The following is a 115,343-nucleotide window of genomic DNA, read 5'->3' on the forward strand; positions in this document are numbered from 1 at the left end:
AGGCGACCTCGCCGCACTGCTCACCGGCGGCGACACCTGGACAGTCACCGGCTGAGCCGCCGGCCCATCGGCCGCACGAGGCCCGGGAGGAGATCTTCCGGCCAGGACGCTCGGCGCGCTGATCGCCGACCTGATGCCGGACGGAGGCCGCGCTGATCTTTCTCGGCAAGGACACTCTCGGCCTGCTGCCGCCCGGCAACGGCCTGGCCTTTCTGGGCGTCATCGGCTCCTCCGGCCTGCCCGCCCTGCACAGCGCCGTCCTGTTCCCGGCACGGTCCTGCTGTTCACCCGCGCCGGACGGTGGCAGTCCGCCGGCGGCCCCGCCCCCGAGCCGGCAGACCGGACCGGGGCCGTACCGCAGCCGCAGACAGCGACCTGAGCGGCATCGCGGCAACCGGCCGGCGGAGGAGCGCTTGAGGCGGTTTTGAAAGATGCTCCATCGCAGCCTCGAAGACTGTCCGTACCGAATGCGGATCCCTGGGAGTGCCCGGAATCCCCCCGGCGTCCCCCCACCCCGGGGACGCGGACGGAAGCGGAGGCTTGTGACATGACCGTCGAGCTTGTGGGCGCCGCCGAACACGCCCTGCCCGGCCGGGAGTTCGCCTCCCTGTACGCGCAGGCGCAGCGGTTCTACGCGCACCAGATGCGGCTCCTGGACGCGCCCGACACCGAGTGCTGGGCCGAGGTCTTCGCCGAGGACGCCCTGCTGCAGCTGCCGTCCCGGCCCGAGCCGGTGCGGGCGCGCGCCGGGCTGGAGGGCTATGTGCGGGCCGGCGCGGCACGGCAGCGGCGGGCCGGCAGCCGCCTCGACCACTGGGTCGGCATGCTCGACGTACGGCCGCAGGCGGACGGGTCGCTGCACACCCGCTGCTCGGCGCTGGTGTACGTCACGCCGGGCCGGGGCGGCCCCAAGGTGCTGTACGTGTGCGTCATGGAGGACGTCCTGGTCCGCCGCGGAGGCGAGTGGCGCATCGCGCACCGCCGGGTGACCCGCGACGACCTGGCCTGATCCGGAGCGGCGGACACCGCTCCAGGCGAGCTCGAAGTTCCGTACACGGTACGGGACTTGGGGCCGAACCCCGCCTAGGGTCGTACACGCACATCCCCTCCCTGTCCGCGCCCGCCCGCCGTCTTCGACGAGGGCGGGCGCGTCGACGTACGAGGGAGAGTCCACGAGGACTCGAGAGCCGTTCGAGGTGCGCTGATGGCGGCGGCCGTCGCGGGCGGGACGCCGCTATCGTCGTCATCGTCCTGGTCCGGGCCCCGGGTCGTCGGGCCGGACGCCGGAGTGTCTCGTCGATGGAGTGCCCATGCAGAAGGCGGAAGAGCCGGAACTGCGCCTGTTCGTGTTCCACCACTCCGGCGGTTCGCATCTGGCGTACCGCGACTGGCCGTCCTGCTTCCCGGCCCACTGGGACGTGCGGGTCCCCGACGCACCGGGCCGCGGCCCGCGCGACCGGCGCCCCGCGCTGAACGACGCGGGCGCCCTGCTCGACCACTTCCTGCGCGAGCTGGACACCGGGCTGACGGGCCACTACGCGTTCTTCGGGCACAGCATGGGCGGACTCGTCGCCTATGAACTGACCCGCCGCCTCCTGGACCTGGGCCGCACACCGCCGCTCTGGCTCGGCGTGTCCGCGCGCGGCACGCTGCACCCCGACGGGGACCCCGTGCGCCGGCACCTGCTGACCGACGCGGAACTGCGGCACGAGCTGGCGACGATGGGCGGCACACCGTCCGAGGTCATGGACCACGACGAGCTGTGGGAGCTGTTCGAGCCGACCATCCGCGCCGACCTGCGGATGAGCGAGACCTGGCGCACCGAACCCCTCACCGCGCCGCTGCCGGTGCCCCTGTCGGTGTTCGGCGGCACCCGGGACCAGGTGGCGCCGCCGCACCGCCTGGACGGCTGGGCCGATGTCACCGAGCGCTTCCTGGGCCGGCATCTGTTCGACGGCGGCCACTTCTACTTCCAGGACCACCTCCCCGAGGTCGCCCGGCGGATCCAGGACGACGTGCGCCGCGCCCTGCCGGCCGCCCGCCCGCCGTCCGCGGTGGCGCGATGACCGTCCTCGCCCCCGCCGCACCGGCCCCGGTGCGCACCCAGGTGACCGAGGTGACCGAGTTCCGGCTGCTCGGGCCGGTCGTCGTGTACGACCGGGGGACCGGGACGGGCATCGCGCCCTCCGGCCCCAAGCAGCGGATCCTGCTCGCCGCCCTGGTCGTCCACGCGGGCGAACAGCTGTCCGTGGACCGCCTGGTGGAGGAGCTGTGGGGCGACCGGCCCCCCGCCAACGCGCCGAGCGCTCTGCACAGCCACGTCGCCCGGCTGCGCCGGCTGCTGCCGGCCCCGGGCCACGAGTGGATCAGCACCCTGCCCACCGGATACCTGCTGAACCTGGGGAGGGCCTCGACCGACGTGGCGCACTTCACCCGGCTGTCCGGCCAGGGCCGGGCGGCCGCCCCCCAGGACCCCCGGTACGCGGTCCGGCTCCTCGGCCAGGCACTGGCGCTGTGGCAGGGCACGGCCCTGCAGGACAGCTGTCACGGCCCCCTGTGCACGGCCGAGGCGGACCGCCTCGGCGAGCAGCGCCTCACCACCCTGCAGGCCCTGTACGAGGCGAGCCTGAACTGCGGCAGGCACGCCGAGATCATCTGCGACCTGGAACGGCTCACCGCCGCCCATCCGCTGTGCGAGCGCCTCTACGACCTGCTGATGGTCGCCCTGTACCGGTGCGGCCGGCAGTCGGAGGCCCTCGGCGTCTACGAGCGCGCGCGCCGCCGTCTGGTCTCCACGCTCGGTGTGGAACCCGGCCCGGCGCTGCGGTGCCGCCTGGAGGCGGTCCTCAACCACTGCCCCACGCTGACGGCACCGCGTCCGCGCGACGCGGACCTGGCGGCGGAGGCGGCGAGCCTCCAGACCCGGATCGACCGCCTGGTCCAGGACCAGGCGGACCTGCTGCGCAGAGTCCGGGAACAGGGCGCGGGCCGCTGACGCCGCGGCCACCGCCGCCCGGTGCTCCGGGGCGGCGGCGGTCCTGCCGGGAACTCAGAGCAGGCCGGTGAACGCGGCGAAGACGTCGTCGAGTTCGTTCGTGTGCACGGTGAGCGACTCGGGTGCGAGCGCTGCCGCGTCGAGGACCGCGAGCACGGCCCGCAGCGTCGCGACGCCCGCGTCCGCGGGGACCTGGAGGGTGAGGGCCCCGGGGTCGCTCCACGCTCCGTCGAAGGCGGCGGCGGCCCGGTCGAGCGCGCCCGCGTCGGCGAACCGCAGGCGGACGACGGCGGCGGGCGGGTCGTCGCGGGGCCCGGGGACCGCGACCGGCCGGTCCGGACCGGGTGCCCGGTACGTCGGCAGGAGGCTCAGGGTGGAACGGGCCGGGGGCACCGCGCACCCGGGCCCCTCGAAGGAGAGCCCGCCACCGGTCCCGTACCCGTCCGGGGCGTCGTCGTGCCACGGGTCCGCCTCGGTCAGGGCGTCCAGCAGGACGGACCTGGCTTGTGGTGACAGGCAGGCGGCGAGTCGGCGCGCGCACTCCCGGGCCTCGTCCCCGTCCGTCCCGGCCGCGGTGACCAACTCCTGGACGAGGACCGCCGGTCGCGGGGCGCGCCCGGAGCCCGGCGGCTGCCCGAGGGCCCGCGGTTGCTGTCGCTGTCGCCACTGCTCGTTCACGGCAGGACCTCCTCCTCGTCCGGGTCCGGCACGATCACCGTCCCGGTCCCGTCGTCGGTGAACATCTCCAGGAGGACCGAGTGCGGGATCCGCCCGTCGATCACCCGGGCCGCGCCCACCCCGCCCCGTACGGCCTCCAGGCAGCCGGTCATCTTGGGCACCATGCCGTCGCTCAGCTCCGGCAGCAGCTTCTCCAGCTCGTCGGCCGTCAGCCGCGGGATGACCTCGGCACTGTGCGGCCAGCCCGCGCACAGCCCCGCGACGTCCGTCAGCATGACGAGCGTCTCGGCCCGCAGCGCGGTCGCGAGCGCCGCCGCCGCGGTGTCGGCGTTGACGTTGTGGACCAGGCCGTCCTCGGCGCTGCGGGCGAGCGGCGAGACCACCGGGATCCGGCCGCTCGCCAGCAGGCCGTCCAGGGTGGCGGTGTCCACACCGGTGATGACGCCGACCCGGCCGACGTCGACCGGTTCCCCGTCGATCCACGGCGTGTGCCGTACCGCGGTGAGGGTGTTCGCGTCCTCGCCGGTCATGCCGACGGCGAGCGGGCCGTGACGGTTGATCAGCCCGACCAGCTCGCGCTGCACCTGGCCGGCGAGGACCATGCGCACCACGCCCATCGCGGCCGGCGAGGTGACCCGCAGACCCGCCTTGAACTCGCGTTTCATGCCGCGCCGTTCGAGCTCGGCGTCGATCTGGGGGCCGCCTCCGTGCACCACCACGGGCCGCAGCCCGGCGTAGCGCAGGAAGACGATGTCGCGGGCGAAGGCCGCTGTGAGGTCCTCGTCGACCATGGCGTGTCCGCCCAGTTTGACGACGACCGTCCGGCCCTGGTGACGGGCCAGCCACGGCACGGCGTCGCCGAGGGCGCGGGCCTTGGCCCGGGCCTGGTGCACGCCGACGGTCATGAGACCCTCGCCCGTCGAACGAGGCCGCCGACCGGGAAGTTGGCGCTCATGGGTCACAACTCCTTCTGTGGGGGACCCCGGCCGCGGGCTGGACCCCACGACCGGTGGACATGTGCTGGAAAGCCGCACGAAAGGACTTGGCTGTGATGCGGGTTCCTGGGACGGTGAACGCCGGCCGGCCCGAGAGGTGCGCGCCGCGGTCTCGCGCGCGGGTTCTCGAGTGTCCTGCCGCGGGGTCACGTCCTGTCAACGGGACAGCGGTTCGGCCCGCCCCTTCAGGCGGCCGAGCGTGCGGCCGGCACGGGGCGGGTGCGGCTCAGCTCCCGCTCGGTGCGCCGCAGCACGATCGAATCGGCGATCTCGCCGCTGCGGACCGCGATGTTGGACAGCAGGGCCGAGGACAGGCCGTGGGTGTGCTCGGTGCCGCCCTGGAGGTAGACCCCGCTGGTCAGCCCCGACCCGCTGACGAGGCGGTAGTCGCGTTCCACCTGGTGCCTGCCCGCCGTGTCGCGCAGGAAGTGCCGGTCGAAGTCGCCGAGCAGACGGGCCGGGTCCAGGCCGTCGTAGCCGGTGGCGAACACCAGCGCGTCGACGGCGAGTTCCTCCGTCCGGTCGTCGAGCAGCGAGCGCAGGGTCACCCGCGTCTCGTCCCCGGCGCGCTTGACGTCGGTGACCCGGGTGAGGTTGCGGAAGTGCAGCCGCGTGCTGTCGCGCACCCGCTCGTCGTAGGAACGCCGGTACAGGTCCCGGATGACGTCGGAGTCGACCACCGAGTAGTTGGTGTTGCGGTGGTAGCGCCAGAAGGCGTCCCGTGCCCGGTCGGTGCCGAAGTAGTGGTCGTCGACCGCGGCGGGGTCGAACACCTGGTTGGCGAAGGGCGTGTCGTCGGCGATGGCATAGCCGTAGGACGGGACGACCGCGGAAACCTGGGCGTGCGGCAGCGAGTCGTGGAAGAACCGGGTGATCTCGGCCGCGCTCTGGCCGGCGCCGACCACCACCACGTTCTTGAGGTCCTGGGGGTCCTGCGCGTGGAACCTGCTGAGGAACTCCGAGCTGTGCCACACCCGTTCGTCGGACGTCACTCCCTCCGGCAGGCGCGGCACCAGGCCGGTCGAGATGACCACGTTGCGTGCGGTGACCGTCCGGGTGGCACCGTCGCTGCCGCGCACCTCGATCTCCAGGAGGTCGGACGCCGGCGCTCCTGCCCCGGCGACGGACCGGATCGAGGTGACCTCGGTGCCGTAGGTGACCCGGTCGCCCAGATCGGCGGCGGCCCACTCCAGGTACTGGTGGAACTCCTGGCGGGTGGGGAAGAAGTCCTGGTTGTTCACGAACTGCACCAGCCGGCCGGAGGCGTGCAGATACGAGACGAAGCTGTACCGGGACAGCGGATTCCTGTACGTCGCCAGGTCCTTGAGGAACGAGATCTGCATGGTCGTCGACGGCAGCAGCATGTTCCGGTGCCAGCCGAAGGCGGGCTGCCGCTCGAAGAAGTGGGCCCTGACCGGATGCTGGGGAGTGCTCGCCCCGTGTTCTTCCAGAGCGATTGCGAGCGACAGGTTGGACGGGCCGAACCCGATACCGACCACGTCGTAGACCTCTTCGCTCCGCCTGCCCGTTGTCTCCATGTGAATGCTCCCGATGCGTCTGGAAATCAACCGGTGGCCCACAGCGCCTTCCGGCTTGGCAAAACCTTGCCATGATGTTGGCAACTCGATCCTGAGATCCGGTGTTGTGGCGCTGGAGTGATGGCGGAGTCCCTGGTGAGAGGGGTGACTTCGCTGCGCGGTGGCGAGGAGAGCATTGCCCGGCGCCGCCGTGTGCGCCGCGTGTCGTGCTCGGGGCGGGGCTCGCCGGCACCGTGCGGCTCCGGGCGTGGAAAAGCGGGATCAAGGTGTTTTTGGAGCATTTCTCGAAAAGGAATCGAAGACCGCTGGAATGCTTCTCCAGACCTTCTCCAGGCGCTCGGGACGTGGAAGCATTGTCCTGTCGGCGGGACGGTCGTACGGTCGGCCGGGATTCTCGAAACAGGCCGGTTTCCGAAAAGGAGAATGCGAATGTTCGTGCCCGGCTTTTATCGCGAGCCGAATAATTCCTGGATGGCGGAGCTGATCCGCGACAACCCATTGGCTCTCGCGGTGACGAACGGCAGCTGTGAGAACGGCCCCTTCGCCACGCACCTGCCGGTCATCCTCGACCCCGACGCCTCCGGCGACGCCGGCAGCGCCGGAAACGAGCTGACGGGGGCCACACTGCTCGGGCACATGAACCGGGCCAACCCGCACTGGGCGGCGCTGGAGTCGGGCAGCGTGCTGCTGCTGACGTTCACCGGCCCGCACTCCTACGTGTCACCCACGGTGTACGGGACGACTCCGGCCGCCCCGACGTGGAACTTCACCGCGGTGCATGTCAGGGGAGTGGTGGAGAAGATCGACTCGGCCGAGGAGACGCTCGGCGTGGTGCAGTCCACCGTGCGCGCCTTCGAGAAGACGTTCGGCGACGGCTGGGACATGACCGAGTCGCTCGGCTACTTCCGCCGGATCCTGCCCGCCGTCGGAGCCTTCCGGTTCACGGTCACGGGGGCCGAGGGCATGTTCAAGCTCAGCCAGGAGCAGCCGGGCGAGGTGCGCGAGCGGGTGCAGGCGTCGTTCGGGCAGAGCGGCTGCACGTACCGGCGCGAGGTCGCCGGGCTGATGAACCGGCTGCCGTGAGACGCCGGTGGCGTCCGCGCCGGGGACTTCAGGCGCTGATGGCCACCGGCCGGGTCCGCTGCTCGGCGAGCCCCAACCTGCCCTGCACGCCCTTGAGTTCGGCGACCCCGGGGTGCTCCGCCGGTGTGCCGGGCTCCTCCAGAGCGGTCGCCGCCGCGCTGTCCAGCGTGGTCATCACCCACTGCTCGAAGTCGACGCCCAGCTGCTGCGCGGCCTGGTGCCACCACTCCAGCCGGCTGCCGGGAACCTCCAGGCGCCGGCTCGGCTCGGCGGGAGCGGCCGGCTGCGGCTCGCCCTGGCGCGCGGCGCGCAGGGCGCCGCGCAGCTGCTTGGTGGACCACTCCCGCTGCTCGGCGCGGTCGAGCCAGACCTCCTGGTCCGCGACCGGCATGGAGGCCAGTTCGGCGTGGTGCTGGAAGCTCAGGGCGGGGCGGCGCCGGGTGAGGTCGAAACGCCGCGAGACCCACGCGTAGTTGCGCAGGGTCTGGTACGACAGGCCGGCGGCGCGGATCCCGCGCTGGTAGCGGTCGGTGTAGTGGTCCTTGCCGTACACCAGCCAGTCGCCCAGCCACCAGGAGGACGAGTCCAGGACGTCGGCGAGCTGCCGGCCGGCCCGCTCCCACTCGTCGTAGGCCATCTTGGCGGGCATCTGCAGGCCCACCCTGGTCGTCAGCACCGGGACCCGGCGCGGCGCGGACGCCGTGGCGCGTGCCGGCCGCGGCGTCACCTGCGGGACGGTGGCCGCCGTGCCGCCGTGCGACTGCGCGGTCTGACCGGCGTGATGCGCCATCATGCCTCCTGAGAACGGTGCATATAACCGTCGACAAGCCTCGCGGAACGGCCTGGGGCGGCACCGGAGCGGTACTCGAACGGTTGCGCGTAGAAATTCTCCGTGGCACGACACCCGTCCTTCCCGCCGGGACATGCGGCGCCCGCGGATCGGCCGTGCGTCGGAAAGGGAACCGGCGGACGGGTGTCAGTTCGCGTCCTGGCCGAACTTCGAGGTCGACCAGACATGGCCGAGCACCGCGAGGCCCAGGCACCACACCAGGGCGATCCACCAGCTGTCGCCGATCTCCGTGCCGAGGAGGAGGCCGCGCAGGGTCTCGACGGCGGGGGTGAACGGCTGGTAGTGGGCGATCGGCCGGAACCAGCCGGGCATGGAGCGCAGCGGGACGAAGGCGCTGGACAGCAGCGGCAGCAGGATCAGCGGCAGGGCGTTGTTGCTGGCCGCCTCCGCGGTCGGGCTGACCAGGCCCGTGCCGACCGCGATCCAGGTGAGCGCCAGGGCGAACAGGACGATCAGCCCGAACGCCGCGAGCCAGTCGAGGACGCCGGCACCGCTGGAGCGGAAGCCGATGGCCACGCCGACGGCGGCGACGAGGACCACGCTCAGCACCGACCGCAGAACGCTGCCGACGACATGTCCGACGAGGACCGAGCCCCGGTGGATGGCCATGGTGCGGAAGCGGGCGATGATGCCCTCGCTCATGTCGGTGGAGACGGACACCGCGGTGCCGATCACCGTGGAGCCGATCGTCATCAGCAGGATGCCGGGCACGAGGTAGGCGAGGTAGGCCGAGCGGCCCGCGCCGCCGCTCATCGCGCCGCCGAAGATGTAGACGAACAGCAACAGCAGCATGACCGGGGTGAGCAGCAGGTTCAGGGTGAGGGAGGGGTGGCGCCGGGCGTGCAGCAGGTTGCGGCGCAGCATCGTGGAGGAGTCGCGCACGGCGAGGGAGAACCGGGTCGGGCGGGTGGGAGCCGGGGAGGAGCTCATCGCAGGGTCTCCTCGGGCTGGTCGGGCCGGACCGGCAGCCCGCCGTTGTCGGTGAGGGCGAAGAACACGTCGTCGAGGTCGGCGGTGTGCACGGTCAGCTCGTCCGCCTCGATGCCGGCCGCGTTGAGCCAGTCGAGGATGGAGTGCAGCTCCTGCTGGGTGCCGTCGCTGACGATCTGCAGCGCCAGCGCCTCGTCGTCCCGGGTGGCCCCGCGCAGCGTGGAGGCGGCGAAGCGGTACGTGGCGGGGTCGGTGAAGCGCAGCCGCACGTGCCCGCCCGGGACGAGCCGCTTCAGCTCCGCGGCGGTGCCCTCGGCGGCGATCCGGCCGTTGTCCAGCACGGCGATGCGGTCGGCGATGCGGTCGGCCTCCTCCAGGTACTGGGTGGTGAGCAGGACGGTGGCGCCGTCGGAGACGAGCTCGCGGACGATGCCCCACATGGTGTGGCGGGAGCGCGGGTCGAGGCCGGTGGTCGGCTCGTCCAGGAAGATGATCCGCGGGCTGCCGACCAGGGTCATGGCGAGGTCGAGGCGGCGCTTCATGCCGCCGGAGTAGGTGGAGGCGGGCTTCCTCGCGGCCTCGGCCAGGTCGAACCGCTCCAGGAGGGCGGCGGCGACCCGCCGCCCCTCGGCCCTGGGCAGATGGTGCAGGTCCGCCATGAGGAGCATGTTCTCCTCGCCGGTGATCAGGCTGTCGACGGCGGAGAACTGCCCGGTGACGCCGATCGCGGCGCGTACGGCCTGGGGGTCGGCGGCGAGGTCGTGGCCGCCGACGCGCAGGTCGCCGGCGTCGGCGCGGACGAGGGTGGAGAGGATGTTGACGGCGGTGGTCTTCCCGGCGCCGTTCGGGCCGAGCAGGGAGAAGACCGTCCCGTACGGGACGGCCAGGTCGATGCCGTCGAGCACGACCTTGTCTCCGTAGGACTTGCGCAGCCCGTTCGCCGCGATGGCCAAAGTGCTCATGAGGGTGTTCCTCCGGGGCTGCGGGCGGTCAGAGGCTGCGGGCGGTGATGTCGCCGTAGGTGGTGCTGGCGTGCAGGCTCAGGTCCGAAGTGCCGGTGTTCCGCAGGGAGTTGTGGATGTGGCCGTAACCGGTCTCTGCGTCCAGGGAGGCGGAGACGCCGCGCGCGGCGGCGACCGTGATGTCGCCGTGCCGGCTGCTCAGGCTGACCGTGCCGCGCACGGCCTCGCCGATCTGGATGCCGCCCTTCTGGACACTGATCTCGGCGGGGCCGTTGAGGCGGCCGACCGAGACCTCGCCCTCGTGGACGCTGAGGCGGGCGCTCGCGGCCTCGTCGAGCTTGACCGAGCGGTAGCCGCCCGAGAAGGCGACGTCGCCGAGGCGTCCGACGCCGCGGAACTCGGCGCCGGCGGCCTTCGCCTCGACCCGGGAGCCGGCGGGCAGCATGACGGAGACCTCGACGGACCCGGAGTGACCGAGGAACCGGTGGGCCGCCTCCGTGCCCGCGATCCGCAGGACGCCGTCCTCGAAGGCGGCCCTGATCCCCTCGACCGCCTTCACGTCGCGGCTCCTGGCCGGGTTGGCGGGCCGGATCTCGACCACGGTGTCGGCCCGGTCGGCGGCGATGAACTGGATGCGTCCGGCGGGGATGTCGACCTCGGCGGAGATGGGGGCGGGGGTGTCGAACTTCTGCGTCGCGTACTCGGTCTTCAGCATCGGGTGCTCCTTGGGCTTGTTGTTTCCGATGTAGAAAACGCTACGTTGCATTCAATGATCTGGCAACAAGGCTGTTGCGCACTGTATGCGTTGTCGCAGTTCAAAGCTGTTAAATTGTTGCAATGGATATGAATTTAATGCAACAGTGGCAACCTGGTCAGTTGCAATGGGCTGTGGGTGAACGCTCCGTGGTGACATCGGTTCCGGCATGGACCTCGGACAGCGCCGCCCCGAACCCGTCGAGGAAGGTGTCCACCTCGCGGTCCGACACGATCAGCGGCGGGGCGAGCCGGATCACGTCCGGCACCGCCGCGTTCACCAGCAGACCCCTGTCCTGGGCGGCCTGCTGCACGCGTGCCGCGAGGTTCCCGCGGAGCACGACGCCCACCAGCAGGCCGGCACCGCGGACCTCGCGCACCAGCGGATGGGCCAGGTCCTCCAGACCGCGCCGCAGCCGCGTCCCGGCCCGGACCACCCGGTCGAGGAGACCCTCCCGCTCGATGGTGTCCAGTACGGCCAGGGCGGCCGCGCACACCACGGGGTTGCCGCTGAAGGTGGAGCCGTGCGTGCCGGGTGTGAGCAGGTGCGCGGCGGCGCCGAAGGCGAGCGTCGCGCCGATGGGCAGACCGCCGCCGAGGCCCTTGGCGAGGGTGACGACGTCCGCCTCGACCCCGTCGGCCTGGGCCGCGAACCAGTGGCCGGTGCGCCCGATGCCGGTCTGGACCTCGTCCAGGACGAGGAGGGTTCCGCTCGCCGCGGTGATCTCGCGGGCCGCCCGCAGATAGCCGGGCGGCGGCACGACCACGCCGTTCTCCCCCTGCACGGGCTCCAGGACCAGCAGCGCGGTGTCCTCGGTGACGGCGGCGCGCAGGGCCGCCACGTCCCCGTAGGGCACATGGGCGACCTCACCCGGCAGCGGCAGGAACGGGCGCTGTTTGGCGCCCTGGCCGGTGAGGGCCAGGGCCCCCATGGTGCGGCCGTGGAAGCCGCCGACGGCCGACACCATGTGCGTACGGCCGGTGAGCCTGCCGATCTTGAAGGCCGCCTCGTTGGCCTCGGCGCCGGAGTTGCAGAAGTAGACCCGGCCCTCCCGCCCGGCGAGGTGCAGCAGGCGTTCGGCGAGGCGCACGGTCGGCTCGGCGACGAACAGGTTGGAGACGTGCCCGAGGGAGGCGACCTGCGCGCAGACGGCCCCTACGACCGCGGGATGCGCGTGGCCGAGCGCGTTGACCGCGATGCCGGCGAAGAAGTCCAGGTACGCGTTGCCCTCGGCGTCCCGGACCCGGCAGCCCCGGCCCTCGGCCAGCGGCAGCCGGGGAGTGCCGAAGTTGTCCATCATGACGCTCTGCCAGCGGCCGGTCAGCGCCGCGTTGGCCGCCCCGGCGCCCGCCGCGTCCTCCCGTGTGCCGTTGCCCGCGGCCGGGCCGCCGCCGTCCGGCACGACCGCCGCGCCGGTCCGTCCGAAAGGGCTCATGAGGCGTACTCGCTGTTCTCGTGGACGTAGGCGGCGGTGAGGTCGTTGCTCCAGACGACGGCGGAGTCGGTGCCGGCGGCGAGGCCCACGGTGATGTCGACGCCGCGGCCGGTCATGTCCACCAGCGCGCGGTCCTCGCCGACGGAGCCGCCCCGGCAGACCGGCACGCCGTTGATGGCGACGTCGAGCCGGTCGGGTTCGAAGGCGGCCCGGGTGGTGCCGATCGCGGACAGCACCCGTCCCCAGTTGGGGTCCTCGCCGTGGATCGCGCACTTCAGGAGGTTGCTGCGGGCGATGGCGCGGCCCACCTCGACGGCGTCGTCCTCGCTCGCGGCGCCCGTGACCTCGATGCGGATCTCCTTGCTCGCGCCCTCCGCGTCCCCGATCAGCTGCCGGGCCAGATCGGCGCAGACCGTGCGGACGGCCTCCGCGAACTCGCCGTATGCGGGGGCGATGCGGGCGGCGCCGGAGGCGAGCAGCAGCACGGTGTCGTTGGTCGACATGCAGCCGTCGGAGTCGACCCGGTCGAAGGTGACCCGGACGGCGTCCCGCAGCGCCCGCGCCAGCGCGCCGCTGCCGAGGTCGGCGTCCGTGGTGAGCACGGCCAGCATGGTGGCGAGCCCGGGGGCGAGCATGCCCGCGCCCTTGGCCATGCCGCCGACACTCCACCCGCCCCGGGCCACGGCGGCCGTCTTGGGCACGGTGTCGGTGGTCATGACCGCACGCGCCGCGTCCGCGCCGCCGGCCGCGGACAGCCGGGTGACGGCGCTCCCGACGCCGGGCAGGAGCCGGTCCATCGGCAGCGGCACCCCGATGAGCCCGGTGGAACAGACCGCCACGTCGCCGGGGTCGAGGCCGAGCAGCTCGGCGGCCCGCTCGGCGGTGGCCCGCGTGTCCTTCAGTCCCTGCGCTCCGGTACAGGCGTTGGCGCCGCCGGAGTTGAGCACGACCGCGCGGATCCCGCCGTCGGCCAGGACCTGCCGGGACCACTGGACGGGGGCGGCCTGCACACGGTTGGAGGTGAAGACACCCGCCGCGGCACAGCGCGGCCCGTTGTTGACGACCAGCGCCAGATCCTCGCTGCCGTTGTCCTTGATTCCCGCGGCGATGCCCGCCGCCGTGAAGCCTCGTGCTGCGGTGACGCTCACTGCACCTCCTCGTTCGGCCCGCCGCGCCGGCGGCCGATGTCCGTGCCGCCCCGGATCACGGCGCGACTCCGGTCGTGGAAAGCCCCAGCCCCTCGGCGAGACCCAGGGCGATGTTCATGCTCTGCACGGCGCCGCCCGCGGTGCCCTTGGTGAGGTTGTCGACGGCGCCGACCGCGATGACCCGGCCGACCGCCGGGTCCAGGGCCACCTGGACCTGGACGGCGTTCGACCCGTGCACGGCCGCGGTGCTGGGCCACTGCCCCTCGGGCAGCAGCCGCAGGAACGGCTCGCCGGCCAGTGCCTTCTCGTACGCGGCCCGTACGTCCCGGGCGCCGACGCCGGGCCGGGCCGCGGCGGAGCAGACGGCGAGGATGCCGCGCGGCATGGGGGCCAGGGTCGGGGTGAAGGAGACGGCGACCCGGTGACCCGCCACGGCGCTGAGGTTCTGCACCATCTCCGGAGTGTGCCGGTGGCCGCCGCCCACGCCGTAGGGCCGCATGGACCCCATGACCTCGCTGCCGAGCAGGTCCGCCCGGGGCGTCCTGCCGGCGCCGGACGTGCCGGACGCCGCGACGACCACCGCCTCCGGCTCGGCCAGGTCCGCCGCGTAGGCGGGGAAGAGCGCCAGGGACACGGCGGTCGGGTAGCAGCCCGGCACCGCGATGCGCCGGGCGCCCGCCAACTTCGCGCGGGCGCCCGGCAGTTCGGGCAGTCCGTAGGGCCAGGTCCCGGCGTGCGGCGAGCCGTAGAACGTCTCCCAGTCGGCCGGGTCCGCGAGACGGAAGTCCGCCCCGCAGTCGACGACGAGCGTGTCGTCGCCCAACTGCCCGGCCACGGCGGCGGACCGGCCGTGCGGCAGGGCGAGGAAGACGACGTCGTGCCCCCGAAGGGCGCCGGCGGTGGTGGGCCCCACCTCCCGCCCGGCCAGCGCCGCCAGGTGCGGCTGGAGCGTGCCCAGCCGCTGTCCCGCGCTGGAGTGCCCGGTCAGGGCACCGATCTCCACTTCGGGGTGGGCCAGGAGCAGGCGCAGGAGTTCGCCCCCCGCGTAGCCGCTCGCTCCGGCCACGGCTGCTCGCACTGTCATCGGCTCTCCTGGTGGGACGCGGTAGGGGTCCGTTGCGGCGTCAGCCGGACGTCTCGTCGCAGAACTCGGCGCTCAGGATGGGGAGGATCCCCGACGCGTCCCAGTCGCCGTTGTAGTTGAAGGTGAGCTCGTGGCGGCCGTCCTCGGTGAAGGCGGCCAGCGTCAGCGACCCCACCACGCCGCCGTCGTGGTACCAGATGTCGCCGCAGCTCATCGTGAGGCGCTCGATGCCGAGCCCGTAGGACGAGATCGGCAGGTCGGGGTTGACGACGGTCGTCTTCATCTCCCTCAGCTGCTGCGCCGGCAGCAGCCTTCCGCCCAGCAGGGCCCGGTAGAACAGGTTCAGGTCGTGGGCGCTGGAGATGATGTCGCCGTCGCCCCAGTTCTGCGACCCGTTCAGCTCGGTGACGTCGTCGATCCGGTCCGGCTGGGAGTCGTAGAAGAGCTTGGAGTAGCCGCGGCTGCTCGGCCGGGGCAGGTCGCTGCTCGTGCCGGGGTTGGACGTCGCCCGCAGCCCCAGGGGCTCGATGATGCGCCGGCGCACCTCGTCCTCGTACGGCCTGCCGCTGACCTTCTGGACGATCAGTGCCGCCAGGACGTCGTTGGTGTGGGAGAACGAGTGCCGGGCACCGGGCTGGAACAGCGGCGCGTGGGAGAAGGCCACCTGCAGCCGCTGCTGGGGCGTCAGGGTGTCGTAGCGGTGCTGAAGGAAGCTGTCGCCCATGGTGTACGTCCGGTAGTACGGCTCGTCGGCGAGGTAGTCGAACAGGCCGCTGGTGTGGTTGAGGAGCTGGCGGACGGTGATCGTGGCGCCGTCGTTGCCGTTGCCGCTCACCACACCGGGCAGGTAGCGCTCGACCGGGTCGTCGAGGCCGATCTTCTTCTCCGCCTCCATCTGGAGCAGGACCGTCGCGACGAAGGTGTCGGTGACGCTGCCGGTGCGGAACCGGTCGTTCCTGCCGCGCGGCGCGCCCGTCTCCCGGTTGCCGACGCCCGCCGCCGTCTTCCAGACCCCGGCGGCGTCCCGCACCTCGGCGGTGACGCCGGGAACACCGGCCGCCACGGCCGCCTCGATCGCCCGCTGCGTGCTCCCGTGGCCGGCCGCCCCCACGGCCGTGCCGCCCGCTGCCCGGGCGGGGCCCGTGAGGACGGCGGCCGTGAGGGCCACCGCCGCCAGACCGACCACGCCGGCTCTTGGCCTGTTCCGCATCGTCATCCCCGTTTCCCCGTTTCCTCGTCTCCTGCGCACACTGGCCGGATCCGTACCGGTGCGGTTCGTGGCGGCACCGTAGGACGGCCCGCTCGCGGGCAACTCGTGCGGCGACACCGTGGCCGGGAAGGCGCAGGTGCGGTGACGTCCGTTCGTCCGCCGCGGTGTCGCGCGGGCGGCCGGAACCGATCGTTCTGCCGGGACGGGGAGGACCCTCCGGGACACGCCGGGAGCGGCCCGGGTCATCGCGGGGGAGGGGCGGACGCCTGTGCCCGTGCCGCGTCCGGCGCCGTGGCCGCGTCCCGTGCGATCCGCCGCGGCAAGGGGAGCGGGATCGTCCCGGAAGGAAGGAGAAGTGACCGCCGTCGAAGACCCGCAGGCCCGGGAAGCGCTCGGCGTGCTCCGCCCGGCCGGCCGCCGCGGTGACGCGGAGCGGTCCCCGCCGCCGGGAACGGGACGCCGGCCGCCCGCCAGGAGCGGGCCGGCCCGGACGACCGGTTCGGACAGCGCCGGGCGTGCCGCCGAGCACCTTCGGACGCGCGCAGCCCGGCGCCGGGCAGCTCACGCCGCCCGCCGCACCGCCCGCCACCCGTGGCGCGGCGCGCGGGGACACCGGCCCGCACCGGCGCCGGCCGGCCCCGCCCGACGGCCCGCCGGGTGGTCCCGTACGCCACGAGGGCGCCCCTGCCGTGCCCGAACAGGACCCAGGAGCAGCCCGGTTCGGACGTCGCCGATCTGCGGCAGGCCGAGGAGAAGGCCGCGCCCCGGGGCGCCGGTCAGCCGGGCAGCCGCACCTCCCCGGTGTCCGGCAGGCCGGCCCGCGGGCGGCACAGCACATGCGAGCCGCCCGCGTGGCGCAGGACGAACAGGCACAGCGCGGGTCGTGTGCCGTCCACCGCTCCCCTCGGACCGGACCGCACGCCTCCGCACGACAGAACACTGCCGGACCCGGGCGGGCCCGGCACCGGCACCGGCACCGGGGGGACTCCGCTGCCGGTCGGGCGGTTCTTGAGCGGGCCTCGGGTGTGACGTGGTCGAGCCCGCGGGTGCGCTGTGGCCGGTGCCCCGGCCGGGTCCGGGGCAGGGTGGCGTGGGCTGTTGGGCCGGCCGGCGGGTGCGGCACCGCCAGGCGGGCGGCGGCCCGCGGGCGCGGCATCGTGGCACAGGAAACCGGCCGGGTACAGAGGATCACGGCGGGGTGCGGACGAGGGCGGACGGCAGGTGGCCGGTGAGCCCGGCGCCCCTTGTAGCGCCGACGACCGGCTCCCTACGGTTTCGGGACATCGCCGGGGCCGCCACCGGCGCCGGCTGTCCTGTCGACCGGACAGCCGGGTGTCCCGTCGACCGGACGGACACCGCACGGCGGACCCGCGCCCGGCGCCTCGCGCAGCCGGCCCGGCGATGTCCCATCCCGAGTCACCCTCTGACGGACAAGGACGGTGCCCAGTTGAGCACGAACCCCTTCGACGACGCGGACGGCCGCTTCTACGTGGTCGTCAACGACGAGGAGCAGCACTCCCTGTGGCCGGTGTTCGCCGAGGTGCCCGCGGGCTGGCGGGTGGTCTTCGGCGAGGCGGCCAAGGCCGAGTGCCTGCAGTACGTCGAACAGAACTGGACCGACCTGCGGCCCAAGAGCCTGCAGGAGGCCATGGCGGCGGTGGACTGAACGCCGCACCCCCGCGGACCCGGCCGGGACGACGCTGTCGTCCGCCCCGGCCGGTCCGCGCCCAGGAAGACACTTCGAGTGGGGAGATGAAGGCTGTGACGGGGGCTGTGAGAACCGGGGGCGGGAACAAACCCAGGCCCGTGGACGCCGGCCGTGAGCCGGCGCAGGGCGACGCGGTCCTGTCCTTCGTGGGGCCGCAGGCCACGGTGCGCAAGTCGGGCATGGTCCTGCCTCCCAACCTGCCGGAGCGGTCCTGGGAGCGGATCGGCACCAACCTGCGCGAACTCGTGAACTCCTCGGCGTGGTGGCTCGCCGACTGGCTGATCTACGGCGAGGCCACCTACGGGTGGCGGCGGTACAAGGAGGCGATCGAGCGCACCGGGCTCGACTACCAGACCCTGCGCAACTACGCGTGGGTGGCCCGGCGGTTCGAGCCCCACCGCAGGCGCGACAGCCTCAGCTTCGCCCACCACGCCGAGGTCACCCGCCTCTCGCCGCCGGAGCAGGACTACTGGCTGCGCATGGCCGAACAGCGGAAGTGGTCGCGCAACGAACTGCGCAGGGCGCTCCGCGCCGGCCTGGCCGCGCAGAGCGACGGGACCGGCCTCTCCCCGGGCACGGACGCCGGGAAGCAGGAGCTGCCGCCGCCCGTCGAGCCGGCCCTCGCCGAGCGGCGCCGGCAGCAGGCCACCACGCTCACCATCGAGCTGTCCGCCGACCAGCTGGAGCACTACTCCCGGGCGGCCGCCGCACACGGCCTGCCCGTCGGCCGGTGGATCACCCGGATGCTCGACACCGCCGACCGGCGCACCGCCGACCTGCGTACCGCCGACCTGCGCACCGCCTGAAGAAGCAGCAGCTCACAGACGCACCGCTCACAGACGCACCGCCCGAAGGTGCCGCCGCCCGTACCGCGTGGTGGGCCGGTGGCCCGTCCGACCGGACACCCCTCATATCGGAGTCAGTTGATGATCCTTCAGGGAAAACGGGTCGCCCTGCCCTCGGCGCCCGTCGTCCACCAGCAGTTCGAGGCGCACGCGCAGGCCACCCCCGACGCCGTTGCCGTCGTCCGGGCCGGCCGGCAGGTGACGTACGCGGAACTCGACGCGAGAGCCAACCGGTTCGCGCACTTCCTCGCCGCCCGCGGCCACGGCCGGGGCGCGAAGGTGGGCATCTGCCTCGACTACTCGACCGACCTGCTCGTCGCCGTCCTGGGCACGCTGAAGGCGGGCGCGGCCTACGTGCCGTTCGACCCGGCCTACCCGGCCGCCAGGCTCCAGCTGCTGCTGGCCCAGGTCCCCGATCTCGCCCTGATCGTGGCCTCCCCGGCGACGGCCGAGATGGTCGGGTCGGCGGCCGTCGACGTCGTCGACCTCGACCGGCTCGGCGAGCACCTGGCGGGCCTGCCGGCGACCTCTCCCGGCGTCCCCGTCACGGGCGACGACGTGTGCTACGCCGTCTTCACGTCCGGATCGACCGGTACGCCGAAGCTGACCGCGGTGCGGCACGAGGGCTGGTTCAACCTGATGAACTGGCTGAAGGCCGAGTACGGCCTGCACAGCGGCTCGCACCACCTCGTCGTCAGCGCGTTCGGGTTCGACCTCTCCCAGCGCGCGCTGATGACACCGCTGTTCTGCGGCGCCACCCAGTACCTGCTGGCGAGCCGCAACTTCGACGCCATGCTGGCCTACCGCGTCCTGAGCGAGCACGACATCCGCGTGGTGCACTGCGCCTCCAGCACGCTGTACGTGCTGATCGACTGGGAGACCGCGCGCCGCGGCGACGCCCTCACCCGCCTCGACTACGTGCTCTTCGGCGGGGAGGCCCTCAAGCCCGAGCGGCTCACCGACTGGATGCGGCGCGAGGGCAACACCTGCACCCTGCTGCACCAGTACGGCGTGGCCGAGTGCACGGACGTGGCGACGTCGTACGACCTCGCCGGCTACCGGGCGGGCGAGCACGACATCGCACCGGTCGGCAGGCCGGCGTACAACACCGACATCCACCTCCTCGACGAGCAGCTGCGCGGGGTCGGGGCGGGACAGGACGGCGAGATCTGCATCGCCGGCGCCGGTGTCGGCGCCGGCTACCTGGGCGCCTCCGGCCCCGAGAACGCCAGGTTCACGACGATCGAGGTCGACGGCGCGCCGCTGCGGCTGTACCGCACGGGCGACCGCGGCCGGGTGACCGAGACCGGTGACCTCGTCGTCGCCGGCCGGATGGACGCGCAGGTGAAGGTGCGGGGCATGCGCATCGATCCCGCCGACATCGAGCGCGCGCTCGGCAGGCTCGCCGAGGTACGGGAGGCCGCCGTGGCGGTCACCCACGCCGACGGCGGCGAGGCCGAGCTGACCGCGTTCGTGGTCCCGGAGGCGGGCGCCCTCGCCGAGGACGCCGTGCGCGCCCGCCTCCTTCGGACACTGCCGCGGAACATGGTCCCGGCCAGGTTCGTGGACGTTCCGCGCATTCCGTTGAGCCCGCACGGGAAAGTCGACCGCGCCGCGCTCGTCGACGCTCTCGAGAACCGAGGACTGTGATGACTGCCGACAGCGTGCGCGCCATCTGGTGCCGGGAACTCCGGCGCGAGGACATAGCGGACGACGACGACTTCTTCGCCCTCGGCGGCCAGTCCGTGATCATGGTCAGGATCCAGGGCGCCTTCCTGGACGAACTGGGCGCCGAGGTCCCCATGGACCAGATGTTCCTCCACCCCACGGTGGCGTCGATCTCCGCGTACATCGCATCCCTGCCGCTGCATCGATAGCGCTGGGTTCACAAGGATCTCCCGGCCGCAGGCCGCGTTGCGTGCAAAAAACTACCTGGTCAGAGAGGCGCGCCATGTACGACGTGATTGTCATCGGTGCCCGTTGCGCGGGTTCGCCGACGGCCATGCTCTTCGCCCGGCAGGGCTATCGGGTCCTGCTCCTGGAGAAAGCGCGGTTCCCGCAGGACACGCTGTCCTCGCACTACATCCACATGCAGGGCATGGGGCTGCTCAACCGGTGGGGGCTGCTCGACAAGCTCCGCGACGCGGGCTGCAGGCCGATCACCCGCCAGAGCTACCAGGGCCCCGGTGTCCGCGTCGAGGGCTTCTCCCTGCCGGTGGACGGGCTGCGGTACACGTACGCGCCCCGGCGCTACGTCCTCGACCCGCTCCTGGCCGAGGGGGCCGCCGAGGCCGGCGTGGACTTCCGCGAGGGCTGCGCGGTCAAGGACCTGGTGTGGGAGGACGACCGGGTCGTCGGCGTGCGCTACACGACGCCGGGCGGCGCCGAGGCGACGGACCGGGCGCGCCTGGTCGTCGGCGCGGACGGCATGCGCTCGCTGGTGGCCCGCAGGGCCGGCGCGCACAACGTCGTCGAGCACCCGCGGGTGAGCTGCACCTACTACAGCTACTGGGCCGACGTCCCCTCGCACTTCGAGCTGTACGAGCGGCCCGGCCGCTGGATCGGTGTCATCCCCACCAACGACGACCTCACGCTGCTCATGACCTACTTCCCGCAGGACCTCTACAACGACGTCCGCAAGGGAGTGGAACCCTTCTACCTCGACTCCTTCCGCACGACCGCCCCCGAACTGTACGAGCGGATGCAGGCGGGCCGGCGCGTGGAACAGCTCTACGGCACGGGCCACCAGGAGAACTACTTCCGCAAGGCCCACGGACCCGGATGGGTGCTGGTCGGCGACGCGGTGAACCACAAGGACTCCATCACCGCACGCGGCATCACCGAGGCATTCGTCCAGGCACAGTCCCTCGTCGACCACGTCGGGACGCAGCTGCACGACGACGCCGCGCTCCGCACGGCGCTGAAGCGCTACGAGAACGACCTGAGCGGCGAAGCCCTCAGCCACTACCAGGGCGCCCTCAACGTCGCCGAGCTCAAGCCCGAGGGCCGCGTCGAGATGCTGCGGCAACTGGTCGGCCACCAGGAGCACATCGACCGCTACTTCTCGACCCTCTCGGGGGCGTGCTCCATCGACGACTTCTACAACGACGAACTTCTGGACCTGCTCGACCTGAGCTGAGTGCCGGCCTGCTCCCTGCTGGTTCTGCCGATTTGGAGAAACAATGATCCCGTTGTCGTTCGCGCAGCGCCGGCTGTGGTTCGTGGACCGGTTCGAAGGCCCTTCGCCGACCTACAACGGCGCTTTCGCCCTGCGGCTGACCGGTGAGCTGGACGTGGGGGCGCTGCGGGCGGCGCTCCGCGACGTCGTCGACCGGCACGAGGTCCTGCGCACCGTGATCGTCGAGGGCGACGACGGTGTCCCGCACCAGCGGGTGCTGACGCCCGAGGAGAAGCCGTTCGACCTGGTGGTCGTCGACGTCACGGAGCAGGACCTGGCGGCGGCCGTCGACGAGGCGGCCACCACCACCTTCGACCTGGCCGCCGACGTGCCGATCCGCGCCAGGCTGCTGCGGTGCGGACCGCACGAGCACACCCTCGTCGTCGTGGCGCACCACATCGCCGTGGACGGGGAGTCCTTCGGGCCGCTGTTCCGCGACCTCACCACGGCCTACGCGGTCCGCGCCGAGGGCGGGACGCCGCAGTGGGAGCCGCTTCCCGTGCAGTACGCGGACTACACCCTGTGGCAGCGGGACGTGCTCGGCGACGAGTCCGACCCGGACAGCGTGTCGGCCAGGCAACTGGCGTACTGGGGACGGGCGCTGGCCGACCTGCCGCAGCCGCTGGCCCTGCCGACGGACCGCCCGCGCCCGCGGCTGATCAGCCCGGACGGCGACCGGATCCCGTTCTCGATCGACCCCGATCTGCTCGCTGCCGTGGAGAAGCTGGCCACGGGAGCCGACACCACGGTGTCGATGGTCATGCACGCGGCGCTGGCGGTGCTCCTGCACCACCTCGGGTGCGGCGACGACCTCTCCATCGGCGCGCCGATCACGGACCGCACCGACGAGGAACTGCGCGACCTCGTCGGCTTCTTCGTCAACACCTGGGTGCTGCGCGTCGACCTCTCCGGCAACCCGACCTTCCGCGGGCTCCTCGACCAGGTGCGCGACCGCTCGCTCGCCGCCTACGACAACCAGGACATGCCCTTCGAGCGGCTGGTGGAACTCCTCAACCCCGACCGCTCCACCGCCTACAACCCCTTCTTCCAGGTCATGCTCTCCTGGCAGCCGCCCGTGCCGCCGCTGCGGCTGCCCGGCCTCGGCGTCGAGGTCGAGCGGCTGGAGACCCGCACGGCCAAGTTCGACCTGTTCTTCGACCTGCTCCCGGACGGCGCGGGCGGCGCACGGTGCCGGCTGGAGTACGCCACCAGCCTCTTCGACCAGGACACCGCCGAGGCCATCGCGCAGCGGTTCGTGCGCGTACTGGGCCGGCTCGTGGCCGACCCCGGGCGCGCGATCGGCACCGTCGACGTGCTCGACGCCGCCGAGCGGGAGCTGCTGCTCGCCCCGTCCGACGACAGGACCCCGGCGGCGGCCGGGCAGACCGTCCCGCAGCTGTTCGAGAGCCAGGCGGCCCGCACGCCCGACGCCCCGGCGCTGGCGTGCGACGGGCGGACGCTGAGCTACCGGGAACTGGACGAGCGGGCGGACGCCGTCGCCCGAGAACTGGTCCGGCGCGGCGCCGGCCCGGAGGACCTGGTGCTCCTCGCGCTGCCGCGCACCGAGGACCTGGTGATCGGCCTGCTCGGGATCCTCAAGTCCGGTGCCGGATATGTGCCGTTGGACCCGCAGTACGCCCAGGGGCGGGCACAGAGCGTGCTGTCGCAGGCGGCCCCGCGCTTCGCGGTCACCGACACCGCGACCTGGCAGCAGATACCCGCGGGCGGCATCGACACCGTCGTCCACCTCGACCGGCGGGCGGACTGGGAGCCGGCCGCGGGCGCCCCGGACGACTTGGCCCGCACCGCGCGGCCGGGCCCGGACAACCTGGCCTACGTGATGTACACCTCCGGCTCGACGGGCGAGCCGAAGGGCGCGGCCATCACCCACCGCAACGTCGTCGACGGCGTGCGCGGGCTGGTGGACGTCCTCGACACGCCGCCCGGGTGGCGGATGCTGGCCGGCACCTCCGTCAACTTCGACGTCTCCGTCTTCGAGCTGCTGACCACCCTGAGCACCGGCGGCACGGTCGAGATCGTCGCGAACGCGCTGGCACTCGCCGAGCGGGACAACTGGGACGGACACGTCGTCAGCGGCGTCCCCTCGGTGCTGAGCGAACTCGTCGGCCACCTCGGCAAGGCACCCGACGTGCGCACCGTCGTCTTCGCGGGCGACGTGCTCCCGGGCCGGCTGGTACGGCAGGTGCGCGAGGCCCTGCCCGGCGCGCGGATCGTCAACTCCTACGGCCAGAGCGAGAGTTTCTACGCCACCACCTTCTCCCTCGCGCCGTCCCAGGAGTGGGACGGCAGCGACGTCGCGCCCATCGGAACCCCCCTGGGCACCATGCGCGCCTACGTCCTGGGCCCCGGACTCGCCCCGGTGCCCCCGGGCGTTGTCGGCGAGCTGTACGTCGTCGGCACCTGCCTGGGGCGCGGCTACCACGGCCGGGCGGCCCTGACCGCCGAGCGCTACGTGGCCAACCCGTACGGCCCCGCCGGCGAGCGGATGTACCGCACCGGCGACCTGGCCCGCCGCAACGCGCGGGGGCAGCTGGAGTGCGTCGGCCGCGGCGACGGCCAGGTCAAGGTGCGCGGCTTCCGCATCGAGACCGCCGAGGTCGAGGCGGCGATCACCCGCCACCCCGGGATCAGCGAGGCGGTGGTGATCAGCCGGGAGGTGCCCTCGGGCGGCAGGCGGCTCGTCGCGTACGTGGTGCACACCGGCGAAGGGGCCGTCGGCGACGACGGCGCCGGCGGCATCGGCGACGTGGACGTGCTCGCCGGAGCCTCCTCCGCCGAGCTGCGCAGGTTCGTCGCCGCGCGGCTGCCCGACTACATGGTGCCGGCGGCCTTCGTGGCCCTGGGCCGGCTGCCGCTCGGGCCGACCGGCAAGCTGGACCGCTCGGCCCTGCCCGAACCGGAGTTCCTCGGCGAGGCCTACCGCGAACCGCGCACCGAGGCCGAGACGATCATCACCGCGGCGTACGCGGACGTGCTCGGCGTGGAACGCGTCGGTGCCGACGACGACTTCTTCGCGGTGGGCGGCGACAGCCTCCGCTCCATCCAGGTGGTGGCCCGGGCCCGGGCCCGCGGCCTGGAACTCTCCACACGGGAGATCTTCGAGTGCCGCACCGCGGCCCGTCTCGCCGAGGTGGCGTCCGACCGCCAGGGCCTCACACCCGTCCTGGAGGAGGACGGGAGCGGCGGCGTCGGCCCCATGCCGCTGCAGCCGGTGGCCCGGCAGGTGTTCGAGCACGGCGGCGGCACGAACCGGTTCGCCATGTCGATGGTCCTCGAACTGCCCGCGGGCATCGACGCGGACGGCCTCACCGCGACGCTGGACGCCGTACTCGACCGGCACGACCTGCTGCGCGCCCAACTGGTGCCCGGCGAGGAACCGTTGCTCCTCGCGCGTCCCGCAGGCACCGTACGGGCGGCCGACCTCCTGCGCCGGGTCGACTGCGACGGCCGCTGGGAGGAGCCGTCCGCGCTCGCGGCGGCCAGGACGGAACTGCACGACGCGGTCGGCCGCCTCGACCCGGAGGCCGGGACCATGGCGGACTTCGTCTGGTTCGCCGCCGGGGCCGGCGCGGGCCGCCTGCTCGTGGTGCTGCACCACCTGGTCGTCGACGGTGTCTCCTGGCGCATCCTCATGGCGGACCTCGCCCAGGCGTGGCGGCAGGTCCGCTCCGGCACCGCGCCCGAGCTGCCCGCGGTCGGCACCTCGGCCCGCCGCTGGGCGGCGGCGCTGGCCGACGAGGCGCTCTGCGAGGAGCGGGAGGCGGAACTGCCCTACTGGCGCGACCTCCTGGAATCCACCGACCCCCCGCTGGGCACCCGGGCGTTCGACCCGGCACTCGACGTGTGGTCCACCGTCGACACCGTGCGGGTGCAGCTGCCCGCCGACGTCACCGACGCCGTGCTGACCAAGCTGCCCGCCGCGTTCAGGGGCACCGGGACCGACGTGCTGCTCGCCGCGCTCGCCCTGGCGGTGGAGCGGTGGCGCACCGCGGACGGCCCGATGCTGGTCCGCCTCGAAGGACACGGCCGCGAGGAGGACGCCGTCCCCGGCGCCGACCTCTCCCGCACCGTCGGATGGTTCACCACCATGTACCCGGCCCGCGTCGACATCCGGGCAGTGGACCCGGCCGACGTGCTGGCCGGCGGCCCCGCCGCCGCAAAGGCGATCAAGCTGGTCAAGGAGCAGCTGCGGGAGGTCCCCGACAAGGGCCTGGGATACGGGCTGCTGCGCCACCTCAACCCCGAGACCGCCGAACAGCTCGCCGGCCTCCCGGCGCCGCAGATCGGCTTCAACTACCTCGGCCGGATCTCCGACGCCGACGTGCCCGAACACCTGCGCGCCGACGGGTGGGGGCCGGCGTCCTGGTCCGCCGAGCTGATCGCCGAGCCCGACCCCGACCTGCCCGCCCTGTCCGCCCTGGAGGTCAACTCCGTCGCCACCGACACCGCCGACGGCACCCGGCTGCAGGCCGCCTTCATGTTCCCGACCGGGGTGCTCTCCCGCGAGCGGACCGCGGAGCTGGCCGGGCTGTGGGTCGAGGTGCTGCACGGCATGGCCGCATACGCCGCGAGCGGGCACATCGGCGGCCTCACCCCCTCGGACGCCCCGCTGGTCACGGCCGGCCAGGGCGACATCGAGACCTGGGAGGAGCGCTACGGCCGGCTGGCCGAGGTGTGGCCGCAGGCCCCGGGACAGTCCGGCATCCAGTTCCAGGCGGCGCTCGCCGACGGCACCTTCGACGTCTACCACATGCAGTTCGTGCTGCACCTGTCCGGGCCCGTCGACCCGGCCCGCATGCGGGCCGCCGGGCAGGCACTGCTGGAGCGCTACCCCAACCTGCGCTCCGCGTTCCTCACCACCGCCGACGGCGAACCGGTGCAGGTCGTCGCGGAGCACGTCACCCTGCCCTGGCGCCACCTCGACCTGACCGGCCGCAGCGAGGCCGAGCAGAACGCGGCCCTCGACGCGGCCCTCGCCGCCGACCGCGCCGACCAACTCGACCCCGCCCGGCCGCCGTTGCTGCGCCTGGCCCTGCTCACCTGCGGGCCGCAGCAGGCCAAGCTGATCCTCACCGCGCACCACACCCTGTTCGACGGCTGGTCCTCACCGCTGGTGATCACGGACCTGGTCCGGCTGTACGCCGGCACCGGCCACCTCGCCCCGGTCCGCTCCTACGGCGACTACCTGGCCTGGCTGGGGCGGCAGGACAAGGAGGCCTCCGCCGCCCGGTGGAAGGCCGAGCTCGACGGATTCGACGAGCCGACCCTCGTGGCCGCGGGCCTCACCTCCCGGGGGGAGGCGTCCTCCCTCGGACGGGTCGAGGTGCCGCTGTCGATCGACAAGGGCCGCGAACTGGCCCGGCGCGCCGCGGAACTCGGCGTCACCCTCAACACGCTCCTCCAGGGCGCGTGGGCGGTCCTCATCTCCAAACTGACCGGACAGCACGACGTGGTGTTCGGCGCCGCCGTCAACGGCCGCCCCGCCGACCTGACCGGCAGCGACGAGATGGTCGGCCTGTTCATCAACTCCCTGCCGACCAGGGCCCTGTGCCGCCCCGACCGCAGCCTCGGCGAGGTCGTCACCGATCTGCAGAACCGGCAGATCACCCTGCTCGACCACCACTACTACGGCCTGGCCGACATCCAGCGCGGCACCGGCCTGCCCGCCCTGTTCGACACGATCGTGGTGTTCGAGAACTACCCGGTCGACCGCGAGGGCATCGTCGACGCGAACACCTCCGCGGGCTTCACCATCGACGCCATCCGCCCGTTCGCGGGCTCGCACTACCCCCTCACCCTCAACTCCTCCGACCCCTACCTGCGCCTGTCCCTCGACTACCAGAAGAACCTCTACGACCACGAGGCGGCCGAGGCGATCGCCGCCCGGCTCGTCCGCGTCCTGGAACAGCTGTTCCAGGACCCGTCGGTGCCGGTCGGCGCCGTGGAGGTGCTGGGGGAGGAGGAACACGACCGGCTGGTGCGGCAGGTCAACGACACCGCCCACCCCGTCGCGCCGGACACCCTGCCCGGCGCGTTCGAGGCGCAGGCCGCCCGCACCCCCGACCGCGTCGCGGTGATCGGCGAGCACGAGACGCTGACCTACGGCGAGTTCAACGCCCGCGCCAACCGGCTCGCGCACTGGCTGATCGAGCGGGGCGCGGGCCCCGAGCAGCTGGTCGCGGTGAGGATCCCCCGCTCGGTGGACCTGCTGGTGGCGATCTACGCCGTCGTCAAGGCCGGCGCCGCCTACGTGCCGGTCGACACCGAACTGCCCGAGGACCGGGTGCGGCACGTCCTGGACAGCGCACGGCCGCTGCTGGTGCTGGAGGACACCCTCCCGGACGCCTCCGGGTACCCCGAAACCGACCCCGAGCGCACGCTGTCGCCGGACAACGCCGCCTACGCCATCTTCACCTCCGGCTCCACCGGCGGCCCCAAGGGCGTACCGGTGGCACACCGGGCGATCATGAACCGGCTCGCGTGGGGCCTGGCACACTTCGACGTCGGCGTCGAGGACCGGGTGCTCCTGAGCACGACGGCGAGCTTCGACGTGTCGGTGCCGGAGCTGTTCGCGCCGCTGCAGGTCGGGGCCGCGGTCGTCATCGCCCGCCCGGACGGACGGCGCGACCCGGCCTACCTGGCGGAGCTGATACGGCGGGAGCGGGTGACCGGCGCGGACTTCGTGCCGTCCCTGCTGGAGGCGTTCGTCGCCGAGCCCTCGGCGAAGGACTGCACGAGCCTGCGCTGGATCGAGGTCGCCGGCGAGGCGTTCCCCGCCGCACTGGCCAACCGCTTCACCGACCTGCTGCCCGGCTGCACCGCCAACAACCTCTACGGCCCCACCGAGGCGGCCGTCGAGGTCACCGCCCACCGGTACGTGCCCGGCGCCGACCGGCTGCCGATCGGCACACCGGTGTGGAACACCCAGGTGTACGTCCTGGACGCGGCCCTGCGCCCGGTCCCGGCCGGAGTCACCGGCGAGCTGTACCTCGCCGGCGACCAGCTCGCCCGGGGCTACCTCGGGCAGCACGCTCTGACCGCGAGCCGCTTCGTGGCCTGCCCCTTCGGAGCGCCCGGCAGCCGCATGTACCGCACCGGGGACGTCGCGCGGTGGAGCCGGGACGGCCAGGTGGAGTACCTCGGCCGCTCCGACTTCCAGGTCAAGATCCGCGGCTTCCGCATCGAGCTCGGCGAGATCGAGCAGGCCCTCGCCGCGCACCCCGACGTCGACAGCGCGGTGGCCCTGGTGCGCGAGGACCGCCCCGGCGACCAGCGGCTGGTCGCCTACGTGGTGCCGGCACCCGGCACGGCGGACCCGGCCCTCCTGGACCTCGCGGCCCTGACCGACCTGGCCCGGGAACGGCTGCCGGAGTACATGGTCCCCACCGCGCTCGTGCCGCTCGCCGAGTTCCCCAAGACACCCAGCGGGAAGCTCGACCGGGGCGCCCTGCCCGCACCGGACCACGCCGGGACCGCGACCGGGCGAGGGCCGCGGAACCACCACGAGGACGTCCTGTGCCGGCTGTTCGCCGAACTGCTCGGCGCGGAGGAGGTCGGCATCGACGTCGACTTCTTCGACCACGGCGGGCACTCGCTGCTGGCCACCCGGCTGATCGGCCGCATCCGCAACGAGTTCGGCGTCGACGTGAAGGTCACCACCGTGTTCCGCAGCCCGACCGTCGCCGAACTGGCGGCCCGCATCGAGAAGTCGGCCAAGTCGAACCGCCTCCAGCTGCGACAGATGAACGTTTAGGAGTGCCACGATGATCCCGTTGTCCTTCGCACAGCGTCGGCTGTGGTTCCTCCACCGTCTGGAAGGGCCGTCCGCGACGTACAACATCCCGTTCGTGCTGCGCCTGGACGGGCCGCTGGACACCGAGGCCCTGGCCGCGGCGGTGACCGACGTCGTCACCCGGCACGAGAGCCTGCGCACCCTGCTCGTCGAGAACGAGGACGGCATCCCGCAGCAGCGCATCCTGCCCCCCCGGGAGGCGCACCCCTCCTTCCGGGTGGTCGACACGGCCGCGGACGCGGTGGACGACGCGCTGCGCACCTTCGTGGGCGAGGGCTTCGAGCTGGACACCGACCTGCCGCTGCGCACCCGCGTCCTGCGCGTCTCTGCACAGGAGCACGTGCTGGCGTTCGTCTTCCACCACGTCGCCGCGGACGGCGCGTCGATGGCCCCGTTCCTGCGGGACCTGCTGTCCGCGTACGCCGCCCGCGGGCAGGGCGAGGCCCCCGACTGGGAGCCCCTCGCGGTGCAGTACAAGGACTACACCGTGTGGCAGCGGCGGATGCTCGGCGACGAGAGTGACCCCGACAGCGTCGCCGCCGAACAACTCGACTACTGGCGCCGCGAGTTGACCGGGGTCCCGCAGCCGGTGCAGCTGCCGCTCGACCGCCCGCGGCCCACCGCGGCCGGCCACCGCGGCGGCCATGTCGACCTCGAACTGGAACCCGAACTGGTCACCGGCATCGGACGCCTGGCCGCCCGCCACGGCGCCACGGCACCGATGGTCGCCCAGGTCGCGCTCGCGGTGCTGCTGCACCACCTCGGCGCCGGCAACGACCTCACCGTCGGCAGCCCCATCGAAGGCCGCCCCGACGAACAGCTCGAAGACCTGATCGGGTTCTTCGCCAACACCTGGGTGCTGCGCGTCGACCTCTCCGGGAACCCGACGTTCGACGATCTCCTCGACCAGGTCCGCGAGAGGGCGCTGGGCGCCTACGACAACCAGGACGTCCCCTTCGAGCACCTGGTGGAACTGCTCGACCCCGACCGCACCACCGCCTACCAGCCGCTGTTCCAGGTGATGCTGGCCTGGCAGTTCGCCTGGTCCCCGCTCGACGTGCCCGGCCTGGAGGTCACCCCCGTCCCGCTGGGCACCGACACCGCGAAGTTCGACCTGTTCTTCAACATCGTCCCCGACCCCTCGGGCCGCGCCTACGGACGACTGGAGTACGCGACGGAGCTGTTCGACCACTCCACCGCCCAGAGCCTCGTCGACCGCTACGTCCGCGTGCTGCGCCAGGTCGTCGCCGACCCCTCCACCCGCCTGGGCCGGGTGGAGATCCTCACCACCGCCGAACAGGACCGGCTGACCCGGCTGAACGACACCGCGGCACCCGTGCGGGACGCGACGGTGCCCGAACTCGTCGCCGCCCAGGCGGCACGGACACCGGACGCGACAGCGGTGGTCTGCGGGCCGACGCAGCTGTCGTACCGCGAACTGGAGGCCCGCGCCGGGCGGCTGGCCGCCGTGCTGCGGGAACGCGGTGTCGGTCCTGACACCCTGGTCGCCGTCGCACTGCCCCGCTCCGCGGACCTGGCCGTCGCGCTCCTCGCCGTCCTCAAGGCCGGCGGCGCCTACCTGCCCGTCGACCCCGGCTACCCGGCCGCGCGCGTCGGCCTGCTGCTCACCACGGCCGATCCGGCCCTGGTGGTGACCGACCACGCGACGGCGTCCACCGTCGCCCCGGGCGCACAGCGGGTCCTCCACCTCGACGACCTGAGCCTGGACGGACCCGCCGTCGGGACCCCGGACACCGGCGCCGGGCCGGACCATCTCGCCTACGTGATGTTCACGTCCGGCTCGACCGGGACCCCGAAGGGCGTCGCCGTCACCCACGCCGCCGTGGTCAACGGCGTGCAGGACCTGCGCCGGCGCACCCGCGTCGGGGCGGGCTCCCGGATGCTGGCCGCGACCTCGGTGAACTTCGACGTCTCCGTGTTCGAGATCTTCACCGCGCTGACCTGCGGCGCGAGCGTCGAGATCGTCCGCGACGTCCTCGAACTCGCCGAACGCGACTCCTGGTCGGGCACCACGATCAGCGCCGTGCCGACGGTGTTCTCCGCGCTGCTCGACGAGGTCGCCACCGACGGCGCGGCCGGCCTGCGGCTCGACGTCGAGACCGTCGTCCTCGCCGGGGAGGCGCTCTCCCACGACCTGGTCCGCAAGGCGCGCCGGACCCTGCCCGGCACCCGCGTCGTCAACGCCTACGGCCAGACCGAGAGCTTCTACGCCACCACCTTCACCGTCCCGCGGCAGGGCGACGACACGGGCGACACCGGCGCGGTCCCGGTCGGCACACCGCTGGCCAACATGCGCGCCTACGTCCTGGGGCCCGGACTCGCCCAGGCCCCGCAGGGCGTCGTCGGCGAGCTGTACGTCGCCGGCCCGGTCGCCCGCGGCTACCACCGCAACGCCACCGCCACCGCGGAGCGCTTCGTGGCCTGCCCCTTCGGGCCGCCCGGCGCGCGGATGTACCGCACCGGCGACCTGGCCCGGTGGGACGCGGACGGCCGGCTGAAGTACGCCGGACGCGCCGACGACCAGGTCAAGGTGAACGGCATCCGCATCGAGCCGACCGAGATCGAGACCGTCCTCGCCCAGCACCCCGCCGTCGCCCGGGCCGTCGTGACGGTGCGCGCGGACCACACCGGCACCAAGCGGCTCGTCGGCCATGTGGAGCTGGTGGGCGCCGGCGGCACGGACGGCGACACGGCCATCGACGCCGGTGTGTCGGTGGCCGAGCTGCGCCGGTTCGCGGCCAAACGGCTGCCCGACTACATGGTGCCCGCCCAGCTGATGGTCCTGGACCGGCTGCCGCTGACCGCGAACGGCAAGCTGGACCGGGCCGCCCTGCCCGTACCGGAGTTCACCGGCGCCCAGTACCGCGCACCGCGCACCGCGACCGAGCGGGTGCTGGCCGAGGTGTACGCCGATGTCCTGGGCGCCGGGCAGGTGGGCGCCGACGACGACTTCTTCACCGGCGGCGGCGACAGCATCCGCTCCATCCAGGTCGTGGCACGCGCCAGGACCCGCGGCGTCGTCGTCACCACGCGGGAGATCTTCGAGCACCGCACCGTCGCCCGGCTCGCGGAGCTGGTCGAGGGCCGGGCCGAACAGGAGCGCGTGACCCTGGCCGAGCTGCCGGGCGGCGGCGTGGGCTGGGCCCCGCTGCCGCCGACCGCGGCCCACGTCCTGGCGCTGGGCGGCGGCATCGGCCGGTTCTGCATGTCGGCGCTGCTGACCCTGCCCGAGGACATCGACCGCGCCGCACTGACGGCGACCCTGCAGGCCGTCCTCGACCGGCACGACGTGCTGCGCTCCCGCCTGGACCGGGTCGAGAAGGGCCTGCGGACGGGGGAGCCCGGCAGCGTCGACGCCGGCGCGCTGGTGCGGGAGGTCGCCTACGACGCCGGCACCGTGCAGGCCGAGCTGGACGCGGCGGCGGACCGCCTGGACCCGGACGCGGGCGTGATGGCCCAGTTCGTGCGGTTCACCTCCGCCACCGAGGCCGACCGGCTGCTGATCGTGCTGCACCACCTGGTCGTCGACGGGGTGTCGTGGCGGATCCTGCTGCCCGACCTGGTCTCCGCCTGGCAGCGGGTCACCAGCGGTCTCGACCCCCTTCCCGCACCCGCGGGCACCTCGCTGCGGCGGTGGACGCACGCGCTCGCCGAGCAGGCCGCCAGCGCCGAGCGGATCGCCGAACTGCCGCTCTGGCAGGACATCCTCGCCGGTGACGAACCGGTCCTGGGCGCCCGCCCGCTGGACCCCGCACGCGATGTCACCTCCACCGTGGACACCGTCCGCGTCCAGCTGCCGGCCGATGTCACCGCCACCCTCCTCAACACCGTGCCCGCCGTCTTCCGCGGCGGCGTCGACGACGGCCTCCTCGCCGGCCTCGCCCTGGCCCTGGCCCGCTGGCGCCGCACCCGGGGCGTGCCCGCCGGCTCGACCCTCGTCCGGCTGGAGGGCCACGGCCGCGAGGACCACCTGGTGCCCGGCGCCGACCTGTCCGCCACCGTCGGCTGGTTCACCGCCATGTACCCGGTCGGCCTGGACCTCACCGGCATCGACCTGGCCGACGCGTTCGCCGGCGGCCCCGCCGCGGGCCGGGCCGTCAAGGCCGTCAAGGAACAGCTGCGGGCCGTCCCCGACCACGGCATGGGCTACGGCCTGCTGCGCCACCTCAACGCCAGGACCGCGCCCGCACTGGCCCGCCTGCGCCGCCCGCAGATCGGCTTCAACTACCTCGGCAAGGCCTCCGGCGCGGACATCCCCGAGGAACTGCGGGGCCTGGGCTGGGCACCCGACACCACCCACCGCGACCTGATCGCCGCACCGGACGCGGACATGCCGGTCCTCTCCGCGCTGGAGATCAACGCGGTGGCCACCGACACCGGCGACGGCGACGAACTGACCGCCTACTTCGGCTTCCCCACCGGCGTCCTGACCCGCGAGGACGTCACCGAACTGGCCGGACTGTGGACCCAGGCCCTGACCGCGCTGGCCCGCCACGCCACCACCCCCGACGCGGGCGGGCTCACCCCCAGCGACGCACCCCTCGTCGCCGTGGGCCAGACGGAGATCGACGCCTGGGAGACCCGCTTCGGCAGGCTGGCCAGGATCTGGCCGACGACCCCCGCCCAGTCCGGGATCCTCTTCCAGGCCAAACTCGCCGGGGCGTCGTTCGACCCGTACCACATCCAGCTCGTGTTCCATCTGTCCGGCAGGGTCGACCCGCTGCGGATGCACCGCGCCGGGCAGGCACTCCTGGACCGCCACCCCGTCCTGCGCGCCGCGTTCGTCGACCGGGCGGCCGGCGACCTCGTCCAGGTGATCCCGGAGTCGGTGACGCTGCCCTGGCGCCACCTCGACCTGAGCGCCCTCGACGAGCCGCGGCGCACCGAGACGTTCGAGGAGTTCCTCACCGAGGACCGCAAGGCCTACTTCGACGCGGACACCCCGCCGCTGATGCGCCTGGCCCTCGCCGTCCTCGACCCCGACCGGCCCGAACTCGTCCTGACCGCCCACCACGCGCTCTACGACGGCTGGTCCACGCCGCTGCTGATGCAGGACCTGCTGCTGCTGTACGCCGCCGACGGCGACACCTCCGCGCTGCCCGCCCCCCGCGACTACGGCGACTTCCTGTCCTGGCTCACCCGCCAGGATCCCGAGGAGGCGGCGCGGGCGTGGGCGGCCGAACTCGACGGCATCGACGAGCCGGCCCTGCTCGCCCCCGACTCCGCCGACGCGGACGACGGCGTCCGCGACCAGGTCGAGGTCGCGCTGCCGGTCGAGGAGGCGCACGAACTCGTCCGCCGCTCCTCCGAGCTGGGCATCACCGTCAACACCCTGGTGCAGGGCGCCTGGGCGCTGCTGCTCGGCCAGCTCACCGGCCGCCAGGACGTGGTGTTCGGCGCGACCGTCTCCGGGCGCCCGCCCGCGGTGACGGACGTGGAGTCGATGGTCGGCATGTTCATCAACACCCTTCCCGTACGGGTGACCCACGCGCCCGGCGACACCGTCGGCGAGGTCCTGGACCGGCTGCAGCGCCGCCAGGCCGCCCTGGCGGAGCACCACCACCACGGGCTCGCGGAGATCCAGCGGTCCGCCGGGGTGCGGTCCCTGTTCGACACGCTGGTCGTCTTCGAGTCCTACCCGGTCGACCGGGAGGGCCTGGGCGCCGCCAGCGACGCCGCGGACGGGATCACCTTCACCGGCCTGCGCCCCTCCGCGGGCAACCACTACGCGCTGTGCCTGACGGCGGCGGCCGACCCGCATCTGCAGCTCGTCATCCAGTACGCGCCGGGCGTCTTCGACCGGGACACGGTACGGACGTACGCGGCCCGCCTCGTCCGCTTCCTGCGGCAGCTGGCGGCCGACCCCGCGCTGAAGCTCGCGCGGATCGACGCGCTCGGGGAGGGCGAACGCGAGCGGATGCTGGCCCGGTCCGACGACGACGCCGCCCGGGCCCGCCGTGTCACGCTCACCGAGCTGGTCGAGGCGCAGGTGGCCAGGATCCCGGACAAGGTCGCCGTGGTCGCCGCGGGCCAGTCGCTGACGTACGCCGAACTGGACGCCCGCGCCGAGGCGCTCGCGGCCGAACTGGCCCGGCACGGGGTGGGCCCGGAGACCGTGGTCGGCGTGGTCCTGCCGCGCACCGTGAACACGGTCGTGGCCCTGCTGGGCGTGCTCAAGGCGGGCGGCGCCTACCTGCCCGTCGACCCCGCCTACGCCGCCGCCCGTCTCCCGCACGTCCTGCCCACCGCCCGGCCCCGTCTGGTCCTGGCCGACGCCGGCACCCGCGCCCTCGTCCCCGCGACGGACATCCCCGTCCTCGTCCTCGACGACGTCGACCTCCAGGCCCCGCCCGCCCCGCGCACCGGGCCGAAGGCCGGTCCGGACAGCCTCGCCTACGTCATCTACACCTCCGGCTCCACCGGCGTGCCCAAGGGTGTGGGCGTCACCCAGTCCACCGTCGTCAACGCCGTGGACACCCTGGTCGCGCAGGCCGGGGCGGAGGCCGGACGGCGCATCCTCGTCGCCGCCTCCTTCGGCTTCGACGTCGCCACCTTCGAGACGTTCGCCGCGCTCACCCGGGGCGGCACGGCCGAGATCGTGCGCGACGTGCTGGAGCTGGCCGAACGCGACAGCTGGGACGTCGACGTCATCTGCTCGGTGCCCTCCGCCTTCGCCGAGCTCGTCGACCAGCTCGCCGACCGCATCGACCCCACGGCACTGAACATCTCCGGAGAGGTGCTGACCCCGGCCCTGGCGGAACGGGTGCGCACCCGCTGGCCCAAGGCCCGCGTCATCAACAGCTACGGCCCCAGCGAGACGTTCTACGCCACCGGTTTCCTCCTCGACCCCGACCAGCCGTACCCGACGGGTGTGCCCATCGGGCGGCCCTTCCCCGGCGTGCGGGCCTACATCCTCGGCCCCGGCCTGGGCCTGCTGCCCACCGGCACCCCGGGCGAGCTGTACCTGGCGGGGGCCGGCCGCGGCTACCACCGCCAGGCGGCCCTGACCGCCGACCGGTTCGTCCCCGACCCCTACGGGCCCACGGGCTCGCGGATGTACCGCACCGGCGACCTGGCCCGCTTCACCCCCGACGGAGAGCTGCAGCACCTGGGCCGTATCGACACCCAGGTCAAGATCCGCGGCTACCGCGTGGAACCCGCCGAGGTCGAGGCCGCCCTGACCACCCATCCGTGCATCGCCCAGGCCGCCGTCGTGACCCAGCGGCCCGGCGACACCACCCCCTACCTGGCCGCCTACCTCGTCCCCGCCGAGGGCGCGAGCGCGCCGGACCCGGCCGAGATCCAGGAGCACCTGGCCGGCCGGCTGCCCGAGTACATGGTCCCCGCCGCCTATGTGCCGCTGGAGAGGCTGCCGCTGTCGCCCAACGGCAAGCTCGACCTCAAGGCCCTGCCCGCACCCGACCTCACGTCCGCCACCCCCTTCCGGGCACCCGGCACCCCCCGCGAGGAAGCGCTGGCCGGGCTGTTCGCCGAGGTGCTCGGCCTGGAGAAGGTCGGCGTCGACGACGGCTTCTTCGAACTCGGCGGGCACTCCCTGCTCGCCACCCGGCTGATCACCCGCGCCCGCACCGAGATCGGGATGGAGATACCCATCCGGAAGATCTTCGACCTGCCGACGGTCGCCGCGCTCGCCGCCTGGTCGGAGGAATCGGCCGTACCCCTTCGCCCCGCTCTCCGCAGGATGATCGCAGAGGAGTAGAACCCGTGATTCCGCTTTCGTTTGCACAGCGCCGCATGTGGCTCACGCACCAGCTGGAGGGCGGGGCCGAGACCTACAACATCTCCCCGGCCTTCCGGCTGACGGGGCCGCTGGACGAGGCCGCCCTCGTCGCGGCGGTCCAGGACGTGGTCGCCCGGCACGAGACGCTGCGCACCACCTATGTGCTGGACGACAACGACGAGCCCCACCAGCGGATCCTGCCGGCGGCACAGGCCCCGGTGGAGGTGCCGGTGGTCGAGGTGGCGCCCGGCGGCCTGGACGACGCGGTCGACGCGTTCATCGCGCACCGCTTCGACCTGACGGCCGACATCCCCTTCCGGGTGCGCCTGTTCCGCTGCTCGCCCGAGGAACACCTCCTGGTCCTGCTCATCCACCACATCGCCTCCGACGGCGTCTCCGGCGGCCCCCTGGCCCGCGACCTGACCACCGCCTACACCGCCCGCCTGGCCGGCCGGGCACCCGCCTACGAGCCGCTGGCCGTGACGTACAAGGACTACGCGCTGTGGCAGCGCGAACTCCTCGGCGACGTGGCCGACCCCGGCTCGCTGGCCGCGGCGCAGGCCGACTACTGGCGCAAGGAACTGACCGGAGTGCCCCAGCCGCTCGGCCTGCCGCTGGACCGCCCGCGGCCCGCGACCCGGGACTCCAAGGGCGACTCGCTCCCCCTCGTGGTGCCGCCGCGGGTGGCGGCCGGCCTGCAGCGGCTCGCCGACGAACGCGGGATGACCATGTCCATGGTCGTGCAGGCCGCCCTCGGGGTGCTGCTGGGCAAGCTCAGCGGCGGCGAGGACGTGACCATCGGCAACCCGATCGCCGGACGGACCGACGAAGGCCTGGCCGACCTGGTCGGGCTGTTCGTCAACACCCAGGTGCTGCGCGTCGACCTCTCCGGCAACCCGTCCTTCGCCGACCTGCTCCCACAGGTGCGGGACAAGGCGCTCGGGGCCTACGAGCACCAGGACGTGCCCTTCGAGACCCTGGTCGAACTGCTCAACCCGGAGCGCTCCACCGCCTACCAGCCCCTGTTCCAGGTGATGTTCGCCTGGCAGAGCTTCGAGAAGGCCGACTTCGAACTGCCCGGACTCACCGTCGGGTTCGAGCAGTACCTCACCAACACCTCGCTGGCCGACCTGTTCTTCAGCCTGGCCCACGACGGCACGGGGGCGCTGCGCGGCGACCTCATGTACGCCACCCAGCTCTTCGACCGCGACACCGCCGAGGCCCTCGCCGACCGGTTCGTACGCGTCCTCGAACAGGTGGCCGCCCGGCCGCAGGCCCCGATCGGCTCGATCGAGGTGCTGGGCGAGGACGAGCGCGACCGGCTGGTGCGGCAGGTCAACGACACCGCCCACCCGGTCGCCGAAACCACCCTGCCCGACGCGTTCGAGGCGCAGGCCGCCCGCACCCCCGACCGCGTCGCGGTGATCGGCGAGCACGAGAGGCTGACCTACGGCGAGTTCAACGCCCGCGCCAACCGGCTCGCGCACTGGCTGATCGAGCGGGGCGCGGGCCCCGAGCAGCTGGTCGCGGTGAGGATCCCCCGCTCGGTGGACCTGCTGGTGGCGATCTACGCCGTCGTCAAGGCCGGCGCCGCCTACGTGCCGATCGACACCGAACTGCCCGCCGAACGCGTGCGGCACATCCTGGCGGGCGCCGACCCCCTGCTGCTCCTCGAGGACACCCTGCCCGACGTCTCCCGCTACCCGCAGACCGACCCCGAGCGCACGCTGTCGCCGGACAACGCCGCCTACGTCATCTTCACCTCCGGCTCCACCGGCGGCCCCAAGGGCGTACCGGTGGCACACCGGTCGATCACGAACCGGATCGAGTGGGGCCTGGCACACTTCGGCGTCACGGCCGAGGACCGGATGCTGATGAGCACCTCGGCGAGCTTCGACGCCTCCGTGCCGGAGATGTTCTCCAACCTGCAGACGGGCGCCTGCGTCGTCGTGGCCAGCGCCGAGGGACGCCGGGACGCCGCCTACCTGGCGGAGCTGATCCAGAAGGAGCGGGTGAGTGCCGCGTTCTTCGTGCCCTCCCTGCTGTCGGCGTTCGTCACCGAACCCTCCGCCCAGGACTGCACCAGCCTGCGCTGGATCGAGGTCGCCGCCGAGGCGTTCCCCGCCGCACTGGCCAACCGCTTCACCGACCTGCTCCCGGGCTGCACCGCCAACAACCTCTACGGCCCCACCGAGGCCACCGTCGAGGTCACCGGCTGGCAGCACGTGCCCGGCGCCGACCGGGTACCGATCGGCACACCGATCTGGAACAACCAGGTCTACGTCCTCGACGCGGCGCTGCGCCCGGTCGCACCCGGCGTCGCCGGTGAGCTGTACCTGGCCGGCACCTGCCTGGCCCGCGGCTACCTCGGGCAGAGCGCTCTGACCTCCGAACGGTTCGTGGCCTGCCCCTTCGGCCCCGCCGGCGCGCGCATGTACCGCAGCGGGGACCTGGTGAAGTGGAACAAGGACGGCCAGGTCGAATACCTCGGCCGCACCGACTCCCAGGTCAAGGTCCGCGGCTTCCGCATCGAACTCGGCGAGATCGACCACGTCCTGGGCGGACACCCCTCCGTCGCGCAGGCCGCGGTCGTGGTCCGCGAGGACCACAAGGGCGACCAGCGCCTCGTCGCCTACGTCGAACCCGACCCCGACGCCGCGGTCGCCGACACGGCCGCCCAGGTGGAGGAGTGGCGCCGGATCCACGACGACGCCCACGCCGGCTCCGCCGACGAGACCTGGGGCGAGGACTTCCAGCCCTGGAAGAGCGTCTACGGCGGCGAGCCGGTCCCCGTGGAAGAGCTGCGGCAGTGGCAGGACGCCGCGGCCGCCCACATCCTGCGGTACGCGCCGCGCCGGGTGCTGGAGATCGGCGTGGGCTCCGGCCTGCTGCTCGCCAGGATCGCCGGCGAGGTCGAGGAGTACTGGGGCACCGACCTCTCCGCCGACGCGATCGACCGGCTCCGCGCCCAGGCCGACCGGGAGGGCCACGGCGACCGGGTCCGCCTCACCGTCCAGGCCGCCGCCGACGTCTGCGGACTGCCCCCGGGCGGCTTCGACACCGTCGTCCTCGACTCCGTCGTCCAGTACTTCCCGAGCGCCGACCACCTCGACCAGGTGCTGACCCAGGCCCTGGACCTGCTCGCGCCCGGCGGCCGGATCGTCGTCGGCGACGTCCGCAACGCCGCCACCCAGCGGATCCTGGCGACGGCGGAGCAGCGCGCCCGGCAGCCCTACGCCTCCCACGAGGAGATCCGGGCGACGGTGGAGCAGGCGCTGCTCGCCGAGCGGGAACTGCTCGTCGCCCCCGAGTGGTTCGCCGAGTGGGCGGCGCGGCACGCCGTCGGCGCCGACATCCGGCTCAAGGCCGGGCAGGCGCACAACGCGCTGACCCGCCACCGCTACGAGGTCGTCCTGCACAAGGAGCCGGCCGACGCCCTCGACCTGACCGGTGTGCCCGCGCTGCCATGGGGCGGCGAGGTCGGCGACCTGGCCGCACTGGCCGGACGGGTGCAGCGGGCGGGCGGCCCGCTGCGGGTGAGCGGGATACCCAACGCGCGGCTCGTGGAGGAGGCCGCCGCGGCCGCCCTCGCCGGTGCCGCCGGCGAGGACGCCCCCACCGGCAGGCCGCTCGACCCCCACGACGTCACGGCCTGGGCACGCCGGCAGGGCCTGGACGCCGTGCTCACCTGGTCCGGCGAGCGGACCCACAGCTTCGACGCGGTGCTGCTGCCCGAGCGGCGGACCGTCACCGGAGGGTTCGTGCCCGGCACGGTGGCCGGCCGCGTCCGCGCCAACGCGCCCGCGCTGGCGCAGGCGATCGGCCCGCTGCTGGCCGAACTGCCCGCCTACCTGGGCGCGCGGCTGCCCGACTACATGGTCCCGGCCGCGGTGGTGCCGCTGTCGCGGCTTCCGCTGAACCCGGCGGGCAAGATCGACCGAGGGGCGCTGCCCGCGGAGCACACCATCACCGCGAGCAAGGGCGAGCCGCGCAACTCCCACGAGGAGGAGCTGTGCTCCTTCTTCGGCGAGCTGCTCAAGCTGGAGAGGGTCGGCATCGACGACGACTTCTTCGCACTCGGCGGGCACTCCCTGCTCGCCACCCGGCTCAGCGCCCGCATCCGCAAGCACTTCGGCGTCGACATGCCCCTGCGGACGATCATCCAGTACCCGACGGTGGCCGAACTCGCGGCGCTGCTGCTCATCGGCAGCATCCCCGGCGGCCACGACGACTCCTTCGACGTCGTGCTGCCGCTGAACCGGGATCCCGGCACGGGCAAGGAGCCGATGTGGTTCTTCCACGGCGGCGGCGGCCTCGGCTGGGCGTTCTTCACCTTCGCGCCCTACGTGCCGGACCGGCCGGCCTACTCCCTGCAGTCCCGAGGCTCCAACGGCAGGGACCCGATGGCGGGTTCGGTGGAGGAGATGGTCGAGGACTACCTGGACCAGATCCTCGCCGTCCAGCCGGAAGGCCCCTACTACCTGATCGGCTGGTCCTTCGGCGGCCCCATCGCGCACGCCGTCGCCGAGGCGATGGACCGGCGCGGGCTGGAGGTCGGCCTCATCGCCGTCCTGGACTCCCAGCCGGCCAACTCCGCCGCGGACAACGGCTTCCGCGAGGTCGCCGGCCGGACGAAGGAGCTCTACCGGGCCGATGTCGAGGAAGTCTTCGGCAAGTTCATGAACACCGGCAACATGGACGCCTTCCTCGACACCATGTCGCAGGTGGGCGCCAACAACCTGCAGAAGATGGGCGTCTTCGAGTCGCCGGTCTACCGCGGCGACGTGCTGTATTTCAACGCCCGGCTGGACAAGGTCGACGGAGTGACGTCGTACGGCCCCGACTGGCGGCCGCACGTCCTCGGCACCATCGAGGAGTACGACGTGGACGCCACCCACCACGACCTGCACATGCCCAAGCCCGCCGGCCAGATCATGCGGGTCGTCGCCCGCAAGCTGGCGGAGCGGTGAGCGGACAGGACGAACCGAGAAGCGAGCGAGAGGAGTTGGTCGGCGTGAGCGGACCCGGCACATCAGCGCAACAGGGAGAGCGGACCACGCTGCTGTGTGTGCCGTTCGCCGGAGCTGGCCCCTCCTTCTTCCACCCGTGGCAGGACCTGGCCGCCGGCCGCTGGCGGGTGACCTCGGTCGAACTGCCCGGCAGGGAGCGGCGGATCCTCGACGAGCCGTACCGCAACGTCGTCGAGGCGGCCAAGAACGAGATCGACGACATCGTCGCCGACCTCGGCGAGGGGAGCCGGGCGGTGCTGTTCGGGCACAGCCTGGGCGCGGTGCTCGCCTACGAGCTGGCGCACCTGCTGAGCACGCGCGGCGTGCGGGTCCAGCGGCTGGTCGTCAGCGGCTCGCCGGGGCCGTGGACGCAGCGCGAGCGGCGGGCGGCGGGCCTGCGGGGCGAGGAGTTCCTCGCCCGCGTCGAGGAGTTCGCCGGGTTCCGGCACGAGGCCCTGGACCACCCGGAGATGCGCGAGCTGATCCTGCCCACCCTGCAGGCCGACTGCGAGATGCACGAGGCCTACGTCCCCGGCACCGACGACCCGGTGTCGGTGCCGATCACCTCGCTGCGCGGCGACCACGACGGCCTGGTCAGTGCCGAGGAGGGACGGCAGTGGCGGGACGCGACCACCGCCGCGTTCAGCTACCGGGAATTCCCCGGCGACCACATGTACCTGGTCGACCAGGGCCGGGAGGTGCTGGACGTGATCGAGGCGGAGTGCGCCGGCGGCCGCTAGCGCGGTGACGGTGCGAACCGGCCGGCCGTCCGGGCCGCGGTGTGGGAGGAAGGGCGTCCGCCTCGGCGGGCGCCCTTCCCGCTTCGGATTCCGCTCCGGGCGCGGGCGCTCACGCCGTCGAGGGGGACTCCAGGGCCGTGTCAGGGGTGTGACAGGACCTTGTCAGGCCCGGCCGGAGAGTGGGGGTATGAAGAGTTCCGCGATCGCAGTCTCAGGGCTGCGCAAGGCATATGGCGACAAGGTCGTGCTCGACGGCATCGACTTCGAGGTCGCCGCGGGATCGGTCTTCTCCCTGCTCGGTCCGAACGGGGCGGGGAAGACCACTACGGTCAACGTTCTCACCACGCTGCTCACCGCCGACGCCGGCACGGCGCACGTCGCCGGGCACGACGTGGCGACCGCGACCAAGGAGGTGCGCGCCGCCATCGGCGTGACGGGCCAGTTCGCCGCGGTGGACGATCTGCTGTCGGGCCGCGAGAACCTGCAGCTGATGGCGGACCTCAAACGCGTGCGGTCCGGGGACCAGGTGGTCGCGCGGCTGCTGGAGCGGTTCGATCTGGCGGAGTCGGCGGACAAGCTCGCGTCGGCCTACTCCGGCGGTATGCGCCGCAAGCTGGACCTGGCGATGACGCTGGTCGGCAGCCCGCAGATCATCTTCCTCGACGAGCCGACGACGGGTCTGGACCCGCGCAGCCGGCGCACGCTGTGGGGGATCGTCCGCGAGCTGGTGGCCGAGGGCACCACCATCTTCCTCACGACCCAGTACCTGGAGGAGGCCGACCAGCTCGCCGACCGGATCGCGGTCCTCAACCAGGGCCGCCTGGTCGCCCAGGGCACGGCCGACGAGCTCAAGCGCCAGATCCCCGGCACCCACGTGCGGCTGCGGTTCGCCGACGTCTTCCAGCTCGACGCGGCCGCGCGGATCTTCGCCGGCTCCACGCGGGACGACGAGGAGCTGATCCTGCAGGTGCCCAGCGACGGCCGGTCGAGGTCGCTGCGGGCCCTGCTGGACCGGCTCGACGAACACACCCTCGACGCCCAGGAGTTCTCCGTGCACACCCCGGACCTCGACGACGTCTTCCTCGCCCTGACCGAGCAGACGGGCACGGACAGCGCGGACACCGCGGGCGCCGAGGCCACGAGCGAGAAGAAGAAGGAGGCGATCGCGCGATGAGCACGGTCGCGACGGCAGTCGCCGACTCGGGCATCATGTTGCGCCGCAACGTGAAGCACACCCTGCGCAACCCGACCACGGTGTTCAACGCGGTCCTGTTCCCGATCGTCATCATGCTGATGTTCGTCAAGGTGTTCGGCGGCGCGTTCAGCGTCGGTGAGCACTACATCGACTACGCGACGCCGGGCCTGCTCGTGATGGCCGTCAGCTACGGCCTCGGGGCCACCGCGACGGCCGTGAACGACGACATGACCAAGGGCATCATCAACCGGTTCAAGACCATGGACGTCTCCCGCGGGGCCATGCTCACCGGACACGTCGTCGTCACCACGGTGCGCTGCCTGGTGGCCTCCGCCGCCATCGTCGGGGTGGCCTTCGCGATGGGCTTCGACCCCGCCGCGAGCGCCCTCGACTGGCTCGGCGTGCTCGGTCTCTTCGTGCTCCTGGCCGTCGGGGCCAGCTGGCTCACCGTCGCCATGGGCCTGGCCGCGAAGACCACGGAGTCGGCCGGCCTGGCCACCGTGCCGCTGATCATGCTGCCGTTCCTCAGCAGCGCGTTCGTGCCCGCGGACACGATGGGCGCCGGCGTGAAGCAGTTCGCCCAGTACCAGCCCTTCACCCCGATCATCGAGACGCTGCGCGGGCTGCTGGCCGGCCATGTCGCCGGCGGCGACGCGTTCGCGGCCGTCGCCTGGTGCCTCGGGTTCGCCGTCGTCGGGTACGTGTGGGCGCTGTCCACGTTCAAGAAGCGGGCCTGACCTCCTCCACCGGCCGGCGCCCACCCCTGGACGGGGGCGGGGCCGGCCGTGGACAGCATCGGCTTCCGTGACGTCGAGGAGCTGATGCTCCGGCGCGCCGTCATCGTCTCCTGGCCGGGGTCTTCACCAAGACCGACGGGGGAGTGGTGCTTCGCCGTCCGGGACCGGAGACCGGCATGCCGGTCTCCGGTCGTTCGAGGGCCGAGTGCAGGACCTTCCCGAACGTCGCCCACAGCGCGTCGGCCTCGGCGGGGGGCACCACCGCCGAGGCGTGTTCCAGTTCCAGGGTGAGGCCCCCGCCCGGCGCGTCGGTCACACCGGTCCACAGGTCGTACTTGGCGGTGTCGTTGCCGTGGATGCGCACGGAGCGCACCGGCGGCGTGCAGACCGCCGTGTCCTGCATGGCCAGGACACAGGAGAACAGCGGGGTGCGGTGAGCGGAGCGCTCCGGCCGCAGCACGGTGAGGAGCTGGGGCAGGGAGACCTTGGCCCGGTCGCGTACGAAGGTGACGGCCGGCGCCACGTGCTCGGTGGCGAACCGCGCGAAGGACCGCTCCGCACCCGGACGCAGCGCCAGCGGCAGCGTGTTGACGAAGAAGCCGCACAGGCCGAGCGACCCGAAGGTGTGCCGCGCCAGGAAGGGGCTGCCCAGGACGACGGTCCGGTCGCCGGTGTGCGCGTGCAGCGCGGTGGCGTGGACGGCGGTGAAGAACTCATAGGCGGTCAGGCCGAGTGCGCGGTGGGCCGACCGGATCGCGGCGCAGGTCGCGGAGTCCGGCTCCCAGCGGATGCGCCGCGCGGTGCGGTCGCCCTCCGGCGCGCCGGCCGGCGGTGCCGCCGCCGCTGTCACGGGCGGCGCCGGCGCCGTGCCGGCCACGGACGCGGCCAGTTCGGCCGCCTGGCGTGCCGTCGCGGCGGAGCTTTCCGCCGCGGCCTGGGCCGTGTGTTCGCCGATGAGACGGGTCTCCCGCGTGGCGCGCAGCCGGTCGCCGGGCGCAGCCGGCGACGGGGCGGTGAGGCAGCGGGCGAGGTCGTCGACGAAGGGCTGGATCGAGAACCCGTCGAACACGATGTGATGGACAGCCATGACGAGCACGCAGCGGCCGTCGGGCCGGACGTGGGCGAAATGCAGCAGGGGGCCCCGCTCCAGGTCGAAGTGGCGTGCTCCGAGCCGGGCGATGGTTTCCCCGGCTTCGGCGGCGCTGCAGCGGCCGATGTCCTCGAAGGGGAGTTCGCCACCGGTGAGCGGCTCGTCGATGCGGCCCGTGCCGGTGAGCGGATCGGCGACGACCGTGCGCAGGGCGGGCTGGGCGGTGAGGACGGCGGCCAGGGCGTCCCTGATGCGGCGGGCGTCGGTCCCGGGGTCCAGCTCGACGGCGATGACGATGTTGTAGAGCTGCCGGGGACCGAGCCGGTGGGTGACCCACAGCCCTTTCTGGGACGCGGTGAGGGGCAGCGCGGGGGCGGCCGGCTCCCACACGTCCTCGGACCAGATGCTCATGCCGCGCCGCCCGGGCCGGGCTGTGCGCCGAGAAGCCCGGCGAGCCAGTGCCGCAGGTCCCTCAGCGTGCTGCGGCGGCCGATCCGGGCGAAGTCGATCTCCACGTCGGGATCGAGGGGCAGCGCGGCGACGATCTGGACCACCTGGCGGGACTCGATGCCGAGGTCGACCAGGGTGCGGCCGTCGTCGGCGGCGTCGAGGCCGCGGCCCAGATGGCGCACGAGGAGGTCGTCGAGAACGCGGACGGGGGTGGCGGGGGCCATCGGTGACGGTTCCTTTCTGCGTGAACTCTCAGCGGGACACCGCGAGCCCCGGTACCGGGGCCTGCGGGGAGGTGAGCAGGTCGAGCAGCCGCAGGCGGTCGATCTTGCCGTTGGCGTTCAGCGGCATCCGGTCGAGTTCCACGACGGACTCGGGGCACATGTAGGAGGGCAGCGACTCGGCCGCCAGCGCGGCGAGTTCGGGCCCGAGGCCGCTGTCCCCGGTGTACGCGGCCAGCAGGCTGCCGCCGCTGCGGGCGGCGAGCACCACGACGGCCTCCGTGACCCCGGGACGGGCGCGCAGCACCGCCTCGATCTCGCCGAGTTCGACGCGGAAGCCGCGGACCTTGACCTGGTGGTCGAGCCGCCCGAGATGGACCAGGGTGTCCCCGTCCCGGCGGACCCGGTCCCCGGTGCGGTACCAGAGGTCCGGGCCCGGCACGCCCTGCGGTCCGGCCGCGCGTGCGGTGCCGTCGCCCGGCAGGTCGGGCAGGTCGGTGAACCGGCCGTGGTTGTCGGCCGGGTCGAGATAGCCGGCGAAGCGCTGGGGGCCGCGCAGCAGCAGCTCCCCCTCGTCGGCCGGGGCGCCGTCGCCGTCGACGACCAGGTGTTCCAGCCCCGCATGGACGCGGCCGATGGGCACGGTGCCGTTGCAGGTGTGCGGCCAGGCCTCCCGGTCGGCGGGAAGCTCGTACGCGGCACAGGTGATGGTCACTTCCGTGGGGCCGTACAGGTTCGTGAGGGTGCTGTGCGGTGCGGCCTCCGCCCAGGCCTCGGCCTGCGGGCGGGTGAGCTGCTCGCCTGCGAAGAGGCTGTGCCGCAGGGTGGGCATGCAGCCGGGGCGCAGGGCGCGGGTGCGCCGGGCCAGGGTGATCAGCGAGGGGACCGAGAACCAGTGGGTGAGGCCGCCCTCCTCGACGTAGCGCACGGGGTTCAGAAGGGCGGCGCGGGGCGGGGGCAGGACGAGCGTCGCTCCGGCGGCCCAGGTGACGAAGAGGTCGTAGACGGAGAGGTCGAAGGTGAGGTCGAAGGTGTTGGACACCCGCGATCCCGGTCCCAGGCCCCGGGCGTGCACGGTATGGGCGAGGTGCGCGCCGACATGGGTGTTGCGGATGGGCACGCCCTTCGGCGCACCGGTGGAGCCGGACGTGAACAAAAGGTAGGCGAGCGCGTCGGCCTCGCCCGGGACCGGGGGGAGGTCCGGGGTGCCGTCCTCGCGGTCCGGGCCGGCCGCCAGGCGGAGGGTCGGTACGCCGTGGCCGGGGCCGTCCGTGTCGGTGACGACGAGGTCCGGGGCCGCGGCGGCGAGGATGCGCGCGGTGCGCCGGGCGGGGTGGGCGGGGCTGAGCGGGACGACGCAGGCTCCCAGCCGCAGGGCCCCCAGATAGGCGGCGTAGGCGTCGAGGCCGGGTGCGGCGTGGAGGGCGACGGTGGCGGGCGGGGTGCCGGTCCTGCGCAGCATGCGCCGGGCGGAGCGCTCGGCCAGGAAGCGCAGTTCGTCGTAGCCGATGGTGCGGTCGCCGCAGTCGACGGCGGCGAGGCCGGCGTGGCGGCGGCTGCTCGCGTCGAACCAGGCGTAGAGCGTCGGAGGTGTCATGGTCTCGTCCTCGGGCCGCACGCCGCCGTGAAGGCACACGTGAGAGGGATCCTGGAGGCGTCGTACTGGGCACGCCAGCGCACCCCGTTCCATGTGCCGCCGCGCTGCCCGATGCCCACCGGAACGGTCCAGGGCGCTCCGGCCAGACCGGTGCCGAGGGCCTTGACGCAGGCCTCCTGCGCGGTCCACAGCCAGGCGAACGCCGTCTCCCGGTCCCGGCCGGGCAGCGTGGACAGCCGGGCGGCGTCCCGGGGGGTGCAGCAGCGGCGGACCATCTGCGGCGACATCGGGCCCGGGACCTCGATGTCGACCCCCACCTGCCGGCCGAAGCCGACGCAGACCGCGGCCCAGCCGCCCGAGTGGGAGAAGCTGATGCCGGTGTCGGGATGCTGCGGCAGATGGGGCCGGCCGGTGTCGTGGGCGGCGATGACGGGGCCGGGCAGCCCGGGTGCCAGCACGCGGAGCAGGGCCCGCAGCAGGCTGCGTACCGCCAGGAACTCGGTCGCCCGGGTGCCGTCCAGGGTGCGGGCGGCCGCCCGGTCGGCGGGGTGGGCCGGCAGGCTGCGCAGGACCCGGTCGCAGGGGGCGGCCGCGTAGTGCACGCCCGGGGCGGCGCTGCGGTGCGTGAACCCGTTCACGGGCGGCCTCCCGCCGCCCCTGCCCGCGCGGTGAGGTGGCGCAGCACGAGGGCGCGGAGGGTGCCCGCGTCCCGGAGGCTGTCGGCGGTGAGTTCGCCGGCGGGCACCTCGATGCCGAGGGCGCTCTCGATGTGCTCCAGGATGTCGACCATCCGGAAGGAGTTGAAGCCGGGTATGCCGCTCAGCGGCCGTCCGTCGGGCAGGTCACCGGGCGGCAGGCGCAGGACGGTGGTCAGGGCCTCCCGTACGGCCAGGCCGGCGCGCCCGTCCTGCGCACCGGACCTGTCCCCGGCCGCCCGGACCGGCCCGCCGGCGCCGGCCGGTGCCGACAGGAGCAGGGCCGCGAACTCGTCGAACAGGCCGGGCGGTTCGCCCTTGCCGCGCGTCACGCGGCGTGAGGCGAGGTAGATGCGTTCGGACAGCCGCTGCCACCGCTCGGCGTGTTCGCCGGCGACCGGAGCGCCGGTGTTCAGGGCGTGCAGCCGCCAGGCCCGGACCTGCAGCCACACCTCCAGGTTGAGGTGCTCGAAGGCGGTGGGGCGGTCGGGGTGGTCGCGGTAGGCGCCGACGTAGTGGTGCACGGCCGCAGGCTCGGGCGGTGCGTCGGCGGCGGCCCCGGCCGGGTCCAGGGGGGCCGGGTCCAGGACGAACAGTTCGGCGCCCGCCTCGGCGAGCAGTTCGGTGAGGTGCGGCAGCGCGACGGTCCAGGCGCCGGGGCGTGCGCTGCCCCACGGGGTGTCGTTGTGGTAGGCGTCGAGGACGGTGGCCCGCCCGGCACCGTACTCGACCAGGAACGAGTGCTCCATGTGGCGCTGTCGGTGGTACGGCACCCAGGGCAGGTGGTAGGCGTCCGCGACGGTGTAGTACGGACCGGGGCCGGCCGGCGGGGGAGCGGCGGCGCGCGCGGAGTGCCGCCGCCCCACCCGCAGGCCCAGCCGGCGACGGGCTTCGGCGAGCCGGTCCGCCGTGGTCGCCTCGACGGTGGGCAGCAAGGCCGTCGGCCGGGTCCGGAACCCGGGCCGGACTCCGAGCCGCAGGTGGGTGCCGGGGCCGTGGTGGTGGTCGGCGAGGAGGGCGAGCCCGGTCTGCAGACAGTCCAGCGCCGCCGCGGAGGCCTCGGGCAGCGGCCCGATCCGGGACGTGCCGGCGTGCGGCGCCACCGGCCGGATTCCGTACGGGTCAGGCGCCATGCGCGGCCACCGCCCGGGTTTTGGCGCCGGAACGCTCGACGGCCCTGTCCCTGTGCTGCGACGGCCGTGCCTGCCGGGCGAAACCGACGGTCTCGGCCGCCACCTGGTGCAGGCGGTCCCGCAGCCCGGGGTCCACGGGGGTGCCGTCCGCGTCGAACGCCCCGGTCGCCGTGTTGATCGCGACGCCGAGGGGGGTGGGCCAGCCGCGCAGGGCGTGGACGACGTCACGCAGGGCGCCCAGCGTCGTCATGGCGCCCTGCCACCCCTGCCCGACGGCGATGCAGCCCACCGCACGCCCGGTGAGGTAGGGCCGGGGTTCGTCGCGGAGTTCCTCCAGGTAGTCCAGGGCGTTCTTCACCAGGCCGGAGAGCGAACCGTGGTAGGCAGGGCTGGCGAGCACGATGCCGTCGGCGGCGGCGACTTCGGACAGCAGACGGAAGACGCCGGGCGGCCGGATGCCCGCGCTCGGGTCGAACAGCGGCACGGCCAGGTCCGTGCCGGCGATCAGAGAGGTGTCGGCACCGAGCCGCCGTGCCTCGTCCAGCACACAGCGCAGGGCCTGTTCGGCAGTGGATCCGGGCCGGGGCGAGCCACCGAGGCCGACGATCCTCGGCCGGTGCTGGGCGGACGTCATGGCTTCTCCTCGTGGTCGTGGCCGGGCTCTCCGCGGAGCCGCACGGGCCGGTGGCGGTCCCGCCGGGGCAGCGGGGCCACCTGGACCCGGTCGTCCAGGACGGCGCCGATGGCCTGGACTCCCGCGCTCAGGGCAGGGACGCCGGTGAAGCAGGGCACGCCCTGACGGGCGGCGGCGGCGCGTACGGCGGCGGCTTCTTCCCCGTCGTCCGCCGGGCCGGGGGCGCTGAGCACCAGATCGAGCTGGCCCGCGCGCAGCAGCCGTACGACGGGGGCTTCCGGGTGCGCGGGCCCGGGCGGGACCGTGGCGGGCACGCCTGCCCGGCGCAGCGCGACGAACGTGTCGCCGCCGGCGAACAGTTCGAAGCCGTAGGCGGTGAGCCTGCGGGCGGGCAGGATCAGGGACCGCAGCTCCCGGCCGGTGGCGCAGAGGTAGGCCCGGCCCTTGGTGGGCAGCGAACCGTACCGGCCGATGAGGTACTTGGCGTAGGCGGCCCCGAACTCGGGCCCGGCCGCCGTCAGTGCGCCGCCGTACCGGCCGCCGTCGCCGGGGGCCCGTAGGAACACCCGCGCGTCGGCAGCCGCGGACGCCGGCGGTCTCCCCGCGGGCAGCAGCCCCTCGGCGCGCAGGGCCCTCAGGCCGGCCCCCATCGCGATACGGGCTCCGGCCTGCGCCAGGGGCACGCCGGTGGCCGCCGTGGTGAACGCGGCGGTGTGCGCGGTGCCGGGGACGACCTCCCTGACGTACAGCACCTCACCCGCCGACGCGAGGCGCACGTGCAGCGCGCCGCGCACGCCCAGCGCCCGCGCGGCCCGCTCGGCCGCCTCGGCCAGCCGGGCGACACCGCCGCGGCCCAGGGAGACCGGGGGCGACACGCACACGGGGGCATCGCCGTGGTCGCCGTCGAGATACTCGAACACGCCCGCCAGGACCAGTTCCCGGCCGTCGTACAGGGCGTCCACGCCCAGTTCGACACAGGCCTGCAGGGCGTGCTCGACGAGGACCGGCCCGCCCGGGAGGTGCCCGCGCAACAGGTGTGCGAGGGCGGTCGGGTCCGCGACCGTGCTCCGCGTCGCGCCGCCGGGCCGGTGCGGGCGGGTGACGGCGGCGGGGTAGCCGAGTTCACCGGCGGCGGCCAGGGCCTCGGCCCGGGATGTGACGGTACGCCGGGCCGCCGTGCGCAGTCCGGAACCGGCCAGGGCCCGGTCGAGTGCGCCCGGGTCGGTGACCGGCCGGGCCGTAGCGGCGGACAGGTCGCTCAACGGGGCGTCGGCGTCGTGGAGTTCGCGTGCCAGGGCCGCCGCCGCCGGGCCGCCGAACTGGCCGAGTACCGCGGCGACGGTACCCGCCCGGCGTTCGGCCGCCACCGCCTCCAGGACGGTTTCGGCGCTCAGCGGCTCCAGGTAGCCGCGGTCGAAGGCGTCCCGGGCGGCGGACAGCGTCCGCGGGTCGGAGGCGAGGAGCACGGGCGCGAAGCCGGCCGCGCGCAGCGCGAGGGCGGCCTGGCGGCAGGAGTGGTCCGGGCCCTCGCCCGCCCAGGTGCCCGGGCCCAGCACCAGCACCGCATCGCGGCCGTCGCCGGTGACCTGGAGCCGTCCGCCGGTGTACACCGGGGTGTGGGCCGCGTGGGCCGCCGGATGACCGGGGTGCAGGCCGATCGTCTGCCGTACCCCGCGCACCCTCTGCTCCGGTACGCCGCTCAGGGCGGCGATCCGGCGGTCGCCGAAGCCCTGCCGCTTGGCCCGCAGCAGGTGGTGCCGGGCGAGCGGGCGGGCATGGCGCAGGGCCGTGGCGGTGCGGTGCAGGGCGGACAGTTCGCTCAGGAACCAGGGATGGATCCCGGTGACCCGGGCGATGGCGGCCGGCTCGGCTCCGCAGTCCAGAGCCCGTACGACCGTGGTGATCCGGTCGGGGGCCGGGACGCGCAGCGCGGCCAGGAGGGCGGCCGGGTCCTCGGCGGTCTCGGACCACGGCGGTTCGCCGCCGGCCCGAACCGCGAGTTCCAGCGCCTTGTTGAAGGCGTCGCGGAAGCCGGCTCCCCTGGCGGTGACGGTCCCGGTGTCCCGGCCGGGGTGCGGCACGGTCACCGTGACCAGGTCCGGACCCGCCGGCGGCAGGCCGAGTTCGGCCACGGTCTCGCCGACGGCGAGGCGTGCGACCGGGCCGCCGAGCGGCAGCCCGTCGGCCGTGGCCGCGCGCCGCACGCTCCACGGTTCGCCGGGCCGCGGCTCGACCAGGGCCACGCGCCGCCCGTCGGGGCTGAGCGCGATCCGCACGCTCAGCGCGCCGGCACCGCAGTCGGCGACAGCACCGCAGTCGGCGTCGGCCGGCCGGGGGCGCGCCACGGTGCGCGCGAGGTCGGTCAGACGGCGGAGCTGCGGGGTCGTCGGGGTCTGCGGCGGGGACACCGTGAACCGGGCGCCCGCGCCCGCCGCGTCGACCTGTTCGGCGGCGCACAGGACGCGGGTGCCGCCGGACCGGTCGCGCAGCACCTGCACGTCGAACTCCCGCCACCCCGCCCCGGCGTGCTCCCGGCCCGCCCCTGCCTGGGGGCCGCCCGTGGTGCGGCCCGCGGTGGCGTGGGCCGCGCCGATGAACTCGACGTCGTACTTCTCGCGCACCCCCGCCGAGCACAGGGCCCCCATCACGGTGCGCGCGGCGGCCCCGCCCAGGTCGGCGAGGATCGCGTCCGGCCGTTCGCGGGCGATGACCTGCTCCACGAACCAGGGCGTGAGCGGTTCGGCGTACGTGGTGTGGGCGGCGTCGACGGCGGCGAGCACCGCCGGGCCGGAGCCCAGCAGGACGGTGCGCAGCCCCTGCCGCGTCAGGGTCCGGCAGGCCTCGGCCGCACCGGCCGCGAGGTCGTCCTCGCTCCCGGCGAGGACGAGGACGGACGTCAGGTCAGCGCGCCGAGGCATAGGGGCGGTCCACGTGGGGGGCGATGATCCGGTGGAAGCGTTCCTCGTCCACGTTCCCTCCCGACAGCACGACGCCGACGCGCCGGCCGGCCGGGTCCGGGCGCCGGGCGAGGACCGCGGCCAGGGCGCAGGCCCCGCTCGGTTCCACGACGAGGCGGCCGTGCCGCCACAGCTCGCCCATGCCCGCGGCGATCTCGTCGTCGTCGACGGTGACGACCGTGTCCAGCAGACAGCGGTTGACCTCGAAGGTGAACCGGCCCGGGCTCTGGTGGCGCAGTCCGTCGGCCAGCGTGTCCGGGGTGGGCACGGACACCCGGTGCCCGGCGCGCAGCGACCGCGCGGTGTCGTCGCCGTCGCGCGGCTCGACGCCGATGACCTCGATGTCCGGGTACAGCGTCTTGGCCACGGTGGCGCAGCCCGCCGCCAGCCCGCCGCCGCCGACGGGGACGACGAGCCGGTCCAGGGGGCCGGTCGTGGCGAACAGTTCGAGGGCGAGCGTGCCGTGACCGGCGGCCACCACCGGGTCGTCGGAGGACGGCAGGATCTGCAGGCCCTCCTCGGCGGCGATGCAGGCGGTCAGGGCGTCACGGTCGTCCCGCACCGGGTCGTAGAGGACGACCCGGGCGCCTTCCCGGCGCACCGCCTCGATCTTCGCGGCCGGGGCGTCGGCGGGCAGGACGAGGACGGCGGGTACGGCGAGGCCGCGGGCGAGTGTCGCCACGGCCCGGCCGTGATTGCCGGAGGACGCCGCGACGACGCCCTTGCGCAGCGTGTCGGGCGGCAGGGTCAGCAGCTTGTTCAGGGCGCCGCGGATCTTGAACGCCCCGGTGATCTGGTGGAGTTCGGCCTTCAGGAAGATCTGCGCGCCGAGTTCCGTGTCGAGTTCGGGCAGCGTGAGCACGGGGGTGCGGACCACCCGTCCGCCGATCCGCTCGGCGGCTTGGTACACGTCATTGATCTGCATGGTCGTGTCCCTGAGGGGTGAGACGGCCGGGCGAACCGCTGTCCGCCACGGTGGCGCGGACGGGGGTCGCCCAGACCGGTGCGGGCCCGCGCAGCAGCAGGAGGGGCAGCGCACCGGCCGTGGCGACCCCGGCGGCCACGGCCCACCATGCCCAGGTGTGGTGCAGCAGGGCGGTGCCGAGCAGCACGGGGCCGACCAGGTCCTGGCCCACCCGGCCGAGGTTGTAGAAGGTGAGGTAGCGGCCGCGTGCCTGCGGCGGAGAGAGGGAGAAGGACAGCGGGGTGCTGGCGATGTGCAGGCACTCGCCCGCCGAGTGGGCCAGGACCGCGAGGAGCAGCAGCGCGGTGGCCCCGAGGGCGCTCGTGGCCGCTCCGGAGGCCGCGTACACCAGACAGGCCACGCCGATCGCCGCACCGCTGAGCGCCGACGCGCGGGTGGCCGCCCGGTAGCTGGAGAAGCGGCGGTTCACCGGGATCTGGGCCAGCATGGCCAGGACTCCGTTGAGCGCGAGGAGGGTGGTCAGCATCCAGCGGGGCGCGTCGGTGTGCGAGGTGATCCACAGGGGCAGCACCAGCGTCAGGATGGTGTTGTGGGTCAGCAGTGCCGCGTTGACGGCCGTGATCAGCAGGTAGGCGGGGGAGCGCAGGGGGGAGCGGACACCGGCCGCGGCGGTCCGCTCGGCGGTCTTCGGGCCGGTACCGGTGGCCGCCTCGGCGCTCGCCCGCATCCGCACGAGCAGGGTCGCGGCGGCGATGAAGGAGGCCGCGTTGGCCAGGATGCACGCCTGGTACAGGGACGGCGAGTCCAGCATGACCGGCAGCGTCGCGGCCATCGAGCCCAGCACGATGGCGGCGTTGCGCACGGAGAACACCGTGCCGAGGATGGTCGCCCGGTCCTTCTCGCCGAACAGGGCGCCCATCAGGCTCTGGTTGATGGCGGGGCTGGCCCGGTCGGCCGTGGAGACCAGACAGGTGAGCAGGACGAACGCCCAGTACGGCTTGGCCAGCAGGTACAGGCTGTAGCCGGCGGCGCGGACGAGGAAGAGCAGCATCAGCGCCCGGTGGGCGCCCATCCGGTCGGCCAGGCGCCCGATCTGGGGGCTGATCAGCAGGGCGCAGACGCTGCCCGCCGAGATGCCGAGGCCGACCGAGGTGACGGAGAAGTCCCGTACCAGGGTGAAGAACAGGATGGACGTGGCGCTGTACAGGCCCGTCCCGAAGGAGTCGACACCGGCGGTCAGCAGCAGCAGCCGGGTCTCCCGCCGGCCCAGCATCAGGGTGTCCGCCAGCGTGCGCAGCCGGGAGGCCACGCCGCCGGGGGGCGGTCGGTTCGGCACGGTGTGCTCTCCTTCGCGGTGGTGGATGGGGGTGGGTCAGCGGTGGCGGTCCGCGAGGGCGCACAGCGGGGCGATGCCGGCCAGGATGCCGTCGGCCGGCAGGCCGAAGTCGACGAGGGCGGCCACCTCGTCGACGCCGGTGGCGGTGAGCCGCTCGATCATGGCCGCGCAGCTGTCGGGGGAGCCGATCAGGGAGCCCTGGTGCAGATAGCGCTCGTAGGTGACGTCGAGGAGTTCCTCGATCAGGTCGTCGGAGATGTCCTCGTCGGGCAGCGACAGGCCGCCGCTGATGGTGCCGCCGCCGCCCGCGGCCTGCCGTTCCAGAACGACGGCGGAGCGCAGGTACTCGCGGAAGGGGGTGCGGGAGCGGGCGATCGCCGTCTCGGCGTCGGCGTCGAGGTGGGTGTGGAGCATCAGCGAGACGATGCCGTCCTCGGCGCGGTGACCGTGCTCGGCGCGGGCCTTGCGGTACACGTCGATCTTCTCGCGGAGCTGGTCCAGGTCCTGGCCGATGAGGTGGGTCAGGACGTTGGCACCGAGCGCGCCCGCGTCCTTGAAGGTCTGGATGCTGCCCGAGGAGGTCAGCCACACCGGCAGCTCCCGCTGGACGGGCACGGGGTGCAGCCGCACCGTGGTGGGCCGCTGCGCGCCGTTGGGCAGCTCGACCGTGGCTCCGCGCCACAGCGCCCGCACGGTCTCCAGCTGGTCGAGCATGACGTCGCGCCGGCCGGCGTAGGACGCCGGGCTCAGGACGAAGTCGTTGGTGTTCCAGCCCGCGCCGAAGGAGATGGCGGCCCGCCCGTCGGACAGGTTGTCGACCACGGACCAGTCCTCGGCCACCCGGACGGTGTTGTGCAGGGGCGAGATGAGGCTTCCGGCCCGCAGCTGCATCCGGTGCGTCACCGTGGCCAGCGCGGCGCTGGTGAGCGCCGGATTGGGGAAGACACCGCCGAACGTGTCGAAGTGCCGTTCCGGGGTCCACACGGCGTCGAGTCCGCCGTCGTCGGCGAGCCGGGCGGCGTCCAGCATCGTGCGGTAGGTCTCGTGGGCGTCGCCGGTGGCGGAGGCGAAGAACATGATGCCGAAACGCATGGTGACTCCAGTTCCCGAGCCCGGCGACCGCCGGGCTGCTGCCGTGTCAGGAAGCCCGCCGCACGGGGGCCTTGTGGGCGGTGAACGCGAAGACGTGCCCGCGGGCCGGCAGGCTCTGCGGCAGTGCCCCGCGCTCCAGGGCGGCCGCCCCGGCGGCGATCTCCTCGTCCCCGGCCGTGTCGGGCAGGGGCCAGGCGATGCTCAGCACGTTCCGGCCGCGGCGCAGCAGCCCGGCGGGCACGGTGAGCGAGTGCTTCGTCCAGGTGTCGCCGAGCGGCTGCTCGAAGCAGGGTTTGCCGTTCACGGTGAGGGTGACGGCGGCCTCGGCCGTCCGGGGCCGCGGCAGCCGCCAGGCGAGGGTGAGCACGGTGTCCGCGGGATCGTCGACGACGAGGTGGAACTCGCTGGTCAGATCGCGTGCCAGGAGGTACGCGGCCCCGCTGCCGGTGGACGCTCCCAGGCGTTCGCCGAAGGTCGTGGCCTGTGCCTGGTCGGCCAGCAGGTCCACGGTGTCGCCGGCCTGCTCGGCGATCAGCAGCTTCTCGTAGCTCTCCCGCACGTCCACGCCCGCCGCGGCCAGGGCCTCCACCATGCCCTCGCGCAGCGTGTGGTCGGCGAGCTTGCCGGTCAGACGGGTGTCGCCGGCCACGAGATAGCGGGCGAACTGCGGCAGGACGGCGGACCGTTCGTAGCTGGCGCACATCCAGTGCGGCGCGGTGCGGGTCTGGTAGTCGAGGTAGTCCTCGATACGGGGGGCGATGCCGGGGTCGAGTTCCAGCGCCCGGTCCAGGTGGTGGCGCAGCAGTTCGGCGGGCTGGCCGTAGTGGGCGTTGTGCACCGCGGCCAGGAGGTGGGCGGCCGCCGCCTGGGCGGGGGTGGGTCCGCTCGCCGCCCGGACCAGGTCGGCCGCAGCGGGTGCCGGGCTGCCCAGCGCGGTGGCGGTGGCCGAGGCGGCAGCGGCGGCGGCCAGGGCGAGCCCCCCGAAGGAGAGGTGGCAGTAGTCGAGGTGGAAGCGCCGGCCGGGCAGGGCGCCGTCGTCCGCCGCGCGGAAGAGCCGGGGCAGGTCGACGAGGTGGAAGCCGTGTTCCTGCGCCTTGCGGCGCATCTCGGCCTGGACAACGGCGAGGATGCGCGGCGAGTGGAGGGTGAAGAGGCCGACCGCGGCGTCCTTGGCGGTCACCAGGGCCTGTTCGCGGGTCGTCTCGTCACCGTTCGCGGCGGCGGCGCGGGCCAGCAGACGGCCGCTGACCGGGCTGGTGCCGCCGTCGAGCCGGGTCAGCTCGTGGGCCAGGCCCAGGGCCTCCTCGTGGCGGCCGGCCTCCAGCGCGTCGAGCGTACGGGCCCGCAGCCGCAGCCAGCGCGCCCCGGCGTCCCCGGGCAGGGCGGGACACACCAGGGAGCGCTCGTCCTCCCAGTCGGCGAGGTTGAACTCGGGGACGACCAGCGTCACCGGTGCGCCGCATCCGGCGGCGGTGGCCGCGAGGAGGTCGAGGAAGCGGCCGGAACGCTCCACGACGAAGTCCTGGAAGAGCCGCCCGGCGGCCGGGTAGCCGCCCTCGCGCAGGGCCTCGGCGAGCCGCTGCAGCTGATGCGGGGTCGGGTCGATGTTGTTCCAGTTGTTGCCCGCGTACACCACCAGGGCGTCGGGCCGCAGGCCGGCCGCCTCCTCCAGCACCTGCTCCAGGTCGCCGAAGTTCGCGTTGGTGCGGGCCAGGTCCAGGACGTCGACGTCGGCGAGCCCGGCGACCGGGGTGAGCATCCCACCCAGGACACTGGCGAAGCTGAAGGCCGGGTCGTAGAAGTAGCCTCGCGCGGCGGACTCGCCGAGGACCACGGTCCGGCGGCGGCCGGGTGCGAGCGGCAGCCGGTCGAGGTCCGCCCAGTACCGCCACTGGTCGCGCCGGGCGGGATCGCGGACGTACTCCTGCTCCGTGCGGCGCCACACCCCCACGGTGTCCGGGGCGGTGGCGGCCGCCGGCACGGGTGCGGGCGGCTCGGCGGGGTGGGCCGTGCCGAGTTTCTGCAGCAGCGCCAGGGCCAGCGTGCCGTTCTCGCCGGACAGCAGCTCGCTCAGGCGCCGGGTGTAGACGCGGTTCAGGTCATCAGTGCTCATGGGACTGCCTTCGCCTAGAGGAGGGTGTAGACGGAGTCGCTGACCACCGACGCGCGCGGCGGGCGGGTTCCTTCGAACCAGGTGCGCCAGGAGGCGGGCAGGTTCTCCCGGTCGATCACGAAGTCCTCCAGCACCAGGCAGTCGATGGCCGAGCGCAGGAAGCACAGCAGCGCGTCCTGCGGGGTGCACACGATCGGCTCGCCGCGCAGGTTGAACGAGGTGTTCAGGACGATGGGGCAGTCGGTCCGCTCCTCGAACGCCTTGATGAGGCGGTAGAAGCGGCCGTTGTCGGCCGCGGTGACGGTCTGCACCCGGGCGGAGCGGTCCACGTGGGTGATGGCCGGCAGATCCAGGGGCGAGATCACCTCGCACGTCTCCAGCATGAACGGCGAGGAGTGGTCGAGCCGGAAGTGCTCGGCGGCCTTCTCGGCGAGCACGGCGGGCGCGAAGGGCCGGAAGGCCTCCCGCATCTTGACGGAGGCGTTGATGCGGTCGCGCATGTCGGACCCGCGCGGGTCGGCGAGGATGGAACGTCCGCCCAGCGCCCGCGGCCCGAACTCCATCCGGCCGTGGTACCAGCCGATGACCTTCCCCGCGGCGAGCCGGTCGGCGACGGCGCCGAGCAGTTCGGGCTCGCGGCCGCGGAAGTCCTGGAAGCCGCGCTCGCCCGCCGCCTCCAGGCTCCTGGCCACCTCGGTGGCGGGAACCGGCGGGCTGAGCAGCGCCGAGCGCATCCGGGCCGGGGAGATCCGGCTGCCGGTGATCCGCTGGTGGGCCACCGCCGCCGCGCCGAGACTGCCCCCGGCGTCGCCCGCGGCCGGCTGGACGAAGACCTCCTCGAACGGGCCCTCCTCGACGACACGGCGCGTGGCCACCACGTTGAGCGCGACGCCGCCGGCCATGCACAGCCGGTCGCTGGGCACCAGGCGCCGGGCCCGGGCGGCGAGGGCGAGCAGGGTCTCCTCGGTGACCAGCTGGAGGCTGCGGGCGAGGTCGCAGTGGATCTGCTCGATCTCCGACTCCGGCTCCCTGGGCGGCACCTGGAGCAGCTCGGTGAGCCGCTCGGTGCCCATGCCGTCGGGGTTGCGGAAGTCGAAGTAGGACAGGTCGAGGGCGAAGGTGCCGTCGTCGGCGACGGTGATCAGCTGCCGTACCCGGTCGGCGAACCGGGGCTCTCCGTAGGGCGCGAGGCCCATCACCTTGTACTCGCCCTCGTTGACCTCGAACCCGAGGTGTCCGGTGACCGTCGAGTACAGCAGGCCCAGGGAGTGCGGGAAGCGGACCTCGTCGACCAGGTCGAGCCGGTCGCCGTCGCCCCGGCCCCAGGTGGTGGTGGCCCACTCGCCGACCGCGTCGACGGTCAGGACGGCCGCGTCGGGGAAGCCGGAGTAGTAGTAGGCGCTGGCCGCGTGGGAGAGGTGGTGCTCGACTATTTCCAGGCGGCCGTCGAAGCCGAGGACCTCCCGGATGTCCCGGCGCGGCCGGTCCGCGTCGAACCGGAAGAGCGCCTCCGGCCGGGTGTCGGGCACCTTCGGCAGCCCCATCCACAGCTGCCGGTCGAGCTTTTTGACCGGGTCCTCGTAGTACGCCACGCAGTCGACGTCGGCGATGGTGAGCCCCGCCTCGTCCAGGCAGTGCCGCAGCGCCCGGTGCGGAATGCCCGGGTCCTGCTTCCTACGCGTGAAGCGCTCCTCGTGCGCCGCGTTGACCAGTTCGCCGCCGACGAGCAGGGCCACGGCGGAGTCGTGGAAGTGCGCCGAGACCCCGACGACGACCGGACCGTCCTTCCGGGCCCCCATCACCGGCCCCGCCGCGGCAGGCCGTACTCGTCGAGCAGCAGGTTGAACGTGATGACAGTCATCAGCAGGTCTCTTTCGAAGGGGACGTTGATCCGGAACCCGGGCCGGGAGTACTCCTCGACGAGTCGCGCGACGGCGGCCGGGTCGAAGTAGCCGTCCGCCTCGATCCGCCCGGGCTCCAGGAGCGACTCGACGAGTTCGTCCCGCTGCCGCAGCAGGTAGGGGCTGCCCGGAGCGGTGAAGCCGAACTTCTCGCGGTCCACGATCGATGCCGGGATCCAGTCGCGTGCCACCTGCTTGAGCAGGTACTTCTCCTCCAGGCCCCGCACTTTCAGGTCCGGTGGCACGGTGGCCAGGAATTCCACGAGTTCCCGGTCGAGGAACGGGTGCCGGCTCTCCACGGAGTTGGCGAAGGCCATCCGGTCGCCGTGGTCGCCCAGGAGGTGGTCGGCGAGGCGCACCTTGAGATCGATGTAGGAGCGGCGGTGCAGCGGGTGCAGCCCCACGAGGCGTTCCCGGTCGAGCAGCGGATGCTCCAGGCAGTCGATGTCCGGGAAGTCCTCCAGGAGGCCGTCCGCGTACAGGGCGCGCTTGGTGGTGCGGAAGGCGACGTCGTCACCCTCGTAGAAGAAGTTCTCGTCGCCCCACACCCGGCCCCGCAGTTCGGCCTCGCGCAGCTCGTCCGGTCCGAAGCCGGTGACCTGGCCGCCGCGCACCTGGTCGAAGCGGTAGCCGATGTAGCCGCCGAAGAACTCGTCGGCTCCCTGTCCGGTCAGCACCACCTTGACGCCGTTGTCGCGGACGGTCTCCGACAGTGCCATGGCGGCGGCGTCGAAGGACTCCTTCAGGGGGCACTCGGTGTGCCGGATCACCTGGGCGAGCCGCTCGCTGATCTCGTCGCCGTGGATGAACCGCTCGTGGTGCTCGGTGCGCAGGACGCGGCTCATCGTGCGCTGGTGGTCGGCCTCGGACAGCTCCCGCTCGGGGAAGGCCGCGGAGAACGACGGGATGTCCGCGTCCGGCATCAGCCGCCGCATGATGGCGCCGACCAGCGACGAGTCGAGGCCGCCGCTCAGGTACAGGCCCACGCCCACGTCGGACAGGAGGCGTTTCTCGACCGACTTGACGAGGAGTTCTTCCAGGCGTTCGGCGTAGTGGCGCTCGCTGTGCTGTTCCACGGGCTCGTCGGCGCGGGGATAGACGAGATCCCAGTACTTCTGCTCCCGCGGCTGCTCGCCGAGCCGGCACAGCACCGTGGTGCCCGGTGGAACGCTCCGCACGCCCCGGAACATGGTGCGCGGGCTGACCAGGCCGGGCAGGGTCAGGACCTGGTCCAGGCCCACCGGGTCCACGTCCCGTTCCACCGCCGGGTGCTGGAGGATCGCCTTGATCTCGGAGGCGAACACGAGCGTGTCGCCGGTGCTCGTGTAGAAGAGCGGGGTGACCCCGAAGTGGTCCCGGGCGCCGAGGAAGAGACGCTCGCGCCGGTCGTAGAGCACGAGCGCGAACTGCCCGTCCAGCCTGCGGACGAAGTCGCTGCCGTACTCCTCGTAGAGGTGGGGGACGACCTCGGTGTCGCAGGTGGTCTTGAAGACATGGCCCCGCGCCGCCAGCTGCCGTCTGAGGTCACGGTGGTTGTAGATCTCCCCGGTGGTCATGGCGACCACGCGGCCGTCCTCGCTGTACATCGGCTGCTGGCCGCCGGCCGGGTCGTTGATGGCCAGCCGGGCGAAACCGAAAGCGACGTGCTCCTCCACGTGGGAGCCGAAGGAATCGGGGCCGCGATGGTGGATGGCGTTCTGCATGGACCTGAGTTCAGGGGCCTCGGCGGGAATCGCCTTCGTGCTGATGAATCCACATAGTCCGCACATTTAAATAGACCGTTCCCCCAGGGTCGATGACGCGAGTGCCGCACGGCCGCACTTTCCACGCAGGGACATGGGTGGCTCATGAAAGGGCACTCGGGGACCCAGGAAACGTAGCACCGGACGGGTGTGCCGACAGGGCCTGTCGAGTGCTTCTCCAGCGTCCCTCCAGAATGCGTCCTTTCCCTCCGCGACCTGCTCGGACCGCCGTCCCGGACCCGCTTGTGACGCACTGAAGGATCGCTTGAACACGCAACGGCCGGCATTGACCGATTGCTGCGCCCGACCGTTGTATGAGAACTCATGAACCCGATTCCGCAAGCTCCTTCGATGCGCTCCCGGATATTCCGTCACGAGCGACGCGAGGCGGTCATTTTCCATGGCTGACCGCTTGCCGGAATTGTCTGTGGAGCAGCTGGAATTCAGTGCGGGCGAGGAGAATTCGCTGCGCCTGCTGAGCGATCTCGTGACCCGTGCCGCGGCCCGCTGGCCGGACCGCACCGCCGTGGTCTGCGCGCACCGCACCGTCACGTTCGCCGAGCTGCGGGACGCCGCGGCCGCGGCCGCCGGCGAACTGCGGCGGGCCGGGCTCGCCCGGGGCGAGCGGGTCGTCATCGCGTGCGAGGACCCGGCGAGCGTCCTCGCGCTGCTGCTCGCGACGGCCGCGGCCGGAGCCGTGCACGTCCTCGCGGAACCGGAGCTGCCCGGCTACGCCGCCCGGCATCTCCTCACCGACGCCGCCCCCGCCCGCGTCCTCGCCGACGCGTCCTCGTCGCTCGCCGCCGCGGCACGCGCCGAGAACCTGCCGGTAGGGCAACTGCGGCCCTTCTCCCTCCCCGTCCCCGCGCGCACCGCCCCCGAGGCCGCCGCGATTCCGTCCGACCCCGTGAGCATCCTGTACACGTCCGGGTCCACGGGCCGGCCCAAAGGCGTGGTCAGCACGCACGCCAACGTGCTGTTCGCCGTCCGGGCCATCGCCCGCCGGCTGCGCCTGACGCCCGACGACGTGATCGGCTGTGTGCTCCCGCTGACCTTCGACTACGGCCTCTACCAGCTCTATCTCGGCCTGTACTCGGGTGCCGCGGTCGCGCTCGGCCACGGCGTGGACGCCGGACCGGGCCTCGTGCGGTTCCTGCTGCGCCACGAGGTGACCGTGCTGCCCTCGGTGGCCGGGCTCACCTGGTCGCTGTGCAGGCTGGCCGAGCGGCAGTCCCGGCGGCCGCCCCTGCGCATGCTCACCAACACGGGCGCGGCCCTGTCGCCCCGGCTGGCGGCCAGGGCGCGGGAAGCGTTCCCCGGGATCGACGTCGTCGCGATGTACGGGCTCACCGAGTGCAAACGCGTCTCCGTCCTGCTGCCCGAGGAGTGGCAGGAGCGGCCCACCTCGGTGGGCCGCCCGCTCGACGACACCGAGGTCCTCGTCCTGTGCCCGCGCACCGGACAGGTCCTGCCGCCGGGCGAGGAGGGCGAACTGGTGGTGCGCGGGCCGCACCTGGCCCGTGGCTACTGGGGTGATCCGCAGCTCACCGCGCAGCGGTTCCGGCGGGTCGGGCCGGCCCAGGAGACCATGCTCTTCACCGGCGACCGGGGCCGGGTCGACGCCGAGGGCTACGTGTACGTGAGCGGGCGTGACGACGACGTCTACAAGGCGAACGGCTTCCGGGTCAGCGCCGCCGAGATCGCCCTCGCGGCGGAGGACATACCGGGCGTGGAGAAGGCGCACTGCCTCCCCGGGCGCGAGGACCGCCCCGCACGGCTCGCCGTGGTGACCGGCCGCCCCGCTGAGGAGATCCGGCGTGAACTGACCGACCGCATCGAGTGGTTCAAGGTCCCCGACCACATCCGGGCACTGGCCGCCCTCCCGCTCAGGCGCAACGGCAAGACCGACACCGCGGCGCTGGAGGCCCTGCTGACCGGGGGCACGGCATGACGGATCCCGCACCGCTCGCCGAACTCGCGGAGCGCTACGGCACCCCCCTGTACGTGTACGAGCTGTCCGAACTGCGCGCGGCGCACGCCGCGTTGCGTCGGGCGCTGCCCGAAGAAGCCACGCTCTACTACTCGCTCAAGGCCAACCCGCACCCCGAGCTGGTGCGGGAGCTGACCGCCGCGGGCTGTGCCGCCGAGGTCTGCTCGGAGTCGGAACTCGACGCGGCCCGGGCGGCCGGCCTGCCCGCCGCCGCCGTGCTGTGCACCGGCCCCGGGAAGACCACGGCCGAACTGCGGCACGCCCTGCAGCACGGTGTGCGCCGCTTCTCCGCCGAGTCCCCGGTCGACCTGGCCCGCCTCGGCGCGGCCGCCCGCGCCGCCGGCACCCGGGCCCAGGCCCTGCTGCGGCTCAACCCGGAGACGTATCCGGCGGGTGCGGGCCTGGCCATGGGCGGGGCGCCCACACAGTTCGGCAGCGACGTCTCCTGGGTGCGGCGCTCTCCCGAGGCGTTCCGCGCCGAGGGCGTGGACCTGGTGGGCTACCACGTCTACACGGGCAGCAACGTCCACGAACCCGACCAGCTGGCCGGCTGGTTCGCCGCGGCGGCCGACGCCGTGACCGCGGCGCAGGAGGCCCTCCGCATCGACCTGCGCACGGTGGACCTGGGCGGCGGATTCGGCCACCCGTACCTCGCACCGGGCCACCGCCCCGACTTCGGCGCGCTCCGGCCGGTGCTGACGCACCTGTTCAAGGACCGGCTCGCCCCGCTCGCGGAGCGTCCCTTGGAACTGGCCTTCGAGTCCGGCCGCTATCTGGCCGGCGCGGCGGGACGGTTCGTCGTCCGCGTGCAGGACGTGAAGGTCAGCAAGGGCCGCCGCATCGTGATCGCCGACGGTGGCATCAACGCGCTCGGCGGCATGGCCGGACTGCGGCGCATCCCGCCGATGACCGCGGCCGCCGTGACACTCGCCGCGGGATCCGCAGAAGCGGCCGGCGCAGCAGGTGAGGAGGCGGCCGGCGAAGCCGTCCTGACCGGCCCCCTGTGCACCACCCTCGACGTTCTCAACGCCCGCCTCCCGCTGCCGGACGTGCGTCCCGGCGATCTGCTGACCATCCCGAACTGCGGGGCCTACGGGATGACCGCGAGCCTGCTCGCGTTCCTCGGCCGCCGCCCGCCGGCCGAGGTCTTCCTCGACGCCGGCCGGGTCCGCGCCGCCACCGCCCTGCGGCTGAGCCACCACGACATCCATCCCAGGAGGCAACCATGAGCGCCGCCCGCAAGGCCTTCCGTGACGTCCTGCTGACCCATCTCACCTGCGAGGAGGCGGGCCTGGACCGTGAGGTCCGGCTGCGCACCCTCGGCCTCAACTCGATGCGCGCCGTGGACCTGGTGCTCGACCTGGAGGACCGGTTCGGCTTCGCGTTCCCCGACGACCGCTTCACCGACGAGAACTTCGCCACCGAGGCGAGCCTGTGGGCGGCCGTCGAACCGCTGCTCGGTGCGGGTGCCCGGCTGTGACCCCCGCCGACCTGGACGCCCTGGAGAAGGAACTGGCCGACTGCGCACGCGACGCCGACGCCGACGGCGACCCGGAAGGCCGCGTGGTGTCGCTCCTGCGCACGCACCGGCTGCTCGGCCACGGCGTGCCCGGGGAACTGGGCGGTCCGGGCGGCGACCTGACCGGCCTGGTGGCGCTCGCGGCCCGGATCGGCGGCGCCTGCCCGGGAGCCGGTGTGCTCTGGGTCATGCACTGCCAGCAGGTGGCCATCCTGCGCGACCACGCCCCGCAGCCGCTGCGCGACCGGGTCCTGCGCGAGGTCGCACAGCGGCAGCTGCTGCTGGGATCGGTGACCACGGAGCCCCGCAAGGGCGGTCACGTGCTCACCGCGCACGCCGCCGCCCGCGCCGACGGCGACACCGTCACCTTCCGGCGCGCCGCCCCCGTGGTCAGCGGCGGTGCGCACGCCGACGCCTTCCTGCTGTCCCTGCGCCGCGCCCCCGACGTCGCCCCGGACGACGTGCTGCTCGTCTACGCCGACCGCGCCCAGTGCGGCGCCACCGTGCTGGGGCCGCTGGATCTGCTCGGTATGCGGGCCGCCGGGAACGTGGCCATGGAGTTCGAGGGCCAGGTGCCGGCCGGTCAGCTCATCGACCCCGAGGGCGGGTTCACCCGCGTCACGATGCGCACCCTCGCCCCGATCGGCCACCTCGGCTGGGCCGCCTGCTGGGTCGGCGCCGCCCGCCGGGCACTGCGCCAGGTCGTCGAACTGCTCCGCGCCGGAACACTCACGCGCACCGACTCCGCCTACCGCACGCTGGCCCGGGCACGTGCCCGGATCGACGGCGCCGAGGCGCTTGTCCTCGCCGCGCTCGCCGAGCACCGCGGACGGTCCGCGCCGACCGGTGAGGGACCGGACCGGGACGGCGCCCGCCTGGACTCGCCCGCCTTCCAGATCCTGATCAACAACGTCAAGGCGACGGTCTCGCAGGAGACGTACGAAGCCGTCGACGCCCTGCTCGGGCTGGCGGGCCTGGCCTGGGGCTACCGGCGCGACGGCGGCACCGACCTGGAGCTGCTCTTCCGGGACCTGCGGGCCGCCCCGCTGATGTACGGCAACGACCGGCTGGCGGGCGCGAGCGGCCGTCTCGCGCTGATGGACCGCGCCGCACAGTCCTTCCCCGGCACCGGCCTGGACTCCCTGCCCCGCGGAGGCGGCGATGACTAGAGCGGCCCAGGCCCCGCCGGAGATCCGGACCGCCCGCCCCTCCCGCGGCACCGGGCCCGCCGGCCGCGGCCCCACGGACGGCGCGGACCTCCTGCCGCTGCCGCACCCGCACGGCACGGCGGCTGCGGCAGGCGGCATCCGGTGACCGCCGTGCGCACACAGGTCCGGGGCGACCTGCTGTCCTGCTACACGGCCGCGGTCGCCGTCCTGATGGAGACCCGCGGCCTGTCCCACCGGGCGGTGCTCGGCGGGCAGCTGTTCCTCGCGGTGCGCCGCGAGGGAACCCGGTGCGAGGTCGTGCACCAGCACACGCCGCTCACCGGCGACGGGGACACGTTCGCCCTGCCGCTGGTGCGGCGGGGCGCGGCGGACGCCGAGGAGGCGGGCCGCGCCGTCGCGGCGGCCGCCCGCCGGGACGGCGCCGTGATCGTCACCGGTTGCGCCGGCCGGCTGCCGTGGCTGGCCGGGGCCGCGCCCGCACCGCACTGGTTCGCCGTCACCTGCCGTGCCGGAGAGCTGGAGATCGACGACGTGTTCACCTGGAGCGACGACCAGGGCGACTTCGGCCCGTACCGGGCCCCGGTCCGGGCACGCGACCTCGGCCCCTTCGCCGCCTGCCCCCTGCCGCCGGAGCCGGCGCACCGCGCGCGGGAGCGGCTGGCCCTGGGCAGCGGCGACGCCGGGCCCGCCCACCGGCTGGACCTGCCCTATCAGTGGCTGGAGCCGGCCCCGGCGGCCGGCCCGGGCGCGGGAAGCGGTGCCGGCGTACTGAGCCGGATGCTCGGCACCACCGCCGCGGCGCCAAGTCTCCCGCGGCCCGGATGGCTGACCGGCGGGGCCGCGACGGCCGCGCTCGCGGATCTGCTGGAGGAGGCCGGGCGCACTCCGGAGGTCCTCGCCGTGCAGAGCGACCTGTGGGTGGCGGCGCGCGGGCGCGCACTGTTCCGCGAGGTGCTCCGCGACGAGGCCACCGCACTGCTGGGTCCCGCGGCGGCCGGGCTCGGCGACTGGCTGGAGGAGCAGGTGCTGCCGCGGTGGACGGGCGTGGTCCGCGCGGTCCGCTACAACGCGCTCCGGGTGCGGCGCGGCCATCCGCCCCAGCGGGGGATGGCGCGTGAGCTGCGCAGGCTGGGCGCCCTGGAGGACGAGTTGCCGGAACGGCTCAGGAACGTCCTGGCCCCGGCGGCCCCCGACCGGGGCCATCCGACAAGTGGGAGATGACAACGTGTCGACGAAGAAGCGGGTATGTGTGATCGCGGCCAGGGAGCCGCTGCTGCGGCGCGCCGCAGCGCTGGGCCTGGAGGTCCTGTCGGTGCAGACACCGCAGGAGTTCCGGAGTCTGCCGGCCGACCTCACCGACGCGGTGACCACGCTGGTGCTGGACTACCACGACCGGGACCTGCTGGTCGAAACCGTGCGGGCCCTGCACGCCGCGCGGCCGCTGGACGGCGTCTTCACCGTCTACGAGGAGTCCCTGCTGCCGGCCGCGCACCTGGCCGACGCGCTCGGGCTGCCCGGGCCGTCGTACGAGACCGTCAAGCTGCTGACGGACAAGTGGGCGATGCGTGAGCACCTGCGCAAGGCCGGGGTCGGCACTGTCGCGGCGGCGCTCGGCCGGGGCGAGGGGGATCTGGCGGCCTTCGGGGCGGAGCACGGCTATCCGTTCATCGCCAAGCCGGTCGCGGGTTCGGCGAGCCTGGGCATCTTCCGCCTGGACTCCGCCGACGAGGTCCCCTCCGTGGCGGAGCGGTTGCGGGAGGTCGGGCTCGACCTGTTCCTGATGGAGGAGTTCCTCGACGGCCACGAGATCAGTGTGGACGGCATCAGCTTCCACGGGCGCTACGTCATGCTGGCCGTCTGCGACAAGATCACCGGCCCGCACTTCATCGAGTTGGGCCACTCGCTGCCGGCCGCGCTGGACGCCGAACAGCTGCGGTCCGTCGAGGAACTGGTCGCCTCCTTCCTGGACTGCGTCGGCCTGGCCGACGGGCTCTCGCACGTCGAGGTGAAGCTCACCGGTGCCGGCCCGAAGATCGTCGAGGGGCACAACCGCCGTGGCGGCGACCGGCTGAACACCCTGGCCGACGCCGTGTACGGCATCGACCTGGAGGAGCTGGGCCTGGCCTGGGCGGCCGGTGCGGCCGAGGAGCTGCCCGCTTCGCCCGAGGCCCGGTGCGGCACCGCCGTGTGCTTCTTCACCGCCGAGCGCGGCCTGGTGCGCGAGGTGCTGGGCGCCGAGGAGGTGCGGGCCCACCCCCAGGTCCTCGAACTGCACGTCAACTTCCCCGTGGGCAGCAGCGTTCCGCGTCTGCGCTGGTCGCTGGACCGGGCCGGGTACGTCGTGGTCCGGGCCGGCACGGCGGGGGAGGCCCTCGCACTCGGTCGGGACCTCGCGTCACGGATCCGGCTCGTGGTGGACGAGGTGGCCCCCGACCTCGCCGCCGACGACGCCTCCCACCGCGATCTGATCGGCGAACTCGACCAGGCGGCCCGCCTGGGATACCGGACGTCCTGAGACGCCCTCCTGCCGGCCCGCACGAGACGACAGCGGAGTGATCATGCACGTGAGCACATCGACCCTGATGGAGCTGCTGGACCGGCAGTGCGCCCGCACACCGGACGCGGTGGCCGTCGTCAGCGACGACGAGACGCTGACGTACGGGCAGCTCGCGCGGCGGTCGGACGCCGTCGCCGCGCGGCTGCGGGCGCTCGGGGCGGGGCCCGACCGGGTGGTCGCCCTGGCCCTTGAGCGGTCGGCCGCCCTGGCCGTGGCGGTCGTGGGAGTGATCAAGGCGGGTGCCGCCTATCTGCCCCTGGCGCCGGAGGATCCGGCGGAGCGGCTGCGGCTGCTCGTCGAGGACTCGGCCGCGGTCGCGGTCCTCACGACGGCCGGGTCGGGGGTGGACGCCCGGCCGTGGCGGGTGCCCGTCCTCGACCCGGGCGAAGTCCTGGACGGCATCGTGCCCGCCGGCGCGGGCGAGCCGGCGGCGCCCACGGGCGGCGACCTGGCCTACCTCATCTACACCTCGGGCTCCACCGGCCTGCCCAAGGGCGTGCTGACCGAGCACGCGGCCATCGTCAACCGGCTGGAGTGGATGCAGCGGGCGCTGCCGATCGGACCGGGCGACACCGTGCTGCAGAAGACGCCGTACACCTTCGACGTGTCGGTGTGGGAGCTGTTCTGGCCGCTGATCACCGGCGTGCGGCTGGTGTTCGCCCGGCCGGGAGGCCACCGCGACCCGCGCTACCTGCTGGAGACCGTGCACCGGCACCGGGTGACGGTCACCCACTTCGTGCCGAGCATGCTGGAGGAGTTCCTCAAGGAACTGCCGGACCCCCGGGCCGCGTCGCTGCGGCGGGTGCTGGTCAGCGGCGAGGAACTCAAACCACGGGTGAGGGACCGCTTCTTCGGGGTCCTGCCCACCGCCGAACTGCACAACCTCTACGGCCCCACCGAGGCCGCCATCGACGTGACGCACTGGCAGTGCGCCCCGGGCGACGACCCGGACCGGGTGCCCATCGGACGAGCCATCGACCGGGCCCGGCTGTACGTCCTGGACCCGGACCTGCGCCCCGTTGCGCAGGGCGAACCCGGCGAGCTGTGCATCGGCGGCCCGGTCATCGCCCGCGGCTACCTCAACCGGCCCGAGGAGCAGCGCACCCGCTTCGTACCGGATCCCTACGCCGACGAGCCCGGCGCCCGGCTCTACCGCACCGGAGACCTCGCCTCGCAGCGCGCCGACGGCGTCATCGACTACCACGGCCGCATCGACCACCAGGTCAAACTGGGCGGCGTCCGCATCGAGGCGGGCGAGGTGGAGGCCGCCCTGGAGGCGCTCGACGACGTCGAACAGGCCGTGGTGGACCTGCGCACCTGGCCCACCGGCAGGCCGGTGCTCGTCGGCTGGGTGGCGGGCCGGTGCGGCGCGCAGGACACGGCCGGCCTCCGGGAACGGCTGCTGCGGACCCTGCCCGCCGCCTTCGTGCCCGGTGTGCTGATTCCGCTGGAGCAACTGCCCCTGAGCCGGCACGGCAAGGTGGACCGCGGGAAGCTGCCGTGGCCGCCGCCGGCGCGGGAGACCGGCGCGGAACCGGAAGCCTCCTGGCCCCCCGGCGATCAGGAGCCCGACGGCACGGCCGCCCGGGTGCACCGGATCTGGCGGGAGATGGTCCCGCGCGAGGGGTCCAACTTCCATGTGGCGGGCGGGGACTCGCTGCTCGCCGGCCAGTTGGTGGCCGCGGCGTGCCGGGAGTTCGACATCGACCTGAACACGGCGGACTTCCTGCAGAACCCGGACATCGAGGCGCTGGTGCAGCTGGTCGACAAGGCACTCACCTCCGGCGGCCGGGAATCCGCGCGGGTGCTGCCCGTGCCCCGGAACGGCCGGCTGCCCCTGTCGTCGGCCCAGCGCCGGATGTGGCTGCTGCACCGGTCCGATCCGCGGGACGTGGCGATGAACATCCACGGCGGGCTGCGGCTGACCGGACCGATCGACCAGGAGGCCGCGACCCGCGTCCTGACCGGACTGACGCACCGCCACGAGGTGCTGCGCACCACCTTCCCCGACTTCGACGGCCGTCCGGTCCCGGTGATCGCGGACGCCACCGCGATCGAGGTGCCCCTGCGGGAGCACCGGGGACTGAGCGCACCCGAACGGGACCGGGCCGCGCGGGCGGCCTGCGCCGAGATCGGCGCCGCACCGTTCGACCTCGCGGGCGGGCCCCTCCTGCGCGCCCGGCTGCTGTCGTTCGCCGACGACGACCACTTTCTGGCCCTCGGCCTGCACCACATCGTCACCGACGGCTGGTCCTGGTCGGTGCTCGCCCACGACTTCGCCCGCCTGTGGGCCCAGGACGGCACCGCGCTGCCCGCGCTGCCCGTGCAGTACCAGGACTACGCGGCCTGGGAGGCGGGGCTGGCGGAGCGCGAGGAGGACGTGGCCTTCTGGACCGAGGTGCTGCGCGACCCGCCGCCGCCCCCACGGCCGGCCGGATCCCCCGGACGCCCCCAGGAACTGAGCATCGCGGCGGGCGTCACCGAGGTGCAGTGGCCCGAGGGGTTCGCCGAACGGCTCGGCGCGTTCTGCGCCCGGCACGAGGTCACCGTCTTCACCGTCCTGCTCGCCGGGTACGCGCTGCTGCTGGGCCGGCTCGCCCAGCAGGAGGACGTCATCGTCGCCGCCCCCGTGGCCAACCGGACCGGTGTCGACGTCGAACCCCTCGTCGGCTGCTTCATCAACACCCTGCCGCTGCGCCTGGAACTGGACGAGGACCAGACCTTCATGGACCTGCTGACCCGGGCCCGGGCCGTCGCGACCGCCGCGCAGGCCCACGGACGGCTGCCCATCGAGCGGATGCCGCTGGCCGACACCGACCGCGGTCCCGGCCGCTCCCCCCTGCTGCAGGCGCTCCTCGTCGTGCAGAACACCCCGCCGTGGCACGCGCAGCACCTCGGCCACCGGGTCGAGGTCGTCGAACAGCCGAGCCCGCGCACCCACTATCTGCTGAAGCTCGAAGTGCTCTCCCCGCAACCGCCGCTGCCGACCCGGCTGGTGTTCGCCACCGACGCCCTGGACGCCGGCCGGGCCGCGACGATCGCCGCCCAGCTGGCCACCCTGCTCGACCGGGCACTGGCCGACCCGGACGGATACGTCTACGACTTCTCACTCCTCGACCCCCTGCGGCGATGAGTCCGCACCCCCTGCCGCAACCGACCCGGAGGAACTTGCCGTCATGACCTCGCACAGCAGCCAGGCAGGCCTGCTCACCGCCACCGCGCCGGCCCCGCCGACCGCGGAGCAGGCAGCGGCCCCCCTTCCGTTCACCCTGCCCGCCCCGCTGACCGCGCAGGTGGAGCGCCTCGCCGCCGAGGCACCCGACCGCCCCGCGGTGCGCCGGGGAACCCGCCAGTGGACCTACCGCGACCTCGCTGACGCGGCCCACCGCATCGCCTCCGGCCTGGTGGCCGCGGGGGTCGGGCCGGGCGAGACCGTCGGGGTGCACGGCGGGCGCAGCTTCGAGACGGTGGCCGCGCTCCTCGGCGTCATGCGCGCCCGCGCCGTCGTGCTCCTCCTGGACCCCGCCCACGCGCCGGACCGCATCCGGATCCTGCTGGAGGAGGCCGGCGCCCGTACCGTGGTGGCCACCGACGGTGCGGCGGACGGCCTGGACCGGGAGGTGCTGCGGTACGGGGAGCTGGCGGCGACCGAACCCGCCGTGCTCGCCGAGCCGGCCGCGCAGGACCCGGCGTACGTGATCTTCACGTCCGGTACGACGGGACGCCCCAAGGGAGTGCTCGGCTGGCACGGCGCGCTCGCGCACTACGTGGAGTGGGAACAGACCCGGTACGGCTTCGGGCCGCACGACCGGGTCGCGCAGATCGCCTCGTTCTCCTTCGACGCCGTGCTGCGCGACGTGTTCCTCGCACTCGGCTGCGGGGCCACCCTGAGCCTGCCGCCGACGGACCGTCCCTTCGAGGACCCCGAGGGGCTGCTCGCCTGGTTCGACGCCGAGGGCGTCACCGTCGTCCACACCGTCCCCAGCGTGCTCGCCTCCTGGCTGCACGCCGCCCAGGACACGGGCCCCTCGCTGCGCGGCGTCCGGCTGCTGGGGCTGGCCGGGGAACCGCTCACCGGCGCCCTGGTACGCCGCTGGCGCGCGCGGTTCCCCGAGTTCACCGGCCTGGTGCTCAACCTCTACGGGACCACGGAGGGAACCATCCTGCAGTCCTGCTACGAGGTGCCCGAGGACACCGACGACGCGGTTCTCGCCGTGGGCACACCGATCGGTGACACCCAGCTGCTGGTGCTCAACCGCCGCGGCGCGCCGTGCGGCGTGGGCGAGCCCGGTGAGGTCGTCGTCCGCTCGCCGTTCCTGACCCGCGGCTATCTGGAGCCGGCCACCGGGTCCGGGTTCGCCGCCAACCCCTTCCGCCGGGATCCGGCCGACCGGATCTACCGCACCGGCGACGTGGGCCGCTTCGAGGCGGACGGCACCCTGTTCATCGCCGGGCGCCTCGACGACCAGGTCAAACTGCGCGGTGTGCGGGTGCAGCCGGCGGAGGTGGCCGCCGCACTCGCCGCACACCCGGCGGTACGGCAGGCCGCGACGGTCGCGCGCACCGCCGCGGGCGGCGGCGCGGAACTCGTCGGCTACGTGGTGCTCGGCCCGGACGCCCCCGGGACCTGGCAGCAGGAGCTGCGGGATCTGGTCGCGGCCCGGGTGTCCACCGCCGCCGTACCCGCCCATCTGCTCCCCCTCGACGCTCTGCCGCTCTCCCCAAACGGCAAGCTGGACCACACCCGGCTGCCCGCTCCCCCCTCCGCCGCCGAACGGCCCGCCGGATCCCAGGAGCCGGTGACGGACCCGCTGGAGCAGAAGGTCGCCGCCGTCTGGGCGCGGGTCCTCGGCCTCGCACCCGCGGCCGTACCGCGCGAGAGGCACTTCTTCGAACTGGGCGGCGACTCGCTGACGATGGTGCGCGTGCTCTCCCGGCTGCGCCGGGACACCGGCGCCGACGTGGGCATGCAGGAGTTCTTCCGGCACCCCACGGTCGCCGCTCTCGCCGCGGTGGCCCGCGACAGCGGGGCCGGGGCCGGCGGCGGCGACACGATCACCCGGCGCACGCGCAGCGGGCCGCTGCCGCTGTCGCAGGAGCAGGAAGGGCTGTGGTTCGTCCACCAGATCGCCCCCGACAGCTTCGCCTATCACATGTCCGGCGCCTTCGAGGTGGCACCGGGCACGGCGGTGGAGGACGTCGAGCGCGCGCTGACCGGGCTGCTGCGGCGGCACGAGGCGCTGCGCACGGTCTTCGGGCCGGGCGAGAACGGCGACGGGCGGCCGGTGCAGACCGTGCTCGACGCGACCGCTCCCGACCTGGCCGTGCTGCCCGCCGCCGAGGACCGCGCCGCGGCCCTCGCCACGCTCGCCACCGCTGCCGCACACCCCTTCGACCTGGCCCGGGGGCCGCTGCTGCGGGCCCGCCTGGTGGCCGAGCCGCAGGGCCTGCTGCTCGGGCTGACCGTGCACCACATCGTGTGCGACGGCTGGTCGTGGGAGGTGATGGCGGGCGAGCTGAACGCGTCCCTGGACGGCCGCGACCCGGACGTCCGGCCGGCGCCCCTCGGCTACGGCGACTACGCGGTGTGGCAGCACGAGCAGACGGACGGGACACAGCTGGAGCGTCATCTGGCCTTCTGGACCGGGAAGCTGGCCGACGCTCCCCAGCTCGACCTGCCGCTGAGCAGGCCCCGGCCGGCCCGGCTCACCCACCACGGCAGGGTGCGGCGCTTCACGATCGACGTGCCGCTCGCCGCGGAACTCGACCGGTTCTGCCACGAGCACGGCTTCACCCGCTACACGGCGCTGCTGACCGCCTTCGGGCTGCTGCTGTCCCGGTCCGCCTACCAGGACGAGGTGGTGGTCGGCGTGGACAGCGCGGGCCGCGACCACTCCGAGCTGGAGCAGACCGTGGGCTTCTTCGTGCGCACCCACGCCGTGCGCATGGGCTTCGCGGACTCACCGGGGTTCCTGGCGGCGGTGCAGCGCGTGCACGACACCTTCCTGGAGGCGTACCCGCACCAGGACGTGCCCTTCTCCCGGATCGTGGAGGCGCTGAACCCGGAGCGCGACGCCGGCCGCACCCCGCTGTTCCAGGTGCTGTTCCGGATGCCGCCGAGCGGGGTGGGCACCGAGCCGGCGACCGCGCTGCACCCGGTGGACCTGGAGGGCACCTTCGTGACCTCCAAGTTCGACCTGACCCTGATGGTGCGGGCCACGGAGGGCGGCCTGGTCTGCGAACTGGAGTACAACACCGACCTGTTCGACGACGAGGTCGCCGAGGCGCTCGGCACCCGGTACCGCGCTCTGCTCGCCGAGTCGGTGCGCGCCCCCCGTACCCCGGAGTCGGCCCTGGCCGTCCCGGCCGGACGGGAGGACGGCCCGGACACCCCCGCCGAGCCCCGGCCCCGACCGCGGACCGAACCGGTGACCGGGACCCGGTCACCGGCCCCGCCCTCGGCGCACGGTCTGTTCGCCCAGGCCGCGCGGCGTGCGCCCCGGTCGGCGGCGGTGCGCGAGGGCGAGCACGACTGGACGTACGCCGAACTCGCCGACGCCGTCCGGGCGCTGGACGCCGCCCTGCCCGAGCATGCCGTGGTCGCCGTGCTCGGCGGACGCGACCTCGCCTCGGTGGCGGCGCTCCTCGCCGCCACCGACCGCGGCCGCGTGGCCGTCCCGGTGGACTCCTCGCTGCCCCCGGTGCGGCGCCGGCAGATGCTGGCCCGGGCCGGGGTCCAGCTGGCCGTCGTCGTCGGCGAACCGGACGCCGCACTGCCGGTGCCCACCCTGCACCTCGGGCCCGACGCCCGGTTCACGGCGCCACCGCCGGACCTGTCGGCGATCCCCGCCTGCCGGGTGCCCGACGACGCGGCGTACGTCTTCTTCACCTCCGGCACCACCGGCGAGCCCAAGCCGGTCCTCGGGATGCGGCGCTCCCTCGACCACTTCGTGGACTGGGAGCGCACGGAGTTCGCCGTCGGCGCCCACGACCGGGTGGCCCAGCTGACCTCGTACTCCTTCGACGCGGTGCTGCGCGACGTGTTCCTGCCGCTGTCCTCGGGCGGCACGGTCGTGCTGCCCGCACCGGCCGTCCGCGACGACGCGCTGCGCCTGCTGCAGTGGCTGGAGAGCGAACGGATCACGGTGCTGCACACCACCCCCAGCGTGCTGGGCTCGCTGCTCGCCGTCGCCGCGGACGCCGACGGGGTGGGACTGCGCGCGCTGCGCCTGGTCTGCCTGGCCGGCGAGCCGCTGCTCGACGCCACGGTGGCCGGCTTCCGCCGGCTGTTCGCCGACTGCGCGGCCAAGGTCGTCAACTTCTACGGGCCGACCGAGACCACCATGATCAAGAGCTTCTTCGAGGTGCCCGCGCCCCCCGTGCCCGGGGTCCAGCCGGTGGGCCGGCCGCTGCCCGGCACCCGGATCCGGCTGCTGGGCCGCGACGGACGGCCGTGCGCGCCCGGTGAGCGCGGCGAGATCGTCATCGACACCCCCTTCGGCACCCTCGGCTACCTCGCCCCGCCGCAGGAACCGGGACTGCTCGACGTCCTGCCGGGCATCCACGGCGTCCCCTACCGGACCGGGGACATCGGCCTGGAACGGCCCGACGGGACGTTCGTCGCACAGGGGCGGCGCGACGGACTGCTCAAGATCCGCGGGGTGCGCGTGCACCCCGCGGAGATAGCGTCGGCGGCCCTGACGCATCCGGACGTCGCCGCCTGCCACGTCGAGGCCGTCGCGCAGGACGGCGGCACCCAGCTGGTCGCCTTCTTCAGCCCGCGCGAGGGCACCGACGTCACGGCCGAGGCCCTGCGCCGGCACCTGGCCGAACGCCTCGCCGCACCGGTGGTGCCGGGGCTGTTGTTCACCGTGCCCGCGCTGCCGCTGCTGCCCAACGGCAAGGTGGACCGCCGCGCGCTGCTCGACCGGTCACGGCCCGCCGCCGGGCGCCGGCCCGCCCCGCCGAGCACACCGACCGAACGGGCGCTGGCGCAGATCTGGGGCGCGCTGCTGCAGCAGGACGAACCCGGTGTCCACGACGACTTCTTCGAGATCGGCGGACACTCCCTGCTCGCCACCGTCATGATCACCCGGGTGCGCAAGCAGTTGGGCGCACAGCTGACACTCCGCCAGGTCCTGGAGAAGCCCCGGATCGCCGAACTCGCCCGGGCCGTCGACTCCGCCCGCGACGAGGAGCAGCACAGGCAGGAGGAGGAGGGCCAGCTGGTCCGGCTCTCCCACGGCCCGGGCACCCGCCCGCTGTTCTGCGTCCACGGCATCGGCGGGGACGTCCTGCCCTTCCGCGCCCTGGCAGCGGAACTCGGCGACGGCGGGCCGGTCCTGGCGTTCCGCGCCCAGGGCACCGTCCCCGGCGAGAGGCCGCGCAACGACATCCGCCAGATGGCCGCGGCCTACCTCTTCGAGATGCGCAAGGCGCAGCCCAGCGGGCCCTACCGGATCGCGGGCTGGTCGCTGGGCGGACTGGTGGCCTACGAGATCGCCCGCCAGCTGTCCTTCGACGGCGAGCGCACCGAACTGCTGCTCCTGGTCGACACGTATGCACCCGGCACGCGTGCCTACGACGGATTCGACGGGGACGCCCGGGACCGCGCCCGCTCCTTCACCGCCGAACTCGCCGGGACCGGATTCCCCGGCGACATCCCCGCAGCGCAGTCCCTGCTCCTGCCCGAGGGCTCGGCCGGCGCCCCCGACGACGAACTGCGGCGGCGCTTCGGCATGTATCTGGCCCACTCCACCGCCGCCGCCCGCTACCGGCCCAACGCCCGCCGGCTCGACGTCGACCGGTTCCTGCTGGTGCGGGCCACCGGGCAGGAACGCCCGGAGGGCACCTCGGCGGCGCTCGGCTGGGAACGGTTCACCGGCGGCGAGGGGCCCGACGTCCTGCCGGTCGACGCCGACCACTACTCCGCGCTGCGGCGGCCCGCGGTCGCCTCCTTCGCCGGATCCCTGCGGGAGGCCCGCAGGGAGAACTGACGGCACACCCCGCCCGACCCCCGCCGCACCGCACCGCACGGAGGTAAGCGCATGACGGCAACCACCGTCGCCCCGACCGAACCCCGGACGCCGTACCTCTACCGCCCCCGCGCACTGGAGGAACCCGACTGGACCCGCTTTCCCGGATGGCGCACCGTCACCGCCGCCCAGTGGCGCTCCGCCCAGTGGCAGCGCAGCCACTGCGTCAAGAACGTCCGGGAACTGCGCAGGGTCCTGGGCGGCCTGCTGGACGACCGCGTCTACGACGACCTGCAGGTCGACCAGGAGAAGCAGGCGACCATGTCCCTGCTGGTCCCTCCGCAGATGCTCAACACACTGATGCCGGGGGTGAGTCCGGCCGGCCCGGGATCGCTGACCGAGGCGTTCCGGGCCGACCCGGTCCGCCGCTACATGCTGCCCCTCGCCTCCGACCGGCGGCCGGACTGGCGCTCCCACCCGCTGGCCGCACGCGACTCGCTGCACGAGTCCGAGATGTGGGCGGTGGAGGGCCTCACCCACCGCTACCCCAACAAGGTGCTGGTGGAGCTGGTGTCCACCTGCCCGCAGTACTGCGGGCACTGCACCCGCATGGACCTGGTCGGCACCTCGACACCCACGGTCGCCAAGACCAGGTTCCAACTGCGTCCCGTGGACCGCACCGAGGCCATGCTCGGCTATCTGCGCCGCTCCCCGGGCATCCGGGACGTGGTGGTCTCCGGCGGCGACGTCGCCAACATGCCCTGGCCGCGCCTGGAGGAGTTCGTCGGCCGGCTCCTGGACATCGACCACATCCGCGACATCCGCCTCGCCTCCAAGGCACTGGTCGGACTGCCGCAGCACTGGCTCGCACCGGACGTGCTCGACGGCCTCGCCCGGCTCGCCGCCCGCGCCACCGGCCGCGGCGTCGCCCTCGCGCTGCACACCCACGCCAACACCGCCCAGTCCGTGACCCCGCTCGTGGCGGAGGCGAGCCGGGCCGTCCTGGCCACCGGAATCCGGGACGTACGCAACCAGGGCGTCCTGCTCGCCGGGGTCAACGACCGCGCCGAGGCGCTGCTCGACCTGTGCTTCGCGCTGCTCGACGGAGCCGCCGTGATGCCGTACTACTTCTACCTCTGCGACATGATCCCGGAGAGCGAGCACTGGCGGATCCCGCTGAGCCGGGCCCAGGAACTGCAGAGCGACCTGATGGGCCACCTCCCGGGCTTCGCCACGCCCCGCCTGGTGTGCGACGTGCCCTACCTCGGCAAGCGCTGGGTCCACCAGGCCGCCGAGTACGACCGGGTCACCGGCGTCTCCCGCTGGGAGCCCAGCGCCACCGGGGCCGGCTTCGGCACCTCCGCCGCCGCACGCACCTTCCACTACTACGACCCGCTGCACACGCTGCCGCCGCAGGGCCGCCAGTGGTGGGAACGGCACACCGCCTGAGGCCGCCCCCGCCCCGACTTTCCAAGGACGCATCGATGGCATCCAGCAGACTCACGTACGCGGACCTGGCCCTGCCCGGGGAGGAACTGCACCGGGCCTACGAACAGGCACTGGCCGCGCCGGGCACCGGTGCCGGGCACCCGCCCGGCGCCGGCCGCGCACCGCACCGCACCGAACACTCGCCCCTCGACCGGCGGATCGTCGTCGGGCACTTCGCCGAGGCCGGCACCGCCGAGGTGCACCACGCCGTGGCGGCGGCCCGCGCCGCGGGACCCGCCTGGGCCGGGCGGCCCTGGCAGGAGCGCCTGGAGATACTGGAGTCGGCGGCCGAACGGCTCTCCGAGCAGGTCTACGAGCTGGCCGCCCTGCTCACCCTGGAGATCGGCAAGACCCGCCTGGAAGCCGTCGGCGAGGCCGAGGAGGCCGCCGAGTTCTTCCGCTACTACAGCGGCCGGTGGCGGACCGACGGCGGCTTCGAGCAGCCCATGGCCGGCGCCTCTCCCCGCGAACGGACCCTCAGCGTGCTGCGCCCGCACGGGGTGTGGGCCGTGATCGCGCCGTTCAACTTCCCGCTGGCGCTGATCGCGGGCCCGGCCGCCGCGGCCCTCGCCGCGGGCAACACCGTCGTCGTCAAAGCATCGGAGCACGGCTACCTGGCGGCCCTGCGGCTGAGGGAGACCGTGGTGGCGGCGGGCGTGCCGGCCGCCGCCCTGCAGGTCCTGCTCGGTGACGGACCCACGGTCGGCGCGGAACTCGTCGGCGCGGGCGTGGACGGCATCACCTTCACCGGCTCCCACGACGTCGGCACGGAGATCCTCCAGCGCACGGCGGCCGGGCCGTGGCCCCGCCCGGTCGTCTGCGAGATGGGCGGCAAGAACACCACGATCGTGACGCGGCACGCGGACATCGCGGACGCCGCCGAGGGCATCGTGCGGTCCGCCTTCGGGTTCGGCGGGCAGAAGTGCTCGTCGTGCTCCCGGGTGCTCGTCGAGCACGCCGTCCACGACGAACTGGTCGCCGCGGTCCTCGAGCGGGCCGCACGACTGCGCGTGGGCGACCCGCGCGAACGCACGACGGACTACGGGCCGGTCATCGACGAACGGGCGGCCCGGCGCTTCGCCCGGGCGGTCGAGAGCGCCGCGGCCTCGGGGGCCGTGCTCACCGGCGGCTCCCGGCTGACGGGCGGGATCCACGCGCACGGCGTGTATCTGGAGCCGACCGTGGTCGCGGTGCCGCGCGACGAACCCCTCTGGCAGGAGGAACTGTTCCTGCCGCTGGTCGCCGTCTCCCGCTTCGACACCTTCGACGAGGCACTCACCGAGACCAACGCCACCCGGTTCGGTCTGTCGGCCGGACTCTTCTCCCGCGACGAGCAGGAGATCGCGGCCTTCCTCGACGGCGTGCACTGCGGCGTGGTCTACGTCAACCGGCCCGCCGGCGCCACCACCGGCGCCTGGCCCGGGATGCAGCCGTTCGGCGGCTGGAAGGGCTCCGGCAGCACCGGCCGCGGCGGCGGCGGCGAGCACTACACCCAGCTCTACGTGCGGGAACAGAGCCGCACCCTCCACACTCTGCGAGGTGTCACCTCATGAACGACCAGGTCCGCCGGCTCGGCGACCACTCCGGGCCGGTGCTGCGCACCCCGCTGCCCGGACCGCTGGCCCGGCAGGTCGTGTCCGAGGACGAGCGGGTCACCAGCCCGTCGCTGCCCCGCGCCTACCCCTGCGTACCGGTGCGCGGCGAGGGCTGCCTCCTGGAGGACGCCGACGGCAACATCCTGCTCGACTTCAACGCCGGCATCGCCACCAATTCCACCGGACACGCCCATCCCCGCGTGGTCGCGGCCGTCCAGGAACAGGCGAGCCGACTGCTGCACTACTGCAGCTCCGACTTCTACGTCCCCGTCTACGCCGAGCTGTGCGCCCGGCTCGCCCGGCTCAGCCCCTTCGGCGAGGACGCCCGGGTGTTTTTGGGCAACTCCGGCACGGAGGCGGTGGAGGCGGCCCTGAAGCTCGCCCGACGCCACACCGGGCGCCCGAACGTCGTCTCCTTCCTCGGCTCGTTCCACGGCCGCACCTACGGCAGCGTGTCCGTGACGGGGTCGAAGCACTCCTACCGCGACGGGTTCGGCCCGCTGCCGTCCGGCGTGTTCCACGCCCCGTACAACGACACCTTCATCCACGGGGACGGCACCCGCAGCACGGTGCCGAACTATCTGGAGGACGTGCTCTTCGCACGGCTGACCTCGCCCGGCGAGGTGGCCGCGATCCTCGTGGAGCCCGTCCTCGGCGAGGGCGGATACGTGCCGGCCGACCCGGCCTGGCTGCGCGGGCTGCGCGAGCTGTGCGACCGGCACGGCATCCTGCTGATCGCCGACGAGGTGCAGACCGGCTGCGGGCGCACCGGCGCCTTCTGGGCCTGCGAGCGGTTCGGCGTGACGCCGGACATCCTGCTGGCCGGCAAGGGCCTGGCGAGCGGACTGCCGCTCAGCGCGATGATCGCGCGGAACTCGGTGATGGACTGGCCGGCCGGTGCGCACGGCTCCACGTTCGGAGGCAACCCCGTCAGCTGCGCGGCGGCCCTCGCCACGACGGACCTCGTCACCGAGTCGCTCGCCGAGAACTCCCTGAAACAGGGCGCCTTCCTGCTCGACCGGCTCCAGCACCTCGCGGACGAGCCGCACGTGGAGAGCGTGACCGGTCTCGGGCTGATGATCGGCATCACCTTCACCTCGGCCCGGTTCGCCTCCCGGGTCGAGGCCGCCTGCTTCCGGCGCGGCCTGCTGGTCCTGCAGGCAGGCGACCGCACCGTCCGCGTCTCACCGCCCCTGGTGCTGCGCGAGGACCAGGCCGCAGTCGGCGCCGACCTGCTGGCCGAGGCCGTCGCGGAATGCGCCGCGCCGGCCTGACAGCGGCGGTCCGACAGCGCCCGGGCCGGCGCGGCTGCCTCCGGCGGGAGGCGGCCGTACGGACCGCCGGGCGGTCAGGCGAGCCGGAAGGACAGATCGGGTGCCGGAATGTCGACGTCCATCTGCGCGCGCTGGAGATGGCCGGAGAAGTCCCAGTTCATCGCCTGCCAGCGGGTGAACTGGTCCAGCACCCACATGCCGGACTGCCGGGAGCCGTTGCCGGAACGGCCGTTGCCTCCGAAGGGCAGGTGCGCCTCGGCCCCGGACGTGGAGTTGTTGACGCTGATCATCCCGGCCCGCACACCGCGCCGGAAGGCGAAGGCGGTGGCCGCGTCGGCGGTGTACACGGACGCCGACAGACCGTAGCCCGGCGCGTTGGCCAGCTCGACGGCCTCGTCCAGGTGACGGAACGCCATGACGCCGACCAGCGGCCCGAACGTCTCCTGACGGAAGATCCGGTCCTCGGGGCCGACGCCGTCGACGACGGTCGGATGGTAGAAGAGCCCCGCCGCGGGGTCGCCCACGAACCCGGCCCTGGGCCGCGCCGCGTCGATGCGTCCCACGGCACCGGAGCCCAGGACACGGTGGTGCGGGCCGATCCAGCCGAGGTACTCCTCGAACCGGTCCGCGAACCGCCGGTCGAGCAGCGGCCCGTAGAGCACCTCACGGCCGGGGTCGCCCACCGCGGCCCGCGCGACGGCCTCACCGAAGCGCTCCAGGAAGACGCCGTGCAGGCTTTCGTGCACCAGTACGGTGCCCAGCGAGGTGCACCGCTGGCCGGCGGAGCCGAATCCGGAGAACAGCGCACCCTGGACGGCGAGGTCCACGTCCGCGTCCGCGGCGACCACCATCGGGTTCTTCCCGCCCAGTTCCAGGCAGGGACTCTGCAGATGCCGCCCGGCCAGCTCCCCGATCCGGGACCCGACCTCGGTGGACCCGGTGAAGCCGATCTTGTCGATGGTGCCCGCGCCGAGCCCCAGCTCCAGGCCCGCGAAGGTCTGCTCGCCCTCGGCGTGGACGAGGTTCAGCACTCCGGCGGGCAGACCGGCGTGCGTCAGGATGTCGTACAGCGCCGTCGCGCTCGCCGCCGCGTACTCGGCCGGCTTCCAGACCACGGTGTTGCCGCAGAGCAGGGCGGGGACGATGTACCAGGCCGGCACGGCGACCGGGAAGTTGCCCGCGGTGATCACGGAGACGACGCCCACGGGCTCGCGGTAGGTGAACAGCTCCTTCGCCGGCATCTCGCTGGGCACGGTCTGCCCGTACAGACGGCGTCCCTCACCGAGGAAGAAGTCGCAGGTGTCGATGATCTCGCGGACCTCTCCCAGCGCCTCGTGGAAGGGCTTGCCGATCTCCCGCGTCACCAGGGCCGCCAGCCGCTCGGCGTTCGCCTCGACCAGCCGCCCCATCGCGGCGACGATCCGGCCGCGCACCGGCGCCGGAGTCCGCGCCCAGTCGGGATGGGCGGCCTTGGCGGCGGCGCAGACACCCGCGAAGCCGGCGGCGTCGACGAGGCCCACCTCGGCGACGACGTCGTCCAGGCGTGCGGGGTTGACGGACCGGTAGACGCGCGGGCTCTGCTGCGCGGCCGGTGAGCTGAGCGGGGTGGTGGTCACGACTGCTGTCCTCCGCGTTCCCGGTCGAGCACGCGTTCGAGCGCCTCGAGTGCCTCGTCGATCTCCTGGGCCGAGACGGACAGCGCCGGGCGGAGCCGGGCGGTCCGTGTGCCGCCGGGCAGCAGCAGCACCCGCTCCTCCTCCCGCAGCCGCACCAGGAGGCTGTCCCGTACGGCGGCCGTGGGCAGGTCGAAGGCGCACATCAGGCCGCGGCCCCGCGGGTTGGTCACCAGCTCCGGGTAGCGCCGGGCCAGGGACTTCAGTCCGTCCAGGAAGTACCCGCCCAGCCGGGCCGCCCGCGGAATGAGCCGCTGCTCCTCGATGACGTCGAGCAGGCGGCGCGCCCGCACCATGTCCGCCAGCCCGCCGCCCCAGGTGGAGTTGATCCGGCCGCCGACGGTGAAGACGTTGTCCGGGACGAGGTCGACGCGGCGTCCCGCCATGATGCCGCCGACCTGCGCCTTCTTGGAGAAGGCGACGACGTCCGGGGCGAGGCCGAGCTGCTGGTAGGCCCACGCCGTCCCGGTCAGCCCCACCCCGGTCTGCACCTCGTCGACGACGAAGAGGGCGTCGTGGGTGTGGCAGAGGGCCTGCATGGCCTGCAGGAACGCGGGGCGCATGTGGTTGTCGCCGCCCTCGCCCTGGATCGGTTCGGCGACGAAGCAGGCGATGTCGTGGGGGAGGCTTTGGAAGGCGCGCTCGGCCTGCTCCAGGGCCCGCCGCTCGGCCCGCTCGGTCTCCGCCAGGTGCTGCTCCACCGGGAACCGCATCGCGGGTACGTCGATACGCGGCCAGTCGAAGAGGGGGAAACGCTCCGTCTTCACGGGGTCGGTGTTGGTCAGGGACAGGGTGTAGCCGCTGCGCCCGTGGAAGGCCCGGGTCAGATGGAGCACCTTCGTGCCCAGGTCACGGGACCGGCCGTGCATCTCGTTGTGGCGGCTCTTCCAGTCGAAGGCGCACTTGAGCGCGTTCTCGACGGCCAGCGCGCCGCCCTCGACGAAGAACAGGTGCGGCAGCCCGGGATCGCCGAGGACCCGCGCGAAGGTGTCCACGAACTCGGCGAACTGGGTGGTGTAGACGTCGGAGTTGGCCGGCTTGTTGGCCGCCGCCGTCGCCAGCGCGCGCATGAACGCGGCGTCCTCGACGAGTTCGGGCGGGTTGATGCCCAGCGGGCTGGAGGCGAAGAAGGTGTACATGTCCAGGTACGCGGCGCCGGAGACGGCGTCGACCAGCCGGCATCCGCGGCTGCGTTCGAGGTCGAGGACGAAGGGGAAACCGTCGACCAGGACGTGTCGCGCGAGGCTTTCATGCACCTCTGACGGGGCGACAGCGGTGGCGGCGGGTGTCCCCGTCCGCGGTGACGCGTCGAGCATGAGAAATTCCTCGGAGAAGAAGGGAACGGAATTTTCACCCGGGGCCACGGAAACGTAATATCGGGCCCCGGCGGTGTCAAGAAAAACAGTGCGGCCGGGAATCGGGGCCCGTTCTGCGGTGGCATTGCACTGCCCTGGCAGGAAACGGCCACCACACCGGTCTGGCGTGCCCGTGCCGGCACGGGACAGGATTACCCCAGGAATATCGGTGACGCGCCGAAATATCCAGATCCCCGAGGCCTTCCGGTGAAACGGCCAGGAATTCCCGGCCGGTGCATCTCAGGGGCCGGTGCTTTCTGTTTCTTTCGCCGCGATCGGCGGCGCCAAGGGAAATTCCGTGGATTCTGTGGATGCCGTGGACGCGTCGCCGCCCGGAGCACTGCCTCTCCCTGTGCCAAGGAGCTGATGATGCCCGCTCACCCCGCCCCGGCCGGGAGCCGGACGGACGACGCCGGGACGCCGCACCGACCCGGGCCGTTCGAGGGCGCGTCGGCCGGGTCCGGCGAGCGCCGGCTGACCGTGTCCGTCCGTATCGCGTCCGCCACCGCCGCGGCGGTCCGCTCCGCGCTCCGCGGAGCCCTGGCCGCGGCACCCGTGCCGTACGGCACGACAGGCGAAGACCCGCGGCTCGAAGGGGTCTCGCGGCCGGAGGACGCGCCCGGGGACCGCAGCGGCGGCGAACTCGCCCCGGCGCCGCTGCGGGCCGCCGTGCACGACACGCAGGACGGCCCGGAACTGACGCTCTCCTGCGACACCGGTGCGGCCGACGCCGCCACCATCGGCCTGCTGTTCGCGGAGACCGCCCGCCGGCTGGCCGGGCCGGACGCGCGGGAGGACGCACCGGGCCCGCGGGACATCACCGCGCAGCACGGGGCCCGGCCGCAGGACGGGCGACCCGCGCAGGCGGCGCGGTTGCGGGCCGACCGGCGGGCCGCGGTCCCCACCGACCTGCTCCGTCTCGCCGACGTGATTCCCGGCACGGGCTCGGGCCCCCGCGTCCGTCACCTCGACCGCGTCCTGCCCGCCGGCCTCGTGACGCCGCTCGACCGGCTCGCGCGGGACACCGGCTGCGACCCGGACGACGTGGCACAACTCGCGCTCGCCGTCGTCCTGCAGCGGCTGGGCGTCGCCCCCGAATCGCTCGCCGCCGTCCACGCCGCCCCCGGCCCGACGGACCCGCCGGCCCGGGTGGTCCCCGCCGGCCGGGCGGTGGACACGGCCCGGGACGCGCGGGCAGCCCTCGGCCCGGCCCGGGCCGGGGGCGGACTCCGGGCCGCCATGCCCGGTGCCGTGGCCCACACCCCCGCAGACCCGCCTCCCGACCTCGTCCTCGACCGCTGCGGCACCCCGCCGATGCCCCGCTCCTGGGAGCTGCTGCACTGGGCGTACCCGGTCGGCCGGGAGATGACCCTCTCGCTGCGCCGGACCGGCACCCGCCTGACGCTGCACGCCGAGTCCGCCGCGCCGACGGAAGAGGACCGGTTCCGGGCCGTGCTGGACCTGTGGGAGGCCCTCCTCACGGATCTGCTCACCCGCCCCGGCACCCCGCTGGCCCGGCTCGCGCTGCTGCCCCCGGACCAGGCCGAGCGGCAGGCCGCGCTGCTCGCCCCGGCCCCGCCCGCGCCCGCCCCGGACCTGGTGACCCGCTTCCGGGAGCACGTCGGGTCCCGGCCCGACGCACCGGCCTGCCGGCAGTCCACCCGCACCTGGACATACCGTCGGCTGAACCGTCGTGCCGCCGCCGTGGCCGCCCGGCTGGACGGGCTCGCCGACGGGGCCGTGGTCGCGGTGCTGGCCGACGCCGAACCCGATCTGCTCACCGCGCTCCTGGCGATCTCCTGGCGCGGTGCCACGTTCCTGCCGCTGTCCCCGCAGGAACCCGCGGCACGACTGCGGGACGCACTCGTCCGCTCCGGCGCGTCGATGCTGCTCACCGGCTCCGCGGCCCCCGCCGTGCCGGTCCCCCCGGAGTGCCGCGTCCTCGCGCTGGACAGCGTCGGGGACACCGGGGAAGAACTCCCCGCGGCGCCCGCCGGGGCCTCCTCGGCACCGGCCTATCTGCTGCGCACCTCCGGGACGACCGGCGTCCCGAAGCTGGTGGCCGTCGCCCGGGCCAGTCTGGACAACTACCTGTCCTGGGCCGCCCGGGACCTGCTGGCCGACGGCAGCGCGCTGCCCGTGATCTCCAGCCCCGTCTTCGACGCGAGCTTCAAGCAGACGCTGGGCCCGCTGTACGCCGGCGGCTGCGTCCAGTTCCTGACGGCCCATCGGCTGGACCTCCCGGCGGTCCGGGCGGAACTGAGCTACGCGGCCGACCCGGTCACGCTGAACTGCGTACCGAGTTACTTCTCGGCCCTGCTCGCCGACGAGGAGGACGCCGGAGACGGCCCCACGATGCGCCTGAACCGGCTGCTGCTCGGCGGAGAGCCGCTCTCCGCGGAACTGCTCCGCCGGATCTGGATCCGCTATCCGACGGTCGAGGTGTGGAACCTCTACGGCCCCACCGAGACCACGGCGACGGCCACGGCGGGCCCGATGAGCCCGGCGGGAGACATCCATGTCGGCGGGCCGGTGGCCGGCGCCGCCCTCGCCGTTGTCGACGAGCACGGCGCGGTGCTGCCGAACGGTGTCCTCGGCGAGGTGGTCATCGCCGGTCCCGGACTGGCCGTCGGCTATCTCGGCGAACAGCGGGGGCCGTCCCCCTTCACCACGGTGGAACTGGCCGGCCGCGTCGTCCGCGTGTACCGCACCGGCGATCTCGGCCGGCTCGACGGCGACGGCAACCTCCGTGTGTCGGGGCGCCGCGACACGCAGGTCAAGCTCAACGGGTGGCGGATCGACCTCCAGGAGATCGAGCAGGTCGCTCGCCGGGCCCCGGGGGTGCGCGAGGCGGTCGTCCTGCTGGACGACCGCACCGGCGAACCCTGCCTGCGCGCCTTCGTCACCGGCGACGCCGAGGCCGCCGCCGTCCGGCGGAGCCTGAGCGAGACGCTCCCGAGGCCGATGGTGCCCGCGTCGGTGACGGTGCTGCCCCGCTTCGGCACCACCGCCACGGGCAAGGTCGACCGCACAACCCTCCTGGCCCACGCGGACGGCGCAGCGTAGCGGCCTCCGCGAGATTGCCCCTCCGAGGTCCGGCCCCGGGCAGATCACCCGGTCCCGGGGTCCGGCGGGGGAGGGCGTCCCCTTGAGCCGGGACGGCCCTCCGGGGCCGCGCTCGGGGCCGGGGGGCCGCACGCGTCACGGGGCGGGCGGTGGTCCCGGGGCGGGGAGCCAGGCCGCTCCCACGTTCAGGACGTCCGGCTCGCAGCACGTCAGGGACCAGCCGGCCAGGGCCGGCTGGGTGAGGAGCCGCCGGCACGCGGCCTCCACCAGCTCGCCCGCCTCGGCCAGACTCCCGGCCGCCGCGAAGACGACACCCTCGATGCCGTCGCCGCGCGGGCGGACATAGGCGTGTTCCGCGGCGCCGCGCAGACCCTCACGCAGAGACCGGGCGGCGGCCCGGGGCCGCACCGCGCCGGCGGGGGCCGCCGCGCTGCCCAGACGAACGAGGATCGCGTACACCCACCGAGGATGGCACGCGGCAGCGCGCAGGGGACCGCCCCGGCCGGGGCAGACGCCTGCCATGGCCAGGACCGGCCACCGCACTCACAACCAGCCGCGCCGTGCCGCTTCGTAGCCCGCCTCGAACCGGCAGCGCGCCCCCAGCCGGGCCATGAGCCGGGCCAGCAGCCTGCGGGTGGTGCGGACCGAGACCCCCAGCTGCCGGGACATGGCCTCGTCGGTCAGCCCGGCGCGCAGGAAGCGCAGCAGCTCGCGGTCCTGCGCGGTCGCCCGGTCCGAGGGCGCCTCGGGAGCGTCGGCCTGCCACGGCCGGGCGCTCTGCCACACCGCCTCGAACAGGGCGCACAGGGCCGTCACCACCCCGCGCGAGGTCAGCACCACGACGCCCTGCCCGGGGTCGTCCGGGTCGAACGGCACCACGGCCGTGCTCCCGTCGAAGACCGACATGCCCAGCGGCAGGGCCGGAACGGAACGCACGTCCGCCCCGGCCGTCAGCAGGGCCCGCACGTCCTCGCCCAGCGGACGGTCCCTGCGGGCCCGGTCGAGGAAGACCGTGCGGACCCGGACCCCGGCGCGCCCCGTCCGGCCGGCAGGCCCTGGGCCGTCCGCAGCCCTTGTGCCGTCCGTGGCTCCTGCACCGCCCGTAGCCGTAGCCGTAGCCGTAGCCGCAGCCGCTGCCCTGCCCGTGGCCGCCGCCCCGTCCGCCGCCCACGCGCCGCCGCCCCCGCAGGGCACGAAGGACACGACGTCGGACCGCACCCCCTGGGCCAGCTCGCCGACCCGGGAGGCCACGGCAGCCGCGCCCCGCACCCGCTCGACACTGCCGCACTCCTCCTGGCCGGCGGCCCACTCGGACGCGAGGCGGGCGACCTCCTGCCGGGTCCGGGCGAGCCGCACGCGCTGCTCGTCGACCTCCCGCTCCTGCTCGGCGAGGAGCGCGGCCAGGCCGACGGAGGGATTGACCGGAACGAACCCCTCCCGGTCGCCGTCGGCCGCCCGCAGCAGGGACTTCCTGGCCAGCACGTCGAGCGCGGACCGGACCGCGTCCTCCGCCAGGCCCGCCCGGCCCGCGAGGGCGCGGACGGGCTGCCCCTGATGGGTGATCATGGTGAGGTAGACGCGGCTCGTCAGCTCGTCCAGACCCAGTGCGTCGAACACGGCTGCACTTCCCTCTCTCCCGGTCCGTTCACTCGCCCCGTGTCAGTGGCCCGCCGGCCCGGCCGGATCCTCCAGGGCCCGGCCGAGCAGCGCGGCGACACCGGCGTCGGCGACGACGGAGTAGTGGTCGGTGTCCGCGACGACCACCGGCTCCACGGCCCGGCCGAGCAGTTCGGACCAGCCGAGGGACGGGGTGGTTCCCTCGGGCCTGCGCTGGGCGCCGGCGACGAAGAGGAGCAGCCGGGTCTCCGGCAGCCGGATCGTGGCCGCCCGGTGCCGGGCGGCGCACCCGCGGTGCGCACCGAACAGGGCGAAGCGGCGGCGCAGTTCGGCGGCCGGCTCCGGGTCGTCGGCCCGCGGCGGCCGGAGCAGGTCCGCCTCGATCCCCTCCCGGTCGGCGCCGGTGAGCCGGCCGACGTCCTCGGCGAAGGCGCGCAGATCGTCACGGGCGGACGTACCGGCGTCGCCGTAGGCCGCGCTGCCCGGCGCATAGCTGTCGAGGAGGACGAGGAGTTCGGTGCGCTCCCCGTCGAAGGAGAGCTGCCGGGCCATCTCGACGGCGACCGCACCGCCGAACGACCAGCCGCCGAGCCGGTAGGGCCCGGACGGCTGCAGGCGCCGCAGTTCGTGCAGGTACCTGGCGGCGAGTTCGCGCAGGTCCCGCGGTACCGGCCCGCCGTCCAGGCCGGGGGCGCGGAAGGCGTGCACGGGCCGGGGCCCGGCCGGGAGGGCTCGCACCAGCGGCTGGTAGCAGACGATGTCGCCGCCCATCGGGTGCACCAGGAACAGCGGAGCCGCCTCGGGCCGTCCCTCCCGCAGCAGGAGCAGCGGGCCCTGGTGCTCCGGGGCGCCGTCCGGGCCGCCCGGGCCGTCGGCACGGCCGGCGCCGAGCCCGGCCAGGGCCGGGGCCAGCCGGTCGACCCTCGGCGCGGCCAGCAGGTGACGCAGCGACACGGCCGCACCGAACTCCTTGCGGATCCGGGTGATGAGGACCGTGGCGAGCAGGGAGTGCCCGCCGACGGCGAAGAAGTCGTCCGTCACCCCGACCCCGTCGTTGCCGAGAACACTGCGCCAGAGGGGCAGCAGCCGGGCCTCCTCCGGCGTGCGGGGCTCGACAGGCCCGGCCGCCGTGCCCGCCTCCGGGCCGTCCCTGCGGCCGCCCAGCAGCGCGTTGCGGTCCGGCTTGCCGTTGGGCAGCAGGGGCAGCGCGTCGAGGAAGAGGATCAGGGAGGGCAGCATCGCCGCGGGGAGCCGTTCGGCCACGTGCGCGCGCAGCGTCTCGGTGCTCACCTGCGCGTCCCGGACGCGCACGACGTAGGCGACGAGGGAGACCTGGCCCGCGTCCCGGTGCGCTTCCACATGGCAGTCGGCCACCTGCGGATGCGTGGCGACCGCGGCCGAGACCTCGGCCGGGTCGACGCGGATGCCGCGCAGCTTGACCATGGCGTCCCGGCGCCCCGTCAGCAGGATCCCGCCGTCCGGCCGCAGGACGGCGGTGTCGCCCGTCCAGAAGAGCAGGTCGTCCGGGGCCGCGCCGCGGTGGAACGGGTTGGGCCGGAATCCCCGGTCGCCGCCGGACAGGTACTCCGCCCGGTAGGGCGTCCGGATGACGACCTCGCCCCGCTCGTACGGCAGGCAGGGCCGGCCGTCCCGGCCCAGTACCGCGACCTGCGTTTCGGGCAGGGGGCCGCCGACAGGCTGCGTCCCCTCCCCGGGCGGCTCCGGCACCCGCAGGAAGGTTTTGATCATGGTGGTCTCGGTGGGGCCGTAGAAGTTCACGATCTCGGCGCGGCAGCTGGGCAGTCCGGCCCGCAGCCGTGCCACCAGCTCCCCGGTCAGCGGTTCACCGGCCAGGCAGATCAGCCGCAGCGCCGACAGGTCGGGCCCGGCGGCGTCGGCACCCAGCGTCAGCCAGGACGCCACCACGGACGGGGTGGTGTGCACGACGGAGACCTGTTCGGCCGCCAGCCACTCCAGCAGGCGCAGCGCGTCCTCCCGCGCCGCCGCCGGGGGCAGGCACAGCGCCGCTCCGGCGCTCAGGGGCACGAACACGTCCCGCAGGACGGCGTCGAAGGAGTACGTCGTGAGCTGGGCGACGCGGTCACCGGGGCGGACGGCGAACTCGGCCCGCTCCCAGGCCGCGAAGTGGTCGAGCCCGTGGTGGCGGCCCAGCACGGCCTTCGGCGTCCCGGTGCTCCCGGAGGTGAAGAACACGTGGGCGGGCGCTGCGGGATCGGGCGACACGCCGGGCGGCGGCGCATCCGGTACGGCGCCGAAGACCGCGGTGGGTGCCGGGGCGACCGTGAGCACGGGCAGCGCCGCGTCCTCGCACCAGGAGGGGCCGGCGTCGCGGCCCGCCGCGAGCACCACCGTGGCTCCGGCCAGCTCCGCCAGTTCGCGTTGCCTGGCCGCCGGCAGCTCCTCGTCGACGGGTACGGCGACGGCACCGGCCTGGACGGCGGCGAGCAGCGCCGTGATCGAGTCCGGGTGCTTGCCGCCGACGATCGCCGTGACGTCGCCCGGGCGCAGACGCCGCGCGGTGGCGGCCACCCGTGCGGCGAGGTCCCCGTAGCCGATGTGCCCGTCGGCGCAGCGCAGGGCGGGTGCGTCGGGGGCGGCGGCGGCCTGCCGGGCGAACTCCGCCATCACCCTGGGCTGGGGCCGGCCGGGCAGGGCCGCACCGAAGGGGTGGGCCGGGCGGCCCGCCTCCTGCACGGCCTCCGGCCGGTCCGGTGCCCGCAGAGCCGCGTGCAGCAGTCCGACCAGCCGCCGGCCCATGGCATCGACCAGAACGGTGTCGAAGAGATCGGCGTTGTACTCGACGTCGAGCCGCAGCCGGTCCGGCTCCGCCCGCGCCACGAGCGTCAGGTCGAACTTGGCGGCCGGGGCGAGGGCGGCGTCCGCCGGGAGTTCGCCGTCCGACAACTGGCGCAGGACGCGCCGGGCCCGGGGAGAACCGCTCGGCGGCATGCGCAGCATCACCTGGAAGACGGGGGTCCGGCTCGGGTCGCGGACCGGCCGGACCGCCTCGACCAGCCGGGAGAACGACAGATGCTGGTGCGGATGCGAGGCCAGCAGCAGCTCGCGGACCCGGCCGACGGCATCGTCGAAGCTCGGCCCGCCGCCGAGATCGAGGCGCAGCGCGTGGGTGCGGACGAAGAAGCCCACGGTCTCCTCCGCCTCGGCCCGGTCGCGTCCGGCGCTGTCGGTGCCGAGCACCACCTCGTCCTGGTCCGCCGTACGGGCGAGGACGAGCCCGAAGGCCGCGAGCAGCACCATGTACGGGGTCACCCCCCGGCTGCGGCAGTACTCGGTGAGCCGGGCCGCCAGGCCGTCCGGCACCGGTACCGGGCGCAGGGACCCGCGATGTGTCTGCACCGGCGGACGGGGGCGGCTGGTGGGCAGGTCGAGGACCGGGGGCGGAGCGCCCAGGTGGCGGCGCCAGTAGGCGACCGCGGCCGCGCGCCGGGCCTCCTGACCGGGCCGGCGGGAGCGCACGGCGTGGTCCGCGTACTGCAGCCGGGGCGCCGCCAGGACCGGCTTGCGCTCCTCCCGCGCGGCGCAGATCAGCTCGTCCAGCTCCCGCAGGACGATGTCCCACGACCATCCGTCGCAGGAGAGGTGATGGATCGTCAGGCCGAGGAACTGCTCGGCGGCGTCCGGGACGCAGCGGATCAGCCGGGCGCGCAGCGGCCTGCCCCCGGTGAGCACGAACGGCCGTGCGCCCTCGGCCGTGAGCCGGGCCAGCGCCTCGTCGCGGCCCGTCGCCGGCGCCAGCACGCCGAAGTCCGCGGGGCCCGGGGGCAGCACCCGCTGCACCGGCCGGTCCCGCTCCACGACGAACGCGGTGCGCAGCGCCTCGTGCCGTTCCACCAGGCGGTCCAGGGCGCCGTGCACCTGCTCGGCCGCTACGTCGCCGGGCAGCGCCAGGACACCGGCCATGTTGTACGCGCCGGCCTCCGGGGCGAGCTGTTCGAGGAACCAGACGCCCTCCTGCTCCGCGGTGAGCGGCACCTGCCCACCCGGCTCCCCGGCGTCCGCCGGCGGTGCCGGCACCGTCTGCGCGGGCGCGGGGCCGCAGGCGTCGATCCGGGCGGCGAGCGCGGCCACGGTGGGCGCCTCGAACAGGTCACGCAGGTCCAGCGCCGTGCCGAAGTCGCGCCGCACCCGGGCCAGCACGCGCGCCATGAGCAGGGAGTGCCCGCCGAGGGCGAAGAAGTCCGCCGTGCGGTCCGGTGCCGGCACGCCGAGCACTTCCGCCCAGTAGGCGGCGATCGCCTCCTCGGTCCCGCCGCGCGGCGGACCCGTCTCCTGCGGCGCGGTGGCAGGACGCTGCCCGGCGGCGGGAAGGGCCGACCGGTCGAGCCTGCCGTGCGGGGTGAGCGGCAGCGCGTCGAGCGGCACGACGTGCGCGGGCACCGCCGCGGCGGACAGCCGCTCGGCCACGGCCTGCCGCAGCAGCCCCGGGTCCACCACCGAGTCCGCGGCCGGGACGACGTAGGCGACGAGCTGCTGCCCGCCGCCGTCACCGTCCCCGTCGTCGCGGCGGCGTGCCACGACCGCGGCGGAGGCGACCGCGGGGTGCTGCCCGAGTACCGCGCCGACCTCGGCGGGATGGACCCGCACCCCCTGGATCCTGAGCTGGTCCTCCAGGCGTCCCACGATCTGCACCGAGCCGTCCGGGAGATACCGGCCCAGGTCTCCGGTGCGCTGCACCAGGTCGTCCGCGTCCCCGGGACGGAACGGGTTGGTCTCCAGCAGCGCCGCCGGGCCGGGCTCCCGGCGCAGGTAGGGGGAGCGGACGAGGATCTCGCCGAGTTCGCCGATACCGGACAGCCTGCCGCGCCGGTTGACCACGAGCAGCTGCGTGCCGTCGATGCCGTGACCGACCGGCACGATCCCCTCGTCCGCCTCCCGGGGAACCGGCCACCAGGCCGCGACCAGAGCGGACTCGGCGGTGCCGTACAGGTTCACGAACTGTGCCGACGACGCGGGGAAGGCCCGCCGCCACCGCCGTACCAGCGTGCCCGCCAGCGGCTCGCCGGACAGGCACAGCAGGCGGATCGCGGAAAGGTCCGGCGCGGCGTTCCGCCCGCACACGCCGAGCAGCACGTCCAGCGCGGCCGGGGTCGTGTGCAGCACGGTGGCGCGGGAAGCGGCGAGCCGGCCGAGGGCCGCGGCCAGGTCGTCCGGCGGCCGGCCGGCGGGCGGCAGGCACACGGTGCCTCCGCCGGCGAGCGCGGGCAGCACCTGCCTGACCAGGGCGTCGGCGGTGGACCCCGCCAGGTGCGCCACGCGGTCGCCCGGGCCGCAGGGCAGGGTGCGCGCCACCCATGCGACACGGTGGGCGAGGACGTCATGGCGGGCCGGCACGGCGCCGGGACGGGGGGAGGCGCCCGAGCCGGGGATCAGGCAGGCGCCCGCGTCGGGGCCGGGCGGTGCGGGGACCGGGACCTGCGCCCGGTCCCCGGCCTCCATCAGCTCCCCGTACCCGACCACGCGCCCCGGGAACGTGCCCGCGTCGGCGCCGGCCGCGTCCGTCCGCAGCAGCAGGGCCGCCTCCGACTCTGTCAGCAGCGCGGACCGGCGCGCCGGCGGCAGCGACGGGTCCAGCGGCAGTACGACGGCTCCCGCCCACAGGGCCGCGAGCGTCCCGGTCACCGCGGCCACCGTGTGGGCGCCGTCGACCGCGACCACCTCGCCGGGACACAGCCCCAGGGCACGCAGTCCGGCGGCTCCCCGCCGGACCTGTCCCAGGAGTTCCCCGTAGCCGGACTCCTCGCCCGGCCCGGCCAGCGCCACCGCCTGCGGGGTGGACCACGCCTGCCGCTCGAAGAGTTCCAGGACGGTGTGAGGGGCCTCGGGGCTCAGCACGGTGCTCGGGTCGATGGGATGGGAGATCGTGGTCATCCGGCACTCCAGGTCAGACGGCGGAGGGGGTGCTCAGGCGAGGGAGTAGTCCCAGACCGGACGGTCCGGGGCGGACAGCGCCTGGTCGGCGAGAGCCGCGAGCTGCCGTGCCATCGCCTCGCTCCGCGCCGGGCCGAACATCTCGGCGGGATGGACGAGCCGGGCCGGGAGACCGGCCTCGGCCGGGAAGACCTCCAGCTTCAGCTCGTAGTGCGTCTGGCCGGGCTGCACCTGGACCACGCTCACCTCGCCCGCCCCGGCGGACGGCCGCGCCGGCGGGATGTTCTGCACCACCAGCAGGTTCTGGAAGAGCGGCAGACTGCTCGCCTGCCGGTCCACCCCCAGATCGGCCACGATCCGGTCGATGGGCACCCCGGCGTGCCGGTGCCCCAGCAGGGTCGATCGCTGCGCCTGGCGCAGCACGTCCCGGAAGACCGCGTCCTCCTCCAGCCGCAGCCGGTGCGGCACCGTCGTCACGAAGCAGCCCAGCATCGGGCGCGTCCACCCGGGAGTCCGGTTGGCGCTGGGAGAGGCGACGACCACATCCTCCTGGTCGGCGAGCCGGGCCAGCCAGAGGCCGAACACGGCCAGCAGCGCCATGTGCCCGGTGACCCGCTCGCGCCGGCAGAAGGCGCCGAGACGCTCGCTCATCCCCTCGTTCCAGACGACGGGCCGGACGGCGGCCGGGACGCTCAGCCGCCGGGGGCGCGGCCGGTCGGCCGGCAGCGCGATCCGCGGGGGTGCGCCGGCGAGCTGCCGGCGCCAGTGGGCGCGGGAGGCCTCCCGTTCCGCCCCGGCCCGCTCGTGCCCCGACTCCTCGTGCAGCCAGGCCGCATGGTCGAGGAGCTGGGGCCGGCCGTCGGGAGCCACCGGTGGCAGACCGCGCGCGACCCGCGCCCAGTCGTCCGCGAACTCCCGGGCGAGCAGGGACCAGGACCAGCCGTCGGTGGCGATGTGATGAAGCGTCAGAACCAGCAGGTGATCGTCGGGGGCGAAACGGACCAGCCGCACCCTGACCGGTGGTCCGGCCGCCAGATCGAAGGGTGCCGCCCCGGCCTCGGCCACCCGGCGCACCACCTCCTCGTCCCGGTCCGCCGGGCCGAGGCCCGGCACCTCCTCGACCTCGGGCAGGGGATCGTCGACAGGCGCCTCGACGACGGCCAGCGGGCTGCCGTCGCGCTGCGGGTAGCGGGTCCGCAGCACGTCGTGGCGGGCGAGCAGCGCGGCGAGACAACGGCGCAGCTCCGCCGGCTCCGCGGCCCCGCGCAGCCGCAGCCCGGTCGGGACGTTCATCGCGGTGCTGTCGGGCTCCAGGCTCTGCAGGAACCACATCCGCTCCTGGACGGGCGCGGGACGCAGGGGCCCGGAGGTGTCCACGCGCCCGGGGCCGCCCCGGCGCGGCGCGGCGCCCGCCTCCGCCACGGCCCGGCGCAGCCCTTCCAGCGTGGGCCGGCGGAAGAACAGGTCCAGCGGTATCTCGGCCTCCAGTTCGTCGCGCACGGCGGCGAGCAGGGCCAGCGCCTGGAGCGAACTGCCGCTGGAGGCGAAGAAGTCCCGGTCACCGGCCACGCCCGGCCCGAGCACCCGGTTCCACAGGGCCGCCAGCCGGTCCTGCGGCTGCGCGCCGGACCCCCCGGCCGCCTCCTCCCGCGGCGGGGGCCAGGGGAGCGCCGCCCGGTCCGTCTTGCCGTGCGCGGTCAGCGGCAGCGCGTCCAGCGGCACGAGCACCGCCGGAACGAGCGCGGGCGGCAGCGTGCCGCGCAGCAGGGTGTTCCACCGCTCCAGCAGCCCGGCGTCCGCCTCCGCCCCGGCCACCGGGTAGCCGACGAGCAGGGCGGTGCCCGAGCCGCTGTGCCGCACCGCGGCGGCTGCCTGGCGGACGCCGGGAAGCCCGGCCAGCGCGGCCTCCACCTCGCCCAGCTCGATCCGCACGCCCCCGATCTTGACCTGGTCGTCGCGGCGTCCGTGGTACTCCAGCACCCCGTCGGGCCGACGGCGCGCCAGGTCGCCGGTCCGGTACAGCCGGGCGCCGGGCTCACCGCGGTAGGGGTCGCGGGGGAAGCGCTGCGCGGTCAGGCCGGGCCGGTTCAGATATCCGCGGGCGACCTGGACACCGCCGACGCACAGCTCGCCGAGGTCCCCGTCGGGCACCTTCTCCAGCTGCTCGTCCAGCACATGCAGGTCGACGCCCGAGATCGGGCGGCCGATGGGCACCGGCGCGTCGGCCGGGTCCTGTGGCCGGCACCGCCAGTGACTCACGTCGACGGCGGCCTCGGTCGGCCCGTAGAGGTTGTGCAGCTCGACCTCGGGCAGGGCGGCGAAGAACGCCCGCTGCAGCCCCGGCGTGAGCGCTTCGCCGCTGCAGAGCACCCGGCGCAGCCGGGGACCCGCGTCCACCTCGGTGAGCCGCAGCAGCCCGGCGAGCATGCTGGGCACGAAATGCACCGTGGTCACGCGGTGGTCGCGGATCTGCCGGGCCAGGGCCTGCGGGTCGCGGTGCGTTCCCGGAGCGGCCATGACCAGCGTGGCACCGGTCATCATCGGCCAGAAGAACTCCCAGACGGACACGTCGAACGTGTACGGGGTCTTCTGCAGCACGGTGTCCCCGGGCCCGAGCAGGAAGGTGTCCTGCATCCAGCGCAGCCGGTTGACGATGGCCCGGTGCTCGGTCAGCACCCCCTTCGGCAGCCCGGTGGAGCCGGAGGTGTACAGCACATAGGCGAGGTCGCCGCCGGACGCGGCGTCCAGCCCGCCGTCGTCCGCCGCCGGATCCCCGGCCGGCCCCGCCGCCTCCGGATCCAGCAGCGGCACACCCGACCCGGCGAGGACCGCCCCGGCGCCCCCGGGCTCCGTCACGACCGCGACCGGGTCGGCGTCGTCGAGCAGCACCTGCAGCCGGGCGGGCGGGTCGTCGGGGGACAGCGGCAGGTACGCGGCACCGGACCGCACGACCGCGAGCACGGCGACCGCCAGCGACACGGACCGCTCCAGGCGCAGGGCGACGATGCGCTCCGGACCGGCGCCGAGCGCCCGCAGCCGGCGGGCCAGCGCCGCGGAGGCCCGCTCCAGCCCGGCGTAGGTCAGCGTCCGCTCCCCGTCCACCACGGCCGGCAGCCCGGGGGTGCGCCGGCACTGCGCCACCACCAGATCGGCGAGGGAGCGGGCACCGGTCACCGGGGCGGCGATTCCAGCGGGTAAAGGAGGCTGACAGAGCTCAGCGGTCATCGACAGTCCCTCTCGGAATTCCGGGGGTACGACCGAGTCGGCACAGGGGGACTCGTTTCCTCGTCGCCATGGAAAGCCCCGGAAACGTAGCACCGGGATTCCGGACCGGCGGTGCCCGTCGAGCTCTTCTCGACCGCCTCTCCAGACGCCCCTTCCCTCCCGGTTCCCGCCCGCCCCGCAGCCCGGGGACACGGCGGCCGGCGGGCCCGGCCTGCCGTCCGGACGGATCCTCGCGGTCCGCTGCAGAAACACTGGAGCGCCCGTCCGGTGGCGTTGACCGGTGACCGGGTCCCGCCGTTGGATGACACCTCATGAGCCGGATCACGCGCGTTCTTCGGACGAACTCGTCAGGAATTCATTGCGGGCGGCGCACCGTGAATGTATTCGAATGACCGGCCGCTCGCCGGAAAGTGCCGCCCCACAATTCCCGGAATGCGATGCGCCCGCGGCGCGCGTTCCCTGGCGGCTGTGGACCGTCTGTCCGTCGCACGGCACGGCGTTCGCCGGCGCCCACCCCGCCGACGGGGCGGACTATCTGCGCATCCTGGACGAGCACTGCGCATGGGCCGAGCGGCTCGGCGCCGACGCCATGCTCGTCTACGACTTCTGGCAGGCCCTCGATCCCTGGACGGCCGCCCAGGAGGTGCTGGCCCGCAGCCGCACCCTCGAACCGGTCGTGGCGGTCACCGCCGCGATGTCCCGGCCGGCGGCGGTGGCACGCCGCGTGTCCTCGCTGTCCTATCTCCACGGCAGACCCGTCCACCTCAACATCGTCGCCGGAGCCCGCGGAGCGGAACTCGGCCTCCTCGGCGCCGACGCGACACCCTCCGCCGAACGGCAGCGCCGAAGCGCCGAGTTCGCGGCCTGCGTCCGGGCGGTACTGTCCGGCCGGCCGCACCGGTCCGCCTGGTACGACGTCCGCGCCCCGTCCCCCGGCCCGCTGCCGGGCAGGCAGCCCCGTATCTACGCCCCGGTCTCGACGTCCCCCGGCTTCGACACCCTCGCGCCCCTGCTGGACGCCGGCCTGGTGATGGCCAAGCCCTACGCGCAACTGGCCCGGGAGACAGAGCGGTTGAGGCAGCAGGGCGGGACCGGGGACGTGGCGCTGATCGTCGGCATCGTGGCGCGCGGGACGTCCCGGCAGGCGCGGGAAGCGGCCGTCGCCCGCTACGGAGGCTCCCGCGGGGACGCCCTGCTGCGCAGGCTCTTCACCGACGGCCTGACCTCGACCCAGCACCGCACCACGCTCGACCTGGCGGGTGAGGCCGACTGGCACGACGACTGCCTCTGGTACGGCGCCGGGCGCGTCGGCATCGACACACCCAAACTGGTCGGCAGCTACGGCGAGGTGGCCGGCGCCCTGCTGCGTCTGGCGGAGCTGGGCATGACCACCCTGGTGGTCGACCTGCCGGCCGACGTGGCGGAGTACGGCCACGTGGCACGCGCGCTGGAAGCGGCCCAACGCACCGGAAAGCGGAGGGGTGTTGACCTCAACGGGCTTCCGCTGCCGGGCTGATCGTATAGAACGAGGGCATGAGCCTGTCTGCAAGTGCCCTCCCGCTGCGCACGATCGGCGCGGACGGTCTGCTGCTGCGCCCGCTGACCGAGGCGGACGAACCCGCTGTCGCCGAAGCCCTGCGGGATGCCGACATCCTGCGCTGGGCGGCGGGCAGATCGGTGACCGGGGCGGCGCCCCGCGACCGTGCCCGGGCCTGGCTGACACCCCGTCTGTCCTGCTGGGAAAGCGGCGCCGCGGTGTTCGCCGTCGCCGACCCCGCGGGGGACACCCTGCTGGGCTCGATCGGCATCAGGGAGATCAACCGTCTTCCGGACCAGGCCGTGGTGACCTACTGGGTGACCCCGGCGGCCCGCGGCAGGCACCTGGCCGCCAGGGCCCTGGACACCGCGGCGCGCTGGGCTTTCGCGCCGGCCGCGGACGGCGGCCTGGGACTGCACCGCCTCACCCTGGACCACGCCGTGCTCAACACGGGCTCGTGCAGAGTCGCGGCCGGGGCCGGGTTCCGCCTGGAGGGAACCATGCGGGACCACTACATCGACACCGGCGGCACCCGTCACGACTTCCACCTCCACGCCCGCCTCGCGGGCGACACCCGGGAGGACGGGGGCCCCGCCCCGGCCGCGGCGCCGTAGCGGTCCCGGCCTTTGCCGGCCGGCACCCGCCCGGAACCGGAGCCGTTCCCGCCGTCCCCCGCTCACACGGTCTGCGGCTCCAGCAGCCGGCCGCCGCCTCGCGCGTGGGCGAGTCCGGTGAGGTGCCGTGCGCGCTGGTCCTGGACGAGTTTGCCCAGCCGCTCGACGCCCAGGACGATCTGCTCGGGAGTGAGCACGCTGAAGGAGAGGCGGGCCTGGTGGAATCCGGACGTGCCGCCGTAGAAGTGGTGCATGGGGGTCCACAGGACGCCGAACCGGGAGGCGGAGTACTCGAGCATGTCGTCGTCCGCGGGGAACGGCAGCGTGACGACGACGAACATCCCGCCCTGCGGTGTGTTCCACGAGACGTCCTGCCCGGTGCCCGGCACCGGGGTGAAGACGGAATGCAGACTCTCCAGCACGGTCGCGAGGTTGCGGCGGTAGACCTCGGCCTCGCGGGCGGTGGCACGTTTCAGACTGCAGCCGTTCTCCAGGAGGTATCCGCCGATGACCGCCTGCGCGACGGTCGAGGTGTTGAGCGTCACCATGCTCTTCAGCTTGGCGAGATGGTCGGCGAGCAGCACCGGCTCCTCGTGCGGGGCGCCGGTCGCCGTCACCGGCTGGTCCGCGATGATGTAGCCCACCCGGGCACCGGCGAAGGCGGACTTCGCGAACGACCCGAGATGGATCACCTGATGCCGGTCGTCCAGGGCCTTGAGCAGGGGCAGCGGGGAACCGCCGGCACGGAAGAGGGAGTAGGGGTTGTCCTCGATGACGAGGATCTCCTCCCGCCCCGCCAGTTCCAGCAGGGCGATCCGGTCCGCCAGGGACATGCTCGCGCCGCTGGGGTTGGCGAAGTCCGGGACGACGTAACAGGCACGCGGCCGCAGGCCCTCGCGCCGCGCCGCCCGTATCTGCCGCTCCAGGTCCTCCAGATCGATGCCCCCGTCGTGTTCCCGCACGGATCGCAGCGGGGCGCCGGCCACCCGTGCCGCGCCGATGAACCCGACGTAGTTGGGGGTGGCGGCGAGGACGACGTCACGGGCGTCCCGGACGAGTGCGCGCAGCAGCAGCACCATCGCCTCCTGGCAGCCGGTGGTCACCACGATGCTCTCGGGGTCGACCCTCAGGCCCTCGTCGACCTCCAGCTGACGCGCTATGAGCTCGTGGATGAACCCCTTCGTGCGGCCGTACTGGAAGAACGTGCGCCGCACCTGCTCCGCGGGGAGGCCCTTCTCGCCCTCCAGATGGCCCCGGAACGTCGAGAGGTGACGTGACAGGTCGTCGACGTCGTAGAAGCCCTCGAACGGGCGGCCCGCGGAGAACGACACCGCTTCCGGATACCTTCCGGCGAGCTCGTTGAGCAGCGTCATGGAAGTGAGTGCAGGATCGTCGACCGACGCGTGCAGGTCGGTGACGCTCAGCCGGATCGGCCCTGGGTCTTCGGACATAGTCACGTCATCCTCATCCGCCGGACAACTCAGCCTTGAGCTGGTGTCGGTTAAATGCTGCCTCGTCGGGGTGCTCAAGAACATATGCGGGTCGGCTCGAACGGTGAAAGACCGTGACTGGAGGAGGAGTCGATTCCCGCTGTTCCGGTGCGCCGGAACAATCGGTCGTCCTGCGCCGTGTCCCGTCAGCGGGACAGCGCGGATCGACATCCGGACCGGCCGGGCGCGCAATACCGGAAACATGAGCGCGCCATCGAGAAAGCCTTGAGCTCCACGAGACGTTGACACCCTCTTGGACGGCGGAGAGAGTATGGAACTGCTGGGCGAGCCGCGAGAAGGACCGGGGACCGTTGCCGCGACCGGCCGGCGTCACCGGCGAATTGCAGGGCGGTGAGCCGGAATTCGCGGGCCGCCCGTCCGGCCGATGAGCGGCCGCATATCAGGGCGATGCCGCGTCGGCCCTTCCATTCGACCACCCGCGCACGGCCCGCGCCGAATTCACGGAGGCGGCGGACGGTACGCCGGGGCGGCTCCGTGCACTTTTCCGCGCGGCAAGCGGTACCTGACACCTGAGAAGGAGTTGAAGCATGACCACACTTGACGAAGGCGTACTGGAGAAGGCAGCGAAGGAATACGCCGAGCAGGGCTTCTCCATCATCCGCGATGTCATTCCCCCCGAGCTCCTGGAGGAGACGGCCGCGCACGTCGACTGGCTCACCCGGAAGTACCCGGATCTGCGTCCCGAGCACTTCCACCACCCGCTGATCCGCAACGACGCCTTCTGGGCACGTCTGGTCTCCGACCCCCGTCTGGTGGACATCGCGGAGTTCTTCCTCGGCCCCGATCTGGCGTGCTTCACGGCCCACTACATCTGCAAGCCCCCCTTCAACGGGCAGCCCGTGCTGTGGCACCAGGACGGCGCCTACTGGACGCTGAGCCCGATGGAGGCGCTGACGGTGTGGCTGGCCGTCGACGAGAGCAGCACGGAGAACGGCTGCCTGCGGATGATCCCCGGCAGTCACGAACTGCCGCTGCACAAGCCGTCGTCGCGCACGGACACGGACAACATGCTGTTCTCCGCGTCCGACGAGGACCTCGTGCAGGAGTGGATCGACAAGCGCGGAGTCGTGGACATCGAGCTCCGGCCGGGCGACGTCTCCATCCACCACCCGCACCTGCTGCACCACTCCGAGGCGAACACCTCCGCGAAGCGACGGTGCGGTCTCGACATCGGCTACATCGCGACGACCACGCGCATCCACAGCGAAGGGATCTATCTCGACCCGCTGCTGGTGCGTGGAACCGACGCGGGCGGCCTGAACAACTACCGCCCGTTCCCCACCTTCCAGGAGGGCGAGACGGTCTCCTTCGCCGGCCAGGAGGAGTGGAACGACAAGGTGGCCAAGCTCAACGCGGCGCTGCCCTCGCGTACCGGGGACCTTCCCGAGGAGAGTCCCATCGAGACGACCAGGCACATGATCGAGCGTCTGCGCACGGGTACCACGAAGGCGTGATCCGGCCGTACCGGCCGACGGTGCGGCGGACCGTCGGCCGGCCGACGACCTGACGACCGCACGGCCGATGGCGCGCTCACCAGTCGAATGCCTCGCCGTCGCCCCGCTTCTCGATGCAGTACGTCCTGAAGGCCTGGGCCTTGGCGACGACGTCCTCGTCGCCGGTGCGCCGCGCGGCCTCCACGTACCAGTCGAACGCCGCGGTGGCGTGCGCGTGCCGCTCGAAGTGCAGCTCGGCGAACGGGCGGAACCTCGACCGCATCTCCTCGGGCGTCAGGCCGGCGGCGGAGGCGATGAGTTCCTCGAGCTCCGCCTCGGTCGGCTCGGGCCGCTCGACGACGCGGATCGGCTCGGTGGCGGGAACGTCGCCGCGGATCGCGATGGGCACCTCGGCGTCCGCGAAGTCGAGGCAGAGCGAGAGCCGGGCGGTGGTGGACGTGCTGCGCGCGGAGTGCGGGTCGGTCGAGTGGATCCTCCACACCTCGCCGCGGCGGATGTGGTAGACGATGTCGTTCTCCGAGTGCAGCGACTCCTCGCTGGTGCGCAGCGGTATCTGCAGCCGGGTGCCCGGCTTCGCCCACTCCAGGAAGTCCACGTGCGGGGCGATGATCCCCTCACGCAGGGCGAAGACGCGCACCCACTGCAGACGGTCCAGGGGGAAATGCTCGGTCACCAGGGACATGATGTTCGGCAGCTGCTTTCCCAGTTCGGTCAGCGAGAGGCTGCCTTCGTGGGGGCGGAAAGCGACGTCGGAATCGGCGCCGCTGCCGTTGGCCAGTACATGGGACGACCACGACCCGAAGGTGAACGTGTCGTATTCGCCGCCGTATTCGTGCCGGTCCAGGATGGACAATTCCGGGCCCAGGTCGTACGAATCGATGGGCAGTACCGCAAGCCGTTCCGATTTCAGCAAGGAAATCTCCTCCAGCACATGATTGTTCGACGCGCCCGGAAAACCACTGGGCGTTCCACCCGATCGTCACCATAAATCTTCCGAGTTGCGCAAGGCAACGACGCGCAGGCGCACGGGACTTGGGCGGGCCGGCCGTGTCCGGCCGCCGCCCGTCATACGCTCCGAGCAGGGCCGAAAAGGCACCGTGCTGTCCTGTCGGCAGGACAGCCGACGCCTGCCGGGCTTGTCCGCACTGTCATCTCTTGCCTGGCGTTTCCCCGCCCGACTACCGTGGCAGCGCGGTGACTTCGGGCACGCCATTTCGAATGGGCGATCCATCACTTTCTGGTCCGTCGGGTCGCTGCGTCGACCTTCCGGCAGCGGCCTGGACGGGAATTCCCGTCCGACAGAGGAAGGAAATGACTGGAATGGAATCTTCGCCGAAAGTGATCAACCGGCGTGACGCACAGGACGGGACGCCGGAAGCAGAGCCCGCGCCCTCCGGTGCGCCGGCCTCGCTCGTGGAGGAGGTCTCGGCACTGTGGGCCGCGCACTTCGGCGACCGCGAGGTCGGGCCGGAGGACGACTTCTTCGTGCTCGGCGGCAATTCGCTCACCGGAATCAAGATCATCGAGCGGGTGGCGCAGGACTACGGCGTCCAGCTGTCCGTGCGCGACTTCTACCTGGCGCAGACCCCCACCCGGGTCGCCGAGCTGATCGAACAGGGGAGGACGAGGACGTGAGGCTGACGCCGGGTCCCGCACGCGACGTCGACCTCGACAACGTCGACCTGTTCGACCTGGACCTGTACACATCGGGCGATCCGCACCCGGTCTGGGACGTGATGCGGGCGAAGGCGCCGCTGCACCACCAAGTCCTGCCCGACGGGCGCGAGTTCTGGTCGGTGACCCGCCACGAGGACGTCTGCCGCGTGCTCGGCGACCACCGCGGGTTCACCTCCGAGCGCGGCACCACACCCACCCACGTCGGGATCGACGACCCCGCGGCGGGCAGGCTGCTGACCTCCACCGACCCGCCCCGGCACACCGAGGTCCGCCGGCCGCTCGGCTCCATGCTCACCGCCCGGGCGGTCAAGTCCTGGGAGGACTCGATCCGCGGCACGATCGTGCGCTTCCTCGAACCGGCGCTCGACGGCGACACCTTCGACCTCGCCGAACGGGCGCTGCTCCTCCCGGCGATGGTCACCGGCCCGCTCCTCGGCATCCCCGCCCGGGACTGGGAGGAACTCGTCCAGCTGACGGCGATGGTGACGGCTCCCTCCGACCCGCACTTCATGGTCGGCCACGAGGCCGCCACGCTGGCCATCTCCCACCACGAGCTGGTCAACTACGTCACCGAGTGGGTCAAGCGGCGCCGCACGGCCGGCGGCGAGGACGACACCCTGCTCGCCCACCTCATGAGCGTCCATGCGGGCGGCGCACCGCTGAGCGACGAGGAGATCGCCCTCGACGGCTACAGCATCCTCCTGGGCGCCAACGTCACCACGCCGCACACCGTCTCGGGCACCGTGCAGGCCCTCATCGAGCGGCCCGAGCAGTTCGAGAAGGCGCAGGCGGACCCGACGCTGATCCCGAACCTGGTCGAGGAAGGGCTGCGCTGGACCTCGGCCGCCTGCAACTTCATGCGGTACGCGGTGGACGACGTCCCCATCGCCGGGGGCACCATCCCGGCCCGCGCGGCGGTCGTCGCGTGGATCGGATCGGCCAACCGGGACGCGTCCCTCTTCCCCGATCCGCACACCTTCGACATCACCCGCCCCAACGCCAAGCGCCAGGTCGCCTTCGGGTTCGGGCCGCACTTCTGCATCGGCGCGCCGCTCGCCCGGCTGACCCTGCGGATCTTCTTCGAGGAACTGCTGGGGCGGTTCGGACCGATCGAGCTCGCCGGTGAACCGGAGCACCTGCGGTCGTACTTCATCGCCGGGATGACCCACCTCCCCATCGTCGCGCAGAAACGAAGGACGCCATGACCACCGGCTCCACCGCCGCCCTGTCGCCGTGGTTCGTCCGGCCGCCGTCCACCGGCCACGCGGCCCGGCTCTTCTGCTTCCCCTTCTCCGGATCGGGCGCCTCCGCCTTCAGCGCCTGGCCGGCCGCGCTGGAGGACATCGAGGTCTGCCCGGTGCAGTTCCCCGGCCGCGAGAACCGGCTCGGCCACCCCCACTACGGCACCTACGAGAACCTCGCCGCCGACCTGGCCGAAGCCCTGGCGCCGCTGCTCGACCGGCCCTTCGCGTTCTTCGCGCACTGCGCGGGCGCGCTGCCCGCCTACGAGACCGTGCTCAGGCTCGCCGAGGCCGGACTGCCCACGCCGGACCGCCTGTTCGTGTCCGGCCAGCCGGCCCCGCACGACGCCTCGCGCGACCGGATGCTCACCATGACCGAGTCCCAACTGCGCGACGAGGTCGAGGCGTTCGTCCGCGGCCGGGGCATCGAACCGCGCCCCGACATGCTCGACCTGGGCCTCATGGTCCTGCTGCGCGACCACGCCGCGGCCAAGAAGTACCGGCGCGAGAGCCCGGTCGCGGTGGACTGCCCCGTCGTCGTCCTGCACTGGCAGGACGACGAGGACGTGACCCCGGCCGATCTCCAGGGCTGGCGCCGGTACGCCGACTCCGTCGAGTTCCGGGTGCTCGGCGGCGGCCACTACGACTTCATGAACGCGCCGGACGGGCTGACGAAGCTGCTGACCCGCTGGCTGTGAGCGCCGTGGCGCCGCCCGTGCCCGCCGTACACCGAAGGAACCGGAAGGAACCCCTATGAGTGGCGCAGCCACCGATATTGCCGTGATCGGGATGTCGTGCCGCTTCCCCGGTGTGCACGGCGTGGCCGAGTTCTGGGACCTGCTGCGCGAGGGGCGGTCCACCATCGGCACGTTCCCCGGGCAGCGGGCCGCCGACGCACGGTCGGCGTACCTGTCCCACCCGGACGCCGACACCCTGGGCTCGGGCTCCTTCCTCGACTCCGTCGACGGCTTCGACGCCGCCTTCTTCGACCTCGCGCCCGAGGAAGCGGCGGCCATGGACCCCGTGCAGCGGCTGGGCCTCGAACTCGCCTGGGAGGCCGTCGAGGACGCCCGCCTGCCCGCCGCCGCCCTGGCCGGCCGCGAGGTCGACGTCGTGGTCGGCGCGGGACCCTCCGGCTACGAGTCGCTGCGCAGGCTGTCCGGCGCCGCCCGGGACGACCGCTACGCCGCGCTCGGCTTCGGTGGCGCGCTGATCGCGAACCGGATCTCGCACCTGTTCGACGTCCGCGGCATGAGCCTGTGCGCGGACTCGGGCCAGTCCTCCTCCCTGGTGTCGCTGGCGCTGGCCTGCGAACGGATCCGCGGCGGCGCGGCCGACACGGCGCTCGCGGGCGGCGTGCACCTGATCGTCGACCCCGAGGCGGGAGCGGGCCTGGCGAATCTGGGCGCGCTCTCGCCCGACGGCCGCTGCTTCCCCTTCGACGCACGGGCCAACGGCTTCATCCGCGGCGAGGGCGGCGCGTTCGTCGTCCTGAAGCGCCTCGACCTCGCCGTCGCCGACGGCGACCGCATCTACGCGGTGGTGCGCGGCTGGGGCGTCCACAGCGGTGGCGCGTCCTCCCGGATGCCGGACCCCAGCCCCGCCGGGCAGGCGGCGGCCGTGCTCTCCGCCGTCCGCCGCGCGGGCATCGCGTTCGAGGACGTCGACTACGTCGAGGCCCACGGCACCGGCACCCGGCTCGGCGACCCGGCCGAACTGTCCGGCCTGCGGGAGGTGTTCCGCGCGACCGGCCGCACCCGCCCCCTGACGATCGGCTCGGTGAAGGCGAACGTCGGCCACCTGGAGCCGGCCGCGGGCATCGCCGGCTTCGTGAAGGCCGCGCTCTGCGTGCACCGCGCCCACCTGGTCCCCCACCCGGACTTCAGCACCCCCAATCCCGCCGTCCCCGGCTTCCACGACGACTTCGACGTCCTGAGCGCCGTACGGCACTGGCCGGGCGGACCCGGCCGGCCGCGCCGGGCGGGGGTGTCGTCGATCGGGATGGGCGGCACCAACGCCCACGTCGTCCTCGAACAGGCCCCCGATGCCCGGGCCCCGCTTTCCACCGGCGGCCAGGACCCGGCCCCGGCGGTCGTCGCCGGGCCGGTGCCCTGGGTGCTGTCCGCACGCTCGGAGCAGGCCCTGCGGCAGCAGGCCGCCCGGCTGCACGCGCTCGTGAGCGCCGACGCGTCCCTGCCGGCGGCCGACATCGGGCACTCGCTCGTCGCGACCCGGTCGCTGTTCGAGCACCGGGCCGTCGTCCTCGCCGACGACCGCGACGAGGCGCTGGCCGGCCTCGACCTGGTGGCGGCCGGAGGTGCGGCGGCCCGGGTCGTGCGCGGCACCGCCACCGAGCCCACGGGCCCGGTCGTCTTCGTCTTCCCCGGCCAGGGCTCGCAGTGGCTGGGCATGGGCAGGCAGCTGTACGCCGACTCCGAGGTCTTCGCCCGCTCCGTCGACGCCTGCGCCGAGGCGCTGCAGCCGTGGCTCGACTGGTCCCTGGTGGACCTGGTGACCGGGGCGAAGGCGGCGCCGTCGCTGGAGCGCGGCGACGCCGTCGTCCAGCCCGCGCTGTTCGCGATGATGGTCTCCCTCGCCGAACTGTGGCGGTCCCTGGGAGTGGTCCCCGACGTGGTGGTGGGGCACTCGCAGGGAGAGATCGCCGCGGCCTGCGCGGCCGGTGCGCTCTCCCTGCCGGACGCGGCGCGGATCGTCGCCCTGCGCAGCCGGGCACTGACCGAGCTGGCCGGCCTGGGCGGGCTGAACGCGGTCGCCGCGCCCCTGACCTGGGTCCAGGAGCGGCTGGCCGGCTGGCCGGGGCGGCTGTCGGTGGCCGCCGTCAACGGACCCGCCTCCGTGGTGATCGCCGGCGACCTCCGGGCCCTGGAGGAGTTCGCCGCCCGGGCCGCCGAGGACGGCGTCCGGGTCCGCCGCGTCAGGATCGAGTACGCGTCCCACTCCCACCAGGTCGAACGCATCCGCGACCAGGTGCTTCAGGCCGCCGCGGGCGTCACCCCGCGCGCGACGGCCGTGGAGTTCCACTCCACCGTCACCGCCGCACCGCTCGACACCCGCCGCCTCGACGCCTCGTACTGGTACGACAACCTGCGCTCGACCGTGCGCTTCGGCGAGGTCGTCGAGAACCTGATGCGCGAACGCGGCGGCGTGTACGTGGAGATCAGCCCGCACCCCGTGCTCCGGGTGGCGATGGAGGAGGCCGCCGACGCGCTGGCCGCCCCGCCCGCGGTGGTGGCCACCCTCAGCCGCCACGACGGGAGCGCGGGGGAGGTCCTGGCGTCGCTGGCCCAACTGCACGTGCGCGGCGTGCCGGTGGACTGGACGGCGGTGTTCCCCCCCGCCCCCACCCGCCGGATCGGCCTGCCGACCTACCCCTTCCAGCGCCGGCGCCACTGGCTGACCGCGCCCGCCGGCACGGACGGCCCCGCCGCGCACGCGGACGGCCCGGACGTGCGCACGGCGGACTTCGGCTCGCCGTCGCAGGCCCTCGCCCTCGTGTGCGCCGAGACGGCGGCCCTCCTCGCCGCGAAGGGCGGCGGGCTGACAGCCGCCGACCTCGAGGCGCGCGCGGGCGACACCTTCAAGGCCCTGGGCTTCGACTCCTCGATGGCGGTGGAGCTGCGCAACCGGCTCCGCGCGGCGGCCGCGGTGCGGCTCCCGGCCACCGTCGCGTTCAGCTACCCCACTCCGCGCCGGCTCGCCGACCACCTCTTCTCCCTCCAGGAGCCCCCGGCCCCGGCCCCGGCCCCGGACGCCGCGGGGACGGTGGAGGAAACAGGTCCGCAAGGCCGTAGCGACGACGATCTCTACGCCTTGATCGACCGCGGCTACGTGTAGCCGCACCCGTTCTTCCAATCGACTGTTGAGGGAGGCCCCTGGTGGAGGAAGTCGACAAGCTCCGTTCCTACTTGCGACGTGCCGTCGGCGACGCGCAGGAGCTGCGCGAGCGCGTGCGCGAGCTGGAGGAGTCCGCGCGCGAACCCGTCGCCGTCGTGGGTGTGGGGTGTCGCTTCCCGGGTGGGGTGACGTCCCCCGAAGGGCTGTGGGGAGTCGTGTCCGGCGAAGTGGACGCGATGGGCGACTTTCCCCAAGACCGCGGCTGGGACGTGGAAGGGCTCTACGACCCCGACCCCGCCGCGCACGGCAGGACGTACACGCGCACCGGCGGCTTCCTGCCCGAACTCCCGGACTTCGACGCGGAGTTCTTCGGCATCAGCCCGCGCGAGGCGCTGGCGACGGACCCGCAGCAGCGGCTGATGCTGGAGACGTCGTGGGAGGCGCTGGAGCGGGCGGGCATCGACCCGGCCGCTCTGCGGGGTTCGGCGACCGGCGTGTTCACCGGCCTCTACGGCGTCGACTACGGCCCCCGGGTCGGCGGCGCCGCGGCCGGCGAGGTGGAGGGCTTCCGGCTCACCGGGACGTACCTCAGCGTGGCCTCGGGCCGGGTGGCGTACGTGCTGGGGCTGGAGGGCCCGGCGGTGTCGACCGACACCGCCTGCTCCGCGTCGCTCGTGGCGATCCACCAGGCCGTACGGTCCCTGCGGTCGGGGGAGTGCACGCTGGCGCTGGCCGGCGGGGTGTCGGCGCTGCCGACTCCGGGGATGTTCGTGGAACTCGCCCGGCAGCGGGGCCTGTCGGCGGACGGCCGGTGCAAGGCGTTCGCGGACGCGGCCGACGGCACCGGCTTCTCCGAGGGCGCGGGCGTGCTGGTCCTGGAGCGGCTCTCCGACGCGCGCCGCAACGGGCGCCGGATCTGGGCGGTGATCCGCGGCTCCGCCATCAACCAGGACGGGGCGTCCAACGGCCTGACCGCGCCGAACACGCTGGCGCAGCAGCGGGTCATCCGGGCGGCCCTGGCCGATGCCGGGCTGCCGGCCGGCGAGGTGGACGCGGTGGAGGCGCACGGCACCGGCACCCGGCTCGGCGACCCCATGGAGGCGGAGGCCCTGCTGGCCACCTACGGGCAGGAACGGGACGGCGAAGTCCCGTTGTGGCTGGGGTCGTTGAAGTCGAACATCGGGCACACGCAGGCGGCTGCGGGGGTCGGCGGCATCATCAAGATGATCATGGCGATGCGGCACGGGGTGCTGCCCAGGACGCTGCACGTGGACCGTCCCTCGACGCATGTCGACTGGTCGGCGGGCGCGGTGGAGCTGCTGACCGAGGCCCGGGAGTGGGCCACGCCGGACGGCCGGCCCCGGCGCGCGGGCGTCTCCGCGTTCGGCATCAGCGGCACCAACGCCCACCTGATCCTCGAACAGGCGCCCGCCGCCGAGCCGGACGGGACCCCGGCCGGTGACGCCGCGCGGCCCGCCGCCGGCCGGGCGCCCACCGGGGCGCCGGTGCCGTGGGTGCTGTCGGCACGCTCGGAGCAGGCGCTGCGCGCGCAGGCGCTGCGGCTGCGCGACAGCGTGGCCGCGGACACCGGCGCGACGGCCGCGGAGGTGGGACGGGCGCTGGTGACGACACGGTCGCTGTTCGAGCACCGCCAGGTGGTCATCGGCGCCGACCGGGACGGACTCCTCGCCGCGCTGGCCGCCGTGGCCGCGGGGGAGGAACCCGCGTCCGGCGGCGCGGTGTCCGCAGCCGCAGGGCCGGTGGGCAGGACGGTCTTCGTGTTCCCCGGCCAGGGTGCCCAGTGGATCGGGATGGGCCGGGAGCTGTGGGAGACCTCCCCGGTCTTCGCCGACGGACTGCGCGCCTGCGCCGAGGCGTTGGAGCCGTGGGTGTCCTGGTCGCTGATCGACACCGTGTGCGGCGGACCGGACTCGGCGGACCTGGAGGACATCGACGTCGTCCAGCCGGTGCTGTTCGCGGTGATGGTGGCGCTGGCCCGGGTGTGGCGCTCGCTGGGGGTGAGCCCCGACGTGGTCATCGGCCACTCCCAGGGCGAGATCGCCGCCGCCCATGTCGCGGGCGCCCTGACCCTGCGGGACGCCGCCAAGATCGTTGCCCTGCGCTCCCGGCTCCTGGCCACGGTCACCGGACAGGGCAGCATGGCCGGCATCCTGCTGCCCGAGGACCGCGTACGGAAACTGCTCGCGGGCCAGGAGTCCCGCATCGGCATCGCCGCCGTGAACGGACCCAACTCCACGACGGTGTCGGGCGAGACCGCGGCGGTCGAGGAACTGGTCGCGGCCTGCCAGGCCGAGGGCGCCCGCGCCCGGCTGATCAAGTCCAGCGTCCCGGGCCACTCACCGCTGATGGACCGCTTCGACGGCCGGCTCCAGGAGGAACTCGGCCACATCACCCCCGCACCCTCACCGGTGACGATCTACTCGACCGTCACCGGCGGCCCGATCGACCCCCTGCGGCTGGACACCGACTACTGGTACCGCAACCTGCGGCAACCGGTGCGGTTCGCGGACGCCATGGGACGCCTGGTCGAGCAGGAGCGCAACAGCGCCGTCGTCGAACTCAGTCCGCACCCGCTGCTCGTGATGAACATCCAGGAGATGTTCGACTCCACCCCCGGCGCCACCGGCTTCGTGGTGGGCTCGCTGCGCCGCGGCGAGGGCGGCCTCGCACGGCTCTACCAGTCCGCGGCCGAGGCCTTCGTCGCGGGCGCCGCGGTGTCGTGGCAGACGGCCTTCGAGGGCGCGGACGGCCGGCACGTCGAGCTGCCCACGTACCCCTTCCAGCGCCGGCGCTACTGGCTGGACACCCCTGCCGAGACCACCGTCGCGAACACCTCCGACCACCCGCTGCTCGACGCCGTGATCGATCTCCCCGACGACGACGGCCGCGGCGCAGTGGTGGGCAGCGGACGCCTGTCGCTGGAGCGCCACCCGTGGCTCGCCGACCACGTGGTCCACGGCGCCGTCCTGGTGCCCTGGGCGGCGCTGGCGGAACTGGCGGTGTGGGCGGCGCACCGGGCGGGCCGCGACGCCGTCGACGAACTCACCCTGGAAGCCCCGCTGGTGCTCTCCCGCACGGCCGAACGCGAGATCCGCGTCGTCGTCGACGGCGAGGGCGCGATCGGCGTGCACTCGCGCGCCGCCGGCGAGCGCGGGTGGACGCGCAACGCCGTCGGGGCCGCCGGATCCGGCACCGCACCGGCCCCCGCCCGGGAAGGCCTCACCGAGTGGCCGCCCGCGGGCGCGACCGCCGTGCCCTTCGAGGACGCGTACACCCGGCTCTCGGCCCTCGGCTTCGGCCACGGACCCCTGCTGCACGGCACACGCGCGGTGTGGCGCCGGGGCGACACCCTGTTCGCCGAGGTCGAGCTGCCCGCGGCCGACGGCGCGGAACAGGACCGCTTCCGCATCCACCCGACGCTGCTGACCGCCGCGCTGCTCCCGGCCGACCTGGATCCGTCCGCCGGCACCTCCCGGCTTGAGGGC

At 73.8% G+C, this 115,343-nt stretch carries 67 protein-coding genes and 1 pseudogene (1 of these 68 running past the window's edge); 36 read left to right on the top strand and 32 right to left on the bottom strand.

The window, feature by feature from the left end:
- Positions 1 to 547 precede the first annotated feature (547 nt).
- From OC490_RS34995 to OC490_RS35005, 3 genes are all read left to right on the top strand, one after another.
- Positions 548 to 1,009, top strand: coding sequence for a nuclear transport factor 2 family protein (locus OC490_RS34995; protein ID WP_262062053.1), 462 nt, complete (start codon positions 548 to 550; stop codon positions 1,007 to 1,009).
- A 301-nt stretch (positions 1,010 to 1,310) separates the two neighbouring features.
- A complete protein-coding gene (locus OC490_RS35000; protein ID WP_262062054.1) occupies positions 1,311 to 2,066 on the top strand; it encodes a thioesterase II family protein in 756 nt (251 codons plus the stop codon).
- On the top strand, positions 2,063 to 2,995 hold the full coding sequence (locus tag OC490_RS35005; RefSeq protein WP_262062055.1) for an AfsR/SARP family transcriptional regulator: 933 nt from the start codon (positions 2,063 to 2,065) through the stop codon (positions 2,993 to 2,995). Before OC490_RS35000 ends, OC490_RS35005 begins: the two co-directional genes overlap by 4 nt.
- Positions 2,996 to 3,049: 54 nt before the next feature.
- Here OC490_RS35005 and OC490_RS35010 read toward each other — a convergent pair whose 3' ends face one another.
- The 3 genes from OC490_RS35010 to OC490_RS35020 form a co-directional block, all read right to left on the bottom strand.
- Positions 3,050 to 3,673: a hypothetical protein gene (locus OC490_RS35010; RefSeq protein ID WP_262062056.1), complete on the bottom strand. Its 624-nt coding sequence runs from the start codon at positions 3,671 to 3,673 to the stop codon at positions 3,050 to 3,052.
- The gene (argB, locus tag OC490_RS35015) at positions 3,670 to 4,578 is read right to left on the bottom strand and encodes an acetylglutamate kinase (protein ID WP_262062057.1); all 909 of its coding nucleotides are present in this window, start codon (positions 4,576 to 4,578) and stop codon (positions 3,670 to 3,672) included. Before argB ends, OC490_RS35010 begins: the two co-directional genes overlap by 4 nt.
- 275 nt (positions 4,579 to 4,853) lie before the next feature.
- Positions 4,854 to 6,206, bottom strand: a complete 1,353-nt coding sequence (locus tag OC490_RS35020) for a lysine N(6)-hydroxylase/L-ornithine N(5)-oxygenase family protein (protein ID WP_262062058.1) — start codon at positions 6,204 to 6,206, stop codon at positions 4,854 to 4,856.
- 429 nt (positions 6,207 to 6,635) lie between these two features.
- Between OC490_RS35020 and OC490_RS35025 the strand changes: the two genes are divergently transcribed.
- Complete coding sequence (locus OC490_RS35025; protein ID WP_262062059.1) at positions 6,636 to 7,289, top strand: FMN-binding negative transcriptional regulator; 654 nt, start codon at positions 6,636 to 6,638, stop codon at positions 7,287 to 7,289.
- Positions 7,290 to 7,317: 28 nt separating this feature from the next.
- On the opposite strand, the gene OC490_RS35030 is transcribed toward OC490_RS35025, so the two are convergent.
- The 8 genes from OC490_RS35030 to OC490_RS35065 form a co-directional block, all read right to left on the bottom strand.
- Positions 7,318 to 8,082, bottom strand: coding sequence for an LmbU family transcriptional regulator (locus OC490_RS35030; protein ID WP_262062060.1), 765 nt, complete (start codon positions 8,080 to 8,082; stop codon positions 7,318 to 7,320).
- Positions 8,083 to 8,265: 183 nt separating this feature from the next.
- Entirely contained in the window at positions 8,266 to 9,069 is an 804-nt protein-coding gene (locus tag OC490_RS35035) for an ABC transporter permease (RefSeq protein ID WP_262062061.1), read from the bottom strand.
- Positions 9,066 to 10,031 carry an ATP-binding cassette domain-containing protein gene (locus OC490_RS35040; protein WP_262062062.1) on the bottom strand — a complete coding sequence of 322 codons (966 nt, stop codon included), beginning with the start codon at positions 10,029 to 10,031 and terminating at the stop codon, positions 9,066 to 9,068. Before OC490_RS35040 ends, OC490_RS35035 begins: the two co-directional genes overlap by 4 nt.
- A 28-nt stretch (positions 10,032 to 10,059) precedes the next feature.
- Entirely contained in the window at positions 10,060 to 10,746 is a 687-nt protein-coding gene (locus tag OC490_RS35045) for a DUF4097 domain-containing protein (RefSeq protein ID WP_262062063.1), read from the bottom strand.
- Positions 10,747 to 10,903: 157 nt separating this feature from the next.
- Positions 10,904 to 12,220 carry an acetylornithine transaminase gene (locus tag OC490_RS35050; protein ID WP_262062064.1) on the bottom strand — a complete coding sequence of 439 codons (1,317 nt, stop codon included), beginning with the start codon at positions 12,218 to 12,220 and terminating at the stop codon, positions 10,904 to 10,906.
- Positions 12,217 to 13,368 (bottom strand): bifunctional glutamate N-acetyltransferase/amino-acid acetyltransferase ArgJ, encoded by a 1,152-nt coding sequence (gene argJ / locus OC490_RS35055; RefSeq protein WP_262062065.1) that lies wholly within the window; start codon positions 13,366 to 13,368, stop codon positions 12,217 to 12,219. Before argJ ends, OC490_RS35050 begins: the two co-directional genes overlap by 4 nt.
- Before the next feature lie 55 nt (positions 13,369 to 13,423).
- Positions 13,424 to 14,452: an N-acetyl-gamma-glutamyl-phosphate reductase gene (argC, locus tag OC490_RS35060; RefSeq protein WP_262062066.1), complete on the bottom strand. Its 1,029-nt coding sequence runs from the start codon at positions 14,450 to 14,452 to the stop codon at positions 13,424 to 13,426.
- A 40-nt stretch (positions 14,453 to 14,492) separates the two neighbouring features.
- A complete protein-coding gene (locus tag OC490_RS35065; RefSeq protein WP_262062067.1) occupies positions 14,493 to 15,668 on the bottom strand; it encodes a serine hydrolase domain-containing protein in 1,176 nt (391 codons plus the stop codon).
- Positions 15,669 to 17,109: 1,441 nt separating this feature from the next.
- On the opposite strand from OC490_RS35065, the gene OC490_RS35070 reads away from it, so the two are divergent.
- The 11 genes from OC490_RS35070 (at position 17,110) to OC490_RS35120 (ending at position 44,649) form a co-directional block, all read left to right on the top strand.
- Complete coding sequence (locus OC490_RS35070) at positions 17,110 to 17,328, top strand: MbtH family protein (protein ID WP_262062068.1); 219 nt, start codon at positions 17,110 to 17,112, stop codon at positions 17,326 to 17,328.
- Between the two features lie 140 nt (positions 17,329 to 17,468).
- Positions 17,469 to 18,176 carry an LmbU family transcriptional regulator gene (locus OC490_RS35075; RefSeq protein WP_262062069.1) on the top strand — a complete coding sequence of 236 codons (708 nt, stop codon included), beginning with the start codon at positions 17,469 to 17,471 and terminating at the stop codon, positions 18,174 to 18,176.
- A gap of 120 nt (positions 18,177 to 18,296) precedes the next feature.
- Complete coding sequence (locus OC490_RS35080; protein WP_262062070.1) at positions 18,297 to 19,865, top strand: amino acid adenylation domain-containing protein; 1,569 nt, start codon at positions 18,297 to 18,299, stop codon at positions 19,863 to 19,865.
- Entirely contained in the window at positions 19,865 to 20,092 is a 228-nt protein-coding gene (locus tag OC490_RS35085) for an acyl carrier protein (RefSeq protein ID WP_262062071.1), read from the top strand. The genes OC490_RS35080 and OC490_RS35085 overlap by 1 nt, the downstream gene beginning before the upstream one ends.
- A gap of 74 nt (positions 20,093 to 20,166) precedes the next feature.
- Positions 20,167 to 21,354, top strand: a complete 1,188-nt coding sequence (locus OC490_RS35090; RefSeq protein ID WP_262062072.1) for an NAD(P)/FAD-dependent oxidoreductase — start codon at positions 20,167 to 20,169, stop codon at positions 21,352 to 21,354.
- Between the two features lie 43 nt (positions 21,355 to 21,397).
- Complete coding sequence (locus OC490_RS35095; RefSeq protein WP_262062073.1) at positions 21,398 to 29,167, top strand: non-ribosomal peptide synthetase; 7,770 nt, start codon at positions 21,398 to 21,400, stop codon at positions 29,165 to 29,167.
- 10 nt (positions 29,168 to 29,177) lie between these two features.
- Complete coding sequence (locus OC490_RS35100) at positions 29,178 to 36,947, top strand: non-ribosomal peptide synthetase (protein ID WP_262062074.1); 7,770 nt, start codon at positions 29,178 to 29,180, stop codon at positions 36,945 to 36,947.
- 5 nt (positions 36,948 to 36,952) lie between these two features.
- Positions 36,953 to 41,938, top strand: a complete 4,986-nt coding sequence (locus OC490_RS35105; RefSeq protein ID WP_262062075.1) for a non-ribosomal peptide synthetase — start codon at positions 36,953 to 36,955, stop codon at positions 41,936 to 41,938.
- Positions 41,939 to 41,982: 44 nt separating this feature from the next.
- Positions 41,983 to 42,717, top strand: coding sequence for a thioesterase II family protein (locus tag OC490_RS35110; RefSeq protein WP_262062076.1), 735 nt, complete (start codon positions 41,983 to 41,985; stop codon positions 42,715 to 42,717).
- A 187-nt stretch (positions 42,718 to 42,904) separates the two neighbouring features.
- The gene (locus OC490_RS35115) at positions 42,905 to 43,891 is read left to right on the top strand and encodes an ATP-binding cassette domain-containing protein (RefSeq protein ID WP_262062077.1); all 987 of its coding nucleotides are present in this window, start codon (positions 42,905 to 42,907) and stop codon (positions 43,889 to 43,891) included.
- Complete coding sequence (locus OC490_RS35120) at positions 43,888 to 44,649, top strand: ABC transporter permease (protein WP_262062078.1); 762 nt, start codon at positions 43,888 to 43,890, stop codon at positions 44,647 to 44,649. Before OC490_RS35115 ends, OC490_RS35120 begins: the two co-directional genes overlap by 4 nt.
- A gap of 100 nt (positions 44,650 to 44,749) precedes the next feature.
- Here OC490_RS35120 and OC490_RS35125 read toward each other — a convergent pair whose 3' ends face one another.
- The 13 genes from OC490_RS35125 to asnB are packed head-to-tail and all read right to left on the bottom strand — an operon-like array spanning position 44,750 to position 62,562.
- Positions 44,750 to 46,150 carry a condensation domain-containing protein gene (locus tag OC490_RS35125; RefSeq protein WP_262062079.1) on the bottom strand — a complete coding sequence of 467 codons (1,401 nt, stop codon included), beginning with the start codon at positions 46,148 to 46,150 and terminating at the stop codon, positions 44,750 to 44,752.
- Positions 46,147 to 46,413, bottom strand: coding sequence for a hypothetical protein (locus OC490_RS35130; protein ID WP_262062080.1), 267 nt, complete (start codon positions 46,411 to 46,413; stop codon positions 46,147 to 46,149). Before OC490_RS35130 ends, OC490_RS35125 begins: the two co-directional genes overlap by 4 nt.
- Before the next feature lie 28 nt (positions 46,414 to 46,441).
- Positions 46,442 to 48,007, bottom strand: coding sequence for an AMP-binding protein (locus OC490_RS35135; RefSeq protein WP_262062081.1), 1,566 nt, complete (start codon positions 48,005 to 48,007; stop codon positions 46,442 to 46,444).
- Entirely contained in the window at positions 48,004 to 48,645 is a 642-nt protein-coding gene (locus OC490_RS35140; protein WP_262062082.1) for a 4'-phosphopantetheinyl transferase family protein, read from the bottom strand. Before OC490_RS35140 ends, OC490_RS35135 begins: the two co-directional genes overlap by 4 nt.
- Complete coding sequence (locus tag OC490_RS35145; protein ID WP_262062083.1) at positions 48,642 to 49,835, bottom strand: acyl carrier protein; 1,194 nt, start codon at positions 49,833 to 49,835, stop codon at positions 48,642 to 48,644. The genes OC490_RS35140 and OC490_RS35145 overlap by 4 nt, the downstream gene beginning before the upstream one ends.
- Positions 49,825 to 50,469, bottom strand: a complete 645-nt coding sequence (locus OC490_RS35150) for an NADPH-dependent FMN reductase (protein WP_262062084.1) — start codon at positions 50,467 to 50,469, stop codon at positions 49,825 to 49,827. Before OC490_RS35150 ends, OC490_RS35145 begins: the two co-directional genes overlap by 11 nt.
- Positions 50,466 to 53,387, bottom strand: coding sequence for a hypothetical protein (locus tag OC490_RS35155; RefSeq protein ID WP_262062085.1), 2,922 nt, complete (start codon positions 53,385 to 53,387; stop codon positions 50,466 to 50,468). The genes OC490_RS35150 and OC490_RS35155 overlap by 4 nt, the downstream gene beginning before the upstream one ends.
- Positions 53,371 to 54,351, bottom strand: a complete 981-nt coding sequence (locus OC490_RS35160) for a threonine/serine dehydratase (protein WP_262062086.1) — start codon at positions 54,349 to 54,351, stop codon at positions 53,371 to 53,373. The genes OC490_RS35155 and OC490_RS35160 overlap by 17 nt, the downstream gene beginning before the upstream one ends.
- Positions 54,338 to 55,687 carry an MFS transporter gene (locus OC490_RS35165; protein WP_262062087.1) on the bottom strand — a complete coding sequence of 450 codons (1,350 nt, stop codon included), beginning with the start codon at positions 55,685 to 55,687 and terminating at the stop codon, positions 54,338 to 54,340. The genes OC490_RS35160 and OC490_RS35165 overlap by 14 nt, the downstream gene beginning before the upstream one ends.
- A gap of 36 nt (positions 55,688 to 55,723) precedes the next feature.
- A complete protein-coding gene (locus OC490_RS35170) occupies positions 55,724 to 56,779 on the bottom strand; it encodes a MupA/Atu3671 family FMN-dependent luciferase-like monooxygenase (protein WP_262062088.1) in 1,056 nt (351 codons plus the stop codon).
- Between the two features lie 46 nt (positions 56,780 to 56,825).
- Positions 56,826 to 58,892 carry a hypothetical protein gene (locus OC490_RS35175; protein WP_262062089.1) on the bottom strand — a complete coding sequence of 689 codons (2,067 nt, stop codon included), beginning with the start codon at positions 58,890 to 58,892 and terminating at the stop codon, positions 56,826 to 56,828.
- A 14-nt stretch (positions 58,893 to 58,906) separates the two neighbouring features.
- Positions 58,907 to 60,691, bottom strand: a complete 1,785-nt coding sequence (locus OC490_RS35180; protein ID WP_262062090.1) for a carbamoyltransferase — start codon at positions 60,689 to 60,691, stop codon at positions 58,907 to 58,909.
- On the bottom strand, positions 60,691 to 62,562 hold the full coding sequence (gene asnB / locus OC490_RS35185) for an asparagine synthase (glutamine-hydrolyzing) (protein ID WP_262062091.1): 1,872 nt from the start codon (positions 62,560 to 62,562) through the stop codon (positions 60,691 to 60,693). Before asnB ends, OC490_RS35180 begins: the two co-directional genes overlap by 1 nt.
- 400 nt (positions 62,563 to 62,962) lie before the next feature.
- Between asnB and OC490_RS35190 the strand changes: the two genes are divergently transcribed.
- Genes OC490_RS35190 through OC490_RS35245 form a run of 12 tightly spaced genes read left to right on the top strand, consistent with a single transcriptional unit; the run spans position 62,963 to position 83,102 of the window.
- A complete protein-coding gene (locus OC490_RS35190; RefSeq protein WP_262062092.1) occupies positions 62,963 to 64,486 on the top strand; it encodes a class I adenylate-forming enzyme family protein in 1,524 nt (507 codons plus the stop codon).
- Positions 64,483 to 65,754 (top strand): type III PLP-dependent enzyme, encoded by a 1,272-nt coding sequence (locus OC490_RS35195; RefSeq protein WP_262062093.1) that lies wholly within the window; start codon positions 64,483 to 64,485, stop codon positions 65,752 to 65,754. The genes OC490_RS35190 and OC490_RS35195 overlap by 4 nt, the downstream gene beginning before the upstream one ends.
- Complete coding sequence (locus OC490_RS35200; RefSeq protein WP_262062094.1) at positions 65,751 to 66,005, top strand: acyl carrier protein; 255 nt, start codon at positions 65,751 to 65,753, stop codon at positions 66,003 to 66,005. The genes OC490_RS35195 and OC490_RS35200 overlap by 4 nt, the downstream gene beginning before the upstream one ends.
- Complete coding sequence (locus tag OC490_RS35205; protein WP_262062095.1) at positions 66,002 to 67,213, top strand: acyl-CoA dehydrogenase family protein; 1,212 nt, start codon at positions 66,002 to 66,004, stop codon at positions 67,211 to 67,213. The genes OC490_RS35200 and OC490_RS35205 overlap by 4 nt, the downstream gene beginning before the upstream one ends.
- Entirely contained in the window at positions 67,206 to 67,358 is a 153-nt protein-coding gene (locus OC490_RS35210) for a hypothetical protein (RefSeq protein ID WP_262062096.1), read from the top strand. The genes OC490_RS35205 and OC490_RS35210 overlap by 8 nt, the downstream gene beginning before the upstream one ends.
- A gap of 5 nt (positions 67,359 to 67,363) precedes the next feature.
- Entirely contained in the window at positions 67,364 to 68,434 is a 1,071-nt protein-coding gene (locus tag OC490_RS35215; RefSeq protein WP_262062097.1) for a hypothetical protein, read from the top strand.
- Positions 68,435 to 68,438: 4 nt separating this feature from the next.
- Positions 68,439 to 69,728: an ATP-grasp domain-containing protein gene (locus OC490_RS35220; protein ID WP_262062098.1), complete on the top strand. Its 1,290-nt coding sequence runs from the start codon at positions 68,439 to 68,441 to the stop codon at positions 69,726 to 69,728.
- Between the two features lie 49 nt (positions 69,729 to 69,777).
- The gene (locus tag OC490_RS35225) at positions 69,778 to 72,903 is read left to right on the top strand and encodes an amino acid adenylation domain-containing protein (RefSeq protein WP_262062099.1); all 3,126 of its coding nucleotides are present in this window, start codon (positions 69,778 to 69,780) and stop codon (positions 72,901 to 72,903) included.
- A gap of 43 nt (positions 72,904 to 72,946) precedes the next feature.
- The gene (locus OC490_RS35230; protein ID WP_262062100.1) at positions 72,947 to 78,766 is read left to right on the top strand and encodes a non-ribosomal peptide synthetase; all 5,820 of its coding nucleotides are present in this window, start codon (positions 72,947 to 72,949) and stop codon (positions 78,764 to 78,766) included.
- Between the two features lie 51 nt (positions 78,767 to 78,817).
- Entirely contained in the window at positions 78,818 to 80,194 is a 1,377-nt protein-coding gene (locus tag OC490_RS35235) for a KamA family radical SAM protein (protein WP_262062101.1), read from the top strand.
- A 35-nt stretch (positions 80,195 to 80,229) separates the two neighbouring features.
- Positions 80,230 to 81,786 (top strand): aldehyde dehydrogenase family protein, encoded by a 1,557-nt coding sequence (locus tag OC490_RS35240; protein WP_262062102.1) that lies wholly within the window; start codon positions 80,230 to 80,232, stop codon positions 81,784 to 81,786.
- Positions 81,783 to 83,102 carry an aminotransferase class III-fold pyridoxal phosphate-dependent enzyme gene (locus OC490_RS35245; RefSeq protein WP_262062103.1) on the top strand — a complete coding sequence of 440 codons (1,320 nt, stop codon included), beginning with the start codon at positions 81,783 to 81,785 and terminating at the stop codon, positions 83,100 to 83,102. Before OC490_RS35240 ends, OC490_RS35245 begins: the two co-directional genes overlap by 4 nt.
- Positions 83,103 to 83,176: 74 nt before the next feature.
- On the opposite strand, the gene OC490_RS35250 is transcribed toward OC490_RS35245, so the two are convergent.
- Together OC490_RS35250 and lat are read right to left on the bottom strand one after the other, a co-directional pair.
- Positions 83,177 to 84,718 carry an aldehyde dehydrogenase family protein gene (locus OC490_RS35250; protein ID WP_262062104.1) on the bottom strand — a complete coding sequence of 514 codons (1,542 nt, stop codon included), beginning with the start codon at positions 84,716 to 84,718 and terminating at the stop codon, positions 83,177 to 83,179.
- The gene (lat, locus tag OC490_RS35255; RefSeq protein WP_262062105.1) at positions 84,715 to 86,091 is read right to left on the bottom strand and encodes an L-lysine 6-transaminase; all 1,377 of its coding nucleotides are present in this window, start codon (positions 86,089 to 86,091) and stop codon (positions 84,715 to 84,717) included. The genes OC490_RS35250 and lat overlap by 4 nt, the downstream gene beginning before the upstream one ends.
- 405 nt (positions 86,092 to 86,496) lie before the next feature.
- On the opposite strand from lat, the gene OC490_RS35260 reads away from it, so the two are divergent.
- Positions 86,497 to 89,196 carry an AMP-binding protein gene (locus tag OC490_RS35260; RefSeq protein WP_262062106.1) on the top strand — a complete coding sequence of 900 codons (2,700 nt, stop codon included), beginning with the start codon at positions 86,497 to 86,499 and terminating at the stop codon, positions 89,194 to 89,196.
- A 135-nt stretch (positions 89,197 to 89,331) separates the two neighbouring features.
- Here OC490_RS35260 and OC490_RS35265 read toward each other — a convergent pair whose 3' ends face one another.
- The 4 genes from OC490_RS35265 to OC490_RS35280 form a co-directional block, all read right to left on the bottom strand.
- The gene (locus OC490_RS35265) at positions 89,332 to 89,655 is read right to left on the bottom strand and encodes a hypothetical protein (protein ID WP_262062107.1); all 324 of its coding nucleotides are present in this window, start codon (positions 89,653 to 89,655) and stop codon (positions 89,332 to 89,334) included.
- A gap of 84 nt (positions 89,656 to 89,739) precedes the next feature.
- Complete coding sequence (locus tag OC490_RS35270) at positions 89,740 to 90,813, bottom strand: helix-turn-helix transcriptional regulator (protein WP_262062108.1); 1,074 nt, start codon at positions 90,811 to 90,813, stop codon at positions 89,740 to 89,742.
- 42 nt (positions 90,814 to 90,855) lie between these two features.
- Entirely contained in the window at positions 90,856 to 96,723 is a 5,868-nt protein-coding gene (locus tag OC490_RS35275; protein ID WP_262062109.1) for an AMP-binding protein, read from the bottom strand.
- Positions 96,724 to 96,756: 33 nt separating this feature from the next.
- The gene (locus OC490_RS35280) at positions 96,757 to 99,948 is read right to left on the bottom strand and encodes an amino acid adenylation domain-containing protein (protein WP_262062110.1); all 3,192 of its coding nucleotides are present in this window, start codon (positions 99,946 to 99,948) and stop codon (positions 96,757 to 96,759) included.
- 388 nt (positions 99,949 to 100,336) lie between these two features.
- Between OC490_RS35280 and OC490_RS35285 the strand changes: the two genes are divergently transcribed.
- Both OC490_RS35285 and OC490_RS35290 read left to right on the top strand, forming a co-directional pair.
- Positions 100,337 to 101,464, top strand: a complete 1,128-nt coding sequence (locus OC490_RS35285; protein WP_262062111.1) for an LLM class flavin-dependent oxidoreductase — start codon at positions 100,337 to 100,339, stop codon at positions 101,462 to 101,464.
- Between the two features lie 17 nt (positions 101,465 to 101,481).
- A complete protein-coding gene (locus OC490_RS35290) occupies positions 101,482 to 102,099 on the top strand; it encodes a GNAT family N-acetyltransferase (RefSeq protein ID WP_262062112.1) in 618 nt (205 codons plus the stop codon).
- Positions 102,100 to 102,161: 62 nt separating this feature from the next.
- On the opposite strand, the gene OC490_RS35295 is transcribed toward OC490_RS35290, so the two are convergent.
- Positions 102,162 to 103,550, bottom strand: coding sequence for a PLP-dependent aminotransferase family protein (locus tag OC490_RS35295; RefSeq protein WP_262062113.1), 1,389 nt, complete (start codon positions 103,548 to 103,550; stop codon positions 102,162 to 102,164).
- A 587-nt stretch (positions 103,551 to 104,137) separates the two neighbouring features.
- Between OC490_RS35295 and OC490_RS35300 the strand changes: the two genes are divergently transcribed.
- Entirely contained in the window at positions 104,138 to 105,064 is a 927-nt protein-coding gene (locus OC490_RS35300; protein ID WP_262062114.1) for a phytanoyl-CoA dioxygenase family protein, read from the top strand.
- 76 nt (positions 105,065 to 105,140) lie between these two features.
- Here the strand turns inward: OC490_RS35300 and OC490_RS35305 are convergent, their stop codons facing one another.
- Complete coding sequence (locus OC490_RS35305; protein ID WP_262062115.1) at positions 105,141 to 105,977, bottom strand: putative nonproteinogenic amino acid hydroxylase; 837 nt, start codon at positions 105,975 to 105,977, stop codon at positions 105,141 to 105,143.
- Positions 105,978 to 106,384: 407 nt separating this feature from the next.
- On the opposite strand from OC490_RS35305, the gene OC490_RS35310 reads away from it, so the two are divergent.
- From OC490_RS35310 to OC490_RS35330, 5 genes and pseudogenes are all read left to right on the top strand, one after another.
- Positions 106,385 to 106,699 (top strand): phosphopantetheine-binding protein, encoded by a 315-nt coding sequence (locus OC490_RS35310; protein WP_262062116.1) that lies wholly within the window; start codon positions 106,385 to 106,387, stop codon positions 106,697 to 106,699.
- Positions 106,696 to 107,946, top strand: coding sequence for a cytochrome P450 (locus tag OC490_RS35315; RefSeq protein ID WP_262062117.1), 1,251 nt, complete (start codon positions 106,696 to 106,698; stop codon positions 107,944 to 107,946). The genes OC490_RS35310 and OC490_RS35315 overlap by 4 nt, the downstream gene beginning before the upstream one ends.
- A complete protein-coding gene (locus OC490_RS35320; RefSeq protein ID WP_262062118.1) occupies positions 107,943 to 108,680 on the top strand; it encodes a thioesterase II family protein in 738 nt (245 codons plus the stop codon). Before OC490_RS35315 ends, OC490_RS35320 begins: the two co-directional genes overlap by 4 nt.
- A gap of 55 nt (positions 108,681 to 108,735) precedes the next feature.
- On the top strand, positions 108,736 to 111,837 hold the full coding sequence (locus tag OC490_RS35325) for a type I polyketide synthase (protein WP_262062119.1): 3,102 nt from the start codon (positions 108,736 to 108,738) through the stop codon (positions 111,835 to 111,837).
- A gap of 86 nt (positions 111,838 to 111,923) precedes the next feature.
- Positions 111,924 to 115,343: pseudogene (locus tag OC490_RS35330) on the top strand (SDR family NAD(P)-dependent oxidoreductase) (its annotated part continues 4,734 nt past the right edge of the window); the annotation flags it as partial.

The organism is Streptomyces sp. STR69, from assembly GCF_024519455.1.
GTDB lineage: Bacteria > Actinomycetota > Actinomycetes > Streptomycetales > Streptomycetaceae > Streptomyces.

Bases quoted from the DNA above. Each gene is read 5' to 3' on its own strand.
- OC490_RS35115 (WP_262062077.1), top strand. From the start codon at position 42,905: ATGAAGAGTTCCGCGATCGCAGTCTCAGGGCTGCGCAAGGCATATGGC.
- OC490_RS35325 (WP_262062119.1), top strand. From the start codon at position 108,736: ATGAGTGGCGCAGCCACCGATATTGCCGTGATCGGGATGTCGTGCCGC.
- asnB (WP_262062091.1), bottom strand. From the start codon at position 62,562: ATGTGCGGACTATGTGGATTCATCAGCACGAAGGCGATTCCCGCCGAG.
- OC490_RS35240 (WP_262062102.1), top strand. From the start codon at position 80,230: ATGGCATCCAGCAGACTCACGTACGCGGACCTGGCCCTGCCCGGGGAG.
- OC490_RS35040 (WP_262062062.1), bottom strand. From the start codon at position 10,031: ATGAGCACTTTGGCCATCGCGGCGAACGGGCTGCGCAAGTCCTACGGA.
- OC490_RS35290 (WP_262062112.1), top strand. From the start codon at position 101,482: ATGAGCCTGTCTGCAAGTGCCCTCCCGCTGCGCACGATCGGCGCGGAC.
- OC490_RS35245 (WP_262062103.1), top strand. From the start codon at position 81,783: ATGAACGACCAGGTCCGCCGGCTCGGCGACCACTCCGGGCCGGTGCTG.
- OC490_RS35100 (WP_262062074.1), top strand. From the start codon at position 29,178: ATGATCCCGTTGTCCTTCGCACAGCGTCGGCTGTGGTTCCTCCACCGT.
- OC490_RS35210 (WP_262062096.1), top strand. From the start codon at position 67,206: ATGACTAGAGCGGCCCAGGCCCCGCCGGAGATCCGGACCGCCCGCCCC.
- OC490_RS35260 (WP_262062106.1), top strand. From the start codon at position 86,497: ATGATGCCCGCTCACCCCGCCCCGGCCGGGAGCCGGACGGACGACGCC.
- OC490_RS35135 (WP_262062081.1), bottom strand. From the start codon at position 48,007: ATGACACCTCCGACGCTCTACGCCTGGTTCGACGCGAGCAGCCGCCGC.
- OC490_RS35025 (WP_262062059.1), top strand. From the start codon at position 6,636: ATGTTCGTGCCCGGCTTTTATCGCGAGCCGAATAATTCCTGGATGGCG.
- OC490_RS35160 (WP_262062086.1), bottom strand. From the start codon at position 54,351: ATGCAGATCAATGACGTGTACCAAGCCGCCGAGCGGATCGGCGGACGG.
- OC490_RS35080 (WP_262062070.1), top strand. From the start codon at position 18,297: ATGATCCTTCAGGGAAAACGGGTCGCCCTGCCCTCGGCGCCCGTCGTC.
- OC490_RS35275 (WP_262062109.1), bottom strand. From the start codon at position 96,723: ATGACCACGATCTCCCATCCCATCGACCCGAGCACCGTGCTGAGCCCC.
- OC490_RS35045 (WP_262062063.1), bottom strand. From the start codon at position 10,746: ATGCTGAAGACCGAGTACGCGACGCAGAAGTTCGACACCCCCGCCCCC.
- OC490_RS35120 (WP_262062078.1), top strand. From the start codon at position 43,888: ATGAGCACGGTCGCGACGGCAGTCGCCGACTCGGGCATCATGTTGCGC.
- OC490_RS35180 (WP_262062090.1), bottom strand. From the start codon at position 60,691: ATGGGGGCCCGGAAGGACGGTCCGGTCGTCGTCGGGGTCTCGGCGCAC.
- OC490_RS35005 (WP_262062055.1), top strand. From the start codon at position 2,063: ATGACCGTCCTCGCCCCCGCCGCACCGGCCCCGGTGCGCACCCAGGTG.
- OC490_RS35095 (WP_262062073.1), top strand. From the start codon at position 21,398: ATGATCCCGTTGTCGTTCGCGCAGCGCCGGCTGTGGTTCGTGGACCGG.
- OC490_RS35285 (WP_262062111.1), top strand. From the start codon at position 100,337: ATGACCGGCCGCTCGCCGGAAAGTGCCGCCCCACAATTCCCGGAATGC.
- OC490_RS35125 (WP_262062079.1), bottom strand. From the start codon at position 46,150: ATGAGCATCTGGTCCGAGGACGTGTGGGAGCCGGCCGCCCCCGCGCTG.
- OC490_RS35235 (WP_262062101.1), top strand. From the start codon at position 78,818: ATGACGGCAACCACCGTCGCCCCGACCGAACCCCGGACGCCGTACCTC.
- OC490_RS35050 (WP_262062064.1), bottom strand. From the start codon at position 12,220: ATGAGCCCTTTCGGACGGACCGGCGCGGCGGTCGTGCCGGACGGCGGC.
- OC490_RS35145 (WP_262062083.1), bottom strand. From the start codon at position 49,835: ATGGCGCCTGACCCGTACGGAATCCGGCCGGTGGCGCCGCACGCCGGC.
- OC490_RS35195 (WP_262062093.1), top strand. From the start codon at position 64,483: ATGACGGATCCCGCACCGCTCGCCGAACTCGCGGAGCGCTACGGCACC.
- OC490_RS35175 (WP_262062089.1), bottom strand. From the start codon at position 58,892: ATGAGCACTGATGACCTGAACCGCGTCTACACCCGGCGCCTGAGCGAG.
- OC490_RS35320 (WP_262062118.1), top strand. From the start codon at position 107,943: ATGACCACCGGCTCCACCGCCGCCCTGTCGCCGTGGTTCGTCCGGCCG.
- OC490_RS35085 (WP_262062071.1), top strand. From the start codon at position 19,865: ATGACTGCCGACAGCGTGCGCGCCATCTGGTGCCGGGAACTCCGGCGC.
- OC490_RS35300 (WP_262062114.1), top strand. From the start codon at position 104,138: ATGACCACACTTGACGAAGGCGTACTGGAGAAGGCAGCGAAGGAATAC.
- OC490_RS35230 (WP_262062100.1), top strand. From the start codon at position 72,947: ATGACCTCGCACAGCAGCCAGGCAGGCCTGCTCACCGCCACCGCGCCG.
- OC490_RS35150 (WP_262062084.1), bottom strand. From the start codon at position 50,469: ATGACGTCCGCCCAGCACCGGCCGAGGATCGTCGGCCTCGGTGGCTCG.
- lat (WP_262062105.1), bottom strand. From the start codon at position 86,091: ATGCTCGACGCGTCACCGCGGACGGGGACACCCGCCGCCACCGCTGTC.
- OC490_RS34995 (WP_262062053.1), top strand. From the start codon at position 548: ATGACCGTCGAGCTTGTGGGCGCCGCCGAACACGCCCTGCCCGGCCGG.
- OC490_RS35090 (WP_262062072.1), top strand. From the start codon at position 20,167: ATGTACGACGTGATTGTCATCGGTGCCCGTTGCGCGGGTTCGCCGACG.
- OC490_RS35200 (WP_262062094.1), top strand. From the start codon at position 65,751: ATGAGCGCCGCCCGCAAGGCCTTCCGTGACGTCCTGCTGACCCATCTC.
- argC (WP_262062066.1), bottom strand. From the start codon at position 14,452: ATGACAGTGCGAGCAGCCGTGGCCGGAGCGAGCGGCTACGCGGGGGGC.
- OC490_RS35130 (WP_262062080.1), bottom strand. From the start codon at position 46,413: ATGGCCCCCGCCACCCCCGTCCGCGTTCTCGACGACCTCCTCGTGCGC.
- OC490_RS35170 (WP_262062088.1), bottom strand. From the start codon at position 56,779: ATGCGTTTCGGCATCATGTTCTTCGCCTCCGCCACCGGCGACGCCCAC.
- OC490_RS35020 (WP_262062058.1), bottom strand. From the start codon at position 6,206: ATGGAGACAACGGGCAGGCGGAGCGAAGAGGTCTACGACGTGGTCGGT.
- OC490_RS35155 (WP_262062085.1), bottom strand. From the start codon at position 53,387: ATGCCTCGGCGCGCTGACCTGACGTCCGTCCTCGTCCTCGCCGGGAGC.
- OC490_RS35000 (WP_262062054.1), top strand. From the start codon at position 1,311: ATGCAGAAGGCGGAAGAGCCGGAACTGCGCCTGTTCGTGTTCCACCAC.
- OC490_RS35310 (WP_262062116.1), top strand. From the start codon at position 106,385: ATGGAATCTTCGCCGAAAGTGATCAACCGGCGTGACGCACAGGACGGG.
- OC490_RS35280 (WP_262062110.1), bottom strand. From the start codon at position 99,948: ATGACCGCTGAGCTCTGTCAGCCTCCTTTACCCGCTGGAATCGCCGCC.
- argB (WP_262062057.1), bottom strand. From the start codon at position 4,578: ATGACCGTCGGCGTGCACCAGGCCCGGGCCAAGGCCCGCGCCCTCGGC.
- OC490_RS35295 (WP_262062113.1), bottom strand. From the start codon at position 103,550: ATGTCCGAAGACCCAGGGCCGATCCGGCTGAGCGTCACCGACCTGCAC.
- OC490_RS35030 (WP_262062060.1), bottom strand. From the start codon at position 8,082: ATGATGGCGCATCACGCCGGTCAGACCGCGCAGTCGCACGGCGGCACG.
- OC490_RS35065 (WP_262062067.1), bottom strand. From the start codon at position 15,668: ATGACGATGCGGAACAGGCCAAGAGCCGGCGTGGTCGGTCTGGCGGCG.
- OC490_RS35035 (WP_262062061.1), bottom strand. From the start codon at position 9,069: ATGAGCTCCTCCCCGGCTCCCACCCGCCCGACCCGGTTCTCCCTCGCC.